The sequence below is a fragment of the Clostridium sp. LS3 genome, from assembly GCF_055330225.1.
In genome coordinates this window covers 2,828,399-2,943,741 of record NZ_CM143921.1, presented here as the reverse complement: position 1 = coordinate 2,943,741, position 115,343 = coordinate 2,828,399, and the positions used below count along the sequence as shown (strand labels likewise).

The following is a 115,343-nucleotide window of genomic DNA, read 5'->3' as shown; positions in this document are numbered from 1 at the left end:
ATTCCTAATTTTTATCAACAGTATAGGTTTGAATATGCAGTACCTGCTTATTTTTATAATTACGTAACTATTAACCCTGAAGCATTAAAAAATAGTATAAATCAATATGATGTAGAAATGGTTAGTGGATTTAGTAATGATTTATTGAAGAAAATGTTAGAAATATTTGAACAAGAAACAGCTTTCAATTTTGGTTCAGAAGTAAGGAGTGTAGAATACTTACGATATATGATAGAAGAAAAATGTCTAGATAAAAATTCCTACTGGTATATTGTGCTAGAAGAAGATGAATTAATGGGCTATGCATGGATTAAAGAGGAAGAGAAGCAGCTAATTATTAAAGAAGCTGCTATGAAAAATGAGTTGGCTTCAGAAAGCATATGTTTTAAGCTTTATCAAATTTTAATAAGTAAAAATTGTAATCATCTAGGAGTAAGAGCACCATTAAATAATAGTTTTGCTAAGTATATCTATAAACATGGTGGAGCAATTAGATGTAATAATGAAATATTTGATGGCACATGGGGAGAGATGTATAAGATTCTAAATTTAGATGAAGCCTTGATGAGTATTTCAAGTTTATTGGAAGAGAGATTGAAGGAATCAAAATTTTATAAATTGACTGCCAAATATACAATAGTGACGGAACTAGAAAGTGCCACGTTAGAAATAGATGATGGAGTAATTAAAATAACTAATGGAATAGGATTAGAAGTTAAAATTCCTATAAATGTGCTTACTTCAGTTTATACAGGTTATAAATCTATTGAGTGTTTTAAAGATAGGATACAATATTTTAACGATGATACGGAGGCAGTATTTAAGGTTTTATTTCCTGAAGGCTATCCATATATATGGACATTAGATATAAATGATAGTTTGAATGAAATTACATATTAGTACTTTCCCTCTTTGTAGTGAATTTTAAAGGTCATGCTTCGCCTTCACTAATAAATCCACGACATTTCTGTCGTGGATTTTTTATTTTATGATAATATATATTTTTGTTTTTTACACTATGATCCTTAATTAATTTTTGTCAGTTTTAACATATACTATGTTTTTATCATTAATTTTTTCTATAGAAAGAGATTTTAAAGTATCTTCATTAACTATTATTTGAGTTTCATCTAACATGGTTACAGGAATATTAGATACTTGCTCACCATTTAAAACTTTAACAGCAAGTTCTCCAGTTTTATAGCCTAATTTTTCGTAGTCTATACCTTGACATGCAAGTGCACCAGATTTGACAGAACCATCTTCTGAGGCGATTACTGGAATTTTATTATCAGTAGCGATTCTAGAAACTATCGGCATAGAAGAAACAATTAAGTTATCTGTTGGAACATATAAAACATCTATATTAGATATTAAACTAGACATGGCTTGATTAATTTCATTTGCAGAGGAAACACCCTTTTCTATAATTTTATAATTATTTTTAGACGCATACTCCTTTAGCATATCAACCTGTACTTTTGAATTTACTTCACTAGTATTATATAAAACACCTATAGTCTTAGCATTTGGGATAAGTGTTTTAATCAATTCTAGATTTTTATCTATAGATATATAATCTGATGTACCAGATATATTTCCTCCAGGCATATCTAGAGATTTTACTAAACCAGCAGCGACTGGATCAGTAACAGCGGTCATTAGAATAGGTATATCTTTAGTTGCGTTATAAGCTGCTTGAGCTGATGGCGTTGATATAGAATATATTAAATCTTTTTTATCAGATACAAACTTATTTGCAATTGTTTGATTTGTAGGCATATCATTTTGAGCATTTTGGTAATCAATTTTTATATTTTCTCCATCTTTATATCCGTTATCTTCTAGTGCTTTTATGAACCCATATCTTGCTTTATCTAAAGATGGATGCTCTACTAGCTGAGTAATTCCTATGGTTTTGATATCCTTATTTGAATTAGATGATTTGTCATTATTATTCTTTGAACAACCTGTAAGTAAAGAGACTCCAACTGAGACTATTAAAATTAAATTTATTAACTTATTTTTTATTATCATATATATAATCCTCCTAAATTTTATTTTTATATGTGTTCACATATTCATATATATTGTTAAATCTATACACAAATTTATTTAACATTAATTAAGATATAAATTAAGTTTTATATTTTAAACTGCATATTCAAATTTATCTAGTATTTCTTCTATAGTGATATTTAATTTTTCATCACCGCTTATATCTAAAATTATTTTACCTTTATGAAGCATTATAAGCCTATCACCATAGTTGATAGCATGTTTTAGATTATGAGTTACCATCAGTGTAGTTATATTTTTTTCTCTAACAATTTTATTAGTCAAATCTATAATTTCATTTGAAGTCTTAGGATCTAAAGCAGCAGTATGTTCATCTAGTAATAAAACTTTTGGGTTTGTAATACTAGACATAATTAGAGAAAGTGCTTGCCTTTGACCGCCAGATAAATATTTTACTTGAACATCTAAATATTTTTTTAGATCAAGTGATATATCTTCTAATAAATCTTCGATAACTTCAGTTTTGTGACGAAGACATTTTTTTAGATTTAGTAAACTCCCTTTGTTTAAAGCTAAGGATAAATTTTCTCTAACTGTCATAGAAGGACAAGTGCCTAAACTTGGATCTTGGAATACTCTACTTATTAGCTGAGTTTTTTTATGCTCAGCTAGCTTTGTTAAGTTATTACCATCTAATAAAATATCTCCTTGGCTTTCTTTTATAAATCCTGAGATTATATTAAGTAAGGTAGATTTACCTGTGCCATTACTTCCAATGATACTAACAAATTCCCCTTTATTTATAGTTAGTGAGAGATCATTGAAGATTATATTAGGATCTCCATATGGATTAGGGAATGTTTTTGAAATATTTTTAATTTGTAGCATCTAAAACACCTCTTTTCTTTAAATTTTTATGGCCAGTATTTTTATTGTCAAAAATATTTAGATTACCAATACTTAAGAATGAAATTATTACTATAGAAGTCATTAATTTTAAGTTATTAGGAGATACTACACCTAAATTTATCGCAAAATAGATTGTAAATTGGTAGATTAAAGTTCCTAATAATACAGATGTAGTGGCCTTAATAAATGTAAGTCTCTTAAATATAGATGTACCAATTATAATTGATGCTATTCCAAGTACCAAAGTACCAATGCCCATATTAACATCAGAGAATCCTTGGAATTGAGCATATAAGCTACCAGATAAAGAAACCATAGCATTAGATAACATTAATCCTAATATTTTTATAATATCAATATCAATTCCTAATGATTTAACCATTTGAGGATTATCACCGACAGCTTTTAAGGTATATCCAAGTCCAGTAGTTAAGAACAAATCTAAAATAAATTTACAAGATAATGCAGCAGTTATAACTAATATTAATGGAGAAATACGAGTATTAAATAAGTGATTGAAATTAAATAATGGAAGGTTTGATTTTCCCATTATTCCTAGATTAATAGAGTAAAGCATACCCATAACTAAAATTCCTGAAAGTAAGTTAGAAACTTTAAGTTTAATGTGTAAAATACCAGTAACCAGACCAGAAACTAAACCACATATAAGAGCTAATAAAGTTCCCATTGTTGGAGAGATTCCATTAGTTAAAGAGAAAGCAATAACAGCACCACCTAGTGAGAAGCCTCCATCAACAGATAAGTCTGGAAAATCTAAGATTTTATAGCTGATATAAATACCTAATGCCATAATCGATAAAATTAAACTTTGTGTTACTACAGATACAATTCCTGTCATAAAAAATACTCCTTTAAAAATTATTTTGTATAAAAAAACCACACAGTATAATCTGTGTGGTTAATTTTGGGTATAAAAAGTCCACACAGCATATTCCGTGTGGTTAATTTTTGAATATAAAAAAGCCACACAGTACAATCCGTGTGACTTTATAAATGGTAATAATGAATAACATTATAAACAATATAGCCAACACAGATACAATCCCAAATTATTTCTAAGTCATAAGGGGCTTGTATCCATGTTGAAATTAATCAAATTTATAACTTGGTACAAACCCTATATAAATTGGCTATAAAAACTAAATCGTGCTTGTTTGTTTATTAAAGTATTCATAATTACCCTCCAGTTCTATTTTTTAATTAATAATATTTGACGTTCATTTTTAATTTAATATAGAGTATATACTATGAAAATTTATAAGTCAATAAAAAATATAAAATTGGGTAAATTTTTAAAAAAATTAAATGAAGCGGATAAGAATAAACTAAAAATAAAATTATGATTCAGGTCTTCTAAATTAATTCGTGGGTTTTATTACTGCGATTCGCCTCAACCATTAAAACCCAGCAAGGACAACAAATCAACCATTTTTTAATATACCTTGTAGTTCAGCATCTACTTTGTTGGGTATATATTGCATTCTTTTAAAGGAAAAATTAAGACCTATTAATAGTTGTCTTATTCCTGTAGTAGAATTAAATATCAATACACACAAAATATACACAAGTTCTAAATATAAACTAAAAAAGAAAAGAATATAATTCTCAGTGAAAGAATGATATGTTATCTTGTATTGTTAAAAATATTTTTCAAAGTAAAGTACTGCTCGATTATTCGAGACTATAAAAAAGCGAAGGTGGTTATTAAAATGAATAATCTTTGGATATTTGATTTAAAGAAGAAACAGAATAAATTGGTGGAGGCTATACCGAAGCCGATATATTTTATTTTATGCGGTATTTTTACTTAATTAAGGTAGCTACACCAATAAAGGGCTTAATTATTTAAGAAGGCTTTTTTGTCTTTATTCTCTACTTAACTTAGGATATTTATATTTTACTAATAATGTAAAATGAGTTATGGTAAAATATTCATATAGAAATTACAAAATAAAAAATGACTTTATATAGATTTAGAAGGGGAAAAGTTATGGATAAAAGAGCTAGGATTTTAGTGGTTGAAGATGACAATGATATTAATAAATTACTTTGTAGTATTTTTGAGAATAAGGGATATAAATCTAGAGCGGCTTTTTCAGGCACAGAAGCTTTAATGTGTGTAGAAAATGAAAAGTGGGATATGATTTTACTAGATTTGATGATTCCAGGCCTTAGTGGAGAGGAAGCCATATTAAAAATAAGAAAAATCACAAAAGCTCCAATCATTATTGTGAGTGCAAAAACATCTAAAAAGACTAAGCTAGAATTATTAGAAAAGGGAGCTGATGATTTTATTTGTAAGCCTTTTGATCCAGATGAAGTGGTTGCACGAGTTAATTCTAATTTGAGAAGATATTTAGAATTTTCTACAGATGAGGAAAATAGAAGTAAAATTTTGAGTTATAAAGATATTACTTTAAATACAGAAAGTAAGGAAGTAAAAGTTGGACAAGTCATAGTTACATTAACAGCAAGAGAATTTTCAGTATTAGAGTTATTGTTAACTAATCCTAATAAGGTGTACAGTAAAGCTAATATTTTTGAAAGCATATGGGGAGAAGAATTTTTAGGTGATGATAATACCGTAAATGTACATGTAAGTAGATTAAGAAATAAGCTATTTAAAGCTAATAGTAGAGGTGAAGATTACATAGAAACAGTTTGGGCAATGGGGTATAGATTAAGGAAATAGTTAATTGAAATTTAGTATAAAAATACCTATTAAAAAGATTTAATACTTTTGAAAGGTTTTAGCAAAGTTTTCTTATAAAATATTCTTTATTATAAAAGCATGATTTATAAGAGGAGGTAAAGTCTGAAATGAATGAATATGTAATCAGAACTAGTAACATCACAAAAATATATAAAAAGCGAAAGGTGTTAGATAATTTATCTATTAATATTAAAAAAGGTGACATATATGGGTTTGTAGGGAAAAATGGTGCTGGTAAAACAACTATGATTAGGGTAGTTACAGGACTTGTTATACCTAATGAGGGGCAAGTTGAGCTATTTGGAGGTATTGAAGAGAGAGAGGTCATAAAAGAAAGAAGAAGAATTGGGACATTAATAGAATCACCAGAGATATATCTTAATATGAATGCAAAAGAAAATCTTGAACTTATCAGAATTCAAAGGGGGATTCCAGGAACTAAGTGTATTGATGAGGCATTAAATTTAGTAGGACTTAAGGATGTAGGGAAGAAGAAAACTAAAAATTTCTCATTAGGAATGAAACAAAGATTAGGAATTGCTATGGCTTTATTAAGTGATCCAGAACTTTTGATTTTAGATGAACCTATAAATGGATTAGATCCAATTGGAATAAAAGAAATAAGAGAACTTTTACTTAAATTAAATAAAGAAAGAGGAACTACCATTTTAATATCAAGCCATATATTATCTGAACTTACTCAAATTTCAAATAGGTATGGTTTTATAAATGATGGAAAATTAATTGAAGAAATAACTGCAAGTGAACTTTCTAATAAATGTAGAATGTATCTTCACCTCAAAATAAACGATTCTTCAGATGTTTCAATTATTCTAGAAAATGAACTTGGAATAAAAGATTATGAAGTTTTCCCAGATAATATTATAAGAATATATGATGAATTTGATGGAGAAAAGATTACTTTGGCTTTAGCTAAGCATAACATAGGAGTTAAAGAAATAATGAAAATGGGTGAATCCCTAGAAGATTATTTTACTAAGTTAGTTGGAGGAGAAGATAATGAGTAATTTAATTAGAGGGGAATTTTATAAATTAAGAAAAAGTAAGTCTTTTATTGGAATGATATTTTTGGCATTAGGAGCTTCATTTTTTTTGATAAGAGGTTTTGATTTAGATGCGGAAAGATTAAGAGGTACACATATTGAACTTGTAAATGGAATGTATTCAATAGACTATGCATTTCAATACATTTTATTTACAAGTTTTATATTTGCTTTATTTGCAGGAGAATTTATTGCTAAAGACTTAAAAAATAATATGAGTAAAAGTTTTATTTATGGATATAAGAGAAGTGAAGTTATATTAAGTAAGCTAATAGTATTTATAATATCTTCTTTATTCCTACAATTAATTTACACAACAATTTTAGTTATATATACTTCAGTTAATTATGGATTTTGTGAAGCTTTAAATTATAATACTATATTATTTTTAATTAGAATAATTGTTATTGGAATAATATATAATGTAGCAACAATATCTATAGTTGCCATGATTGCCATAGTAACAAGGAATAGTTTGTGCACAGTTGTTTCACCAATTTTATTTATATTATTGATTTTTGTATCAGATTTAAAATTGCCTATTTCAACTATAGTTGCATACGTATGCCCTTTTATTGTTGGTGGAAGAGCAATAGCCCAATTTGCACCAAAATCAGATATCATAATTGGAATAATTTCATCAATTGTAACATTTATAATAACAATTGCAGTAAGTCTATTATATGTAAAACATGAAGATATTAAGTAATTAAGGCATAATCAAATAAATAATAGACCAAATATGCTTCGAATCTTTGGTCTATTATTTATTTTCATATGACTAAGATAAAAAAATTATTATATAAATTAGGAGAATTAAGATGTATTTATTAGCTATTATTTTATTTATGATTTTTATAATTATATTTTCAATAGTAATGTGTATTAAATTATTTGCATATAAAAGGCAAATAAGAGATATTACTAATCAGATTAGGGACTTTAAAGAGAGAAAAACAAGTAAAAGGATTAATACTCAAATAGCAGATAAAGATATAGAAGAACTTGCTTGCGAGGTTAATGAATACTTGGAACTCTATAAAAGAAATGAACAAGAAAAGGTAGTATTTGAAAACACATTAAAACAAGGAATAGCTAATATGTCTCATGATTTAAGAACACCATTAACTTCAATAGTAGGATATTTAAAGTTACTTCAAAATGATGAAATAGATAAAAAAGAAGCACTAGATATACTTAAAAATAAAACTAATAAGTTAAATGTGCTTATAAATGATTTTTTTGAGTTAGCTTCAATAGAAAGTGAAGATTATGAATTAGATATGAGAAAAGTAAATTTAACTAATGTAGTACGTGATGAAATTTTATCACTTTATGAAGCTTTTCAAAGCAAAGGACTTGAACCAAAGATAAATATTTTGGATAAACCAATTTTTATAATGAGTGAGAAGGACAGCTTAGAGAGAATAATAGATAACTTACTTTCTAATACATTGAAATATGCAGAAAAAGACATTGAAATAAATTTAGAAGAATCTAAAGATAAGGTTATTTTAAAAATCTCCAATATATGTACAAGCATTGATGAAAAAGATGTATTACGTATGTTTGATAGATTTTATATGGCAGACAAGGTAAGAAAAGGACAAGGAGTAGGACTTGGTCTTTCTATTGTAAAAAGTTTAATGGAAAAGATGAATGGAGTTATAACCTCAAGATTTGAACAAAATAGGGTTTCTATAATATGTGAATGGAAATATATAAAATAATATTGTTTTATATATTTATACTATGTTGATAAAGTTTGAAAGTGGGTTTTTATAATCCGCTTTTATTTTATCTTTTGGAGTAAATTGGAATGAAAGATATTTAATTTATTTTATTTGTTGAGTATAATAAATTAAAGTGAAAAATCCAAGAGGTAGTAGAAAATATTTTATTCTTAGAATTACAAAAGGGATTAGTAGTAGCATCTTAAAGGATAGGAGGAAAAATTATGAAAATAGATTTACATAACCATTGTATGCAAAGATCAAGTTGCAGTGGTTCAGATGAGGAAGAATTAATACAAAGTGCAATAAAGAATGGATTAGATGCAATAGTTTTTAGTGATCATGATAAATTAATGCCAAAGGATAGACTGAAAGAGCTTAGAGAAAAATACAAACCATTTAAAATATTTAATGGAGTAGAAGTTAGAACTATACCAAATGGAACGGATGTTCTAGTTGTAGGAGTAGATGATGATATTATAGAAAATAAAAAGTGGACATATGAAGAGTTGTATAAATTTGTAAAAGAAAGAGAAGGGTTTATAGCTTTATGCCATCCGTATAGATATTCTAATGTAATTGATATAGATATTGCTACTTTTACTCCAGATGCTGTTGAGCTACACTCTTCTAATATAGGAGCTTGTGATGAAGAGTCTATAAGAAAATTAGCTGGAAAATTAAATATGAAACTTTTAGGGAATTCAGACTCTCATAGTATTGATAAAGTTGGTATATATTATAACATTATTGATACTGATGCAAAGAATGAGAAAGAAATTGCAAAGGCTCTTATAACAAAGCCAATAGAAATTGGATGTGATAAGGAAAGAGTAGAAAAAATTAATTATGTTATAAGAAAAAACGAAATATTAATTAAAAAGTATATAGAAGAAGGAAAGACTGGGGAACAATACGCTAAAGATACTGGCGATTGGATTGGTGGATTTGATAGAGTTAAGCTTGGAAAATCATATGAGATATAGGGCTTAATCAAGCCACCAGCTCAGCTGGTGGTACTTGACTTATATAATAATTATATTTGGTTATTTGATCCCGGTTTTGAGATGTTTTTAAGAGCCACCCCAGCATTATCATCAAGATTGGGTTCTTGTGAAATATCTCCCAAAGAAACTATTCCAACAAGATTATTATTTTCAACAATAGGGAGTCTTTTTACTTGATGCCCACTCATTAGTCTTATTGCATCATGAATATCCATATTAGGATTTCCTGTAACAGGATTTAAAGTCATGAAATCGCATACCTTTTGCTCTTTTGCATTGGCACCTGATGCTACAGAATTTAATGTAATATCTCTATCTGTAATTATTCCAGCCAATCTATGAGAATCATCACACACAGGGATTACTCCTATATCATATTGTTTCATCATTTGGGCAGCCTTTTCAACAGAATCATTTGAATTTAAACTTACTAGATCTTTTGACATAACATCTTTTATTAACATAATATTCACCTCCACAAATATATTTCCCATTGAATGCATTTTTTATAATTAAAAAATTTTATATTTTTTATCAATTTTAAAAAGATTAAATTTAACAAGGTGGTTATTTATATTAAGAATGGAAATAAGAAATATTTAATAGTGGATTTCAAAGGTCGCGCTTCGACTCCACCATGAAACCATCGACAATACAGAAATGTTTTGTCGATGGTTATTTATTTTAGAATTAAGAATAAGGAACAATATTATAAGTGAATGCGGAATCTACTAAAATTTTAGGCAATAATTATAGAAAAATAGAATATATTATTATGAATTAATTAAAAAAGAGGATAAGTATGTATTTATCAATACCAAAAATATTTTTTATTACAGTTAAGCATATAGATAAGGAGCTTCTTGACATTGATGAAATGGAAATATTACCTAATAATACTTGTAATCATGGTTTTAAGAAGCAATTAGATATAGTAAAAGATGAATTTATAAAAGTTATTAAAAGCAGTATTTATAATGATTGTTGCATATATAAAGAAATATATAATTTAAAAATTATTGGTAAATAAAGTATAATAATTAGCATATGTATATGATATAAATAATTATAAGTGAGGCTTATTGTGGAAAATGAAAAAAATATGCTAGAAAATAGCATAGATAAAAATGAAATGAAAGAAATGATGCAAATGATGTGTATCATGTCTATGGTGCAAGCAATACAATGTATGAAAGAAATGCATTGTATGTACGGAATGCAAGGAATGCAGGGAATGCAAGGAATGCAAGGAATGCAAGGAATGCAAGGAATGCAAGGAATGCAAGGAATGCAAGGAATGCAAGGAATGCAAGGAATGCAAGGAATGCAGGGAATGCAAGGAATGCAAGGAATGCAGGGAATGCAAGGAATGCAGGGAATGCAGGGAATGCAAGGAATGCAGGGAATGCAGGGAATGCAAGGAATGCAAGGAATGCAAGGAATGCAAGGAATGCAAGGAATGCAAGGAATGCAAGGTATGCAAGGTATGTACGGAATGGATGGAATGCATGGCATGAAAGGTATGTGTGGAATGCATGGCATGAAAGGTATGTACGGAATGCATGGAATGCATGGCATGAAAGGTATGTGCGGAATGGAAGGAATGCAAGGCATGAAAGATATGCAGGGAATGCAAGGTATGAAGGGAATGTCAGAAATGGAGGAGATTAATAAAAAGAAAAAAGATACAGAAAGATTATATTAAGACAATCTACATTACAAGGTATTATATAAGTACCTTGTAATGAATAAGCTTGATTAATTTATAGAAATAGCTAATATTTTGAAAATTAAATATCGAGGTAAAATGATGATTAGATACAAAGATGTAAATTTAAAAGATAGTGATCCTGATGCTACTATAGCTAATATAAAAAATATATTAAATGAAATTGAAATAAATACATCTGAAAATAATTGGTATAATTCACTTCAAAATTATTACTCAGTTAATATAAGGATTAACAATACTAATCTAAGTACTAATGGTAAAGGGATAACTCCGTCATATGCTCTAGCAAGTGCTTATGGAGAGTTAATGGAGCGACTTCAAAATCAAGCGTTTTTTAAATTATCTGTCGATGTAAGTCCGAGAGCTCTTAAATATAAGGAGTTCTATTATTGTCCAGATGAAAAAAAGATGTCATTAGACCAGATAGTAAAGTTTGATAATGAATGGTTTAAAATTCAAGATAAATTAATAAAAAAAGAGATTGATATAAAAAGTTTAATAAAAAAATGGATGCAAATAGCTTATGAAGATTTTGATGAGGATTTTATATGTATTCCATATAATAATCTACATAGTAAAAGAAAATCATATATACCAATAAAGATGGTATCTAAAATGTATATGTCTAATGGAATGTGTGCGGGGAATACAAGGGAAGAGGCTTTAGTTCAAGGGTTATCAGAAATTTTTGAAAGGTATGTAAATAAAAAAATATTAATGGAAAATATTATACCACCTGATATTCCTAAAAATTATATAGCTAAATATCCATTACTTAATAAAATGATAAATGAACTAGAAGAGTCTGGAAATTATAAAGTTATAGTTAAAGACTGCTCATTAGGAAAAGGTTATCCAGTAATAGGAGTAATAGTTATTAATAGATTTAATCAAACGTATTTTGTGAAATTTGGGGCTCATCCTAAGTTTGAAATAGCTTTGCAAAGAACTCTTACGGAATTATTACAAGGGCAACATGCCAAAATGCTTAAAGGAGTTACAGAGTTTTCTTCTATTCCTAAAGTTGAGAATCTTCATAATAATATGATTGGGATATTGGTAAATGGCTCAGGAGTTTACCATAAGGAGTTATTTTCAAGTAATCATAGTTATGAATTTAATGGATTTTTAAGTGGAGATAGTAATGAAAATTCAGATATGTTAAAATATCTTTTAGATATTTTAGAAAAAGAGAAATATAGTGTTTTCGTAAGAGATGTTTCATTCTTAGGATTTCCTAGTTATCATGTAATTGTTCCAGGTTTTAGTGAAATTGAATCAATAGACGATATTGAAGCATTAGATAGTTATATTAAATTTGTTAGCATAAAAAAATACTTAAGAAATATTAATAGTTTAAGTTCTAGTGAATGTAACTATTTAGTAGACACCCTAAATAGTTTAAACATAAAAAATAAATTATCAATTCCAAGAATATTAAATTTAAATATGATAGATAACTTTGATTGGTATTACTCTGATATAGAGTTATTGAAGTGCGTTTTATGTTATAGAAATGGTGAATTTGAAAATAGCTTTAACTATATAGATAAATTTATAAAAGGATTAAATAACCCCACTCTAGATATTTATAATAACACATATTATAGATGTGTTAGAGACTTTATTGGTAATAGGGCATCTAAGTTTAATTTAAATGAAAATATAGAATTATTAGAGAATTTTTATTCAACAGAAATAATAAAGGATGTTGTTGATAATTTTTATGATAATAGTAAGGCTATAGATAGTTTTGAACCTATTTCCTGTTGGAATTGTAATAAATGTCCTTATTCGAATAAGTGTTTCAGCAAGGAGCATGATAGAATATTTATGGTTTTAAAAGATAGATATGATTTAAATCAAATGGAGTAGATATTAGATACAGAATTTAAAAACATAATACATTTTTTATAAATAACTTAATCATTCAGATTAAATCGTACACTAAAAATTTAGTTGATTTTAAAGGTAGTGCTTCGTCTCCAACATGGAACCCACGAAAATCTAAAATTTAGATTTTCGTGGGTTATTTTAGTTTGTAAGTATTTGATAGAAAGAAGTTATATTTATAAATACTATAAAAATGTATTAAAAACAGCAATAGAAAACCATTTTAGAATTGCATAAGGTAAACTGGATACAAAGTTTTCATTAGTTTATATTTTTTTATAGAATTGAATGTACAAATATAGGAAGAATAATCACCGACTAAGTGTTACAATAATGATAGATATCAGAAAACTTAAGGATGGTGATTTTTTTGTATTTTGAATATGGAGATAATGAGATAAACTACTTAAAAAGTAAGGATAGAGCATTTGGAGTGGCTATTGATAAAATAGGTCATATTAATAGAGAAGTAGATATTGATTTATTTTCATCAGTGGTACATCACATCATAGGACAACAGATTTCGACTACAGCCCAAGCAACTATATGGAAAAGAATGAATGAGGCTCTGGATGAGATTACAGTAGAAACTATTTGTGGCACTGATATTAATAAACTTCAAAGGTTTGGAATGACTTTTAAGAAAGCAGAATATATCAAGGACTTTGCGGACAGGGTACAGTCTGGTGAATTCAATATAGAAGAACTGAACAACAAAAGTGATGAAGAAGTTATTGCAGAATTATCAGCACTGAAAGGAATTGGAAGGTGGACTGCAGAAATGATTATGATATTCTGTATGCAAAGACCAGATGTGATGAGTTATGGAGATCTTGCAATACATAGGGGGCTTCGAATGCTATATCATCATAGAAATGTAGATAAGATTAAATTTGAGAAATATAGACGCAGATATAGCCCATATGGAACTGTGGCAAGTCTTTATCTATGGGATATTGCTGGTGGCGCAATCGATGAAATGAAGGACTATGCTCCTAGACGTAAACCTACTCAAAAGAAAAAATGAATTATTTAAAAAGCGAGGTGAGTTATGACAGTGGAAGAAAAATGGAAAGCAGTATCAAATAATGATGAAAATTATGATGGAATCTTTTTTTATGCGGTCAAGTCAACAGGTATCTTTTGCCGTCCATCTTGTAAGTCTAAATTGCCATTAAGAGATAACGTATCATTCTATGAAAATGGTAAGGATGCAAAGAAAGCTGGATATCGACCTTGCAAGCGCTGTAGGCCGGACTTGTTGGAATATCACCCGATAAAGGATATTGCGAAACAGTCAAGAAAGATTATTAAGCAGTATTTTCATACAAGAGACAAGTTAGAACAGGAAATAAAGAAACTTGGAGTGTCAGATCACCGTATAGCCGAAATATTTAAGGAAGAGTATGGAATTACACTCTTAGAATATACGAATTCATTACGACTAGATCAGGTAAAGAAAAAATTTCGGAATATGGATGATGATATTGTTACGATAGCATATGAAGTTGGTTTTGAGAGTTTATCAGCTTTTTATCGCTTCTTTCGAAAGTATACTGGAACGTCACCAGCTAAGTACCGAAAAGAATTACTGGGCAAGGAGGAGAATTGATATGGATTATGCGATTTATGATACGCATTTTGGAACAGTGAAAATTGGCTATACAGATAAATTTATTATCCATATGGATTTAGAAACGCATGAAAATACAAATAATAGAGGAACTACTTCAAAATTGAGTGATTTAGCTTATTCGCAGCTTACAGAATATTTTGAGGGACAACGAAAAGCATTTGACTTTCCGTATAAGATGCAGGGCACTGATTTTCAAAGGAAAGTATGGAAAGCACTCTGTGATATTCCTTATGGGGAAACAAGAAGTTATAAAGACATTGCAATTGTAGTAGGAAATCCAAAGGCAAGTAGAGCAGTCGGTATGGCGAATAATAGGAATCGCCTACTTTTTGTGGTACCATGCCACAGAGTGATTGGGGCCAATGGATCATTAGTAGGCTATGTAGGTGGATTAGAAATGAAAACAACATTATTAGAACTAGAAAGGAAGTATAAAGATAAATTATAAACAAAGTAATTTAGTAAATTAAGAAATATTTAGAAAATTTAAACTTATTTATAAGTAAACAAAATAGCTTCTACAATGATTGACAAGCATTATATTGAATGGTAGTATAAGAAAAAATCCCTTTAAATTGATTCGAGAAATCAGCAAGGAAGTTATAGTATACTTATAAATTTTATCTTTTTAATTGTGTGTAAAATACAATAAAAAGCAAATGAGAGAGTTATCATAGCCTTCCTTATTAGGAAGGCTTTTTTACTTAGATAAATAAAAGTAAAAATAGAATAATAAGAAAGTTATAAGTTAAGTATATTAAACCTTATGTAGTTGTTTAGGTCTCACAAATAGGGAAATAACTAATTAGGAGAAGGTAACATGAAAGTAAACAATAATAACAGAGTAGCTGTAAAAATGGCAATTGCTTTAGTCTTAGGGTTAGTAGTAGGTATAGGATGCTTATTACTAAGAGAAAATCTAATTGCAAATGGAAATGCAGATATTTGGAGAAAGATAAATAGTATTTTATTCCAAGATATATCAGCAGAAGGGGCAACAAGTGCTTTAGGTATATTTTATATTATAGGTCAGCTATTTGTTAATTCACTTCAACTTATAATTGTACCAATGGTATTTACTTCTATAGCATTAGCTATGTGTAAGATAAGTGATACTAAGAAGCTTGGACGTATTTCCTTTAAAACTATAGTAGGTTTTTTAATAACATCATTCTTTGCATTAGCATTAGCAGGAGTAATAGGATTTACAATTAAAAACTTAGGCTTATTTGCAGCTAATGTAGAAAATGTTGCAGCAAAAGCAGGTGTAGCAAGTTCTACAAATCCATTACTTGTAATAGTAAATGTAATACCTAATAATATTTTATCTGTTTTCTCAAAGAATAGTGAAGTACTGGCAGTAGTATTTATAGCAGTAGTAACAGGTTTATGTATTAATAACTTAGGAGATAAGATAAAAGTTTTAAAGACTGTATTAGAAGAAGTTAATTCTATTATTACTGTATTTTTAACTTTTGTAATAACTAAATTTGGACCAATAGCAATATTTGTTCTTATAACAAGAACTTTTGCAATATATGGTGTAGATAATTTAAAACCGGCTTTAGTGTATGTAGTAGTTACAATAGTTACTTTATTATTATTCTTAATATTTGGATATGCAATATTTGTAGCTATAGGGGCTAGACTTAACCCAATTAAATTTGTAAAGAAAATAGGTAAGGTTGCTTTATTCGGATTCTCAACATCATCTTCAGCAGCAACATTGCCTTTAAATACAAAAACTACAACCGAAGAACTAGGTGTTGATAAGGATATAGCTTCATTTATATTACCACTTGGAATGACTGTTAATATGAATGGTACTGCTATAATGCAAGTTATTGCAACTATATTTATAGCATCATCAGCAGGTTATAATGTAACAATAGGAAACATAATTATTATTGCATTAATAGCCTTAATAGCATCAGTTGGTACTCCAGCTGCGCCAGGAGCAGGAGCTATAATACTTTTCACAGTATTATCAGGAATGGGATATAACAATGAGGGAGCAATACTTGCTTATTCATTAATACTTGCTATAAATAGACCAATAGAAATGCTTGTTACATCTTTAAATGTAGTAGGAGATGCAGCAACAAGTGTTGTAGTTGCGAAATCTGAAGGTATGTTAGATGAAGAAATTTATAACGCTAATTAAATTATCAAATTTTATATATGAATGAAATAAATGCATGCCATTACTTCAAAGAGTAATGGTGTGCATTTTAATGTTATAAGCATATATAGTAGTTTATAGGCTCGTCTAAAAAAGGGTATTTATTTACTTACTATATTTAGTAACATAATGATTAATGTGAAATATAATATATTATACTATATTATAAATTAAAAAGAGTAAGGAGGTAACTTAATATGTCAGATTATTGTTATGATAGAGAATCACAAGAGTTTAAATCATTAATATTCAATGCAGGAACAATTAATGACGCTGAAGAGAGTATTCCTGATACTGTACCACTTGGAAGCGCTAATTCTAGTATTAGAATATTGGGATGGCTTTTACCTCAAGGTGATACAGATGAGTATTCATTAACTTTTAGTGTACCAAAAGATGCTCGTAATAGACATCAAAAAGCTAAAGTATTTGTTCATTTGTTAACTGATAATTCCAATACACCAAATGGAAATAGGTTTGCAATTAGGCTTTCATCATTGTTCGCTAGAGCTAATGGTGTAGTAAATGCAGCTAATATAATGGTTAATAATAGTGGTAATATTCCAATTCAAAACTCACCAGGCAATTTTCAATATAATCATTATGTTTTAGAGTTCGACTTAGACAATATTATTAGAGCAGAAGATTTTGCATTGTTGAGCGTCGCTCGTATTGCAGTTAATAATGACTTTGCTGGTGCATTACTTTTAACTAGTATAGAGTTTAGATATTTAAGTGACTAAGTATAAAAATTAATTGAAAATAAAATCAGCTAATCAATGTTAAGTAAAATATTAAAAAATATTTTATTAAAAATTTTGCATGACAAATAAATCCCTCAAACTTCAAAAGATAAATTAAAAAGAATTTATGGATGGTTATTGCAAATTAGTAGTGACCATCCTTTTTTCATAAAATAGTGATAAAGGATAATATTAAATTTAGTTACTGTAGAATTTATAGATTTAGAAAATTAGTCATTAAATATTATCTTTACTAAATAGTAAATTTTAATCTAATTTTAATCTTTCTTATATTTTAGATTAATCTTCTAAAAGTATTATATAACCATGATGAATGATTAACAAATACATGGAGGGAAATCAAATGGAAAGAAACGAAATGATTGAAATTATAATTGCAAAGGCTAATGTAACTCGTGAAGAGGCAATAGAAGTATTAGAAAAATGTAACTGGGATATTGTAGATTCTATTATATATCTAGAAAGAAGTGGAAAAGTAGAAAATAATGAAGCTACTACAATAATTGAAGTTAAAGAGGAAGAACAAAAGCAAAATAAAAAGGAAAATAGTAAAAAACGTGAAGAAAGATATGGTGGAATTGGAGAAATTATTGGTAGAGTATTTAAATTTATAGGTAAGTTTATAAAAAAAGCAAATAATAACTATTTTGAGATTAAAAAAGAAAATGAAAAGCCAATAAGAGTATCATTAACAATATCAATACTTTTATTAATATTCTTATCTGTACCAACTATAGTATTATTAGTAATTGGATTATTCTGTGGATATAAATACTCATTAGGTGGATCTAACATTAATTATGATGGAGTAAATAATGTTTTTGAAAAGGCATCAGAGTCAGCAGATACTATTAAAAATGATTTTAAGGAAGGCTATGAAAAATAATATATAGTAATAAATTTCAAATACAAAGGCTACGATAAATAGATATGGTTCCATAAGCTAAATAGCTGTGCAAAGAAGTACTAGGCTTGTAAAAACTACTATGCCAAGAGTTTTGGTTAAACTCACTGCGTTCAGACAAACCAACAACACTAAGGCTTAGTAGTTTTTCCTTCACCAAGTACTTCTAATTGCTCGCTATATGCTTACTACACATATTCTATTTATCTCCGCTACGTTCTATTTATTTTTTTAATTATTAATGAAAAAGTAAAATAGTGAAAAAGTAAAAGAATGAAAAAATTAAGGATAAAAATCTTTAAGGGATTATTAAATCAGGTTCTGTATTAAAATAATGTTAATATATGAGTATAACAAAAGTGGATATTTAATAATTTTCTACTTCAATACTTACTTTGTATAATATTTGAATTGCAAACTAAAAAATGCCGCATATTCATTTGAATAATACGGTATTTTAATGCATTATCTATTTTTTTGCCTAATAATGACTGATTAATAAACTGGAGTTTTTCTATACCTAATTTTCACGTTCGAAAGATAATACTTTTCCCTCAATACAATCGTAAAGCATATTGTATTCATCACGATATTTTGCTTTTTTATAAAAAGAAAAATTTCCTATAATATCAATAAAAAAGTCATTTAAACCACCATAGTCATAAAGTCCTGCGCCATCATTTAGTAGATCAGGATATATACAACAAAGCACTTTGACTTCATTTTTAATTTCTTCTAAAAGCAACTCTTCTGAATATTTATCGTAGTCCTTATAAATTCTATCTAAAAAATCATCTAAAGCCATAGAAAGTATATTCACCATCTCTTCAGGTAATTCATAGTCCGCTGACCAATTATATTTCCACCACACTTCATTCACTGGCGACAATTTCATATTACTTTTCATTTTGATTAAATCATCTCGCATCTTTTACCCCCCCCATAAAATATACTTCTCTTATTTAAATTATAATTTATCTAATCCAAATAAACTATATCATGATTTACTAATACCGTACTATTCAATTTTCAAAGATCTATTTCTATTAATTAGTTCGCAATAGTATCAAATTGTTCATAATATTTCTCAATTGCGAAATAAAAAATACCGTATATTCATTTTTTAAATAATACAGTACTTTCATTTATTTATATTTAATTTTTAACTTCGTAATATTTTGAAACTACTATTCATTTTTTAAAATGTCTATAAAAGTATCTCTAAAGCATATATCTCTAAACGAAATTATAATTCCTACAATAAAGCCAATTATAATGTCATTAACATTAATAACCAACAAGAAGAACATTACAATAAATGTAAATATGAGAATGATTAATTTAAATTTATCTTTCTTCTTCTTATTAAAAGTATCCGTTTTACTTTGAATTTGTTTAAATAATCCAAGTTTACTGCAGTTTAGCCAATAGAACAAATAACTAAATATTAGCAGAGATAAAGAACATGATATTATAGCTATTACCACTTTCATTGCTCCTTTTTTATATTTATATAATTCCGAGTTAAGTATAACATATTTTTACAATACAGTACTATTTAATTTTTGAAGAACAATTTTCTTATCTAATTCGTAATAAATTCATAATTATGAATAAATATATTATTACGACTGTTCTTTCCATGGAAGTAAAAGTGCAAGTCCAGTGTATACTAACATGACAGCAATTATAGCTATTGTAATTCTTATAATATTATTTATTAATGTAGTTGGATAATATCTAGTTAAATAATTCATAGTAATACAACATAAGGCTATAAGAATTATCACAATAAGCAGATAACCTTTTATTTTAAATTTACTATGACACTTATCACATTCTATTAATCCTTCTTTTTTATAACTTGATTTTAATAAGGCCTTAAAACTAATTTTAGCATTACATTTGCTACAAATTTTCATACTATACCCCTTTTTTATTAATAATATAATTCCGAGCTAATTATAACATATTTTTACAATACTGTACTATTCAATTTTCAAACAACATATTTTATATAGAGTGGATTACTTATGTAGTCCACTCATTTATTTGAATTGCGCATTAAAAAATACCGCATATTCTTTTTTGTAAAATGTACCCTATAAGATAGACAACTAAAAAATGTCTATTTTATAGGTTTTTTTATGTATAATAAAACATAACGACAGGAGTGGATTAGATGAGTAGCAAGTTATTTACGAAGGAAGAAATAGAATTATTAGCTAATAATAAATATGTAAAGAGTGTCAGTGAAAGATCAATTACTTACACGAATGAATTTAGACGTATTTTTATATCAGAATACGAAAAAGGAAAATTCCCACGAAAGATATTTGAAGAATATGGTTTTGTAATAAGCATATTAGGAATTGGACGAGTTGAGTCAATAAGTAAGAGATGGCGTGCTGCATATAAGAAAAATGGTATACATGGATTAGATGATTCAAGAAAAGGTAAGTCAGGAAAAATTATTGATAAAGAATTTTCTATAGAAGAAAAATATGAACGTCTTAAAGCGCAAAACAATCTACTTAAGGCTGAGAATGAATTACTAAAAAAGCTCGATATGATGGAAAGGAGGATGAGAAAAAAGAAATAGTTTTATTAGCAAAAGAAAAATTTATTCTTATTAAATCAGTAATTAAAAGATATAAACTAAAAAATATGACTAGTTATTTATGTGCATTAGTTGGTGTGTCACGTTCGGGGTATTATAATTATTTTTCATCAAAATCCGAATGCTTGCGTAGCAAGCGCAACGATAAGGACCTAGAGATTAAAAATGTAGTTTTAGCTGCATTTAATTTTAAAAATCGTAAAAAAGGTGCCAGAAAAATAAAAATGACATTGGAAGGCCAATATGGAATTATATATAATCTAAAACGTATTCGTAGAATTATGAAAAAATATAATATTGTTTGTCCTCATAGAAAAGCAAATCCATATAGGAGAATGGTAAAAGCAACCAGAGAACATAAAGTCTTACCCAATCTACTTAATAGAAATTTCAAACAAAATATTCCGGGTAAAGTACTACTTACTGATATCACTTATTTATTCTATAAAGATAGGAGTAAAAAGGCTTATTTGTCGACCATTAAAGATGCATCTACTAATGAAATATTAGCCTACAACGTATCTGAAAGCCTTACTTTAGATATAGTTATAGATACTCTTACTAATCTAAAAAAATCAGAACGTGTAAAAATTCATAATGAAGCTTTTATTCACTCAGATCAAGGTGCACATTACACAAGTCCCAAATTTCAAAAGCTAGTAAAAGATTGCGGCTTGGGTCAATCTATGTCTAGGCGCGGTAACTGTTGGGACAACGCGCCGCAGGAATCGTTCTTCGGACATTTTAAAGATGAGGTCAACATAAAGCCGTGTCAAACTTTAGAAGATCTTAGAAATGAGATAGACCAATATATGACTTATTATAATGAATATAGATATCAATGGAACTTAAAGAAGATGACTCCTGTTCAATACAGAAATCATCTTCTTAACTTAGTACGGTCTTTTTCATAATGTCCTTTACAAGGGATACATTTTATTGAATAATGCGGTATTTTTTATTTAATGATTTCTTTTTTTAATTCATTTATTATCATCTATTGATTCAATAATTAATAAAGTACAAGTAAACATAGTAAATATTATACCAATTCCAAAAATAAATAAAGTTACAAACACTTCATTTCCATTACAAAAAGATAAAAGAATACAAAGTATAGTAGTAACAGCAAAAGTATATAATAAGGATTTTCCTAATAATTTAAAACTCATAACTTCCTCCAAATACTATATATAGTTACATTGATATTAAATAGTTAATTAAATTAACGAATAATGCAATACAATTATATACTATTTGTCTATATATTTACATTCTAATTATAATACCACATTATTCAATTTTAAAAGAACATATTTTATATAGAGTAGATTCCTTATGTAGTCCACTCTATATAAAGAAATATCGCAAATTCACTTCTGAATAATACGATATTATAATATGTTATTTATTTTTTAACTTAATAATAAACTCATCAATAAAATGAAATATTTATATTACTTTGAGAACTGTAACTGTTTGTAGCTGAATTGATTGTTTTGATATTAAATCTTCTCTGATTTTCTAATTGCTTCAAATAATCTACTCAAATTATTTCTTAATAAATCAGAACCTATAACAGGTCCTGAATAGAAATGTTCATTATTAAAAGTAACAATAAAATTATAGTAACATTCTATTACTTCAGGGTTACATGCACTTTTAACTGCATTGTAAAATCCACTATTCATAAATTCCTCTATATTTGAGTTAGCTTTATTCCAGTATTCCATGTATTTTTTATGTTGTTCTATTTTATGTTCCAATAATCCATTTTCTTTCCCACAATCAGTTAATCGACTTTCTAAAATAGATAGTCTTCCTTCTACAGATGCAAATCCTCCTAACAGACTATCTTCATTTTCTAAATAGTCAGATTGTGTCATAATACTATCATAACTTGGAAGTGATTTTTTTAGTGCGTCATGATATGGTCTGATTGCTTCTATCTTTTGTTGTTTTATTTGCTTGTTATTAGTCCGTATCGCTACTAATATTGATATTGCTGTAACAACAGATCCAATAATAGTTCCCATAAATGATATCCATCCATCTGGTGTAAATTTAGAAATATCCATCTCTTTATCTCTCCCTTTTATATTATCTATATTTGTACAAACTGAAATTTGGATCTCTAAATAATTTGAAATTTTGCAGACTTACAGATTAGAACATCCTGCAAATCACACATAAGCATTTTTTTTAATTCCTTTCCGTTAATATAATGTTTACCTTCCTGCTTTTGTAATACACAACAAACATTTCCTACTTCACCAATCGATAGGCAAACAAGTTCAAGGGTAGAGAAATCACCAGCATTTTCAGCTATCACATATAATAAACCTTCTTTTGGTATATAATGATGCTTAGCTAAGCCTACTTTTGTTGGTAACAACTGAATAGCTACACCTGTATAAAAAATATCATCATCTTTTGTCTTTTCAATATTTATCCAATCTGTCATAGCCACCTCACAAATTTATATTTCTACATTAAGTAAATTATAACATATCTTTCATATCACATTATTCAATTTTCAAAGATCAAATTTTCTTAATTAGTTCGCAATATATTCAAATTATTTATTAGATTTTTATTTGTAGAATTACTTTGCAATTTATCAAGAAATTAATATACTTATTACAAGTAAAATAGTAAAATTTATATAATATATGTTATTTTTTTATGCCATAGATATGGAGGTCTATTTATGGAGAAGCTTAGGTTAGTAGATAAATTGAGGGAAAAAACAAATATAAGCTATGAAGAAGCTAAAACAGTTTTAGAAAATAATAATTGGGATATATTAGATGCCTTATTATATTTAGAAGAGCGTGGAAGGGTGAAAAAACCTTCTGTTAGTATCTTTTATACTAACGAAACAAAGTATAGTGAGGAAAGCAAAGAGATTAGGAAGAATGAAGAAAACAAGTACAAAAATAACAATAGTTTTCAAGGAATTTTTGAGAGGATATGTAAGTTTATAGATACATGTAATAATATTTTTCTGGAAATAAAAAAGAAGGATAAAGTATTTTTAAGGATTCCACTTACAGTAGTTGCTATACTTTCATTTTTTATGTTTTGGATTATTATACCTTTAATTGTTGTTGGATTATTTTTTGATATAGAATTTCATGTATATTCAAATAGAGTTAATACAAATAAGGTTAATAAGGTATTAAGTGAGATTTCAGAGAATATAAAAGTCATAAAAGAAAAATTTAAAAAGGTGAGTAAGAATGATTAAGATTTTAATAGTTGAAGATGAAGAAAAGTTATCAAGATTTATTGAGCTTGAGTTAAAACATGAAGGTTATGAAATAGTAAAAGCAAATAATGGTAGAACAGGTCTTGAAATTGCAGAAAAAGGTGAGGTGGATTTAGTTCTTCTTGATATAATGCTTCCAGAAATTAATGGTCTAGAAGTATTAAGAAGGCTTAGAAGGACTTCTGACATTCCAGTTATAATGCTTACTGCAAGAGATGCAGTTATGGATAAGGTATCAGGTCTTGATGCAGGAGCAGATGATTATATAACTAAGCCATTTGCAATAGAGGAGTTACTTGCAAGGATAAGAACAGCACTTAAAAAGAGAATAGTTACAGCAAAAAAGGATGAAGACATAATAAGGTGTGGACTATTGTCCTTAGATAAAATGAGACATAAAGTAATGTATGATAGTACAGAGATAGAACTTACTAATAGAGAGTTTAATTTGTTAAAAATATTAATGGAAAACAAGAATATAGTCTTAACTAGAGATACACTTATGGAAAAGGTATGTGGGTATGATTATATTGGAGAAACAAATGTTATAGATGTTTATGTGAGATATTTAAGAACAAAAATAGATGATGTTTTTAATGTCAAAATAATAACTACAGTTCGTGGTGTGGGGTATGTAATTAAAGATGAGTAGAAAAAATAAAACAAAAAATGTTACATCTATTGCAATAAAACTAAATTCTGTTTTTGTAAGAGAGTTATTTCTAAAGTTTCTTATTATTGATATATGTATAATTGCTGGGCTTATTGGAGTTTGGTGTATTGAAAGTGAACTAAGCTTTTATGGGGAATTCGTGAAAAATGCTCAAAGATCCTTTGAGTTTTATCCTATAGAAACAGCAACTTATAAAGTTATTTGGGATAATGGAAAAGTAATGATAAAAGAAGCTAGCACTTTTCTTAATCTTATTATAAAAGTAATTTCTGCTATTGGAATTATAGAATTAATAATGCTATTAAATCAAATGATATTTGGTACTGCAAAAAATAGAAGGATTTTAAAACCACTTAATGAAATAGCAGAAGCTGCAAGTAGGCTTAGTGATATAGCTTTTAATGAACAAAAATTTCAAAGTCTTGAGGATGCTATATCTAAGATTAGTCCTGTTACATCTGATGAAAGAATTCATATTGGAGATAGCGATCTTCAGGGGTTAGAGGAAGCAATTAATAACTTATTAGATAGAATGAGAGATTCTTATATACAGCAAGCAAGATTTGTTTCAGATGCGTCACATGAGCTTAGAACTCCTATATCTGTGATTCAAGGTTATGCTAATATGTTAGATCGTTGGGGAAAAGATGATGAGGAAGTATTAGAAGAATCTATTGCAGCTATAAAAAGTGAATCAGAAAATATGAAAAACTTAATAGAGCAGTTATTATTTTTAGCTAGAGGTATTAATGGTAAAACTCAACTTAAGGTTATAGAATTCTCGCTTAATGATATGATGAAAGAAGTTTTGGAAGAATCTAAGATGATAGATAAAGATCACATATATAGATATATAGATTCAGAAAATATAAATGTTTATGGGGATATAGCTTTACTTAAACAAACAGCTAGGATATTAATAGAAAATGCAGCAAAGTATACAGAAAAAGGTGAAGATATAATACTAAGAACAGGAAAAAATGATAAAAATGAGCCATATTTCTCTATTCAAGATAATGGAATAGGAATGGATGAAAAGGATGTATCACACATATTTGAACGCTTTTTTAGAGCTGATACTGCAAGAGTTAGAAAAAATGGTGGTACAGGACTAGGACTTTCTATTGCTAAGTGGATTATTGATAGTCATAAAGGCTATTTTAGTGTTTTAAGTAGGAAAGAAATAGGTACAAGAATAACTGTTTTTCTGCCTGAAAGACAGTAGAGTTGAAAGAACTTTAAATTTATCAAACATTAATTAATATTAAGTAGATAAGAAAAAATAAGGTTGATATAATGTATATGGGCTCTATATAGAAATAGATAAGGGTGAATTTATAATATAGCATGATTTAAAATGGGAAATATGTGAAATGAGGACACTGATATATGATATATAAATTAATATGCTGTGGGGTAGAAAATGAAATTATATTTGATAATCTAAGAGACGGAGTACAATTTATAAATAATTCTGATTTAAAAAGTGAAATTCTAAATAGAAAGTGTTATAAAATTGGTAATGATAGAATAGAGATTATTAAATTAAATTCAGAAATTAATAATATTGCTAGCTTTGAATTTATAAATTACAATGAAGGTAGGGTATTATTGGTATTAAGTGAAATTAATGATGATAATATATTAAAATTAAATGAGTTATTTAAAAATAAGAATGTAATTATATTAGCTATAAGAAAAAAAATATCATTAGATATATATAAATTAAATTTAGAAATTATAAGTAAATTAATAATACTAAAACAATCTTATTTTAATAATAAAATAGATGTAGAGTTTATTTTATTGCCTTTACTTAATAACTACGATAAAAATAAATTTATAGGTAATGCTAAAGAACGATACTTAATTTTAGGGTGCGAAGATGGAGAAAATGCCTTAGGTAAAATAGTTTTAAATATATTAAAATCTTGTAATGATATACATAGATATGAAAGTTTAGCTTTGAATTTATACCCTAATAAAGAATTTGATTTGCAAGAATTAACATATATAGAGGATCCGTTAAGAGAATATATGGAAGAAGATGCAAAATTGATTATTAAACAAATAACAAACAATAATATGGATGGCAAAGTATATTTTTCAATGCTAATAAATTATAAGAATTGATAAATCCGCTGAAATCCCTGTGTATAATACCTTTAAAAAGGTATTATACACAGGGATTTTTATATTGAAAAAATAAAGTTAAATAAAAATATTACTTAAATAAGTTAAATAATTATTAATTAATTTAAAAAAATTGAAAAGAAATATCGAAAATTGTACTATAAATTTGAGAGTGTTAAAAAAAAAACAATGATGGAGGAAGAAGAATGTTAGAAATTATTAAAAATACTTTAACTAATAATGAAATTTTAGGCGCAATATTTTCATCAGTATCAATAATACTTTTAGGTTTTTATTTAAGAAAAAAAGAAATATTAAATGGACAAGCATCAAAAACTATATCTAAGCTTGTTTTGACAGTTTCATTACCTGCTTTAGCATTTACTTCATTTATGAAGGATATAAATGGTGAGGAGTTACATCAAGGTATAAGTATTTTAATATGGGGATTTGTAATTTACATATTATTAATACCAATTACTAAATTTATGTATTCAAGAGTTAAAGGAGATAAACAGGATGTATATAGAGTACTTACTATATTTGGATCTACTACATTCTTTGGAACTCCAATAGTTACTGCGGTTTATGGTGCAGTTGGAGCTATGTACTCAAATATATTTAACATAGCTTACAGAGTGTTCTTATATTCATATGCATTTATAAAAATGTCTGGAGCTAAAATGGATAAAGAAAACTTTAAGAAAAATATGAAGGAAGTATTCTTAAATCCAATTATATTAGCTACATTCTTAGGATTATTTATATGGTTATTCCAAGATAAATTACCTCAAGTTACAATAGCAGTTAAAGATGGAACTGCAAGTTATGGGTTCTTAAGATTAGACAAAACATTACCTTGGTTCTATAAAGCACTTGATTATTTAAGTAAGTTAGCATCACCACTTTCATGGATATGTATAGGTGCTACTTTAGCAGAAATACCAATGAAAAAAGCTATAGTACAAAAAGATGCTTGGGCATACAGTTTAATAAAAGTAATGCTAATACCAGTTATAAACTTTGTGTTATTGTTAGCTGTAAATAAATTAGGAATATTACCAGTTTCATTTGAAGGAATGGCTACAACAGTAATAATGATGGCAGCCCCAACTGCAACAGTTGCAGCATCATATGCTATAAGTTTTGATAAAGAATCAGTGTTTGCATCAAACTGTTCGTTAATATCAACAGCAGTAGCTGTATTCGCTATGCCGGTGTGGATAATTATATTAGAAGTTATAAAAAATCTAGGATTATTTATGTAGATATAATATAAGGAGGATTAGATTATGATGAAAATAGTTTGTTATGGAGTTAGAGAGACAGAGGTTCCTTTCTTCAATGAGATAAATAAAAATTACGGATACGATTTAAAATTAGTTACTTTAGGTCTTAATCATGAAAATGTAGCTGAAGCAATTGGAGCTGAAGCTATAATGGTTAGAGGAAATTGCAAGGCTGATAGAAAAAACTTAGAGTTATTAAAAGCTAATGGATTACAAATAGTTTTAACAAGAACTGTTGGATTTGACCATGTTGACTTAGAAGCTGTTAAGGATTTAGGATTAAAAGCAGCTAGAGTTCCTGGATATTCGCCAAATGCTATAGGTGAATTAGCACTATCCCATGCAATGATGTTATTAAGACATACTGCATATACAGTAAATAGAACAAGAGAAAAGAATTTCTTAGTTGATGGATTTATGTTCAGTAAGGAAATTAGGAATTGTACAGTAGCAGTACTTGGAGCTGGTAAAATAGGTTTAACTACAGCTAAATTATTCAAAGGGTTAGGCGCTAGAGTAATAGCTTACGATGTATTCCAAAGTGATGCAGCTAAAGAAGTAGTAGAATTTATGGAACTAGATGAAGTTTTAGCACAAGCAGATGTTATATCAGTTCATATGCCATATATAAAAGGTGTAAATTATCATATTATAAATGATGAATTTATATCAAAAATGAAGGATGGAGCTATACTAGTTAATACTGCAAGAGGAGAACTTCAAGATATAGACGCAGTAATCAGAGGAGTTGAATCTGGAAAACTAGGAGGATTTGCTACTGATGTATTAGAAGGAGAATCAGAAGTGTTCTTTAAGAATTTAAATGGACAAGAATTAGAAAATTCATCATATGAGAAGTTAGTTGATTTATACCCAAGAGTATTGATAACTCCACATATAGGTTCATATACAGACGAAGCTTTAACTAATATGATAGAAATATCATATGAAAATGCAAAAGACTTCTCAACAAAAGGAACTTGTAAAAATAATATAGCATAAATAATATAAAAAGCGTATTATTGAGGTAGATATCTTAATAATATGCTTTTTATATTAAGAAAACAATAGTTAGTTGGTGATCTTTATGAGAAAAAAATTGAAATTTGAGCATAAAATAATTTTATCCTCAATAGTTATTGCATTTATACCTCTTATATTATCATATATTATATTTATTAATGAGAAGATATCGTATATAGATGATGTTATAAAGTCAAATTTAAAACATGTAGGATTTACCATAGGTCAAAGTGAATTAATTCAGAATAAACTTTATAATAAAGAAAATGATGGGCAAGTACAAGAATATACAAAAAAATTCATTTCTAACTTTAATGATGCAGATATAATTGTAGTTTCTGATATGAATGGAGAAAAGTATTCTCATTTAGATGAAACTCAAATAGGACAAATATATGTTGGGGATGATAAGGAAGAAGTTTTAAAAGAAGGAACAAGTTATTTCTCTTTAAAGGAAGGTTCGATGGGAGTCACATTAAGGTGGTTTGAGCCAATCATGTATAATGGAGAACAAGTGGGATTTGTTATGGTAGGTAAATACTATAAAGATATCACTGGAATAAATCAAATAATAAAAGTAAGATATTTACTTTTATTTATATTTACATTATCTATTTCGATAATGGCATCAAAGTTATTTGGGAGAAGCGTAAAGAAAGAAATTTTAAATATGGAGCCATATGAAATAGCAACATTATATAATCAAAAAAAGATTATAATAAATAGCGTAAAAGATGGTATTATAGCTTTAAATAAAAATAACGAAATTACAGAAATAAATAAAAATTGTTATAGGTTATTTGATGACTTTGATTCTCATAAGGTTATAGAAAAACTTAAAACTTACATAGACCATAGAGAAGCTTTTGAGATGAAAGAATTTATTATACAAGGTAAAAAAGTTTTTGTAACAATTAATCCAATTATACAATCATCAGATTATTTAGGAATGGTTATTACCTTAACTGATAAAGATGATATAAGAAAAGTTGCAAAAGAAATAACTGGAGTAGATGAAATTATAAAAAACTTAAGAGCTAATATTCATGAATTTAGAAATAACCTACATGTTATATTAGGATTAATGAAAATAGATGAATATGAAGAAGCAAGAAAATATATACTAAATATACAACGTATACAGGAAGCTAATTCAAATAAATTTTCCAGTATAAAAGATTCATATATAAGAGGTTTATTGTTAAGTAGAGAATTGGTAGCTAGAGAAAGAAAAGTAGATATGGTTCTTACTGAAGATTCATTTTTATATGCAAAGCATGACTTTATAAATTCATATGATTTAGTTACTATTTTAGGGAACTTAATAGAAAATTCCTTAGATGCTTGTTCAATAAGTCAAACTAAAATAAAAAGAGTTGAAATTGATTTATTTGAAGATGATAGAAAAATTAGAATTATGGTGAAAGATAATGGGAAAGCCATAGACAAAGATATAAAGAATGATATTTTTAAAGAAGGAGTATCTTCAAAAGGAAAAGATAGAGGAATAGGTCTTAATTTAGTAAAAAATAGAGTAGAACTTTATAATGGAATTATAAATATTAAAGAGCTTGAAGAAGAAAAGATATTTACAATAACTATTTATAAGGGGGATTAGGAAGATGGTAAAGGCGCTAATAGTAGAAGATGATCCAATGGTAGCATTAATAAATAGAAAATATCTAGAAAAAATAGGAAATATAAAGGTATATGGACCAGTAATTAGTGAAGAAGAAATAATAGAATTATTGAAAAAAGAAACAATAGATTTAATTTTTCTAGATGTATTTTTGCCACAAAAAAGTGGAATAGAAATATTAAAGTCTTTGAGAACCAAAGAATATTTAGTTGATATTATCATGGTTACTGCAGCAAATAGTATAGAAGATCTAGAGAGAGCTTTTTCATATGGTATTATAGATTATCTTGTTAAACCATTTGAATTTGAAAGATTTGAAGAAGCATTTAATAAATTCAAATTGAAGTATGAAGTATTCAATAGATCAGGCAATTTAACTCAAAAAGAGATTGACTCTATGCATGGTAAAAGCACTTGTCGACAAAGTACAGAACTTCCAAAAGGATTAAATACAAGAACTCTTGAAAGAATAGAAGAATTTTTAAAAGATAATTCAAATAGAATATGGACACTAAGGGAAATTGCGAGAGAGCTAAATGTTAGTAATGTGACTATAAAAAAATATATGGATTATTTAGAGAGCATAGATAAAATATGTGTGAAGATAACATGCGGTAATGTTGGAAGACCAGAGTTAAAATATAGCATTGTAGAATAAATTAGAATTTATTAAATATAAAATTATAAGTACTTATAGTATAATAATTATAAAAGTATAAAATACATTAAGAATTATTATATTAGGAGGATTGCATTATGGAATATGGTAAATATAAGTACTTGGGATTTCTAGGATTATTATCGTTGATAGGACTTAAGGGATTTATAACTTCTAATTATTTATGGTTTATTACGTTTTTAAATTATGGATGGTTTACTTTTTTCTATGAAGATAGTTTAGTTTATAAATTAAAATTAGGAAATAGATAAAAATAAAGATTTATTATTAAAATTTGATAAACGTAATATTTAATACAGACAATAAATTTACGAATGAAAAATCGTAAAGGTCATATATCTCCTCCACCATGAAAACCCTCAACAATACAGAAATGTATTGTCGAGGGTTTATTTATTTTTTCTATTTTACAAGGACCTCACGAAACGTTAGCCCCTTGTAAACCCTTTATTTTACTAGGTTTATCAAGAAAATTATTAAATGAAAAATATCTATCTACTGTTTAAATATGCAGAAAACTATAATTTTTAAAAATTTCTAATAAAAACTTATTATTAATAATAAATGCAATAAAATTTATAACAATTTGTAATACTATAGAAATGAGTGTATCAAGAGGTAGAAATGAGAAAATATTTTTAGGATTAACAAAGGAGAACCGTATCACAAGTAAGTGATAGCTATTAACAATAAGTATTTTATTAAAATTGGTTATATTATATAATATTACTAATATATAATATTTTTCATTAATAATAGATAGGAAGTGTTTTTTATGATTAACATATTAGGTCAAGTTATGGTTTATGTAAATAATCAAGATGAAGCAGTAAAATTCTGGACAGAGAAAGTAGGTTTTACTGTAATTTCTGAAGAAGATAATGGTGAAGGAATGAGGTGGATCGAGATTGCGCCTCAAAAGAGTTCGCAAACAACTATTGTGCTTCACAATAAAGAAGTAATTGCTAAAATGGGAACAGGGGTAAATTTAGAAACACCATCTTTATTATTTTATACAGAAGATATAGAAACATTACATGTTAAGTTATCTAATAACAATGTTCTTGTAGGAGAAATAATATCTATGCCTTTTGGCAAAACTTTTAATTTTGCAGATAATGAACAAAATTATTTTGCAGTAGCTGAAAGAAATAAATAAATTTTTTAGCCTTAGGCATTGAAATAAAATGCCTAAGGCTATTTTTATGAGTAAAAGTACATAAATTCTAATTAAGTATGATAATATTAAAGAATAAATGATATTCATCGGCTATTTGTTTGAATTTTATTACCATATACTCGGAATAATAATTTAAATATTTTCGCAAATAACTAGATGAGAAAATATCTAAAGAAAAAGTAGATTGAGACAATTAAAGGTTTTGATAAAACTTGGCTTTTCAGAAATAGAAGAATAAAAAAGTCACTCCTATAAAATTTACGTTTACACATACTGATAAGAATAAGAATACAATTGCTAAAAAGGCTGGTAATTAAATTTATAGATAACACGTAGTAATACCATTAAAGAAATTTATAGAAAGGATGATTATATGATTTATTTAGATTATAATGCCACAACACCTATAGATAAGGATGTTGCTGAAGCCATGCTACCATATATTTATGGAAACTATGGGAATCCATCTAGCAATCATGAGCTAGGCACTACTGCCAAAAAGGCTGTTGAAATGGCAAGGATACAAGTTGCAGAATTAATAAATTGTTCACCAGAAGAAATAATCTTCACAAGTGGAGGAAGTGAATCAAATAATATGGTTATCAAAGGAGTATCTCATATATTAAAGAATAAAGGAAATCATATTATAACATCACAAGTAGAGCATCCAGCAGTACTTAACCCATGTCATTATCTTGAGAAATTAGGATATGAAATAAGTTACTTAACAGTTGATAAATATGGAATAGTTAATCTTTCAGAACTTGAAAGTTTGATTACGGATAAGACTATACTTGTTACAGTTATGCATTCTAATAATGAAACAGGTGCTCTTCAGCCAATAGAGGAGATTTCTAAAATATGCCGAAAGCACAAGGTTTTATTACACACAGATGCTTCACAATCATTAGGAAAAGTACCTGTTGATGTTACTACCCTAGGAGTAGATTTTCTAACTATTGCAGGACACAAGCTATACGCACCGAAGGGGATTGGTGCATTGTACATCAAGAAAGGTATTAATATAGAGCCACTAATTCATGGCGCAGACCATGAGAGTGGAAGACGTGCAGGAACTGAAAATATTATTTTTGATGTTGCACTTGGAAAAGCATGCGAAATTGCAAAGAATGAATTAAAAAATAGTCAAGTGAAACTATTAACCGATTATTTATATCAGCGGCTTAAAGAAAAATTTGGTGAAAGGATACAATTAAATGGGCATCCAGAAAAGAAGCTTCCTAATACACTAAATATTAGTTTTTTAGGCCTTAATGGACATGAGGTTTTAGGTAAGCTAAATAATATTCTAGCTTCTACAGGATCAGCTTGCCATTCTGGTAACACTTCAATATCACCTGTGTTAAAGGCAATGGGAGTTTCAGAAGAGGTAGGACGTGGAGCCGTACGTTTTAGTCTTGGTAGATATACAACTAAAGATGAAATTCATTCTGTTATTGATCAAATCAATAAAACTTTAAATTATTAAGGAGGAATAAAAATGAAACTTGGAGTTATTATTGAAACTAAGGAATTTGAAAAAGCGTGGAATGCATTTAGATTTGCAGTAACTGCAAAGAAGAGTGGCCACGAAGTAAAAGTGTTTTTAATGGGAGAAGCTGTAGAGTGTGAAACACTTACCCATGAAAAATTTAATGTAGCGGAACAAGTTAGAGAATTTAGTGAAGTTGGAGGAGAGATTTTAGCATGTGGAACTTGTTTAAAATCTAGAAATATGAATGAAACTAAAGTTTGTCCTATCTCAACAATGATTGACTGTGTAGAAATGGTTGAATGGGCTGATAAGACTGTGACATTTTAAATTCAGCACTATAACTTTTTAAAATTTCTAATAAAAACTTGTTATTAATAATAAATACAATAAAATTCATAAGCATTTATTATAAGAGATGGCATTGGAAACCCACCACAATACTGATACAAGTGTTGTGGTGGGTTATTTTAGTTTATAGATATTTTAAGAAGGCTTAATATTTATAATACTATAGTAATTGATATATAGTTTGAGTATATGAAATAAATCAATAAATATACAATTAAAATCAATAAAAATTGATTGATAAACGATAAAAACTATGTTATCTTATACATAGAAATTGAAAGTGAGGTGCTTTTTATGAAACGATGTTCAACAATTTTCTTAAAGATAGCTATTATTCTTATTGGGATTCCAGTTCTTGCCCTGTGTATATTTTGGGCTCCAGGATTTGCAGGTTATTTGCCATATCCTATTTTAATTGGTGTGTATGCAACTGCAATATCGTTTTTCTTTGCTTTGTATCAGGCTTTAAAACTTTTAATCTATATTGACAAGAACAAAGCTTTCTCGGAATTATCTGTAAATGCTTTAAAGTATATAAAATACTGTGGAATCACAATAAGTATTATATATGCAGGACTTACACCATTCTTATATCCCATAGCAGATGCAGACGATGCCCCAGGTCTCGTAGCGTTCCCAATCATAATTATTTTTGCATCTTCTGTGGTTGCAGTTTTTTCTGCTGTTCTTCAAAGGCTTTTACAAGATGCTATTGATATAAAATCAGAAAATGATTTAACAGTGTGAGGTGAATAACGTGGCGATTATAATCAATATTGATGTGATGCTGGCTAAAAGGAAAATGAGTGTAACAGAACTTACAGAGAAGGTTGGAATAACCATGGCGAATCTTTCTATATTGAAAAACGGAAAGGCTAAAGCTATTAGATTTTCAACTTTAGAGGCAATATGCAAAGCTTTGGACTGCCAACCAGGTGATATTTTAGAATACAGAAATGATACATAGTAGATTAGTTAAATGTTACGCAAAGTTTATTTGAGGTGGTAATATATGAAGATTAAATTAATTCAACCTGCAATGCTACCAAGACCTATGGATACAAAGTTAAAAACAAGAATGTCTCCTTCATTAGCTTTATTAACAATAGCAAATCTTACGCCGAAAGAGCATGAAGTTATTATTGAGAATGAAAATGTTGAAAATATAGATTTTGATGAACCTGTAGATTTGGTAGCAATAACTGTCACTGTAGATGTTATGAATAGAGCAGTGGAAATATCAAAGAAGTTCCGAAAGCGTGGAGTAACAGTAATTGCAGGAGGTATACACATTACTGCAGATCCAGAGGGAACTGTTAATAGCTTTGATGCAATAAGTGTAGGAATGGCTGAGAGAGTTTGGGCAAAAATCCTTAAGGATAAAGAAAATAATTCACTTAAAAAGATATATTATGATATGGAAAATATTAATGGTAGTGAAATAGTATCACCCAAATATGATATTATTGATAATAAAAAATATTTATATACAAATATAATTAGTACAAGTAGGGGATGTCCTTTTCAATGTGACTTCTGCTATAATAGTTGCACCAATTCTCTTAAAACTTATATTAATAGACCTATAGACGATGTAATTAGAGATATCAAGGCATTAAAAACAAGACACATAATGTTTATTGATGATAATTTTATTGGAAATCCAAAATGGACAAAAGAATTATTAAAGAAAATAAAACCTCTTAAGTTAAAGTGGAATGCAGCGGTTACTTCTAATATAGTGGACATGCCTGAATTATTAGATGAAATGAAAGAATCAGGTTGTCAAAGTCTTTTTATAGGTTTTGAAAGTATAAATAGTAAGTCTATAGAAAGTGTCCATAAAGTGCAAAATAGTGTAAACAGATATGAGAAACTTGTAGATGAAATTCATAAAAGGGGAATAATGATAAATGCAAGTTTTGTTTTCGGATTAGATGAAGATGATGTCTCTGTATTTAAGAATACATTAGGATGGATAGTTAAAAATAAAATAGAAACGGTAACTTCACATATCCTTACTCCATATCCTGGCACAAAGTTATACTCATCATTAATAGAGGAAAATAGAATTATAGATTATAATTTATCAAATTATAATACTGCACATGTCGTATATAAACCAAAGAATATGACAGCAGAGGAGTTATATAATGGCTATCTATGGATATATAAAGAAGTCTACACCTTTAAAAATATAATTAAAAGATTACCAAAATCTAAAAAACAATGGATTCCATTTTTAGCTTTTAATTTATTTTATAGGAAGTTTGGAAAACTAACTGAGTTATTGTGCAATATAGTTTCTTTTGAAAATATAGGAAGGTTTTCTAGAAGGCTTGCTTATAGAATAAAGTAGATGGTGCAAGAATAAAATAACCTTCTATGATTTTATCTTATAATAGAAGGTTATCCTATTTTTAGACTTAAAGATTATTATTTACATTCTTTTTTATCTTCCCAAAGTTGTACACGTTCTTCAAAACTAACTTCTTTATATACTTGATGTAGCATCCATTGATAACCAAATTTATCACTAAATATAGCATTTGCTACACCATAATTAGTCAATTCTGTTACTGGTTGTATTTCGGTACAACCTGAATTCATTGCTTTTAAATATGTTTCTTTAATATCAGGTACCAAAATGTTAAACCAAATTGTATTAGGATTATCTTTAGTTGGTGCTTTCAGTGCAAATTGTGGATTTTCATCTAACATATGAAAGCGTACACCATACAAATTGAAAATAACTTCATTTTCGCCTTTAGGGAATTTAGTAGCCTCCACAGTCTCAATTTCAAATATATTTTTATATAGTTCTAAAGCTTTTAAGCTATCTGTTACAAGCATATCAATTTCTACTCCGACCATATTTCTACACTCCTTTTTATAGATTAATTTATTATACCTCTTATTCATTAAATAAACTTTTAATTTATATTCAAGAGCAAGTGCTATTTAGTGTAAGTTACGTACTATAGAACTATATATAGACGATAATTAGAAAAAATATTTATTGGTATAATAAGTATTTTAGACTAGTATAGCATAATTACTTATGAAATCAATAGTATCGATAAACTAGAAGGATATTATTACAGCTAGGTAAAAAAGATACGCCTTTGAAATAATGTTTGAATAGTAAAAGAAACAAATAAGGAAGTTTACTAATTGCAAGAGTTAGAAAAGTGGTGGTATAGGACTAGGGCTTTCCATTGCTAAGTGGATTTTATATATTCAAAGGGAGTCGCGTTTCGTGACCCCCTTTCTAAACCCTTGATTTTACTAGGTTTATTAGGGCTTTGTTAAATAAAAAAATATCTAGCTACTATTTAAATATGCAGAAAACTATAACTTTTTAAAATTTCTAATAAAAGCTTCTTATTAATAATAAATACAATAAAATTCATAAGAATTTATAATACTATAGAAATGAGTGTATCAAGAAGTGGAAACGAGAAAGTATCTTTAGGATTAACAAAAGTGAACCGTATCATAAATAAATGAGGTCTTTTGTAATACAGTGGTTCAATAAGATTCGACTCCACCATTTAAATGTACAAAAAAAGAGGATAAGGTTAACTTCTAGGCGAATCCATTATTTTTAGGATTCGCCTTCTTTTCTTCTACAACTAACGCCTTACGTTAGTTAAATAATATAAAAAAGGTAGAAAGCAGATATTTGTATCTGTTTTTCTACCATTTTACAAACTTGTTATTAATTATTGTTGTTTTGTTTCATGATGAAGTGGTGGTGGAACTAGCCAACCTTTATCTTTCATGATTTGTAATAATGCTGCACCATCTTTTGCTTTTTTTGCACCCATTTGGCCAAATAATAACCCAACATCTTCACGAATTGCTTGACTCATTCCTTGACTACTTGCTACAACAGCTGCTGCTATATCAGCAGCTACTATATAAGCTATTTGTGCATCTTGCAATCTCGCGCCAACTGGAATTTGTTCAAGGTCTGCTTCAGGTCGTTCTGCTGGTGTGGGTGGAAGCGCGATATCGTTATGCAGTAATACTTCTTCTATGTCTTTTATTGATGGTTTGATTGATGATTCAATTACTTGTTTTAAAAATGCTTTTAACTCTTGGTCACCAGTATGATTAATAAAAACTTGATAACTGTCTAATGCACCTTTTGCAACTGATAAAGAGCTCCATAATCCAAATACCTCGCCATAATGTAAAGGCTCATCTTTAGGATTTCCACTTAAAATTCCCATAATAATATTACTTCCTTTCGTTATTAGATTCATAAAATTCTCCTTCTAATTGAATGGTCACAAAACTATTATTTGTCTAATAGTATATTTTATACATATAGATAGAGTATTTCTTATGGAGCTTCCACATATTAGAAAACCGGAAGATTTATACCCCTTCATCAATGCAATGAAGGCTCATAATATATTAAAAGTAAAAAGTTAATATTTTATTATAATTACTAGTTTTGTTAAAAGGAGTAAAAAAATAAAATTATATTTTGAATAGGTACAGAGTAATAATATTAAAAACCTCACTTACTACCGATACGGAGAACCATATCATAAGTAAATGAGGTTTTTAGTCTTAGCCATTGATATTACTTGGTTAGGACTATTTTTATAAGTGAAAATATTGTATCATAAGTAATATATTTAAAGTAAGCATAACTGTAATTCATATAGTTATATAGTAAAATTTGAGTTGTAAAACAAAAATATAAATTGTAAAACATTGGAGTGGTTCTAAATGAATACAAGAATGTATAGGTCAGAAGATTGCAAGGAAATTATTGAATTATTTTACAATAAGGACAAATGTTAATGAATTTTATTATGGAAAAAAGCTTAATAATTAATAGTACAAATATAAGTAGATAAGTATTAGGATGCAAAAAAAATTTGTTGAATTCCTACTAAATTACAATTAAGAAAAGTCATGAGCGTAGCAAGTTTTCTTTATTTTAACTCAATAAAATATAATAAAGTATAACAAAACGCAATAAAGTGCTTGACTAGGGTGAAATGAATTATTATAATTTAACTATAAATTAATTTTGAAAGGGTAGATTTTTTATGGAAAATCAATTTTATACAATAGATAAAATTGCAGAAATATTAGGTATGCATCACAAAACTATAAGAAAGTTTATAACAGATGGAAAGCTTGCTGCAAGTAAAGTAGGAAAGCAATGGAGAATTTCAGGTCATGATTTAAGTCTTTTTATTGAAAAGAATAATGTTAATATAAATGATAAAAATATTGCTGAAGAGTCAAATATTGATTTTTTTACTAATGGAGAAGTTAAAGAAACTATAAATCAAAAAGTAAATGTATCTACTGTTGTTGATATAAATGATGTAGATAAAGAAGAATATTTTAGAATATCAAATACCCTTATAGCAGTAATGAATTGTAAAGATTCTAAAATGGGAAAATCAACAATCAATATGAAATATAATGAAAAAGAAAACAGGCTAAAAATTCTATTATGGGGGAGTGTAAGCTTTATTGAAGGGATGCTAAATTCTATTTCTATGCTTGTGGAATAAACTAATTTATAAGAGGAGTGAATATTTTGAATTATAGAATAGTAAATACAAATAATAATAAATATATTGAGTTTGCTTCTGAAGTATGGAAACTTTCTTCAGAGCAAGATGTGTTGGATTGTATATCTATTTGTATGGAAAATGACGTTTATACAATTATGCTTCATTCAAATGTATTATCTAAAGACTTTTTTAATCTTAAGACAAGATTAGCAGGTATGGCATTACAAAAATTTATAAACTATCATGTAAAAGTTGCTGTTATTATAGAAGATGAAGGCAGGTACAATGATAGGTTTAAAGAAATGATTATGGAGGCTAACAAAGGAAATAATTTTAGAACCTTTAATAATATTGCAGAGGCTGAAATTTGGATTTCAAAATTTACAAGAAGAGAGAATTAGAACTAAATCTGACCAAGAGTTAGTTTTAAGATTTTTAATATTGAAAAATGATAATAGTAATGCTTGAATTTAAGCTTTTCATGCAATATTAAAAAGGAAGAAGTTTATAGAACAAAGTACTATGATTGTAAAAGTGTAAAACTAAATAGTGCTACAATATTTTACTATAAATATTCTAAAAGGAGGGTTCCTACAACAAGCAAATAAATGCTTATTGTAGGAATTTTATTGATTAAGATAATTCACTAAAATCATGATTTATTATTTCTATCAATTTAAACTCATCATTTTTAAATTCAAATTTTAGAATACAACAATTACCTAGTCTTTCTTTTTGCTCAACATCACTATTATGAGCCCAGTATCTCATAAATTGACGGCAAGCCGCTCCATGTGAAACGGCTAAAACCGTATTATGACCATCATTCTTCATAATTGAATGAAGGGTTTTAGCAACTCTGTTTCTCAATTCAATTTCATCTTCACCACCATATTTAACAAAAAAGTCTCCATAAGGTAATGGTGGGTTTAAATCTTCACTTTCCCCTTCAAAAATACCAAAGTTCCATTCTTTAAGTCCTTTAAGTCTTTTATAAGGTATATTGGTAATATACTCCAATGTATCACAAGCTCTTTCAGATGTAGATGAGTAAGCATGATCAAAAGCTATGCTATTGTTTTTGAAGTACTCTCTAGCAATAACAGATTGTCTAATTCCTAGATCAGTTAATGGGGCATCACACCACCCTTGAACTTTTCTTTTAAGATTAAATAATGTTTGTCCATGTCTCATTAAGTACAATATCTTTTTCATATATACCTCTCTTAATTTTTAGTATATGCTAATTTATTCTCTATTTAATAAAATTTGTGAAGATATGATTTTCTGTTTCAGGTAAAGCAAATTGTTCTTTACCAATTTAATACTTTTTATTAAGAATGCCATATTTTTACCTAATGCACGCATTGCTTGTATTCATCCTAAATCTTGTTTTACTTCTTCAGAAGAGTTACCATGCACCATATTCAAATATTGTTTGATGCAACTGGCATACCTAAGATAACGAAGTATTTATTAACAGTACCTTCATTTATATTTCATCTTATCTATTAAGACTAGCTAACATCTCTACAGATGATGCCTCTTGATGGTTAAAGAAAGAGCTTTCTTTTTTGTCTAAAGCAGAGATTGTATTCATATCATCTTTACTTAATTCAAAATTGAAAATATCTATATTTTGTTTCATTCTTTCTTTATTCACTGTCTTTGCTAGTGGAACAATTCCTCTTTGAAGTAACCACCTTAAAATAACTTGGGCAACTGATTTATCATACTTATCCCCAATTGACTTTAAAGTAAGATTATCAAACATTCCATTTCTTCCTTCAGCAAAAGGAGCCCATGCTTGTAGTTGTACCCCGTACTTGCTGTTAACTTCCTGTGCTATTAATTGTTGGTGGAATGGATTAATCTCAATTTGGTTTACAGCAGGTGTAACTTCATTGAATAAAGCCAGGTCAACTAAACGGTCTGGATAGAAGTTTGATACTCCTATTGCCATAATTTTACCTTCTTTATTTAAATCCTCCATAGCTCTGTAAGTATCATAGTAATCACTTACTGGCTGATGGATTAAAACTAAATCCAAATAATCTAATTTCATTTTCTTTAGAGATTCTTCAATAGACTCCTTTGCTTTTTCATATCCAGCATTACTAATCCATACTTTAGTAGTAATAAATAATTCTTCTCTAGGTACTGGTGATTTAAGAATAGCTTCTCCAACCGCTTCCTCATTTCCATAGGCTTGTGCTGTGTCAATTAAGCGATATCCAACATCAATAGCATCTAGCACAACCTTAGTACATTCTTCTTTATCTGTGATTTGAAAAACTCCAAATCCAGGCTTAGGCATCTTTATACCATTATTTAAAGTTACATATTCCATTTTTATTTCTCCTTTATTTTTAATATTTTGTGGTCTATAATAATGGTACCAGTAGGTAGTAGCTACCGAGCAAGAGCTTTTATTAAATTAGGAGGGAATTTTATGTATACAACAAAAGAAGTATGTGAACAAGTTGGAATATCTTATGAAACATTAAAATTTTATTGTAAAGAAGGTTTAGTACCAAATGTAAAAAGAGATAAAAATAACTATAGAATTTTTGATGAAAAGAATATTGCGTGGTTAAAAGGGTTGCAATGTCTAAGAAAGTGCGGTATGAGTATCAAAGATATGAAATTGTATATGAATTATTGCATAGAAGGTTCTTCTACAATTGCTCAGAGAAAGGAGATGCTTGATAAATTAAAAGAATCTTTATTAAAGAAAATGAATGAACTTAATGAATGTATTGATTTCATTGACAATAAGCAATCTTTCTACGATGATGTGTTGGATGGTAAAATAGAATATATGAGTAATTTGATTGATGTAGAAAATTAGGAGAATAATAATTGTTGGAAATAATCTGCATTTACCAATACTTTGTCCTCTTAAAGTAACTAAAAAACAAAAAATAGATAAAAGATTAATAAGAATAGATAATCAAATTGATGATATAGTTACAAAAATTGATAATAGAATTAAAGATATAAGAGGAAATGATTTATTAGGAAGGTTATTTGGAGTATTACAAAGAAGTATTGGGAAAGTACATGAAGAACTAAATTTCATATGATGGACCAGAAGGTTTAGGAATTAGAACTGTGTTTAATAAAAATAAATAAAGTGAAAAATTGAAATAATGTTGTTCTTATTGTGGTAAAAACAGTATTATGATATTATTTTATTATATTTTTTAACAATATGATAAATATAGGGGGCAAAATGAAAAAAATAGTAGAAAAATGGAATAACATAAGCTTAGTTAAAAGAATTATAGTAGGTCTAATATTAGGTATAATAATTGCATTAGCAATTCCAGATTTGGGGGCACCAATATCAATATTGGGATCATTATTTGTAGGTGCATTAAAAGCAATAGCTCCATTATTAGTATTCTTCTTAGTAATGGCTGCACTTTGTCAGTATAAAGAAGGTAAAAAGACTAATATGAAGTCAGTTATATTATTATATCTTTTAGGAACACTTTCAGCAGGAGTAGTTGGAGTTATTGGTAGTTTTTTATTTCCGGTTAAGTTAGTTCTTACTACAAGTGTAGAAAACTTAACACCACCAAGTGGAGTAGGGGAAGTATTAAATAATTTACTAATGAGTATAGTATCTAATCCAGTTAGTGCACTTTCTAATGCTAATTATATAGGGATATTATTTTGGGCAGTAATTTTAGGGCTTGCTCTAAAAAATGCTAGTGAAGGATCTAAGGAAGTTATAGTAAATATTTCAGATGCTATATCACAGGTAGTAAGATGGATAATCAATTTAGCACCATTTGGAATAATGGGACTTGTGTATGATAGTATATCTAAGCAAGGCATAGAATCATTACTTAAATACGGACAATTGATATTAGTATTAGTTGGATGTATGGCATTTTTTGCTTTAGTTATAAACCCAATAATAACTTTTATAGCAATACGTAAAAATCCATATCCACTTGTTATTAAATGTTTAAAAGATAGTGGTATTACAGCATTTTTCACTCGTAGTTCAGCAGCTAATATACCTGTGAATATGAGATTATGTAAGGAGCTTGGACTAAACGAAGATACATATTCAATTTCTATACCACTTGGAGCAACTATAAATATGGGGGGAGCTGCTATAACTATATCAGTATTAGCACTTGCTGCAACTAATACTCTTGGTATAACAGTAGATATTGGAACAACTATAATACTTACTTTATTATCAGCTGTAAGTGCATGTGGAACCTCAGGAGTAGCAGGAGGATCATTATTACTGGTACCACTTGCTTGTAGTTTGTTTGGTATACCAAATGATATTGCTATGCAAGTAGTTGGTGTTGGATTTATAATTGGAGTTATACAAGATTCTTGTGAAACAGCACTTAATTCTTCAACAGATGTACTTTACACTGCAGTAGCTGAGTTTGCAAAAGAACGTAAAGGAAATCAGGATAATAGACTAGTTAGCTAAAAAATTGGAGTTTTTAGAAGCTTAGGTTAGTAGAGCTCTTACTTGTATTAGAGGTGCAGGTAAGGGTTTTTTATGTTTAGAAAAGGGAAAATTAAATCAAGAAAGTTTATTTTTATATAATATCATAAATATATGGTATTATATAATAGACAATAAAATAGATTTTTAACGGAGGAATTTTTAATGATAAAACTTATAGCATCAGATATGGATGGAACTTTATTAAATAATGATCATGACATAGATAAGGAAACTGTTGATGCAATTAGAAAAGCAGAAGAAGCAGGTATAATATTTGCAATATCTACAGGCAGAGAATATGAGAGTGTTAAGGGGATATTAGAGAAGCATAATATAAAGGCTCAGTGTATTCTTTCAAATGGAGCAGAATATAGAGATGAGGATGGAAATATATTAGACGTTATAAATATAAAGAAAGAAAATGCGAAAAAGATAACAGAGATATTAGATGAAAATAAACTGTCAGCTCGTATATTTACAGATAAGGGAGTGTTTACTACATCTACAAGAGAAGAAGCATTTCAAGAAGTTGTATTTAGAACTATGATATTCAATGAACATTTAACAGAGACTGAGGCAAGGGAAATAGCTAAAAATCAAGAATTCTTCACATGCTTACAGTATATTGATGATATAGATAAATTCTTTGAAAGTGGAATAGAAGTAAGAAAGTTTGTAGCATTCCATAAAGATATAAAATTTATAGATAAGATGAAAAAAGTTATTGGAGAAATTGAGGGATTAGCAATATCATCATCATTTAGAGATAATATAGAAATAACTGATGTAAATGCACAAAAAGGAATTATTTTAGAAAAAGTAGCTAAGAATATGTCAATAGCAATGGAGGATGTTATGATCCTTGGAGACAGTTTTAATGACTACTCAATGTTTGAAATATTTGAAGAAACTGTTGCGATGAAGAATGCTATACCAGAGGTTAAGGCTATAGCTAAGTACATAACAGATAGCAATGACGATTTAGGCGTTGCTAAGGCCATCTATAATGTGATTAATGATGAAATGAATAAAATGATTAAGTCAAAAGAAAATAATTAGAGTTTTAGACTATAATAAGTGGAATGCTTTTATAGTCTTCTTTTATCTATAATAGGTTATTAATAATATACTAGCTATTATAATATTAATATTTTTAAAAAAGGAATTTTTTAGTTAAATGTAGAATATATTAACGTGCTAAATAGAAAAATAGATTATTTTGTATAAATTAGAGAGATTATGTATCAATTCCATTTGTATTTTCGGGGGGATATTATGAAATACGAACTAACAGATCTTGTAGATATTAATCAGCTTCAAAAATTATTAGATAGCTTTTATCACTCAACTGGTATTGCTTCTGGAATTGTTTCAAGAGATGGAACCATTCTCACCATAACAGGTTGGAAAGATATGTGTACAAAGTTTCATAGAGTAAATCCTAAATCTAAACTCAGGTGTATTGAAAGTGATATATTCATGCTCGAAGAGCTAAAAAATAAAGACGTTATTATAAATCATAAATGCCAAAATGGTTTGATAGATATCGGTACACCTATTGTATTAGAGGGAATCTTTCTTGCCACTATCTTTAGTGGCCAAATTTTTTTCGAAAAACCAGATAAAGAATTCTTTCGGATGCAAGCAAAAAAATTCGGTTTTGATGAAGATGCTTACCTAAAAGCTTTAGATGAAATTCCAATTGTTAATAAAGAAGAGCATGAAAAAGTGCTTGTGTTTCTAAAACATCTCTCAGAAATTGTTAGCGAGTTAGGTTTACGTCAACTGAAAATTTTAGAATCCCAAAAAAAGCTTATGCTTTCTGATGAGCGATATGAACTTGCGCTATATGGTTCTAATGATGGAATGTGGGATTACAGAATTATAGAAAATACTTTCTATGCTTCAGATAGGTTACTTCAGATTTTAGGTTATACAAAATCTGAATTTAACCTTTACCGCTACAATTATAAGGAATTTATTCACCCTGAAGATAGAGAGTATTTCATAAAAGAATTGGGATTCCACTTACAAGGACATAATAGCCATTTTAGACAGGAGGTTCGAATTAAAGCTAAGAATGATAAATATAAGTGGGTTTTAATACGTGGGGCTGCTATATTGAATCGTGAAAACGTTCCTGTAAGAATGTCAGGTTCTTTAACAGATCTATCTTATCAAAAAAACACTGAAGAACAATTAAAGAATGAACAAACTTTTTCTAAAACCATAATAGATCATGCAAATGCTATAATTTGTGTTTGGAACCAAGATGGTTTTCTAGTTCAATTCAATAAATATGGAGAAAAGCTTTCAGGGTATCCTGCTGAAGAAGTTTTAGGTTATGGATGGATGAATACTATCTTTAAAGAAGAAGATGGAAATGAAATATTGAACTACATTCGTTCACTAAGCCCAGAAATATTCTCAACTCAAATTGAAAAATCCTTTTATAGTAAGCAAGGTTCATTAGTCACTATACTTTGGAATACTCAATTAATAAAAAATGAAGATGGCACATTTAAAAATATTATTGGTATTGGATTAGATATAACAAAAAGAAAAAATGAAGAGAAAAGATTAACAGAATTTTTTGCAAATATATCTCATGAATTGAAAACTCCATTAAACATAATATTTTGTTCAATACAATTAGGTGACTTATATTATAATAATTCACCTAATGAAAATAAAGTTCAATTAGTAAATTGTAAAAAAAGTATAAAACAAAATTGCTATAGATTAATAAGATTAGTAAATAATTTGATTGATATTACTAAATTAGATGCAGGATTTTTAGAGCCGAGTATGGAAAAGTGTAATATTGTCAATTTAATAGAGGATATAACACTCTCTGTAATACCATATATACAAAGCAAAGGATTAGAGTTGGTTTTTGATACAGATATTGAAGAAAAAATAATGTGTTTTGATCCTGATAAAATTGAGAGAATTGTATTAAACTTACTTTCAAATGCAATTAAATTTAGCAATCCAGCTGGAATTATTAATATATCTTTAAAAGATATGGGGAATGGTATTTCCTTTTCCGTAAAGGATACCGGTATAGGAATTAAAGAAGATCAGCTAAATATCATATTCGAACGTTTTAAACAGGTAAATAAATCTTTTACAAGGGAACAGGAAGGTAGCGGTATTGGATTATCCCTTGTAAAAGCACTGGTAGAACTGCATAATGGATCAATCGAGGTTAAAAGCAGCTATAGCGAAGGCAGTGAATTCATAGTCAAACTTCCCTCTAACATGGAATTTTGCACCAATAAAGCTAAAATTTTGAATAATAAGCAAAAAAGCAAATACTCTAATGTAGAAAAGGTAAACATTGAGTTTTCTGATATTTATTTTAATTAACATGTAGCTTTTGTAATTTAGTAACTTAGGACAATCTATAAAATTGGATTTAGACATCAACTAGAGTTATTTATATGCTTCTTGCTAAATAATTACGAAATAGAGCATACTTTAAGCATTGAGGGTTGTCCGAACCGTTATAAGCATTTTTGGATTGGGCATTTTGATAATGGAAGTATGGTAGTAGATGATTTAAAGTATATGGCTAGTTGCCTTAGTAAATATACAAATAAATTAGAGATTTAAATGGGCGTATGAACTTGGAGTGAGAAAATGTCAATTGACTTTCTTTGGACTTGAGGAAAAAGCAGATTATTTTGTTGGAAGAAAAATCATATGATATAAGAATCACTGACGAGGATATAATCCGTATTCCAAAAGAGTTTCAACATTGTTTATGCGAAACAGAAAAGAAATTTAATTCAATGGAAAATCTTGTTTCCATAAGAAGCACAGAAAAAGAAATGGAAAAAGCTTTAAGTGTTTTATTAAAAGTTCCTGATAAAATGAATTATACAACAAAGCATAGTAGTTTTATTGAATCTGTACAAAGGCGTCCAGGTTTTGTGCCTATCCCAACAGGATTTAAGATTACAGGATTACTTGCATATAATCCATTAGGAAAAGAACCTTGTCAAATAATGTTTGATTATTTAGATAATTCACCGCCTATGCAGCCACCTATAGATATTGGATTCCTCTTATTGGGAGGAAAGATTGCAGAAAATGAAGGTTTACCTAGCGCTTTTCCTCATAGACGCGCTAAAGTATTAGTACAAATTGATGCCCAATGGACTCTTAAGTATAGTATGTATGCTAATGATACAATTAGATGGATAAATAGTTTAAGAAAATCATTACTTCCATATGCAGGCTTTGGATATCTTAACTATTGTGATATTAATATACCTGATTATTTATATAATTATTTTGAGAATAATGTATCTTGGTTAAAAACTGTAAAAGAAAAATATGATCCATATAACTTATTTTACTATCCTTAAGGGATAAATCAAAAATGACATGATATATTATGGGAATAGAAACTTTTTAGGATATATATTATAGAGGATTTTGTTATAAGTAATATAGATATAAAAGGGATAAGTTTATTGTGATTTATCCAACAATTTAACCCTAATAGAGTAGTAGCTGAATAAAATAATTATTCAGCTACTACTGGATTGGTGATTTACTAAGGTATCTTCTTGATTAGATTTTATACTTGCAATATAAATATACATGAATGTTAGTATTGGTTAATAGACATTAAAAAGTAAGACAAATATGATAAATATGAAAGGTATGATAAATATGATTTGTATAAATTTGAAAAGATTAAGGAAGATCAATTAATATACACAGGAAGAAGTTGCTGAGAAGATTAATGTTTCTAGGCAAGCTGTAGCTAAATGGGAAAATGGAGAATCAACTCCAGATATAAATAGTTGTATTGAACTTGCAAAATTGTATAGCGTTATTATATATGATTTAGTTATGTCAGTTGGAAAAGGTACTGTAATTGAAGAATTAGGATATATATCAGATAATTTTCAGGTAAAAAATAGTGTTGAACAAATTATAGTGCTTCAAAATACAGATGCATTATCATTAAGTACTAATTCGGCATGTTATAATGGTGATATTTTCACTGCTCATTATTATAATAAATTCACCAAAGCTTTTCCAGAAGTAAAAACAATAATGTTAGGAAGAGGAATACTAGCTAATCCAGGATTAATAGATGAAATTAAAGACAATACCTTTATGGATAAGGAAGTATTAAAGGATTTCCATGATGAAGTTTTTAATGGATATAGAAGATTATTTAATAATCAATATTAAATGGAATATCTTTTATTAAATGGGCATTATTAAGAAGAAAATAGAAGACAGTAAAATAATTTTATATTATTGGTGGACTTTAAAGGTCATGTATCGCCACCATGAAACCCTCAATAATGCAGAAATGTATTGTTGAGGGTTAGCTATTTTAGAGTTAATTATAGTGAACTGGACCATAAGTAAATGTGAAATTTACCTAAAATTGGATAGAGCGAGTTCTATATAAAGATAGATAAATAAAGTATTTGGGGAAAGCATAGTGGCTATAGAAAAAATAATAATATAATAAATTTTATCAATAAAAATTATTATACATACATGAATGTATATTGACATTTATTTCTTTTGTGCTAGAATAAAAGTGTAATTACAAAAAGCAAGGAAATGGAATCTATAATATGGCAAAAAAAGATATAAAAAATGATTTGGAAACGAAGGAATTGTTAATAAGCTCAGCAATACAAATTATTTCAGAGAAGGGTTACTCCAAAACTACATTGGAAGATATAGCTAGAAATGTAAACCTTACGAGGGGCGCGTTTTATTGGTACTTTAAAAATAAGAAAGAGATTTTATCAGAAATAGAAAGAAGATATGAAGAAAACTATCTTAGAGATTACGGAGAGTTTACGATATACGAGTCAGCATATCAAACACTTTATGGATTGGTAAAGCATCAAATAAGCAAAATTTTTAATCATAATTACATTAAAACTGCGATTTTGATAAGATACAATGTGGAAGCAACAACGGAGTTCTCAGATTTAATGGAAAAACAGAAGCAAGTTGATCAAATAGGATTGAATAAAATTCTTGAACAAGTACAAAGAGGGATAGACCAAAAGGAACTAAAACAAGATTTAAATCCTAGAGAAACAGCAATCTACATTTTTAGTTATATTTTAGGTATTGAAAACATGAGAATGTTGCACGATGAAAATGATAAACTACTAGAAGGGTTTATTATTGAAAATTATGTAGATAAAATTATGAACCCGCTGAAATTATGATACTCGGTAAGGTTTAGCATAGAAAACTTTACCGAAAAATTTTTCAAAATACCATACATTCGTGTATGTATATATATTTACTTTTAATTTAGAAAGGAAGATTAAAATGGCAATTAATTTAAGAGGAAAAAACTTTATAGCATTGGAAGAACTTACACCTGCACAAGTGAGATATTTGTTAGATTTAGCACATCAATTGAAGGCAGAAAAAATGGCAGGTATCGATCAGAAAAGGTTTATAGGAAAAAATTTATTAATGCTTTTTGAAATGGGTTCCACAAGAACAAGATGTGCTTTTGAGACATCTGCTGCAGATTTAGGAATGGGTTCAACCTATTTAGCTAATTCACACTTTGGAGTGAAAGAAACAGTTAAAGATTCAATGAGAGTATTTACAGCAATGTATGATGCTATTGTATATAGAGGAGAAAAACATGAGGCAATAGTTGAAATGGCTAAAGATTGTGGAATTCCGTTAATAAATGGATTTACAGTATATCAACATCCAACACAAATGCTTGCAGATTTTATGACATTAGAAGAAATTTGGGGTAGAAATGGATTTAGAGATAAAACATTTTGCTTTGTTGGAAATGGAACTTGTGGAGTAGCAATGTCTTATGCTGTAACATGTGCAATTCTTGGAATGAATTTTAGATTTGTAGGTCCAGAAGATAGTTGTATGTCAAAAGAGGAAGAAAAAGTAGTTAGAGATTTATTTGCAAGATACAGCCCAAATCATACTTTTGAAATTACTACAGATATAGATAAGGTAAAGGGAGCTGATGTTTTATCAACAGAAAACTGGGGAGACTTTACAGCACCTGTAGAAACATGGATTCCTGGAATAGAAAAATTCAGACCATATCAGGTAAACAAGGAACTTCTTGAAAAAACAGAAAACAAAGATGTAATTGTAATGCATATGCTTCCATCAAGTCATAACTGTGATCATAAAGCTGGACAAGAATTAAAGGCTTTACTTGATAAAGAAACAGCAGATTTCATAGCAAAAGGACTTGAAGTAACAGATGAAGTATTTGAAATGAATGCAGATATCATTTTTAGAGAGGCTGAGAATAGACAACATTCAATTAAAGCAGTATTGGCAGCAGTAGTAGGAGCTTAATTTATAAATATTGTATATGTTAATATTTAAATAAAAAGGATTATATGTGATAAGTATAAGGAGGAAAAAAGATGAATAATAATTTTAGATTTCCAGGAGAATTTGAACCACAACAAGCAGTTATGTTATGTTGGGTAGGTAGTCAATATGCAGCAGAAGGATATGATGCACATCAGGTGTTCTCAGATGCTATTAAAAATTTAGTAGATGAAGTGCAGGTGTATGTAAATTGTGGAGTAGAAGGATCTATTGCTAAATGTAAAGAAACACTTGTTGCAAATGGTGTTGATATAGAAAAAATTATTTTTACTCAATTTGAGGATACTTTAAATTGGGCAAGAGATTATGGTCCTGATATTATCGTTGATGACAAAGGTAATATGAAAGTTGTAAATATGAATTTTAATACTTATGGAATGGAAGCTCCTGATGGTTATGAATCTACAAATGCTAGAAAAACAGGTGCACAACAAGCTATCGCTTTAGGATGTTTTGATATGGTAAATTCAAAAATTATCTCTGAGGGAGGAGATAAAGAGTTTAATGGAAATGGCGTACTTATGACCATTGAAGACACAGAAGTAAGAAAGAGAAATCCTGAATATACAAAGGAACAAGTAGAAGAGGAATTTAAAAAATTATTTAACTTAAAGAAAGTTATTTGGTTACCTTATCCATCTTTTGAAGATGAGGAAGTTTATGATGGTGTCTTAGATATGGTAGATGGACAACCTGTATATCGTTCATTATCAGCAAATGGTCATATTGATGAAATGTGTAGGTTTGTTGGAGAAAATACTGTATTACTTGCAGAAATTACAGAAGAAGAAGCTGAAGAACTTGAATCTGCAAGAATTACAAAAGAAAGATTTGATAAAGCTTATGAAATTTTGAAAAATGAAACTGATGCAGAAGGTAATCCTTTAAAAATAATAAGAATGCCAAATCCTGAACCAATGTACCTAACAGCAGTTCCTGGTGATGCAATATATGAAATTTGGGATATTTACAAAGACGTAGAGAAGATTGGAGATACCTTTAGAGATGGTACACCTTATCCTACGAATGGCGAAATAAGAATGCAGGCAGCTGCAAGTTATTGTAACTTCCTAATTTGTAATGGTGTTGTTTTAGGACAAAAATATTGGAAGGAAGGTTTATCAGAAAAAATTAAAGAAAAGGATGAAGCTGCTAAAAAAGTTTTAGAAAGTGTATTCCCTGACAGAAAAGTTATAATGATAGATGCTGTTGCATTAAATATTTTAGGTGGTGGTATTCACTGCATAACAAAGAATATTGCTTGCGCTAAACAATAAAAAGGTGGGGAAAATTATATGACACATGCATTACTCAGCTTGATACCACCATTAATTGTGGTGATAGTAGCAATAAAAACAAAAAAAGCTTTTGAAGCTATGATTTTAGGTACATTGGTAGGCTTTGCTATGGTAGGAGGAACAAGCTTTCTAACAATGTTTACAGACTCTATTATGAAAAATATGGCAGATCCTGCCCTTGTATGGATAATATTATTTACATGCTTAATTGGAGGGTTGATTGGAATAATAGACGCAGCCCGTGCATCCAACGCCTTTACAAAACTAGCATTAAAATATGCAACAAATGAAAAAAAGACGTTTTTAATGACTTTGGTTATTGCTTTTGTAATATTTCCTGATGAGTATTTAAGAACACTTACTTTAAGCTCGGCTATGAAAGATGTATCAGATCGAAATAAAATACCGAGAGAAATGTTTGCATATGCAATAAGTGCAGTAGGTGTTCCTGTGTGTGCATTTTTACCAATGACATCATGGTCTATATATTTTGCGAGTCTACTTGAAAGTAGTGGATTAGCAGAACATGGTAGAGGTATGGATTCGTTTATAAATGTTATTCCATTTAGTTTCTACCCAATATTTGCAGTAATAATTTTTATGTTGGTTATATTTGGAGTAATACCTAAACTTGGAGGTATAAAGGCAGCTTATAATAGTGTAAAGGAAGGTACATACGATTTATCTAAATATGAGGTAGAAATTGAGCAAGAAAATTCTGAAGAGGAAGAAGTAAGTGCGAAATTAATAGATTTCTTATTACCACTTATAGGATTATTGGTAGCTACGGTGATTTCCGGAAATAACTTAATGGTTGGTATTACAGTGGCTATATTTATAGCAGGAGGTTGGTATCTGCTAAAGAAATATGTTGACTTTGAAAATTTGATGGAAGCATTTTGGGAAGGCTATAAAAGCATGATTTTTCCAATGGCTGTTATTGTTATATCTTTCTCATTGGCAGAAGCAATGAACTTACTTGGTTTTGCGGATGTAATTTACATGTTAGAGCCGTTGCTTGTTCCAGAAATTTTACCATTAATAACATTTGTAATTTCAGCAGTACTTTGCTATTTTACAGGCGAGTTTTGGGGAATTGCAGCAATATTAATGCCAGCAATGTTACCTCTTGCACAAACATTTGATGTAAACGTTTGGTTGTATTGTGCAGCTGTATTTTCAGGAAGTGTTTTTGGAAGTCATACCTGTGTATATGGAGACTTAAATGCTGTTATTAGTGAGGCAACAGGAGTAAAACAGGTTGATTTAGCAATGAATGTTGCTCCCTATGCAATAATAACCGCGATACTAAGTGGAATAGCTTTCTTAGTTGCTGGATTTATAGCTTAAAATAATATAAAAGACTGTTTCAATTTTTGAATACGTTAAATTATTAAATTTATTGAAACAGTCTTTTCTCTATAATAAAAAGCAGAAATTTTATAATATATTTTGAAATTAAAGTGGAGGATATTATGTCAAGAATAGTAATAGCCCTTGGGGGTAACGCATTGGGAGAAACACCATATGAGCAAAAAGAATTAATTAAAAAGACGGTGAAACCCATAGTAGATTTAATAGAAAAAGGAAATGACGTTATTATAGCTCACGGAAATGGACCTCAAGTTGGAATGATAAATTTAGGTATGAGTACTGCAGCAGAAGTGAAAAGTATAAAAAGCGACGTACCTTTTCCTGAATGTGGAGCTATGAGTCAAGGATATATTGGATATCATTTACAAAATGCACTATTTAATGAACTAAAAGAAAGAAATATAGATAAAAAGGCAGTATCTCTCGTGACCCAAGTTGTGGTGGATTCAGAGGATAGTGCTTTTAAAAATCCTACAAAGCCAATTGGTACTTTCTATACTAAAGAACAAGCTGAAAAATTGCAAATTAGAAATGGATGGAAAATGTTGCAGGACTCAGGAAGAGGTTATAGGCAAGTTGTTCCATCACCAAAGCCAGTTGATATAGTTGAAAAAGACTGTATAGTAGATTTAATTGAAAAAGGCCATATTGTTATTGCTGTAGGGGGCGGAGGTATTCCGGTGGTAAGCAAAAATGGAAGTTTAGAAGGAGTTTCTGCAGTTATAGATAAAGATTTTGCAACTGAAAAATTGGCGGAATTAGTTGATGCGAACTATTTGTTTATTTTAACTGCAGTAGAAAGAGTTGCTATTAATTTTGGAGAACCAAATCAAAAAATGCTTGAAAAAATCACAATTGAAGAAGCTAAAAATTATGCTAAAGAAGGACATTTTGCCCCAGGTAGTATGTTACCGAAAATTGAGGCAGCTATATTATTTGCTAAGTCTCAAAAAGGAAGAAAAACCATTATTGCAGCATTAGAAAATGCAGCTCTAGCATTAGAAGGAAAAAGTGGTACAACTATTTATATGTAATTAATTTATTTTTTCTAAGGTAAAGTGATGGGGTCAAGAATAATAAAATATTGATGTATTTTTCCGGCGGATAGCCTTGTGGCTGTCCACAGGTTTTTGTGTGCTCAGCATGGGTGAAATCTAACGGGTGAAAGTCCCTAGTGTGGCTTGATGGTGCCAATCACATATCCTCAAGGCTCCCTTAAATATAGATTTTATGAATCAAACTTCTCTTTATATGATAAAATACTACCTAAAAATACAGTTAAACAAATTACACTTGTTATGGAAATTACTATAGCTACTACTTTAGCTGATGTAGTTACTGGTACTATATCGCCATATCCAATAGTAGTAAAAGTGATCATTGTGTAATAAAATAAATCAAAACTTCCTGTAGCATTTAAATATGCTGTACCATCTGCAATGGCATTTACGAAACAAACAGCTAAATACATATTCATTACAAGCATTATTAACACTAAAATAGCGGCTATTAGAACTCTTGCAAAGTTAGTTTTTTCTTCCTTTTCCGATTTGATGTTATGTGGTTTTCTCATAAGAGTTAGTAACACTTTTATATTTAAATAGTAGCAAATTATAACTCCTATAATTCCTATAGCTGCATTTTTCTTAAACTGATCTGGAAAAACTATAAGTACAGCTAAAAATGTACTTGTAATAAAATAGCTTAATATAAAATCTAGTTTTAAGTTTTTATCTTCAACTTTATAAATAAATTTATGAATTTTAGAGCTAACAAATAATATATAGCCTATTGAATAATGAACAATTACAAAAGATATTATTATAGCTATTATTTTTATTAACCATTCTACACCAAAGGCTAAATGTGTATTAAAATACCTCATAACTGTTGTAAATATAGTTATAAATGCAAATACTTCACCACATATAACCATCCCACCTTGTGTTACTTTATAAAGCAAAGTTCTCCCTTTAAAAAGTTCTTTATAAGTTTTATTAATTTCTACTACAAGTGTTCCTAAAACAGATTTTATTTTTCTATTATTCCTTACGCTTCTTACAATTAAGATAGCAAGAGCAATAATTGTTGTTAAAATAATTACGAAACTTCCCATTAGCACCTCATATAATATCAATAAATTTATAAATAATTATATCAAAAATCTAAAATAAAAAATAGTCACCTCAATATACTTTAGAATAAATGGTTCTGTTGCAACAATAAAAAAATAACTATGCTGATATGAGGTTAACTTATTATTTTACTACGTTACTCTAAGGAGTGCATTGATAAATTGAATCTCAAAAAGGATAAGGTTATCACTACAATTAACTTGTCCTTTTTTATCATATGCATAGCTTCAATAACAGAAATAGTATTTCTAGCTTAGAAAAGGCATTAGCTAAAGGAAAAGAAATCCACGATATTAGTTTATCGTGGATTTTTTCTTTTTAAAGAATTAGATTGTAAAAAGGGAGTGGATGTATATAAGCAATTAAGGTATAAACTAAGAATTTATAAAGTTATTATTATCAATATTCAATCATCAATCATTTAAAAGTCACAAAAAAGTCATAAAATTACAATTTCTAAATCATAACTTAATGAAATAATTAGTGTATCAAAGTAGTGTAAGGAGAATTAAGGTATGTTGGTTTTAAAAAATATCTCTAGACAATTTAATAATGTTAAAGTCCTTAAAGATTTAAATATTGAATTTAAAGGTGGTTTAAACTTTATTCTTGGGCCATCAGGAAGTGGTAAATCTACATTGTTAAAAATAATAAGTGGTATGGATAAGGGGTATGAAGGGCAAGTATTTTATAAAGGAAGTGCTGTAAAAGACTTTAGTGAAAAAGAATTAAATACTTATTATTACAATACAGTAGGATTTATATGGCAGGACTTTCAATTGATAAATCATTTATCTGTCGAGGATAATGTAAAAGTAGTATTGCAATTATCAAATTTAAGTAATAAAGAAAAAGATACAAAGGTAAGTAGTATTTTAAAAAAATTGGCTATAGATGGTTTAGCAAAGAAAAATGTAGCCCAGCTATCAGGTGGACAAAAACAAAGAGTTGCTATAGCAAGAGCTTTAGTAAAAGATCCAGAGATAATTATTGCAGATGAACCTACAGGAGCATTAGACAAAAAGTCTTCGGCCATAATAATGAATGCTTTAAAGAAGATATCCAAGGAGAGAATTGTAATAGTTGTAACTCACGATAAATCATTAATAGACAATGAAAGTAATTGCTTCTTACTAAATGAAGGGAAAATTTCTCAAACATCTAGTGGTTCTAATGAGAAGGTGACAGTAGCAAAAACTAAATTAGTTAATCCAAAATTATCTTTTGGTAATGCTTTTTCTTTAAGTAGAAAGAACTTTAAAGGGTTATTTATGAAATTTGTTATGAGTGCATTAATTTTAATGTTATCATCCTACTTCTTATTGTTAAATGTAAGTGGAACTATAGGTAATGAGCAAGAAAATATATTAAATCAGTTAATTGAAGAAAAGGGAACTGCTTTAAGAGATTTAAGTATATACAGTAGTGTAGTAGGAGCTGGTGGAACATCTGGTAATGACACAAATAAGCCTAACTTAAATATAGAGCAAGATATATCTAATGTTTTAGAGAAATATGAAAATGATCCGAGAGTAGAACATATATTATTAATTGAAACAGTTAATGATATGGTGGTTAATATAGATGGTGTATTAAAAGATTATAAAGTACAAGGTTCCGGCTATGGTCCTTATGTAAATAAAGTTATAGAAGGAAGAATGCCAAAGGCTGGTGAAAGAGAAGTAGCTGTACCTAAATTATTCTTAGAGAAAGCAAATTTAAAACCAAGTGATGTAATTGGAAAAACATTATCTTTAACAGGAACAATAACTGATTATAATAGCAAACAACCACAAAGTAAAAAAAGCAATTTTGATGGATTAACAATAGTAGGTGTAGTAGATACAGCATCAACGTTTATTGATCCTGTGGGAGGGAAAACAAAACTTGAATTTGAAGATTCATTTATATACAGTTTAGATGTAGTTAAAGAAATGAAAAAACAATTAAATTCAAGTATAGAAAATACTCAATTTACAATTAGAGTTAAAGATATTAAAGATGTTATGCCTATAGTTAATGAGTTAAGGAAAGATGGAATAACTGCATTAGGAGAGTTTGAAACTGTAAGTGATATTTTATCAATCAACAATACAACAAAGGAACAATCAGGAGCCATAACTGTAATAATTGCAGCAATTGCAGTAGTAGTTACTCTTGCAGTAGTATTAATCAATGCAATATTAAGAAAAAGAGAATTTGCGATTTTAAAGATAAATGGATATTCAAAGGCAAGTATATTCAACTTAAATATTACTGAAAACTTATTGATTGCTATATCAGCAATGGTTATATTTGCAATAGCATTTCCAGTGATTAATAATATGTCTAACAAAATATTCAGTATGTCAGTATCTGGAAGTAAATCGATGATAACTGGAATTATGATTATTTTAATTCAAGGTATTATTATGGGAATAATATCAGCTCTTATAACATCAAATATAAAAGCTGAAAATAATATAATGACAGGTGATAGATAATGGTTATTTTAAAGAAGTTATTTAAAAGATTTGGAGACGTAGAAATATGTGATGACGTTAACTATACATTCAGAGAAAAAGGTTTAACTTGTTTCTTTGGTCCAAGTGGTAGTGGGAAGACTACAATATTTAACTTAATAGCTGGCTTTGATAGAAGTTATGAAGGTGAAATAGAAGTAAATGATACTAAACTTAATGGGTTAAGCATAGAAGAATTATGCAAATATAGATTTAATAATATTGGATTTATATTTCAAAACTATAATCTTTTCAAAGGATATACTGCTTTAGAAAATGTATTAATGGGAGTTCACTTAGAAAATGATATAACTGAAGGTGAAAAAACAAAAAGAGCATTAGACTTATTAGCTTCTTTAGGATTAGAGGATCAAGCAAATCAAAATATTGAAACTTTAAGTGGTGGGCAAAAGCAAAGAGTAGCTATAGCAAGAGCGCTTATAAATGAACCTAAGTTAATATTAGCAGATGAGCCAACAGGTGCATTAGACAGTGAGTCAACAAAAGCTATAATGGAAATTTTAAAAGGTATATCTAAAACCAAGCAAGTAATTATGATTTCACATGATGAAGAAGTATTAGAATATGCCGATGAAGTAATAGAGTTAGAGGATAGCAAAATTAGAGTTAAAGCTAAAAATGAAGAGGATAACGAAGAAATAGCTATTGCTTATGAATATGATAAAAAGGCTTTAAAAGAGTCTGAATTAAATAATAAAATAGCAAAGAGTATCAGTTTGAAAAACTTTAAGATACACATGTTTAAATTTATATTAGCAGCAGTAATAATTGCTTTTGGATCATCAGCATTTGTTGCTTCTCTTTCTACTAAAAAGATTACTAATAATATTATCAATGATTTTAAGACAAAAAACTTTTTCTATAATATAGGTAGTGTTCCTATGTTTATCAATGGAGAGAAGGTTACAGAAAATTTAAGTAGCATTTATAACCAGTTAAAATCTATGGATGAATTAGAAAATGTATATTATCAATATGATTTAGAAAATATAAAAATAAAGAATGGTGATAGAAGCATTGATATACCAGTTAAAGTTCCTACGGTTATAGCTAAAGAAACTATGGCTTACGGAAATATGCCAAGAACAAATAAGAATGAAATAGCTATTTCATCAAATGTGGCTAATAGACTAGTTGATGACATAAAAAGTTTGATTGGTAAAAAAGTCGTATTTGAATATATCAATATTGAGGGTAAAAGCGAAGAGGTTACTGTAACGGTTTCAGGATTAACAAACTCTCAATATCAAGATTTTATTTTAAGTGATGATTTAGAAAATAAGATTTATGAAAATTCTAAAATTGATAAAGAGAATCCAACAGCAATTTCATTTACAGTAAAGGACTTTGAAAAAATACCAGAAGTTGATAAGACTTTAAAGGGGGAGGATATAGGAGTATATACAAAAGCTAATGAAGTTGAATCTTTCCAAAAGTCATTTAATAATTTACTAAAGTTATATACTGTTTTATCATATTTAATCTTAATTGTTGGATTAGCTATTAGTGGTATAATTTTATATAGGGTTACAATTGAAAGGTATACTGAAATTGGAGTGCTCGGAGCATTAGGATATACTAAAGCTAATATAAATAAGATTATATTTAGAGAAAGTATTTATTTTGCAACACTTTCAACAATAATTGCATTTACATTTACATTTATTTTTGATTTAATTTATAAAATTCAATTTGGATATGGGATAGAAGTTAATCTTGTAAATATTGCAATTCTAATAGTTATTAACTTAGGATTAACGATAGGTTTAACTTCATTTATTAACAATAGATTAGTAAAAATAGAAATAGCAGAGGCTTTAAGAAAATAAAATGGATCACTAAAGTCTAAAACTTTTTTCTATAACTAACTTTTTGTTTATATAAAAAATATTATTACAAAATAAAAAGTTTTTAATGTAATATATAATATATAGCAATTGTAGAGGTGAAATATGAAAAATAAAATAGTGTTGGTAGTAGAAGATGAAGAAAAAATAAATAAGATGATATGTGATTATTTTAAGTTTAGTGGATTTAATGTAATTAGTGCTATAGATGGATTAGAAGCAGTAGAAAAATTTAATGATGATATAGATTTAATAATATTAGATGTTATGTTACCAAAGCTTGATGGATTCACTGTTCTTAGAAGGATAAGAAAGAGGTCTGATGTACCAGTAATTATGGTTACTGCTAGAGCTGATGAAGAGGATGTATTAATGGGATATGAATTAAAGGTTGATGATTATGTGATAAAGCCATTTAGTTTAGAAATTTTATTAGCTAAATCTAATGTTCTTTTAAGTAGAATTGATTCTATGATAAATGCAAAAGGAAATGTACATGAGGATATATTAGAATACAACGGTGTAAAGTTAGATAGATTAAAGGTAGAAGTATATATAGAGAATGAGCAAATTGAAATTGAGCCTAAGCAGTTTGAGATATTAGAGTATCTAATGGAAAATAAAAATATAGTTATATCTAGAGAGAAGCTTTTAGAGGCTAAGTGGGGATATGATTATTACGGAAACACAAGAGTTGTAGATGCTCAAATAAAAAAACTTAGGAAAAGTTTAAAGCATAAATCATATTGTATAAAAACTATTTTTGGGACAGGATATAAATTTGATGCTGAATAGATTTATAAAAAAAAGTGTTGCTTCAAAATTATTTTTAATGAATTTGCTTATTTTAATTTGCATAGTTGTATCTCAATTGATCTTCCAGGCTCTATACTTTGAAAAGTATTATTTAGATAAAAAAGAAAGTAAGCTTGAAAATACATTAAAAGATTTTAAAGAATTTTTACTTAAAGATGTAACTAAAGAAGGAGTTATGGACTTCATGCAGGAGATAAAAAGAAATGATAATGTAGCTCTGTCTTTTAGAAATTCAAGTTTAACTGATGGAATAGCTCTAGCACCATATATGGGGCAAAATAAAATTATTATAAAGGATAAAGCAACTGATAAGAGATATAAGGTTGTTTTAGGTGAGCAATTCCCAGAGATTATGATAAATAAAGGTGATATAATACAAGCATATGGAAGTACAGATGAGTATGGATACCTTTTTGTACAAGAGATTAGAGTAAATGGGGAAAAAGTTGATCCATATTACAATATAACACCAAGAGAAATTATAGAAACCTCAGATGCAAGTGTTATTTCACCTGCATCAGTAATGCCTTTAGGTGGAGAAAAGTATATCGAGGGTAAAGTAGAAGAAGTAATACCTAAAGATAATACATACCTTATCCTTAGTAATGCTGATTCATATTTAAATATGGATGAAAAACAAAATATTATATCAAATGATAAGTATGTAACTAAAACAAATACAATAAATAGTGCAGATGATATTTTAGTTTATAGTGAAAGGTTTTCAAGTGGATATATAATTGCCATAACTCAATTAACAGAGGTAAATGATGTTATTGGAACTATGAATAGCTATTACTTTATCATATTTATAGTGGCATTTCTAATAGTAGTTGTTATATCATTAATTTATTCTAGCTTTATGACTAAACCTTTAGTAGAGATGAGTAATATTGCAAGGAAAATATCAGAATGTGATTTCCAATATAAATATGATGTAAAGAGAGAAGATGAAATAGGTGTTCTTGGAAATTCACTAAATTTAATATCTAGCAATTTAGAGAAGAGCTTAAGTGAGATTCAAACTGCAAATGAAAAGCTTAAAAATGAAATGGATATTAAAGAGGTTCAAGAGGAAAAACGAAAGGAGTTAATAGCAAATATATCACATGAACTTAAAACTCCTATTACTATAATTCAAGGAAATATAAATGGTATAAAAAGTGGAATGTATACTGTTGATATGTATGAGGATATCTTAGAAGAAACTAACAAGATGAATGAGCTTGTTAGAGAAATGCTTGAAATATCGAAGCTGGAGTCACCAAGCTTCAATCTAAAAAGAGAACCCTTTGATTTAGGAAGTGTATTTTTAAAGGAAAAGGATAATCTTAAAGGACTAATAAAAGAAAAGTTTTTAGAAATAAATCATAATGATTTTGATGATGTTATAGTATTTGGAGATGAAAAAAGAATAAATCAAGTAGTAACTAATTTATTAACTAATGCTATAAAATATACTCCAGATGGTAGTAAAGTGAATGTTTCGATAGAATTAATAGAAGATAAGGATCAATATGTATTTTCTATTGAAAACTTTGGAGTTACATTAAGTAAAGATGAGTTAGATAAAATTTGGGATGCTTTCTATAGAAAAGAAAAATCAAGAAATAAAAAATTTGGTGGAACAGGTCTTGGACTATCAATTGTAAAAAGAATTTTAGAGGTTCACCATAGTGACTTTGGAGTAGAAAGTACACAAAATAGTGTGAGGTTTTATTTTAGTATTCCAAAATGTATGACTTATTAGGAATTATATATTAAAGCTAAGAGTATAAATGGAGTTTATTTACAATGTATAGATCTAAAGTGATTTTTAGTATTACAAGTATATCATATTGATGATACAATTATTATTTTGATAATTATAAAATAGTTGATTTTAAAGGTCATCCTTCGCCTCCACCATTAAAACCCACGACAGTGATTGTCGTGGGTTTTTTATGTGCGCCCAGCAAGGGCAACAAATAAAGCATTTTTTTAATATAGCTTGTAACTCAGCATCTACTTTGTTTGGTATATATTGCATTCTTTTAAAGGAAAAATTAAGACCTATTAGTAGTTGTCTTATTCCTGTAGTAAAATTAAATATCAATGTACACAAAATATACACAAGTTCTAAATATAAACTAAAAAAGAAAATGATACAATTCTCATTGAAAGGATGATATGTTATCTTGTATTGTTAAAAATATTTTTCAAAGTAAAGTACTGCTCGATTATTCGAGAGTATAAAAAAAGAAAAGGTGGTTATTAAAATGAATAATCTTTGGATATTTGATTTAAAGAAGAAACAGAATAAATTGGTGGATGCTATACCGAAGCCCATATATTTTATTTTGTGCGGTATAGTGGCAATATTTTTATTTTATACTCTTCAAGGAATTACTAGTATGTTGCTTGAATCTACTATTCCTTTGGATCCAGTAAAAAATCCAGCTTACAGAGAGATTAGTAGGATATTTTCATTTTGTGGTGTTTGGATTTTATTATTATTTTATATATATGGGTTCAAAAATTCCTATGCTAGTATTGGTTTTACCAAAACTTCTACGAGAGAATTTGTAAAAAATATAATCAGTGCAGTTATTATCGGAATGATAATTAATTATGTCAGTATTTTCTTATACTCGCTAATTTTTAAAGTGCCTATGGGTATGACAGGTTTATTAACTCAAATTAGTTCGTATCCTTTTATTTTATTGTGTGTAGTATCTTACCTGATTCAAGGTGGAGCGGAAGAATTAATTTACCGCGGTATTTTATACAAGTGGTTGGCTAAAAAGTATAATCTATTGATGGTCGGCATAACTAGTTCACTTGTTTTTGGTACAATGCATATTCCAGCAGGAATTATGACCGTAGTATATGCGACATTCTTTGGGTTTTTGTTTTTCTTAATTGCGGTAGATAGTAATAACATCTACAAAGGCATGATTGTACATGGTATTTATAATGTATCTGAAGAATTTTTTAAATTTAATGGTGAGGCAATTTCTAAAGTCAAATTATTTTATATAAATACAGATATAGTTTCATACCAAGAAAAGGCATATATCATTACTATAGTTATTGTCATTCTCCTTTCCGTTTATTATGTCATTAAGTTAAACAAAAAAGATTCAAAATGGTATTTAACTAGAAAATAAGAAGATTATTTTCGATAAAAGCCAAGACGTTCTTGAGAGTCTTGGTTTTTTATAGTTTATAAAATTATAGAATTTTCAAAGGTGAAAGCTGGAAAATATAGATTTAACACTTTAATTATGGTAGAGTGTAAACAAAAAAGTATAAATTGACTGTACAAATTAAAGAGGTGTAAATTTATGGTGTTAAGTTTATAATAGGAAACAGAGTATATAAATTAGTAGAATAAGAGGTTGATTAAATGTATAAAGTTCTAATAATAGAAGATGATGCAATGATAGGAAAGTTAATTAAAGATTATTTTTCTAAAGCAGGATTTGAAGTTATATTAGAAGATGATGGAATTGAAGGTTATGTTGCCTTCAATTCTAATCATGTTGATTTGATTATCTTAGATGTGATGATACCTAGTTTAGATGGATTTTCTATTGCTAAGCGAATTAGAAAAAAATCAAATGTTCCTATAATAATGGTTACAGCTAGAAGTGATGATAAAGATCAGTTAATGGGATATGAGTTTAAAGTAGATGATTATGTAACCAAACCCTTTAATCCTGAAATTTTAATTGCTAAGGCTAAAAATCTTCTTGAAAGACTTGAAGCTTATAAGGAAAAGAAAGTTGAAGAAATATTTGAAATATGTGATTTTAAATTGGATTTTTTAAAAAGGAAAGTATTTATTGAAGATGAAGAAACAATTCTTGAGCCTAAACAATTTGAGATCTTAAAGTATTTAATAATTAATAAAAGTAAAGTAATTTCAAGAGAAGAATTATTAGATAAAATATGGGGATATGATTATTTTGGTAATGATAGAGTTGTAGATACACAAATAAGAAAACTGAGAAAAAATTTAGGACATAAAGCATATCTTGTAAAAACAGTTTTTTCAGTAGGATATTCTTTTGAGGAGGAGTAATGAAAAAACTAAAAATAAGAGATAAATTAATAATTATTAATATTAGTATATTTCTATTTATATTTTTAAGTCAGTTTATATTTCAAAATGTATTTTTCGATAATTACTATAATTATTACCAAGAAACTAAATTAAAAAATAGTATCAAAGGATTTGAAAAGGTACTTCATAATGATAATCTTTCTAATGAATATATATACAGTACTTTACATGAAAATGAAATAGTACTTTCTTATTTAGATAAGGATTTAAATGTAATAAAAGGTGACTTAACAAATACAAGTAAACTTAGTATAAAAACTAAGGATAACAAAGTTATAAATTTAGATATTGGACTTATACCATTAGGAGGAAATAGTTTAAGTGTAGGAGGAAATAGTTTAAGTGTAGGAGATTTTGTAGAAATAGACGCATTAAAATTAAAAGATGATGCTAATATTTACATAAAAAATTTAATAGTAAAAAAGGGTAAAGAGAAAGATAATTCAATAATATATACATCTAAATATGATTTTGATTTTAATGAAAAAGAAAAAATCGATGCAAGATTTGAAGGAGAAGTAATTTCTTTTGATAATGTTAGCGAAAAAGTCTTTGAAAATGAACAAGCAATCATAGAGTATTTGAGTTGGGTTGATAAAAATAAGATTGAAGAAGGTAATCAGATTTTTAGTGATTTAAGCAAAAAATATTTAATAAACATAAAAAAAGTAGATAACAATTATATTTTAGCATCTACATCTATGGAAGGGTCTAGTGAAATAATTGAGATTTTAAATAATTTTAATATATATATAATACTTCTTACTATAGGTTTAGCAGTTTCAATAATATATATATATTCTATGAAAATAACCAAGCCTCTACTTGAAATGAAGGAAGTAGCAAAATCAATAGCAAATCAAGATTTTGATAAAGAATTAATTATAAACTCAAAAGATGAGTTACAGGATTTGGCACAATCTTTAAATAGTATTTCTTCAAATTTAAAAGGAAATATAAGTGAGCTGAAGGAAACAAATGAAAAACTTAAACAAGAGTATGAAGAGAGATTGGAGATAGAAAAAAATCAGAATTTTTTATTAATAAACATATCACACGATTTAAAGACGCCTCTTACAATAATTAAGGGATATTTAAAAGCTATAAAAGATGGCCTATATAGTAAAGATGAATATATAGATTATACCATAGCGGGTGTAGATGAAATAAGTAAAACATTAAATGAAATGTTAGAGATAACTAAGCTTAAGTCAAAATCCTATTTCCTAGATATAGAAATATCCGATTTCACAAGATTAGTATATAAAACATATGATAAATTAAAATACCTTGCTAAGGAGAAACAGCAAATAGTAATGCTCAATTTAGTAGATGATGCTTTTGTAAATGTTGATGAAAAGGAAATAAAAAAGGTATTAGAGAATCTTATAACGAATGCTATAAAATATTCTCCCAATAAAATGAATATAAATATAGATTTAGTTGAAAATCATGATAAATATGTTTTTAGTATAGAAAATGAAGGGGTTCAGATACCTGAGGAGGATATAAAAAATATCTTTAAAGAGTTTTATAGGGTTGACAAAGCAAGAAACAAAAAAACAGGTGGACATGGTTTGGGATTGGTAATAGTAAAAGTAATATTAGAGTCTCATAACATTCAGTATAATATAGATAATAATAAAAAAGGTGTAAAATTTACAATGTATCTACCTAAAAATTAACATTGTTGAACTTTGTGATAAAGTAAAATGATAAAACTCATATAATATAGCGGTAAATTATTATTAAAAAATTTAAATGTTTATCTTTGTAGAAATTTGATCAAATAATAAAATAGTGGATTTTAAAGATAATGCTTCGCCTCCACCATTGAAATCAACAAACACTCGTATTCATTAGATACGAGTGTTTTCAATATGTCTAGAAATAAGTTAGTAAATATATTGTTAAGTCAAGTTTAAATATTATTTTAGCTATTGTAATAAATAAGAATAAAAACTGACATACTAAATTAAAGGAATACAGGGAATCTTTACAATATAAAATTATTTTAGTTGAATCTTATTGAAATAATATCCAGGGAGATTTTAAGTATATTTCTAAATATGAAATAAAGGAGAATAGGTATGTCACTTAAGAGTCAGGTTCCACATGATAAAGGTTTAGACAACACTCTTGATTTATTGCAGGAGGGTTATCTATTTATTAAAAATAGGGTTAAGCAGTATCAATCAGATATATTTGAGACTCACTTGCTTGGAGAAAAAGTAATTTGTATTAGTGGAAAAGAGGCTACAAAAATTTTTTATAATCCAGAATTATTCTGTCGAAAGGATGCAACTCCTAAAGGAGTACAAAAAACATTATTTGGTGTTGGTGCTATTCAGTCTATGGATGGTAAAGGGCATATTCACAGAAAGCAGCTATTTATGTCATTAATGACTCCATCATATCAAAATCAACTTGCAAAACTTGTAATGGAGAAGTTGCAAAATTCTGTTAGAAAATGGAAAGGTGAAGAAAAAATTATTCTTTTTGATGAAATGAATGAAATCTTATGTGAAGCAGTGTGCCAGTGGGCTGGAGTTCCATTGAAAGAATATGAAGTAAAAGAACGAGCTGAAGACTTTAGTTTGATGGTTGATGCATTTGGTTCAGTGGGACCTAGACACTTGAAGGGAAGAAGAGCTAGAACTAGGGCAGAAGAATGGATAAAAGGGATTATAGAAGATGTTCGTTCTGGTAATATTAAAGCTGAAGAAAGAACTGCACTTCATGCTATGGCTTTTTATAAAGATTTAGATGGTAATCAATTAGACAGTAATATGGCTGGGATAGAGCTTATTAATGTGCTACGTCCTGTTGTTGCTATTTCAACATTTATTACCTTCGAGGCCTTAGCACTGCTTGAACATCCGGAATGTAAAGAAAAGCTTTTAACAGGTGATGAGAATGAGCTAAAGATCTTTGTGCAGGAAGTTCGACGCTACTACCCATTTACTCCTTTCTTAGGTGCAAGAGTTCGAAAAGATTTTATCTGGAATAAAAATGAATTCAAAGAGGGAGTGCTTGTACTGCTTGATGTCTATGGTATTAATTATGATTCGAAAATATGGAAGGATCCTGATAAATTCTGGCCAGAGCGTTTCAAGGAACGAAAGGATAACCTATTTGATTTTATACCTCAAGGAGGATATGATCCCTCTAAAGGACACCGATGCCCAGGAGAAGGTATAACTATAGAAATAATGAAAGCTAGCCTAGATTTTCTTGTTAATAAGATTGAGTATGATGTACCAAATCAAGACTTAGGATATAGTATGACGAAGATGCCTACATTGCCTAAAAGTAGATTTATAATTAGCAATATAAGACAAAAATAATGTTAGCTTAATTGTTAATATATTTTTTACAAATATTTCTTGACAATGACAAAGTTAAATTATATATTAAAATAAAATTATAATTATATAAAAAGGAGATTTAAGGAGATGTACACAATAGTTCTTAACTAAACTATTAAAATTAAATAGTTTAAAATGCTTTGAAAGTTCTATAATAGAGCTTTGTTTAATAATGCATTTTAAGAACAATATCTTCTATTAAACTCTTTTATATAAAAATGAAATAACTACAAATGAATGTATAAAAATATATATGATTATTTATATTACGATAAAATATGAATAAATAAATATTTTGTATTAAATTTAATTTGAATGTAATAAAAAATTTTTATGTAAATACAATCCCCATGGATGATATTGTTCGTCTATGGGGATTTTTAAGTTTTATATTAAAAAGGTGGGATGTTTTATGGCATTAACAAAAGTTACGGAAAGGATTTATTTTCTTGAAAATGATAAAGAAGCGGATAGACCATTAGTTGGATACATTAAAGGAGATAAGTATTCTTTAATGGTGGACGCAGGAAACTCGAGAAATCATGTTGAAAAATTCAATAATTCCATAGAAAAATTAAATTTAAGATTACCTGATTATGTGGCTATTACTCATTGGCATTGGGATCATACCTATGGTATGAATGCAGTTACAGGAAAAATAATAGCATGTGAAATGACTAATGAAAGATTAAAGATTATGTCTAAATGGCAATGGACAGAAGAAGCAATGAGTCAACGTCTTTTAACTGGTGAGGATATTGAATTTGCAGATACTAATATTCGTAAAGAATATAAATCTCTTCAAGATATAAAAGTTATACCTGCTGATCTAGTATTTAAAAATGATTTAGAAATAGACTTAGGCGGATTAGCTGTTATTTTAAAAAATGTTATTGCACCTCATTCAGAAGATTCTGTTATAGTTTATGTGCCAGAAGAAAAAGTATTATTTATTGGAGATGCCTACAGTATAGATTTTTATAATAACTACAAGTATGATTTAGTTAAATTGCAAAGCTTTATAAATATGTTAGAGAGTTTAGAGTTTGACACTTGTTTCTTAGGGCATTCATCGCCTCTAAAAAAGGCAGAGATTATTGAATTTTTAAAATCACAATATAAGAAAATCTCTATAAGTAATGATTAATTATCATATAAATTTAGTTTTTTAGAAAAAGAGTAGCATATTAAAGATTCTCTTTTCAATATGACACATAGTGTCAACTACTATAAGTTATAATATATTTTGTAGCAAGTAGAAACTTCAAATATAAAAAATTCTATTAAAAAATAATTAATATAGTTAAAAATATAAAAAAGGAGTGAAAAGATATGAGTAGAAAAATAATATTAAACTTAGCAATAAGCATTGATGGATATATTGCCTCAGAAGATGGAGGATATGATTGGATAGTTGGAGATGGAGATAATAAATTAGATACTGAAAAGAAATGGAATTATGATGAGTTTCTAAAGAACATAGATATTGTGGTTATGGGAAAAAACTGTTATGATCAAAACTTTCATAATGATTTTAAGGATAAAAAAGTATATGTAGCAACATCAAAAATATTACAGGATCATGATAATATACATTTTATAAATGGAGATATATGTAAAGTAATAGAAGAAGAAAGAGAAAAAGAAGGGAAAGATATCTTCTTATTTGGTGGTGGTGGTCTTGTAGATAATTTCATTAAATCAGATATTATTGATGAGTATATAATTGGAATAATTCCTATAATATTAGGAAAAGGTAGACCTTTATTTCTTGGAAATAATCCTAAAATAGACTTATATCTAGATCAGTATATTATGGATAATGGTATTGCAATATTAAGATATTCAAAAAGATAATAATATTCTACAAAGCATATCCTCGACAATACTTAATATCAGTGTTGTCGAGGAGTTTTTGCGTTATAAGGTAAATAGATATAACTTAATAACTGTAACCACATTTTTATTATATATGAAGAAATTTTTTTATTCATATATGCACAAAAAAGGGGGAATTGTATATTATGTAGTATAAGGTTTAACTAACTAGATTTTAATTAGATAAAAATGGAGGAAATGTTATTATGAATCATAACAGAATAGATACAAATGATAATGCATGTGTAGCACAGTCTTGTGCAATTGTTACACCTCAACCACAATCACTAACCGAACAAATTGCTGTAACTCCTGCTGTTATTGCAAATGGACCTGTAGTTGTTAAGGTTCCAGTTGTATTAGCAGAGGTAAATATAACCATTCCTGTTGAAGCTACTATAACATTAGATAAAGTAGCTACAGAAATTAAACGAATTAGAAAAAATGTATTTTTAACTCAATCCCGTCTTATTCCATTTTCTGCAGTCAATGGAGGTCTTGAAAACGGAATATTATTTATAGCAGGTTTTATAAGAAAGAATATTGAGTATTCAACTCAAACTTGTATGACAGCTGGAACTTCAAATGTTTGTGGAGATATAAGAAATTGCACAGTTGAAGTACCTTTTAATTTTACAACAAGAGTTACTTTCCTTAGACGACCAGTTTTTGTTGAAAATAGTACTGTAAGTGAATTAGAATTCTTTACAGATAAGCTTCAAGGTTGTGATGTTTGTTCAGATCCAGTAATCGGACGTAATCCTTGCGATTTGAGTTCTTCCTTTACAGAATTCTTTAATGAGAAACCTTTTACTGAATTAGTAACTGCAAATATTACTGAAGTTGATATTAACACAGATCCAACTATAAGCTGCGTAAGTCCTACAGAACAAATGTTTACTAAACTTACAGAGAAACTAGTAGTAAACTTAACACTAAAAGTATTACAAAATCAACAAGTAAGAGTTCAATCATTAGGACAAGGAACATGCTAAGAATTGAATTAAAAAATTAATCTTATTAAATAATATATTGCAGACCTAAAGCTTACTAAGAGAAGTTTTGGGTCTGGTTTTAAGAGAAAAGTAATTTCTACCAAGGGTATCCTCGACAATGCTTAATATAAGTGTCGTCGAGGATTTTTTGCGTTATAAGATAAATAGACATAGTGTGATAATTTTAACCACACTTATTAATAGAAGAAATATTTTTGTTTATTCATGTACAAAAAAGGGGGAATTTGTATATTATGGAGTATAAGATTTTACTAACTATACCTTAATTAGATAAAAATGGAGGAAATGTTATTATGAATTATAACAGAATAAATACAAATGATAATGCATGTGTAACACAGCCTTGTGCAATTGTTACTACTCAACCACAGTCATTAGCTGAACAAGTTGCTGTAACTCCTGTTGTTATTTCACAAGGACCTGCAGTTGTTAAGGTTCCAGTTGTATTAGCAGAGGTAAATGTAACTATTCCTGTTGAAGCTACTATAACATTAGACCAAGTAGCTATGGAAATTAAACGAATTAGAAAGAATGTATTTTTAACTCAATCCCGTATTATTCCATTTTCTCAAGATGGTAGACGTGCTACTGGAATATTATTTATAGCAGGTTTTATAAGAAAGAATATTGAGTATTCAACTCAAACTTGTAGGACATTTGGAACTGCAAATGTTTGTGGAGATATAAGACATTGCACAGTTGAAGTACCTTTTAATTTTACAACAAGAATTACTTTCATTAGACCACCGGTTTTTGCTGAAAATACCACTCCAAGAGAAGTAGAATTCTTTACAGATAAGCTTCAAGGTTGCGATGCTTGTGCAGATCCAGTAATTGGACGTAACCCTTGCGATCAGAGTTCTTTCTTTACAGAAATCTTTAATGAAAAACCTTTTACTGAATTAGTAAGAGCAGATATTACTGAAGTTGATATTAACACAAATCCAATTATAAACTGCGCAAATCCTACAGGACAAATGTTTACTAGACTTACAGAAAAAGTAGTAGTAAATTTAACACTAAAAGTATTACAAGAACAACAGGTAAGAATTGAAGCAATGTAACTATAAAAAAATTATAAATCTAAGAATTAAATTTAAAAAATAATCTTATTAAATGATATATTGCAAATATAAAGCTTACTAAGAGAGGGTTTGAGTCTGTTTTTAGGAGAGAAGTTTTCTCTACCAAGAATATCCTCGACAATATTTAATATAAGTGTTGTCGAGGATTTTTTGCGTTATAAGGTAAATAGACATAGCGTGATAATTTTAACCACACTTTGATAATTTTAACCACACTTATTAATAGAATAAATATTTTTGTTTATCTATGTACAAAAAAGAGAGATTTTGTATATTATACATTAGATCGATTTAAATAACTATATTTTAATTATATAAGGATGGAGGAAATTTTATAATGAATATTGACAGAAAAAATATGAGTGATTTTGAATGTGTAACAGAGCCTTGTGCAACTGTTACTACTCAAGTACAATCATTAACTAAACAAACTCCTGTAACACCTGATGTTATTAGATGTGGACCTGTATTTGTTAAGGTTCCGGTTGTATTGGCAGAACTAAATATAACTATTCCTGTTGAAGCTACTATCAAATTAGACAGAGAAGCTACTGAAATTAAAAGAATTAGAAAAAATGTATTTTTAACTCAATCCCGTGTTATTCCATTTTCTGAAGATTGTCGACCTGATACTGGAATACTATTTATAGCAGGTTTTATAAGAAAGAATATTGAGTATGCAACTCAAACTTGTATGACAGCTGGAACTCCAAATGTTTGTGGAGATATAAGACATTGCACAGTTGAAGTACCTTTTAATTTTACAACAAGAATTGATTTCATTAGAGAACCGATTTTTGTTGAAAATACCACTCCAAGTGAATTAGAATTTTTTACAGATAAACTTCAAGGTTGCGATGCTTGTGCAGATCCAGTTATTGGACGTAATCCTTGTGATCAGAGCTTTTTCTTTACAGAATTCTTTAATGAAAAACCTTTTACTGAATTAGTAAGAGCAGATATTGCTGAAATTGATATTCACACAAATCCAACTTCAGAGTGCGAAACTCCTACAGAACAAAAGTTTACTAAACTTACAGAAAAAGTAGTAGTAAATTTAACATTAAAAGTATTACAAAAACAACAGGTAGAAATCACAGCACTATAATTATTAAATAATATAAAAATTTAATATTATTTAATAAATATAAGTTTAAAAGTTTAATATTATTAAATAAATATAAATCTAAAAATTTACTATTATTTGATAATATAATACAGACCTAAAGCTTACTAAGAGTGGTTTTGGGTCTGTTTTAAAGAAAAGATAAATATTAAAACTAGCGACAGCTACATAGGTACACTAAAAACTAATTTATATGCTTAAATTTATTAAATTCTTAAGTGGAGGAGATATTATGGAAAGAATATATTATTCAAGACAAAATTATAATCAACTTAAGAGAAAACAGTATGAAGAATATCTTAAAAGGCAGAACAACTATTATATATATATGAAAAAATATTATGAAGAATATCTTAAAAGGCAGAATAAGTATTATCTAGAGAAAAAAAAACATTATGAAGAATATGTTAAAAGGCAGACTGAGTATTATTTATATAAAAAAAAATGTTATGAAGACTATCTTAAAAGGCAGAATAAGTATTATTTATACAATCAAAAATATGATGAAGAACAACATAAAAGAAATAATGATAAAACTGATACTTCACAAAGTGAATTTTTTGATTCTTCTAAAACTTATAGTATAGAAGATAAGAACATAAATGACGAGAACATAAAAAACAATAACCATGGTTCTTTAGAAATTAATATTGAAGAAAGTAACTTAAAATATAAAAAAGATGATTTAGCCCAATATGATAAATTAGAAAATAAGAATTGTACTAGTGTTGAAGGTTCGTGTAATGAAGAATTCTTAGAAGAAAATTATGAAGAATTCTTCGAAAAAATTAGTAAAGAATTCTTAGAAGAAAATAATGAGGAGTTCTTAGAAGAGAATGATGAAGAGTTCTCAGAAGAAAATGATAAAGAATTCTCAGAAGAAGATAATGAAGAATCCTTAGAAGAAAATAATGAGGAGTTCTTAGAAGAGAATGATGAAGAGTTCTCAGAAGAAAATGATAAAGAATTCTCAGAAGAAGATAATGAAGAATCCTTAGAAGAAAATAATGAGGAATTCTTAGAGGAGAATGATGAAGAGTTCTCAGAAGAAAATAATGAGGAATTCTTAGAAGAGAATGATGAAGAGTTCTCAGAAGAAAATAATGAAGAATTCTTAGAAGAAAATGATAAAGAATTCTCAGAAGAAAATGATGAAGAGTTCTTCGAAAAAATTAGTAAAGAATTCTTAGAAGAAGATGACAAAGAATCTTTAGAAGAAAATAATGAGGAATTTTTAGAAGGAAATTATGAAGAATTCTTCGAAAAAATTAGTAAAGAATTCTTAGAAGAAAATAATGAGGAGTTCTTAGAAGAGAATGATGAAGAGTTCTCAGAAGAAAATGATAAAGAATTCTCAGAAGAAGATAATGAAGAATCCTTAGAAGAAAATAATGAGGAATTCTTAGAAGAGAATGATGGAGAATTCCAAGAAGAAAATAATGAAGAATTCTCAGAAGAAAATGATAAAGAATCCTTAGAAGAAAATTATGAAGAATCTTTAGAAGAAAGTTATGAAGAATCTTTAGAAGAAAGTTATGAAGAATCTTTAGAAGAAAGTTATGAAGAATCTTTAGAAGAAAGTTATGAAGAATCTTTAGAAGAAAGTTATGAAGAATCTCTAGAAGAGAGTTATGAAGAATCTTTAGAAGAAAGTTATGAAGAGTCTCTAGAAGAAAGTTATGAAGAATCTCTAGAAGAGAGTTATGAAGAATCTCTAGAAGAGAGTTATGAAGAATCTCTAGAAGAGAGTTATGAAGAATCTCTAGAAGAGAGTTATGAAGAATCTCTAGAAGAGAGTTATGAAGAATCTCTAGAAGAGAGTTATGAAGAATCTCTAGAAGAGAGTTATGAAGAATCTCTAGAAGAGAGTTATGAAGAATCTCTAGAAGAGAGTTATGAAGAATCTCTAGAAGAAAGTTATGAAGAATCTTTAGAAGAAAGTTATGAAGAATCTTTAGAAGAGAGTTATGAAGAATCTTTAGAAGAGAGTTATGAAGAATCTTTAGAAGAGAGTTATGAAGAATCTTTAGAAGAGAGTTATGAGGAATCTTTAGAAGAGAATTATGAAGAATCTTTAGAAGAGAGTTATGAGGAATCTTTAGAAGAGAATTATGAAGAATCTCTAGAAGAAAGTTATGAAGAATTCTTAGAAGAGAATGATGAAAAATTCTCAGAAGAAAATGATAAAGAATTATTAGAAGAAGCTTATAATACTGTTGAAAAAGAAGAGCTATCTAAAGAAAGTAATATTTCGACCAAATGTGTATATGTTAAATTTCCAGTTATATTGGCAGAGACAAATATAACAATTCCTATTGAGGCTAATATTACATTTGACCAAAGAGTTATGGAGATTAAAGAAATTAAAAAGAATTTATTTTTAACCCAATCCCGTCTTGTTCCATTTTCTTCAAGTTGTGTAGATCCTAATTCAGGAGTACTATTTATAGCGGGTTTTATAAAAAAGAATATTGAGTATAAAACTCAAACTTATACCACAGCGAGAGCAACGAATGCTTGTGGAGATATAAGACATTGTACAGTTGAAATGCCTTTTAATTTCACTACTAGAATTACTTTTCTTAGATCACCAATTTTTACTGAAAAAACTACTACAAGAGAAGTGGAATTTTTTACAGAGACACCTAAAGTGTATGACGTTTATGAAAATTCAGTGATTGGACGTGATCCTTGTGAACAGAGTTCCGTATTTACCGAAGTCTTTAACGAAAAGCCTTTTGTTGAACCAGTAAAAGCAACTTTTATTGAAGTTGATATTCATAATAATCCAATTTTAAGCTGCGAAATTCCTGAAGAACAAATGTTCACTGAAATTACAGAAAAATCAACCGTGAATTTAACACTAAAAGTATTACAAAAACAACAGTTAAGAATATCAATAGAATAGGATTCTAAAAAAGTTTAAATCTAAAAATTTAATTGTTCTTCAAATAGTATGAAACAGTAGATAGTTTTGTTTTTAAATAAAACTATCTACTGTCTAATTAAATATCTTTTATTATTTATTATATAGTCAGTTTGCTTAGTTAATCTTTATATAGATATTGTAGCTTTTTCAAGAATTATTGGTAATAATACTGAAGTTGTTGTAGAATTTTTTAGAGATGATTTTGATAATCTCATTATTATATACTACAATATAATATATTTTACAATAAGATTATGGAGAAGATAAATGGATTTTATAGCAATTGATTTTGAAACTGCCAATGAGAAAAGGAGTAATCCATGCTCTATTGGTATTGCTGTTGTGAAGAATGGACAGGTTATAGAGAAGGTACATCACTTAATAAGACCTAAGGAAATGAGGTTTATGCCAATTAATATTGGAATTCATGGAATAAGGCCAGCTATGGTTGAGAATGAATTAGAGTTTGATCAAGTGTGGGCAAAGATTAAACATTATTTTAACGGAAATTTAGTAATAGCACATAATACTTCCTTTGATATATCAGTTTTAAGAAAAAGTGCAGAACTTTATAATATAGAACTGCCTAGTTTTGAGTATATTTGCACAATGAAGCTTGCTAAAAATTTTTATAGAGGAATTGAAAATGCAAAATTAAATACAGTTAATGATTATTTAGGATATAAGTTTAAGCACCATGATGCACTATATGATGCCCTTGCGTGTAGTAACATATTACTTAATATATGTGAAGAATTAAAATGTGATGATATTAATGAAATATCTAAGTTAATAGGTGTAACTATTGGAACAGTGGATAGTATTGTATATAAACCATCATCAGCAAAAGGAAGAATATTAAAAACATCTAATAGAATAAGTAATCCTAAGAAAGAAAATTTACTAAAAAGATTTGAAGAAGATGCCTTTAAAAATGAAGTGGTGGTATTTACTGGAGGTCTAAAGTCTATGTCTAGAGATGAGGCTATAAGACTAGTTAGAAGGCTTGGAGGAACTACAGGAAGTTCTGTTACTAAAAAGACAACAATTTTAGTTACAAACATGAAAGATATAAAAAATTTACGTAGAGAAGAAATGAGTACTAAACTAAGAAAAGCAACAGATCTAAAGGGAAAAGGACAGAATATAAAATTTATGAATGAAGAGGAATTTTTTAATGTTTAAGTTGTGGGTGGGAAGAAAATATAATTAATATTATGTAGATAACCAAAAAGAAGGCTGATATAATGTTTTTTAGAATGTTTAAAAGGAGTTGTTCTATGAAATATTATTTAGCACCAATGGAAGGAATTACAGGACATATATATAGAAATTCTTATAAAAAGTTTTTTAATAATATTGATAAATACTTTACACCTTTTATTGTCCCAACTAGCAGTAAAAGTTTCAAAACCAAAGAATTGAAAGATGTTTTACCTGAGAATAATGAAGGACTTAATATAGTTCCTCAAATACTTACTAATGATTCAGAAGGTTTTATTTCTACTTCTAGAAAATTACAACAATTAGGCTATAATGAAATTAATTTAAATTTAGGATGTCCTTCTGGGACAGTTGTTTCAAAAAATAGGGGCTCAGGGTTTTTAGCTAAAAGAGAAGAGCTTGATATGTTTTTAGATGAAATATTTAAAATTGAGGATATGAAGATTTCTATAAAAACTAGAATAGGAAAAGATAGTCCAGAAGAATTTTATGAAATAATAAAAATTTACAATAAATATCCCTTAGAAGAGTTAATTATTCATCCTAGAACAAGAGAAGATTTCTATGGGAACAAACCTAATTTAGAGGTATTTAAAGATGCCTTATCATTAAGTAATAATCCAGTATGTTATAATGGTGATATTTTCACTGTTGATGATTATAATAAGTTAACAAAAGCTTTTCCAGAAGTAAAAACAATAATGCTAGGAAGAGGAATATTAGCTAATCCAGGATTAATAGATGAAATTAAAAACAATGCCTTTATGGATAAAGAAGTATTAAAGAATTTTCATGATGAAGTTTTTAATGGATATAGAGAATTGTTTAATGAAGATAAAAATGCAATATTTAGAATGAAAGAGCTTTGGGGATATATGATTTACATATTTTCAGATAATAAAAAATATGCTAAAAGAATAAAGAAGGCCCAAAGGGTAGATGACTATAATGAAGCCGTTTTAAGTTTATTTACGGAACAGGAAATCATAAAAGGGGCAGGCTTATTTAGCAATGAGTATTAAACATATTTACATTTTTATAAGATTAAGAAAATGAAAAGTTGACCTAACATATCTTTTTATTTATAATCTGTTTATCATTAAAGTTTATAAGGAGAAATAAATAATGGCAAACTTAGATTTTATTTATAATCGTAAAAGTATAAGACAGTTTAAGGATACACAAGTAAAAAAAGAAGATATATTAGAAATAATAAAAGCTGGTACTTATGCACCATCTCCGAAGCATCAACAAAACTGGCATTTTGTTGTATTACAAAATAAAGATGTAATAAATGAAATGGCTAATATAGTTACTGAAAGCCATAAGAGAATTGGACAACTTGCAAAAAATGAAAAAGATTATAAAAGACATATGAGCGTAATAAGTTATTACACATGTTTTAAAGATGCACCAGTATTAATATTAGTGTATGGTAGTGAATATAAAATGATGGAATATAAAATATTAAAAGAAAATAATGCACCAAAAGAGATTCTTGATGTATTATTATCACCACAATCAGCAGCTCAAGGAATAGGAGCAGCAGTTGAAAATATATTACTAGCAGCAACAGAAATGGGATATGGAACCTGCTATATGACAGGCCCTACACATGCAAAAACTGAGATAGAAAGTTTAATTAATTTTGAAAAAGAAGGATATGAGCTTATGTCTATGATTGCATTAGGAGTAGCAGAGGATAATACACCAAAACAACCTCCTCGTAAGCCATTAGAGGAAGTTGTAACATTTATAGATTAGTAATAAAAATGATTGTCAAACAGATTTTGTCCTCCCATAAGGGAAGTGTTTTTATTGGGCATAGCTCTTATGGTGGATTTTCTGTCACTTTAACTTTGCCTATTTAATGATAAGAGTAGCAATATAATTGCTACTCTTAAGCATTTTTATTAGATGAAAACTTGCTTATAATCTTATCTTTGTAACGTATTCCAAAAATAAATGATACCAGGGATATGAGTGCTATTATTATTGTTGATATATAATTACCATAGTGAATATTGGAGCCAATACTTACAGAGGCTAAAAGCCACGGAAATCTACTAACGAGTAAAATTCCAAAAAATCTTAATGGATTTATAGGTGTTAATCCTGCAACGTATATTAAAAAATCTTTAGGTAACCCAGGAACTAGAAAAACAATGAATAAGATAGCAGAAAATTTTTTGCTGTCCATGATATCCACCATCCATTGAGAATTGTTCTTACTTAGTAGCTTTTCTATAAAATGTCTGCCTATAAACCTGGTAAAGTAGAAAGCTATAATAGCTCCTAACAGCAGCCCTATTGTTGTATAAATTACACCAAAGGTCACGCCATAAACATATCCACCAGCAACTTGAATTACCTCTCCTGGAATTGGAGCAATAATTGTTTGTAGCATTTGAAAAAAAATTAAAACAACAGATCCAAAACTGCCTAGAGAAATTATATAGTCCCTAAATTTATCAACTGATACAGTCAATTCAATGATATGTGGTAAATATTTTAACACTAATATAATTGTCAAAAAAATTAATAAAGCTGCTAATATCTTGAAAATTAAAAATTTTTTAGATTTATTCATAATTGTTTAGTAATTCCTCCTGTGTTATTTTTAATTAATAGTTTATTAGAAACATCTTAAGATTTGGCTATAATAAATCTTAAGAGTTCTTAAGAAATATTAAATCACTTAAATAATATAGATTTAAACTATATTGACGTATATACTAATAATAAAATGGAGGAAGATTCAATGAATACTATGAAAAATATTTTGATAGCAGATGATAATGACGAGATAAGAGAAATAGTCCGCGTTTTATTAGAGAGTGAGGGCTATAATGTAATAGAAGCTGTAGATGGTGAAGATGCTGTAATTAAAGTTGATGGAAGTATAGATTTAATCATACTTGATATAATGATGCCTAGAAAGTCTGGATTTAAGGCATGTGCAGAAATTCGTGAAAAAACAAGTGCTCCTATTTTGTTTTTAACTGCTAAAACTCAAGATTCAGATAAATGTATGGGATTTTCTGTGGGAAGTGATGATTATCTATCAAAGCCTTTTTCATATACCGAGCTAGTTTCAAGAGTTAAAGCACTGCTTAGAAGGTATTATGTATATAAAGGAAAAGATAAAATTGATTCAATTGGTAGTATTAATATAAATGGATTAACAATAAATACAACTTCAAATGAAGTATCAATAGATGAAGAAGAAGTTACACTGACAGAAATTGAGTATAATATCTTGCTGTTAATGGCGCAGAATCGGAAAAAAATATTTTCAGCACAAAATTTATATGAAAGTGTTTGGAAAGAGCCTTATTTCTATTCTTGTAACAATACAGTTATGGTACATATAAGAAACCTAAGAAGAAAATTGGAAAAGGACCCAGAGAACCCTAAATATGTAAAAACAGTATGGGGAAAGGGATACAGAATTGAATAAGAAATTTTTATGTACAAAACTAGAAATTAAATTAATTCTATGTTTAATATTTTCATTCATTATATCTGTTGGTATATTCTTTTTATTACAAACAATAGGGGAAAGTATATTAGATAATCATTTTAATAAAATATCCTTTATGGACAAAGAAAAAAATCAAGCTATATCTGATTTTAGAACATATATATCAGATAACAATTTGACAATAAATGATCATGATGAAATAACAAAATGGGTTCGTAAAGAGAAATATGTAAATCTTTATATTTATAAGGACAATAAATTAGTCTATGATTCTAATATGAACAATTCAATTATTGATTATGAAGAATATCAGGAAAGTTTAATATTTTTGCCAAGTAAAACCCTCTATGATATTACATTTAATGATACCGATGCAAAAATGTATATGGAATGCTTTTTTGAGTACAAGTATTATTATATTGTAAGCTGTTTTGGTATTGCAGTTTCCTTTTTCTGCTTTATAACAATTATGTTATTTTTTATAAAAAGAAAAACAACCTATATTGCAATGCTTGAGAGTGAAATAAGAATACTAGAAGGTGGCAATTTAAATCACGAAATTACTATTAATGGGAATGATGAGCTTTCTTCTTTGGCTAAAGGAATTAATGAGATGAGAAAATCATTTATAGGGAGATTGGAAAGTGAAGATAAAGCAAGGGTAGCAAATAGCGAACTTATTACAGCAATGTCACATGATTTAAGAACACCTCTTACAGTACTAGTAGGATACTTAGATATTATAGAATACAAAAAGTATAAGACAGATGAAAATTTGAGACAGTATATTCACAATAGTAGAGAAAAAGCATATCAAATTAAATATCTCTCTGATAAATTATTTGAATACTTTATGGTGTTTAATACTAATGATGATGATTTAGAATTAGAGACTTTTGATGGAAATGAACTTTTAGATCAACTACTTGAAGAGAAAATTTTTATATTGGAAGATAACGGTTTTGATTTTCAAATTAATTCTTGTAACATGTCTTTTCTTATAGAAGTAAATTTAATTTCGATACAGAGGGTTTTTGATAATATTTTCTCTAATATCATTAAATATGCAGATAAATCCAAGCTAGTTAAAGTTAAATACTATATAGAAAATCAATTATTATTTATTTATGTTGAAAACCAAATAAATAATAATTTGAAAATAGTAAGCAGCACAGGAATTGGCATGAAAACATGTAAAAAAATTATCGAAAAGCATAAGGGAGAAATTGTTGTTAGAAAAACAGAAAATACTTTTTCTGTACAGATTAGCTTAGCTATAAAATTAAGTAATAACTAAGTAAATTAAGCTAAAAAATTTGTACTTAAAAAATAAAATCTTAAGCTATAAAAGATATTTAGAAAACATTTGCATTAAACCTTTATATATGATAACATACATGTAGATAAATGCATATTGAACGTTAGGATAGTGATTGTTTGAGCAAGCTAAACCTGCACAAAATTAATTATAGTATACCTATATACTATAATTAATTTTGTGCAGGATTTTTTTATGTAGGAGGTGGAAGTATGATTATTTACAAAATACTAAATAACAATGTTGTTTTAATATTAGATAAAAACGATGAAGAACAAATTGTTATGGGTAGAGGTATTGCATATAAGAAACGTGTTGGAGACGAAATAGAGGAAAATATGATTGATAAGTTCTTTACTTTATCTGATAAAAATATGACTAATAAGTTTACAGAATTATTAAAGGACATGCCTTTGGACTATGTTGAAGTAGCTGATGAAATTATTAAATATGCTAAACTTCAATTAGGAAAAAGGTTAAATGATAATTTAATTATTTCATTAAGTGATCATATAAAGACTGCAGTAGAAAGACATCTGGATGGGATAAATATGAAGAATTTCTTGTTATGGGATATAAAGAGGTTCTATAAAGATGAATTTGCAATAGGTTTAGAAGCATTAAAAATAATTGAGAAGAGAATAGATGTAGATTTGCCAGAGGATGAAGCAGGATTTATAGCTATACACATTGCCAATAGTTTAATGGATGAAAGCCTAACAAATATGTACGACATAACAAAGGTAATGCAAGAGATATTAAATATTGTTAAATATAATTTAAGTATTACTTTTGATGAAGAGTCAGTATATTTTTATAGATTTGTAACTCATATAAAGTTTTTTTCACAGAGGCTTATAACTGGTAAAACCTTTGATGATGAGAGTGATGATAATTTACTAGATATAATTAAGATAAAATATCAGGATTCATATAAATGTGTTAATAAAATAAGTGAGTTTATTTATAAAAAATATAATTATGTTATTTCAAATGAAGAAAAATTATATTTAACGATTCATATCGCTAAAATTTTAAGTAAACAAACTATTTAATATATTATTAAAAAAAAATTAAATTAGGAGGTATATCAAATTAACTATTAATTTTTGTTTTGGGTGGTGACATTAAGTTGGCCAAACCTTCATATTTCATATTTACTAAAAATGAATCAATGGAGGTATTAAAAATGGGAAAGTATGAACAATTAGCAAAAGATATTATTAAAAATGTTGGAGGAAAGGAAAATATTAAAAGTCTAACTCATTGTATAACTAGATTGCGTTTTCAATTAGAAGATGAATCAAAGGCTAATGATACTGTTTTAAAGAATATGGATGGTATTGTTACAATACTGAAATCAGCAGGTCAATATCAAGTTGTTATTGGTAATCACGTATCTAAGGTTTATGAAGATGTTTGTGAAGTGGCAGGAATATCTTCTGAAAGTGAAAGTAAGAGTGAAGATAATAAAAATAAGAAGCCATTTGATAAACTTATTGATGTTATTTCAGGTATTTTCCAACCTATTTTAGGTGTATTAACTGCATCAGGTATGATTAAGGGGTTCCTTGCTTTATTTAGTGCACTAGGTTGGGTTACTCCAGATAGTGGAACTTATATGATTTTAAATACAATTGGTGATGCAATGTTTATGTATTTACCTGTTATGTTAGGTTATACAGCAGCTAAGAAATTTGGTTTAAAGCCATTTGTTGGGTTAATAATCGGTATAGCATTATGTTATCCTGCAATTCAACAAGGTACATTATCAGCAACTCTTGAGCCATTGTATACATTATTTGATGGAACAATGTTTGCTTCACCAGTATATATAGAGTTTTTAGGGTTACCTATTATCGCTATGAATTATACTTCAACAGTAATACCTGTAATCTTAATATGTTATGTTGCAGCTAAGTTCCAAAAGCTATTTGATAAAATAGTTCCAGAGTTACTTAAATTTTTCTTTGTGCCAATGTTAACACTATTATTTGCATTAGTATTAGGTTTCATAGTTGTTGGACCAATAGCTACTTATGCATCTACAATAGTGACTAATGTAATATTAACTATACGTGGTTTCTCACCACTAGTAGCAGGTGCTGTTATAGGTTTGTTCTGGCAAGTTTTAGTTATATTTGGTATACACTGGGGATTACTTCCGATTTATATAAATAATATATCAACTTTAGGTTATGACAATGTTATGATGCCTTTCTTTGCTACAACTTTTGCAACAACTGCTGTTGTTATAGCTATAATGATTAAAACAAAGGATAAAAAATTAAAGAGTTTATGTCTTCCAGCTGCTATTTCAGGTATTTTTGGTGTTACAGAACCAGCAATCTACGGAATACTATTACCACTTAAAAAGCCATTTATTTTAAGCTGTATAGCATCAGGGGTAGCAGGTGCATATTATGGTTATGCTGATTTAAAAGAGTTTATTATGGGGGGATTAGGAATATTTGAATTCCCTGCAATGATAGACCCAGCAACTAATAGTATGGATAATATTAAAGTGGCTGTAATTGGTGTTGCTATAGCTATGGCTATTGCATTTGCTTTAACAATGATATTCTTTAAAGATAAAGAAGAAGACAAGGTAGAAGGTGAAGATACTAAGAAAGAAGTAATAAAATCAAACTTAGAAAAAGAAGTAGTAAATATGCCTATGGAGGGAACTATTCTTCCATTAAGTGAAGTATCAGATGATGCTTTTGCAGAAGGTGTGCTTGGAAAAGGCTTAGCTATAAAACCATCTAAAGGTATAGTTAAATCACCTGTAAAAGGAACAGTTACAACTTTATTTCCAACATATCATGCTATTGGATTAACTAGTGAAACAGGAGTAGAGCTTTTAATTCATGTTGGTATGGATACTGTTAATTTACAAGGTAAGCATTTTAGCCCTAAAGTAAAGCAAGGAGATACTGTTGAAATAGGTGATGAATTACTTGAGTTTGATATAAAGGGAATAGAGGAAGAGGGTTATTCAACTATAACACCTATAGTTGTTACTAACCATGATCAATACTTTGATGTTATAGAAAGTGGATTATCTGAAAATAGTAGTGACTTTCTTACAGTTATTTTTTAAAAGGTAGGTTAGTTAAATGAATAATGAAAGATTTCCAAAAGACTTTTTATGGGGCGGAGCTACTGCTGCTAACCAATGTGAAGGTGGATATAATGAAGGTGGCAGAGGATTAGCAAATGTTGATGTAATTCCTTATGGAGAAGATCGCTTCCCTGTAATGAATGGAACTATGAAGATGTTAGAATTTGATGATAAATATTATTATCCTGCTAAAGATGGAATTGATATGTACCATAGATTTAAAGAAGATATTGCCTTATTTTCAGAAATGGGATTTAAAGTTTATCGTATGAGTATTGGATGGAGTCGTATCTTTCCAAATGGGGATGAGGAAGAACCAAATGAGGAAGGATTAAAATTCTATGAAGATATATTTAAAGAATGTAAAAAATATGGAATAAGTCCTTTAGTAACAATTACCCATTTCGATTGTCCAATTCACTTAATAAAGAAATATGGTGGATGGAAAAATAGAAAGCTTATAGGTTTTTATGAAAACTTATGTAACGTATTATTTAGACGTTATAAGGGATTAGTAAACCATTGGATAACTTTTAATGAAATTAATATGATTTTACATTTACCATTTATGGGAGCAGGATTATTAAAAGAAGAGGGAGAAAACTTTGAAAAGGTTCAATACCAAGCTATTCATCATGAGCTTGTTGCTAGTGCTATTGCAACTAAGATTGCACATGAAGTTGATCCAAATAATAAGGTTGGATGTATGATTGCAGCTGGAAGTACTTATCCAAACACAAGCAATCCTAAGGATTTTTGGAAGGCTTATAGAGGTGATAGAGAAGGATATTTCTTTATAGATGTGCAAGCAAGAGGTTATTATCCTAATTATGCTTTAAAAGAAATGGAATCCAAAGGAATTATGCCTAAGATGGAAGAGGAGGATAAAGAACTACTAAAAAAACATACTGTAGATTTTATATCTTTATCTTATTACAATAGTCAATTAACAAGTGCAGATCCAGAAATAAATAAATTAACACAAGGGAATGTATTTCCTACATTAAGAAATCCTTATTTAGATGCAAGTGAATGGGGATGGCAAATAGATCCATTAGGTTTCCGTATTACATTAAATAGTTTATTTGATCGTTATCAAAAACCATTATTTATTGCAGAAAATGGACTTGGAGCAATAGATGTTATAGACGAAAATGGAAATATAAATGATGATTACCGTATAGACTACTTAAGAGAGCATATAAAAGCTATGAGAGATGCTATTGAAATAGATGGTGTTGACGTCTTTGGTTATACTACTTGGGGATGTATTGACTTAGTCAGTGCATCTACAGGAGAAATGAAGAAACGTTATGGTTTTATATATGTAGATAAAGATAATGAAGGAAATGGCACCTTCAAAAGATACAAGAAAAAATCTTTCTACTGGTATAAGAAGGTTATAGAAACTAATGGGGAAGATTTATATTAATAAAAATTAATATTATATCTTAAGGTAGTAAGCATAGGTTGTGTTTACTACCTTCTTCTATATATAATATTTATATTGCTTGGGAAATAGAAATAAAGATTAAATTGATATATAGTTAATCTCTCATATTTGTGCAGAGAATGAGAGGTTATTAAATTTGTATATTGCTATACTTTTATTGTAAGGAGATGGAGTTTATGGAATGGTTAGATCAATTAAATGAGGCATTAAATTATATTGAAAGTAATTTAGATGGAGAAATTGATTATACAAAAGCAGCAAAGCTAGCATGTTGTAGTGTATATCATTTTCAAAGAATGTTTTCTTATATAGCAGGTAGACCATTAGCTGAATATATAAGGAACAGGAGATTAACAAAGGCTGCTATTGATTTGCAAAGTGGTGATAAGGTAATTGATGTAGCAATGCGTTATGGATATGAATCTCCAACTGCTTTTAATAGAGCTTTTCAAAAGTTACACAATGTAACTCCTTCAAGTGCACAAAAGGAAGGAACATTCCTAAAATCATATTCTCCTATAAGTTTTAAAATAACAATAAAAGGAGTAGAGGAAATGAATTATAGTATAGTTAAGAAAGATGAATTTAGAGTTGTTGGCGTTAAGGTATTAATTAAAAAGAATATTAAAGAGAATTTTGAGTATGTACCAAAGTTTTGGGCAGAGATAGAGAAGAGTGGAAGACTTAATGATGTAATAGCTTTAATGGATGAAAAATCTAATGGAGTTTTAGGGTTAAGTTTAGCAATGGATGAATTAGAAAACTGGGAATACTATATTGCTACTAAAACTAATAAAGAAGTACCAGAAGGTATGCATGAATATATGATACCAGCATGCACTTGGGCTATTTTCCCTGGAGGAGGGGTTATGCCAGCTGCAATTCAAGAAGTTCAAATGAGAGCATTTACTGAGTGGCTACCAACTTCAGGATATGAGTATGCAGATGCACCAGATATCGAAGTTTATTTAAATGCAGATCCTTCAAATTCAAAGTTTGAGGTATGGATACCAATAAGAAAGAAATAATATAGAAACTATATCTAGTTAATCTAACAAAAAGGATGTCACGAAACGCGACATCCTTTTTATATGCTTTTAAAACTAGTAAAATAAACACTTTCAGAAATTTTTTAGATTTAATAGGCTACTTTTTATAATTAGCAAGTATTAAGTTTAAGTCAAAAGTTATATTAGTTTTTAGGTCATAACTTCCTTGATGAAGACACCAATCAAAAATAACACCCCTTGATGTTCTTAAAAGAGTTTTAGTTAAATCATCAGAAGAGATATTAGATTTTAGCTCACCAGATTCTATAGCTGATTCTATAGCAGATTTAATTTCAACTGTAAGAAAACGATCTGATTTTAAAGTATATTTACTATCTATAGAAAGAATATTCTTGTAAACATCAGATACAAATAGCCATCCTAGATCTTGGAGTAAAGAAAGTCCCTCACTAAACAAGTACATCATTTTTTCTATATTTGAATTAAAGGTTTGTGACTCAAATCGTTCTTTTAATAACAAATCTATTTGCTCATAGCCTGTATTAACTATTTCATTTTTAGATTTAAAATGATGGTAGAAGGCACCGGTTGAAATTTCAGATGCATCACAAATTTCTTGAATCTTTACATTTTCAAAGCCTTTTTCTTTAAAAAGATTCGTTGCTATCTGTGTAATTCTAAGTTTTGTGGCAATAGCCTGTTTTTGTCTATCTGTTAATTTTTTCATAATAATTCCTCGTGCAATTAATTTTAAAACATAATGATTTTGAATTTTGTTAAAGTATATCACAAAAGGAATATCAAAACAATTTATGAATATGTTTACAATAAGAAGAAAGTATGTTATATTATTAACATAATCAGATTCGGTGAATTTAATTATGTTAATTATGTTAAGGAAAATTGGTCAATAATATTATGTTTTTATAATGTACTTTTATTGTATGAAATACTTTTTTTATCATTTAAGTTAAAAAGGGGAAAGTTAAATGTAAAAAAAGAAAAAATAAAATTTATTATTAAATAAGGGGTGGATAATATGGAAACTTATAAAATTCTTGAGATTAAGCAAAGTGTTTTTGAAGATAATGATAGACAAGCAGATTTGCTTAGGGAAGAGTTAAAAAAAGATAAGACATTTTTATTAAATTTGATGTCATCACCAGGTTCAGGTAAAACAACAACAGTTGTAAGAACAATTAATGCCTTAAAAGATGAAATGAGAATTGGAGTTATGGAAGCTGATATTGACTCAGATGTTGATGCTAATACTGTTTCAAAAACTGGCGCAAAAGTAATTCAATTACATACAGGTGGAATGTGTCATCTAGATGCAGATATGACAAAACAAGGTTTACTAGGACTTGGAACAGAAGAAATTGATTTTGCAATATTAGAGAATGTAGGGAATTTAGTGTGTCCAGCAGAATTTGACACTGGAGCATCAAAAAATGCAATGATTTTAAGTGTGCCAGAGGGACATGATAAACCACTAAAATATCCGTTAATGTTTTCTATTGTTGATGTTGTATTAATTAATAAGATTGATGCAATGGATTATTTTGATTTTGATTTAGAGAAAGTTAAAGAGTATATTACTAAATTAAATCCAAATATAAAAATAATACAAATATCTGCGAAGACTGGAGAAGGTATTGACGAGTGGGCAGATTGGGTGCGTACTGAAGTTAAGAATTGGAATGAAAATTAGAGATATAATAAATTAAAAAATGGGGGAATATATTAATGGTAAATCAGAAGGTATTGGATCTTGCTAATCACATAAGTATGAAAAAATCTGGGTCGAAATCTGAAATTAAGCCAGATCAGCCTGAGTATAAAATTCTTGAGCCTGTTGTTACAACAGAAATGGCAGAAGTAGGACTTCATCTTGAATTTCGTAAAAAGAAGACGGCAGAAGAAGTTGCAGCTTTATGTGGAAAATCTGTAGAGGAAACAGCAAAATTACTATGGGATTTAGCAGTTGCTGGTGTTTGTTTCATTGGTGAAGTAGATGGAGTTGATAAATATTGGTATGATCTTTGGGTTCCAGGACAAATGGAAATGATAGTTAATCATCCTAATAGAGAAAGTGTTGAAAATTATAAGCAAATTGCAGAAGCTTTTGAGGCATATGGAAGAAAAAAAGCTCCTCTTACAGCAGGTGTTTTTTCAGTAGGAACAGGAACTATGCGTGTTATACCAATAGAAACAGCTATTGAAGGAGAAACTAGAAGAGCTTCATATGAAGAAATTTCTAAATATCTTAATGAAAATACTGTATTCTCTGTATCAGATTGTTCTTGTCGTACATCAAGAGAAGCTATGGGTGAAGGTTGTGGACACTTAAAAGAAGACATGTGTATTCAACTTGGACATGCGGCAGAATACTATATACGTACAGGTAGAGGTAGAGCTATTACTCGTGAAGAAGCTTTTGATATTATTAAGAGAGCTGAAGAAAATGGTTTAATGCATCAAATACCAAATGCAGATGGTCCAGGACATACTCATGCTATCTGTAATTGTTGTGGATGTTCATGTTATGCTACAAGACTTGCTGGTATGTTCAGAAACAATGATTTTGTGCGTTCAAATTATGTTTCAAAAGTAGATAAAGACAAATGTGTGGCTTGTGGAGAATGTGTTCAAGTTTGTCCAGTTAATGCATTAAAATTAGGTCAAAAATTATGTACTAAAACACCAATTCCTGAAAAGAAGAGAGTAGACTTTGCTCATAATACAGAGTGGGGTGAAGATAAATGGAATGTTGATCATCGTATAAATAGAGAAAACGTTGTTGAGACTGGTACAAGTCCTTGTAAAACATATTGTCCAGCACATATTTCTGTTCAAGGATATATAAAGCTTGCTTCTCAAGGAAGATATAAAGAAGCACTGGAGCTTATAAAAAATGAAAATCCATTCCCAGCAGTATGTGGACGTATATGCCCAAGAAAATGCGAATCTGCATGTACTAGAGGAGAAATTGATGAAGCAGTTGCTGTAGATGAAATTAAAAAGTTCATTGCTGAGCAAGATTTAAATACAGAACATCGTTATGTGCCAAAGAAAAGACATGAATATGGTAAGAAAATTGCAATCGTAGGTGGTGGACCTTCAGGTTTATCTTGTGCATATTACTTAGCTATTGATGGATACAAGGTAACTGTATTTGAAAAGCAAAAGGTACTCGGTGGTATGTTAACACTTGGAATTCCATCTTATAGATTAGAAAAAGATGTAATAAATGCAGAAATAGAAATTTTAAGAGAATTAGGTGTAGAATTCAAAACTGGTGTTGAAGTAGGAAAAGATGTAACTCTTAAAGAATTAAGAGGTCAAGACTACGAAGCGTTCTATGTTGCAATAGGTGCACAAGCAGGAAGAAACCTTGGTATAGAAGGTGAAGAGGCAGAAGGCGTTATGACTGGAGTTGATTTCTTACGTGAAGTTAACTTAGGAAATGACATTAAGCTAGATGGAGAAGTTGTTGTAATCGGTGGTGGTAATGTTGCAATTGACGTTGCAAGAACTGGTACAAGAGTTGGCGCAGCTAAAACTTCTATGTTCTGTCTTGAATCAAGAAAAGAAATGCCTGCTTTAGATGAAGAAATTGATGAAGCTTTAGCAGAAGATATTGAAATTAATAATTCTTGGGGACCAAAGAGAATTCTAACTGAAAATGGTAAGGTAGTTGGAATTGAGTTTAAGAAGTGTATTTCTGTTTTTGATGATAATAAAAGATTCAATCCAAAATTTGATGAAAATGAAGTTAAGGTTGTTAAAGCAAGTCATATTTTAATTTCAGTAGGTCAAGGAATGGACTGGGGTAACTTATTAGAAAATAGTAAAGCAGAATTAAATCCAAATAAGACAATTAAAGCAGATTCATTTACATTACAAACTGGAGAACCAGACGTATTTGCAGGTGGAGATGCCTTAACTGGACCTAGATTTGCTATAGATGCTATTGCTTTAGGTAAAGAAGCAGCAATATCAATTCATCGTTTTGTTCATCCAGGTCAAAGCTTAGTTTTAGGTCGTGATAGAAGGGAATATCATGCCTTTGATAAAGAAAACTTAAGGTTAGAGGGTTATGATAATATTAAGAGAAATAGAATAGATCATGTGGATGGAGCTAAATCAAAAGAAACATTTAGAGATTTACGTCCTACATTTACTGAAGAGCAAATGAAGAAGGAAACAGAACGTTGCCTTGGATGTGGTGCTACAACAGTGGATGAATATACATGTATAGGATGTGGAGCATGTACAACTAGATGTAAGTTTGATGCTATTAAACTTCATAGAAAATATGATGCACAAAGTGTAACTCTTAAACAACTTAAGCCAAAGGTTATTAAGAATACAATTAAGCGTAAAATTGTAATTAATGCTAGAAAAGTTAAGAAGATACTTAAAGGAAATTCTTAATTATTTATTTGATAATGTCTAAAGGAAAGATAGATTGAAAAAAGATATAGGGGGAACTTAAGGTTCCCCTTAGGTTTTTAATATAGAGAAGTAGAGGTGAGTTTAGTTGCATGAATTAGGAGTTGTCTTTGAAGTAGTTAGAACAGTTGAAAACTTTGCACAAAGAAATGCATTAACAAAAATAGATAAAATAGTTCTTCAAATTGGGGAACTTTCATCAATGATTCCAAGATATATTGAATCCTGTTACCCAGCTGCAGTGGATGGTACCATATTAGAGAATACAAAATTAGAAATTGAAATATTACCAGGCAATGTTATGTGCAAAAGGTGTAATAAAGTTTACAATCTTATTCAAAATAAGGATGCTTGTCCATATTGCAAAGAAAATCATTGGGAATTATTAAGTGGGAAAGAGTTTATGATCAAGGAAATTGTAGCTTGTTAAATAATACTTATTAATTTAATAAAATCATTTATGGAATAGAAAGCGGAGGATAACAATTTATGAATAAGAGGTCAAAAAAGCTTATAATTATGGTAACTATAGCTACGCTAGCTTTTGGTACAGTAGGGTGTTCTAATAATGAAAAAGCTAAGGTGCAAAAAACAAATACTGAGGCTCAAGCAAGTAATTTTGAAACAGTAAAATATGTATATTCAGATGGGGCTAAAGATTATGATGTAACAGTAAACTCTCCAAGACAAAAGGCAGTTACATTATCTCAATTTATGACAGAAATGTTACTGGCATTAGGACTGGAAGATAGAATGGTTGGAACGGCTCTTTTAGATAATCCTATATTGCCAGAATTTGAAGAAGCCTACAATAAAATACCAGAACTTAAAATTTCAGAAGGACATGCTGTTTCTAAGGAAGGATTTCTAGCTACAGGTGCAGACTTTGTAAGTGGATGGGATTCATCTATAAGTGAACAAAGCACAGGATCACCTAGTGACCTTATATCAAAAGATATAACTCCATTTATGGCTAAGTCTTATAGAGTAGATGCAACAGTAGAAACTGTTTATGAAGATTTTGAATTGCTTGGAAAAATATTTGGAGTACAAGATAAAGCTCAAGAAGTAATAGATAAAATGAAAAAGGATATAAAAGTTGTAACTGATAAGGTAGGAGACATAAAAGAAGAAGATAGAGTGAAAATGATGGTATGTGATTCAGGTGAAAATGATGCAATGGTAGTTGGAGCTGGTCTTGCTAACAACTTAATAGAGCTTGCAGGTGGAAACAATATATTTGGAAAGACAGCAAATAAGCCTTATATAAATGTAAGTTGGGAAAGTATAGTAGCTGAGAAGCCAGAAGTTATATTAGTAACTGATTTTATGGCAGGTAAGCCAGTACAAGAGAAAATAGATTTCCTAAAAGCTCATCCTGCTCTTAAGGATGTACCAGCTATAAAAAACAACAAAATATATGTTGTAGGATTAGCTGATCTTTCTCCAGGTGTTAGAAATCCTAAGTTAATACAGCAAGTGCACGGATATTTATTTGGAGAAGGTAATTAATGCAAGAAGCTTTAAAAGATAAAAGAAGAGTCACTAAAAAGAAAGGCCTTTTATTTTGGGTTGTGGCTTTAAGTTTAATACTGTTAGGTACAATAGTTATAGCAATAGCTATAGGTAGCACATATATAGAACCAGGAGAAGTATATAAGGTACTACTTTGTAAATTAACAGATGGAGCAATTTATAGTGATGTAGGAAATGTAATGACACAAAATATTATATGGGAAATAAGATTACCTAGAGTGATATTGGGAGCTATATGTGGAGCAGGCCTTGCACTTTGTGGAGTGCTTATGCAATGTGTTACTAAAAATCCAATAGCAGAACCATACATATTAGGTATATCATCAGGGGCATCTTGTGGTGCTGTTGCAGTTATAGTTTTAGGTGGCATATCATCACTTGGGATAAATAGTATTGGGGTAGGGGCTTTTATAGGTTCCTTAATTTCAGGAATATTAGTTTTTGCAATAGGAACTCAAATGGGAAGAACAACATCTACAACAAGGCTAGTATTATCAGGTATGGCAATATCAACAATATTTTCATCACTTACTAACTTACTTATATATTCAGCAGAAAATTCAAATCAAGCAAAGAGTGCTCTTTTTTGGACTATTGGTAGTTTAGGAGGAGCTAAGTGGGACGTTTTATTATTTCCATTTATTATATTAGTTGTAGTTATTATAGCATCATTAATAATGTCTAAATCACTAGATATATTACTTCTAGGTGATGATAGTGCAATAATACTTGGAATAAATATAAAGATTATAAAATCTATAATTTTAATACTATCTACATTACTTACATCAGCATTAGTTGCTATAACAGGAGCAATAGGATTTATAGGACTTGTAGTTCCTCATATATGTAGAACTATAGTAGGAAGTGACCACAAAAAACTTATAGCACTTTCAACACTTATAGGTGCAATATTTTTAATAGCATCAGATGTTGTAGCTAGAGGACTTTTTCCACCAATAGAAATACCTATAGGAATAATAACCTCATTAGTTGGAGGACCATTCTTTTTATATTTAATTTCTAAGAAGAACTATTCATTTGGAGGAAAAGAGTAATGTTTAAAGTTCAAGTTAAAGATTTAAGATTCACCATAGATAAAAAAGAAATATTAAAAGACATATCTTTCGAAGTTCAAAAGGGTTCATTTGTAGGAATTATAGGACCTAATGGTTCAGGAAAATCTACATTACTTAAAAACATATATAGACTTTATAAACCATCAAGTGGAAGCATATTACTAGATAATAAAGAATTATCTAAAATGAAAGATAAAGATTGTGCAAAAGAGATTGCAGTTTTAGCTCAAGAAAGTAATACTCATTTTGATTTTACTGTAAAGCAAATAGTAAAAATGGGAAGATATCCATATAAGTCAGTTTTTGAGGATTACTCTAAAGATGATTTAAAAATGGTTAAGGAAATGCTCAAAAAGGTAGGCTTAGAGAGCTATAGTGACAGGAATTTTTCTGAACTTTCAGGGGGAGAAAAGCAGAGAACTTTAATAGCTAGAGCTTTAGTTCAAAATACGGATTTTTTAGTGTTAGATGAACCAACAAATCATTTAGATATAGGATACCAAATACAACTTATGGATTTAGTTAAGAGGCTTAATATAACTACATTAGCAGCAATACATGATATGAATCTAGCAGCTATGTATTGTGATTATTTAATTGTAATGAAAGATGGAAAAATAAAAGAAGTTGGAACAGTAGAAGAAATAATAAATTCAGAAATGTTAAAAGATGTATTTGGTGTAAATGCATATGTTGGAGTTAATCCTATAAATAAAAAATTACAAGTATCATTTATGCATACACATGAGCATATTAAAGGAATAGGAACAGATCATGTCCATGAAGATGGATTTACAGGAGTGCATACTCATTAAAAAGTACAAATGAGTTATAGCATTGAAATAAGTATACAGCTATTATAGCATTCGTAGTATTACCAATTATATTACATATAATAGTTTGGAGAGTTTCAGATTATAAATAAAAGGAAGAATTAAGACAAAGGTCTATAAGATTAGTATTAAATTATTAATCTTATAGACTTTTTATTTTACGTCTAGGAGTGCTTTAGGGAATACTTTTAGATTTATTTTTTATATTTAATAAATTATAGAATATTTTTTGAAATCAGCATATAAGATATGATTCTTATTAAAATCAGAGAAATTACCTGAATGATTATTAAAAAAATATCTTTTTAGGGAAAAAAATTATTGACAAACGATAAATATTTATCTTAATATAATTATATAAACTTAAAGGAGAGGTTAGTGAAATGAAAAAAAACTTAAACTACAAAATTTTAAATTTTCTTGTACTTCTAGGAATATGTATTACATTATTAATGCTTTTAGGAACTCCACTTATTACAACTGCACTTTTAAAAAGTGAATATTCTTTATTGGATAAAAACTTAGTGATAAAAATATCCACATGTATTTATCTATGTGCTGTTCCATATGTTATAGCATTATTTAATTTAAAGAAAATCTGTAAGTTAGTTGCAAAAAATAATGCCTTTTCACTTAACATTGTTAACTCTTTAAAAATAATTTCCTTTTGTTCATTTAGTGAAATAATTATTTTTATCATGAGTACAACATACTTAAAGTACTCAACTGATTTTTTTAGAAATGCTCTTTTACTAGGTCCTATTTTTATAGTTATTTTCATCGGAACAACTATAGGATTTTTATTCTTAGTACTATCACAATTATTTAAGATTTTTATAGAGATTAAGGATGAAAATGATAAAACAATATAGAAAGGGGTGTTTCCATGCCTATTATAGCAAATCTAGATGTGATGATGGCAAAAAGAAAAATTAGCTCTACAGAGCTTTCAGAAAAGCTTGGTATAACCATGGCTAATGTTTCGATTTTAAAAAATAATAAAGCAAAAGCTATTCGTTTTTCTACATTAAAATCATTATGTAAAACTTTAGATTGTCAACCAGGAGATATCTTAGAATATTTAGATGAAGGTGATGATGGATTAAAATAAAAAATATAATTAAGAATAAGGAGAGAAAAAACATGATAAATATTAAAAATATAAGTAAGACTTATAATATTGGTAGTGAGAAACTTACTGTGTTAGATGATGTAAGTTTAAAAATAGAAAAAGGTGAGTTTGTTGCTATAGTTGGACCATCGGGTTCTGGTAAATCTACATTAATGAATATGATAGGAGGATTAGATAGACCTTCAAGGGGAGAGGTAATTATCGAAGGTGAGGATATTAGTAAATTTAAAGATAAGAAAATGTCTAAATTTAGAAATGAAAAAATTGGATTCGTATTTCAATCCTTTAATTTAGAGCCTACCCTTACAGCAGTAGAAAATGTTATGATGCCGCTAATGATAGCAGGAGTATCTGATAAAGAAATGAATGATAAAGCTAAATCAGTGCTTGAAGCTTTGGGGATGGGAGATAGAATGAAGCATAAACCTACAGAACTTTCAGGTGGGCAAAGACAGAGAGTGAGCATAGCTAGAGCTTTGGTAAATGATCCCAAAATAATTTTAGCGGACGAGCCAACTGGAAATTTAGACTCTAAATCAGGATCAGCGGCTATGGAAATGCTTACTAATTTTAAAAAGAAAGGATATACCATTGTTATGGTAACACATAACATGGAAGAAGCAAGGTATGCGGATAGAGTTATAAAAATTAAGGATGGTAAGGTGGAGGTTTAATATGAAACTGAAAAATAGTATAAAAACAGCATTTAGAAATCTAAGTAGAAGAAAAATGAGAACTTTTCTTACATCTTTTGCAGTTTCCATAGGAGCTATGTTAATAATACTCATGGTAAGTCTCGGAGTAGGAGTACAAAAGATTATAGAAGATAATTTGAAAGCTAATGCATCTGCTAATGTTATTAATGTAATCCCTTATAAGACAGAAGTAGATGGTATAAATTTGGAAATTAATAAAGAAGGGGAAAATTCTTCTGAAGAATCAAAATCAAAGACTAAGAAGATTCTAGACAAGAATGCTTTGGACAAAATTAAAGAAATTAAAGAGGTTAAAGATATAAGTGTTTATACATATATACCATCTATTGAGAAAAAGCTTATGGATAAGGAGATAAAGGATACAGCTATTTTGGCATATGATTTAAATTACCCGATATTTACTGAGAATAACATAGAAACTGTAAAAATTAAAGAAAAGAAAGAAGATTTAGAACCAATTATTTACGGTAGAATGCTTAAAAAGGAAGATAAAAATTCAATATTAGTAGGAAAAAAACTTTTAGATAAATTAGATATTAATGATGCTCAATCTGTTGTTGGAAAGGAAATCACTTTAACAGCCAAGTTAGCAGATATGCCTGGGATACCAAAGATGGATCCTTTAGTTAAGAACTTTAAGGTTGTAGGCATAATAGGAGAAAATTTTCCGAATAGTGATAAATTAATAGTTTCTATCGATGATGCAAAAGATTTACTTGGTTACCAAAGTTTAAATCAAAACTATTATGAAGAAAATGGAGCAGACAAAGTAGAAGTTACAGTAAAAAATATATCTGATGTTTCATCAGTTTCAGATGAGATTACTAAAATGGGTTATGGAACTACAAGTATACAATCAATGATTAAAGATGTTAAATCTACTTTCACTGTAGTTAACGCTGTGTTAGCAGTGATAGGTATAATAATAGTATTCGTTGCTTCTATAGGTGTAATTAATACTATGACTATGGCTATATATGAAAGAACAAGATCTATTGGAATAATGAAAGCCTTAGGATGTTCTAGGGGGGATATAAGGAGGTTGTTCATTGTAGAATCAGCTGCTATTGGATTTATAGGCGGATTAATAGGTGTAGTTTTTAGTTTAATAAATACTCAAATTATTAAAGTATTCTTAGATGGTTTCTTGAAATCAAAGGGAATTAATGACGTTCCTAATATTTTCTCTACTCCTATTTGGTTAGTTGTTGGGACTATAGGTTTTGCTATATTAATTTCAATTATTGCGGGCTTGTATCCAGCTAATAAAGCTTCAAAGCTTGATCCTGTGGAGTCATTACGATATGAATAAGGTTAATATCATTAAAATGAAGTAATAAAATAAAAAGAGTTTAACTAATCCAGTGAGATAACAATAAAATGTGCACAGCTCACTGGATTATTTACTTTTTAAAAGAAATACTATTATGTAAAATTTGTTAATACTAAGATATTGGTATATTTTGAATAAATTTTATTATATAACTTAGTGTATAAAAATCTCTATCTAATTCACTAGCAATAAAATTTAATCCTTTAATTAATATTTCTTCATCAAAGTTTTCTAAAAGAATCATAATATTTAAGTAATTAAGACCGCCGTCTTTTGTATCCAGAACCCTTGAAGCTTTTATATATTTATTACTGAATGTATTAAAAGCTGCATTCTTAAGTTCTTCACTTATTTCTATTTGAGGCATTTCATCAAAAATTCTTATTTCTGGATTTTTAGTGTCTAGATTTTTAGCTTTGCTCATGTCACTTGATACAAATATTGTGTTTATGAATTTTGCATCTTTAAAATCAACATCTTCTAGCTTTACAGAGTCAAATATAGCATTTTCAAAGATTGCATTTTTAAAATTACTCTTTTTGAAATTAGTTCCTATAAACTCAGACCATTTAAAGCTACATTTAAAAAAGCTAGATGACTTAAAATGTGCACCTCTAAAATTTACATAATCAAAATTTGAACCTGAAAAATTACAATTATAGCAATTACTTCTTTCGAGATTTTTGTACATAAAGTTCTTGTCTTTCTTCTCTATGTTATTATAATTGAAATTTCCTTTAACGCTTTGGTTTTTAGCCATTGTTACCTCCATCTTAATATCTTGAATTTTATTTTGTACCTGTTTAGTCTAGTTAATATTACCATACTGTTAGGATTATTACTAATTAAATGAATTTAATAACAATATTTATATGTTGTTAAAAACATAACAAAATATTCTTTATGACCATAATATGTTTTTAAAGTTTAAAATATTTTAATAATAAAAAAGTGATGTTATTATTTACTCATGGAAAACGAATACAAAAAATAATATGAAATTTGAAGGGTAGGTATAAAATATGAATTATTTTGAAGAAAGTTTAAAATTACATGAAAACAATATAGGAAAAATAGAAATAAAATCAAAGATTAAAGTTGAAACAAGAGATGATTTAAGTTTAGCTTATACTCCAGGAGTTGCAGAACCATGTAGAAAAATTCATGAGAATGAAGAAAACGTTTATAAGTATACTTCAAAAGGAAATCTAGTTGCAGTAGTGACAGATGGAACAGCAGTATTAGGATTAGGAGATATCGGACCTAAGGCTGGATTACCAGTTATGGAAGGTAAAGCAATATTATTTAAAGAATTCGCAGGGGTTGATGCATTCCCAATATGTCTAGATACAAAGGATGTTGATGAAATTGTAAAAGCTGTAAAGTTAATAGCACCAGGCTTCGGAGGAATCAATCTAGAAGACATTGGAGCTCCAAGATGCTTTGAAGTTGAAGAAAAATTAAAGAAAGAACTTGATATACCTGTATTCCACGATGATCAACATGGAACTGCAATAGTTGTTCTTGCAGGAATGATAAATGCATTAAAAGTTGTTAATAAAAAAATAGAAGACGTAAAGGTTGTTATAAATGGTGCAGGAGCAGCAGGAACTGCTATAGCTAAACTATTACTTTCTTCAGGAGTAAAGAATCTAATTGCATGTGATAGAATTGGCACTCTTTACAAAGGAATAGAAAATGTAGATGATGCTAAGAAGGAACTTGCAAAGATAACTAATCCAGAGAATATTCAAGGAACTTTAGCTGATGCATTAGTAGGTGCAGACGTATTTATAGGAGTTTCAGCACCAGGAGTAGTAACTCAAGACATGGTAAGATCAATGAATAAGGATTCTATATTATTTGCAATGGCAAACCCAACACCTGAAATAATGCCAGATGAAGCAAAAGCAGCAGGAGCTAGAGTAATTGGAACAGGAAGATCAGACTTCCCTAACCAAGTTAACAATGTACTTGCATTCCCAGGAATATTCAGAGGAGCATTAGATGTTAGGGCAAAAGAAATAAATGAAGAAATGAAAATTGCAGCAGCATATGCTATAGCTTCTATTATAAAAGATGAAGATTTAAATGAAGAAAATGTAATTCCATATGCATTAGACAAAACTGTTGCAGCTAATGTAGCTGAAGCAATAAAAGAAGCAGCAAGAAAAAGTGGAGTAGCAAGAGTATAAAAATTTAGAATAATGAACCGCTTGTAGAAATTCTACAAGCGGATAAAAGATAAATGGAGGGGTAAAAATGCAAATTCCAATTAAAAAAACACTTGATAAAATTCCAGGCGGTATGATGGTAGTCCCACTTTTTTTAGGGGTATTAGTTAATACATTTTTTCCACAATTTTTCGAGATTGGTGGTTTCACAACGGCATTATTCGGACCAAAGGCATCAACAACAATTTTGGCTTGTTTTATGTTCTTAATTGGTTCACAAATTAATTTCAAATTAGCACCAAAGGCAATAAAAAAAGGTGCAATATTAATATCAGGAAAATTTATAGTAGGTGCAGGTATTGGTATATTTGTAGGAAAAGTTTTTGGACCTGCAGGAGTATTAGGTTTATCACCATTAGCTATCCTTGCGGCATTAACAAATTGTAATGGTGGATTATATGCATCTCTTGCTTCACAGTATGGTGATGAAACAGATGTAGGAGCTTATGCTTTATTATCTTTAAAAGATGGCCCATTTTTCACATTAGTTGCATTAGGTGCATCAGGACTTGCTCAAGTTCCTTTTAAGGCACTTGTAGCAGTAATGATTCCAATAGTAGTAGGTATGATTTTAGGAAATATTGATCCTGATATGAGAAAATTCCTTGGAAGCAGTAAAATGTTATTAATTCCATTCTTCTCTTTCCCATTAGGTGCAGGAATGGATCTTAAAACTATTGTAGAAGCAGGAGGTCCTGGTATATTATTAGGAGTAATAGCTTCTTTAACAGGAATAGGAGCTTACGTATTATTGAAACTATTTAAAGAAGAACCTATAATTGGACTTGCAACAGGGTCAACAGCAGGAAATGCTGTAGCGACACCAGCTGCTGTTGCAGCTGCAGATCCAAGTATGGCTGTTGTGGCAACATTGGCAACTGCACAGGTTGCAGCAGCATGCGTGATTTCAGCAATCCTTTGTCCACTGATTGTAACTTATGCATTCAAACTACTCCAAAAAAATAAAATGAAAAAAATGAAGAATGAAGCAGTTGCATAAAAAATATTGATTAGATACTAAATTAAACACGGAAAAAGTAGGAGACAATTATGAATGAAGTACTATATAATGAGATTAGGATAGTCTCTTATATTAATTCTTCTAGGTTTACATAAGGTCTTCTACTATTCTGTGTTTTTTAGTTTCAAAATATAAATATAAAAACTTCAAAAGTTTATACATTTAAAATAGTTATGTTATAGCATTTTAATGTATTTTAATTAATAGAAAAGATATATTAAAATTGAGGTGATGAATATGAAAAAACCAATTAAATTGCAAACAAAGCTTACATTATTAGTTAGTGCAGTAGTGTTTGTTTCTATAATTATAATCATTTCTTTTGTCGCCTCGTGGATGACTGGAAATATTGAAAATAAGGCTAGAACTAATATTATGAATGTAGCTGAGATGGTGGCGCATTCTAGAGAGATAGTAGATGCATTGGAGGATAAGGATCCAAACCGAAAGATTGGACCTTATGTTAATATGCAGCTTAAACATTTAGAGCAAATTGAGTATATAATTGTAGTAGATATGGAGGGGATTAGATATTCTCATCCAAATCCTGAAATGATAGGGAAAAGCTTTGTTGGAGGAGATGAGTATAGAGTATCTCAAAAGGGAGAAACGTATATTTCTGAGGCTACGGGAACATTGGGAAAATCCTTAAGAGCTTTTGCTCCAATATATGATGAAGAAAACAAAAAAGAGATAGGTTTTGTTTGTGTAGGTACACTAACTCACAGTGTTGAAACAGCTAAGCATACAGCTATTTTATATATAATATTAATTGCAATTGGTGGATTGACGGTAGGTATAATAGGTGCATTTTTATTAGCAAATAATATAAAGAAAATTTTGATGGGACTTGAGCCGGATGAGATAACAAAGCTTTATAATGAAAGGATGGGAATTATTGATGCTATCCATGAGGGGTTAGTAGCTGTTGATCATATTGGTATAATTACTCTTATAAATGATTCAGCTTTAAAGATATTAAATCTTAAAAATGCTGTTAATAAAGAACAGATTATAGGGCATAATGTAGAAGAAGTTATTCCTAATACCCATATGATTAATGTATTAGAGACGGGAAAACCTGAGTTTGAAGAAGAGCAGAGAATAAATAACACAATAATAATGACTAATAGAATCCCTATAATTAATAGAGGGAAGGTTGTTGGAGCTATTGCTAGCTTTAGAGATAAAACTGAGGTGACTAGAATGGCTGAAGAGCTCACAGGTGCTAAAAAAATGGCATGGTCCTTAAGAGCTCAAAATCATGAATTTATGAATAAACTTCACACAATTGCAGGACTTATACAGCTAGAAGAATATACTGAAGCTCTACAATTTATAGCAGATGTGGCGAAGGTAAGAAATAATATAAGTAATATTCTAACAGAGAAAATAAAAGATCCTTCTTTATCAGCTTTGTTACTTGCAAAATATAATAAGGCTGAGGAATGTAGAGTTAAATTAAAAATAGATGAAAATTCAAAGCTTAAAAATTTACCAGAATGTATGTCTTCTGAAGAAATTGTATCAGTTGTGGGAAATTTAATAGAGAATTCTTTAGATGAAGTTAAAAATGATGGAACTGGATTAATATATATAAAAATAGTTGAAGATAAACATTTTTTAAATATAAAAGTGAAAGATAATGGTGGAGGAATTCCATTAGAATATAGAGAAAAAATATATCAGCAAGGGTTCTCTACGAAGGAAGGACAGCGTGGACATGGTATGTATATTGTTAAAAAAATAATAGATGAAATGAAAGGTACAATAGAATTTCATGTAGATGAAGGTGTTCTTTGGAATATAGATATACCAATGGCAAGGAGTGATAAGTTTGATTGAAGTTATGATTATTGAAGATGATCCTATGGTTAGAGCAATAAATGTTAAGTTCTTAAAAAGAATAGAAGGATTTGTTTTATATAAAGCTGTTTCTAACCTTACTGATGCAAAAAAAGTTATATCAACTAAAAAACCTGATTTAATATTATTAGATGTGTACCTGCCTAAGGAAAATGGAATTGATTTATTAAAGTGGATAAGAGCACAAGAGATAGACATAGATATTATTTTAATTACTGCTGATAAATCTATTGAGAGAATACAAGAAGCTTTTAGGTATGGAGTTGTAGATTATCTAATTAAACCTTTTGACTTTGATAGATTTAAAGAGGCACTTTATCAATTTAAAGGTAGATATGATAAATTCAAAAATAATGATGAAATTGAACAGAAGGAATTAGATAAGTTGATAGCTAACTCAATTGTTTCCAAAAATGAAGAGGATTTTGCTAAGGGACTTAATAGATTCACATATAGATCTATATGGGATGAAATAGAAAAAAGTAATTATGAGGATTTGACAGCAGAATATTTAGCAGAAAAACTAGGTATAGCAAGAGTAACAGTTAGAAGATATCTTGAATATATGGAAAAAGAAAATAAAGTGGAAAAATTGGTGGAATACGGTAAGGTAGGTAGACCACAATATAAATATCACAAAATTTAAAAAAATCCATGGAATAAAATTATCATTTGATAGCTATTCCATGGATTTTTTAAGTGTCTATTTTTTGAAAAAATATTAATGTGCTTTATTGGTCTTCATAATTATGTTAATGGTAAACATGATTCTAATTTTGCCTATGCTGTTACTAACAAAAGGATCGTTATGGCACAAAAGAAGATGGTAGGAGAAATAATTCAAACTGTATCATTAAAAAATCTTAATGATATTACTATGACGACAGGTGCAATAACAGGTATTATTACTATAGATACTGTAAAAGAAACTTTTAATGTTGAAGTAAATAAAAGTGCAGCTAGAAATATTAATGATAAAATACATGAATTACTTTTAGAGGTACAAGAGTCTAAAACAAATCCAGTAGTACAACAAACAGGTTCAGGGAAAAATTATAGCTCAGCAGATGAAATTTTAAAATTCAAAGAATTATTGGATATGGGCGCTATTACAGAAGAGGAGTTTAATATTAAGAAAAAACAAATCCTTGAGATTTAATATACTTATAAAACTCTCAAAAGATTCTGTATAAAACATAGTTTATAATTAAACATAGATGGAAGTATTATATATCCCTTTGATTTTCCAGAAATGCCTTATGAAGAAAATGGATATGGGGACATCATATATTTTCTATGAATATATAGTTATAAATGTTTAATAATAGATTTTTATAAGCTATAATTACATTTATAATTAGCAAGTAATAGTAATTGAGCCCGTTAAATAGGAATTTGTAGCTTAGATATATTACATGTGCTCTCATAAGGGGAGTATAGTTTATAATTTTTTCTATAAACTCGCACCATATAACATAAGGCAGAGAAAAAATTATAAAAAATGCCTAAATAGAGTTTTTTATACAAATATAAAGTATTTATGATATATAAATATAGATTGCTTTTAGTTTAACTAAATAATTGATAGAAGGTGTGCTACTATGGAAATTGATAGATTATTAGGAATATTAAATATACTAGTTAATACAGACAGAATTACAATAAAAGAGCTGGCAGAAAGATTTGAAGTTTCTAAGCGTACAGTTTTTCGTGACTTGGATACATTAAATGAATCAGGAATTCCTATAATTACATATTCGGGTATTGGTGGCGGAGTATAAGTTGTTGAAGGATACAAATATAAAAAAAGTATTTTTTCTAATAATGATATAAAAAATATTTTTACTGCACTTTCTGGGTTGATGAGCATTAATAGAAATAATGATCTAATAAATCTAATGGCAAAAATAATACCAAAAGAAACAAAAACTATATTTTCAGAAAGTGACTATTTAATTGATTTATCATCATGCTTTCAAGGATATCATTACACAGGAAAAAACTACTGGTTTGCATGAAGCGATAGAATATCATAAGTGTATTTGCCTTGAATATATTTCTAGAAGCTCTAGAAAAATGAGGATTATTCATCCATATAAACTTATTTTTAAGCAGTCATATTGGTATTTATATGGTTTTTGTGAAGATAATAATGAATTTCGTTTTTTTAAGGTTAATAGAATTGTTTCATATAGAATTCTGGATAAAAATTTTAATTGCAAGTCAATTGAAAAAAATGATTTTAGAAATGATTTCGGTACTGCTTTGTTTCCTAGCAAGATTCAAAAACTTTATATAATGTTACATTAGAATATGACATAATTAATGAAATTTTTCTAACAGATAAAATTTATGCAAAATTTTTTTAGAGAAACAGCAATGAAGAAAAGGGATACATAATATTTCAAGTTAGTGATTTGGACTGGATTGCGGATTTTGTTATAAGCATGCAGGACAAAGTTAAAGTTATATCTCCACTACAATTAAAAGAAAAAGTAAAATTATGAATAAAGAAGATGAGTGAAATTTATAAAGGTGACACATAGGTGTCATCTTTTTTAATATACAATATCTTATAAATGATAAATTTGGTACAACAGAATTTTAATATAGATATTAATTAGTAGCTAATGGAGCTAGTCTTAAGTAATTATTATATTTGCTTACGGCTAGTTTTATTAGTTATTATTTTTATAGATAACTAATAAAAGAGAACAAGCGTTATAATTCTATTATTAGAATATTAGTTTCTATTGCTGGTTGAACGATATGTTATATGGTATTAGTTCAACTAGTTTTTTAGAAAGTTTATATTGAGTATAAATAAAAAACATCTTACAAATAGTACCATTTTTGTTTAGGGTGAATATCATGCTAATAGAAAGGAAGTGATTTAATTGAATTTTGACAGAGGCGAGAATTATAGCCTACAAAATTTATTCGATGAATGCAAAAGATTAATAGACTTTCATATTATTTTAGTAATGAAAGATGGTAGTTCAGTGGACGGAATCCTAGAAAATGTCGATTCTAATGGAATTATTATGTTAGTTGGTGAGGACGTAATAGATCTAGACGATATGCCTATGCCTGAGGGACAAAGGCAATTTGGTGGCGGTAGGGGAATGAGAAGACGCAGGAGATTTAGACGTAGGGGCTTTCCGTTTAATAATGTCCGTGGGGTATTCCCATTTTTCTTCCCATTTCCATTCTTTCCATTCTTTTAGATCTAAAGATAAAATTGTACATGTGATATAAATAGTTAGTTTATACTAAGTAGAATATATATTATATTGATTCCACTTTGGAGAATAAAAGTGAGCAGGCAAGATAATATATACTCTACTTTTTTATCTATATTGACTTGAAGTTAACTTTAAATATTAAAGTTTGGTATGAGGGAATATTTAAAAAATAGGCTCTGTTTTAAACCAGTGTTGATAATAGAACGTATAAAAGTGGACAAATTAATTTGTCCACTTTACTTCTTAATCCTAATAATTTAAGATTGTTCATAAATTCTAATTGATAAATTGGAATTTATCTATATGTTAAACTATATTATATTGATTAAAGTATCTAAACAAAGTTTTAGTGCATATTCAAATGAATCTCCACCCCAATTTCTTTCAGCATATTTCTCAATATCAGCTAAACTGTCAGCTGTAAACAAAATTTCTCCCCATATTACCCCTCGCATCTGTGCACAAGCAGCTAATGCAGAACATTCCATTTCAACAACTGAGCAACCTTCTTCTTTTCGATATAATACCTTTTCTTTTGTTTCTCGAAAAAATCCATCCGTAGACCAGGATATAACCTCAGTATATTTTAGACCATGTTCTTTCAATGTTTTTTCGATTGATCTTAATGCAGATTTGTTAACATCAACATAGCGTGATGGCATCATATAGTGATAAGATGTACCTTCATCTCTTAAAGCTTTTTTAGGAATAAGGAAAGTATTTTCAGGAAAATTCTCTAATGCTCCACACGAACCAGCAGAAATAATTTCCTTAACACCATAACCTATTAACCAATCTAATAACTGTGCTGCTGGTGCTGAACCCGCTGGCGCTTGACACAAACAAATATTTTCTCCTCTATAGTTAGTTACATATATAGGGTATATTTTTGTTGCTGAAATAAAATTAGATACTTGTACACATTTATGATTTTTTGCATATTTATCTATATGTTCACCGAGAAATGCAAAAACAGCCTTTCGTGGTAGATGTAAGTCAAGTTTTTCGTGATTTGGCATAATAACCGATTTATGTTCTGTATCAAACTCTAAAATTGGAATTTCGTTTTTTATAATACTCATATTTTAAATATTTCCTCCTTTAAATTCCAATTTAGGATGGGGTTGAATGTTAAAAAAGCAATCTGAATTTATATATATTAATAATAAACAGGTCATTTATAATTGGGAGATGAATATTATGAGATTATTTAATAAACTAGCAAAAGAAAGAATGAAGAACTCAGCATCCACTAAAAAGGTTGTATGCCAATGCACGGTAGTTAAGAATATGATTAATGGCGAGAGCCATGGTGATTATATTGCGAATATTAATAGGCTCAATGATTTGGAAAAACAGGAGATAATTGAGCTTTATGCAGGAGATAGTTATATTAAGGATGTAGCGTTACATTGTGAAAAATAGGAATTTATTTATAGCATTTAGGAGGAATAGAGAATGGAATCATTGAGTAAAAGTTTAAGTGAGTATGGGAAACTATTACAAGAAATCAAATTGCAAAAAGCTTATAAAGGTTTGATTAAATAGATTGCAGGATTACGAAAACACTTTAAGGAAAAGTTCCATTAATATGAAGTATCAGATTAAAATGTCGCATCATTCAGAAATGAATTTGTGATATTTTTTATTCTCAAAGCTAAATAACAAATGAGTATAGATTACACTCTATTGAGAGGTAGAAATTAAGTTTTTGTAATCCAGCAAGAATGAGCGAAGATATATTAAAGAGATACGTGTAAGAAAAAGAAAAGTTTGAAAAAGTGTATGGCAAAAATTCATATGATTATTGTTATGATATATTTGGAGTACTAAAAAATGTTAAACAATATAAAAAAGTAGTATGAATTAAAAAAACAGGAACGTAGTTATTATGAAAACTTTAAAAGTAACTACAATAATTATAATTTATATGGTGACTATCATAGTAATAAACATAATAACCGCAATGAAGAATATAAAAGTAAATATAAGAAACTATATGAAACTTTAGAAAGGCATATCACCCAAATATAGTAAAAGATGATGGGGAGATGATGAAAATAGTTAATAAGTTAAAAGAAGAATGGGGTATATAGTAGTTACCTAATTAATTTATGTAGTAACTACACCTAAATCATTGATATAACTAGCCTTTAAAGATGTTTTATGCTAAAACAAGCATAAACATAATAATTAAATAGAATTAGTACCCCACCATTTTAGTAGAAGGCTTTATATAAGAGACTGCGGGAAGTATATCAGTCTAAATTGAATATTATATTGTGGTCTTTTTATTTTTAATAAATATAAGAAATTTTATTAATCTAAACAATAAAATATGTTCTTTGAAAATTAAATAATACCATGAATTTATGCTATAATTTACTTATGATATATATTTCGAAGAGAATAGGAGATTGATAAATAGGAATTTGTCAAGGAAATTTAAGTATTATAAGATTGCAAATTAAGAGTATTTGATGTAAAATGTAATAAATTTAAATAATAACATCCAAAGATAAGGAGTAGTAGCTATATTAAGCTTCAATAAAGAGAGTTAGGGGTGGTGGAATCCTAACAAGAAGAGATTTAGTGAATGGACCTTTGAGGAACGATGAGAAATGATTATCAGAGTATCTAAGTGGTGGGCTGCATCTTATAGCAGATAGAGTATGGTAGTACTTGAAAAGGAGTGGTATAGTATATTTTACTATACAATTTAGGTGGCAACGCGGTTTATCTCCGTCCTATTTATTTAGGACGGAGTTTTTATTTTGCAAAGAATTAAGGAGTGAAGATTATGAGTAAAGAAATCATATTAACAGGTGATAGACCAACAGGGAAGTTGCATCTTGGACATTATGTAGGTTCATTAAAAAAGAGAGTAGATCTACAAAATAATGGGGATTACACAAGCTTCATAATGATAGCAGATCAACAAGCTTTAACTGATAATGCTAGGAATCCAGAGAAAATAAGAAAAAATTTAATAGAGGTAGCATTGGATTATTTAGCAGTAGGAATAGATCCTTTAAAATCTACAATATTTGTTCAATCACAAATACCAGAGTTAAACGAATTAACAATGCATTATCTAAATCTAGTTACAGTTTCAAGACTTGAAAGAAATCCAACAGTGAAAAATGAAATAAAAGAAAAGAACTTTGAATTGAGTATTCCAGCAGGTTTCTTAACATATCCAGTAAGTCAAGCAGCAGATATAACAGCCTTTAAGGCTACTATAGTTCCAGTAGGAGAAGACCAACTACCTATGATAGAACAAACTAGAGAAATAGTAAGAAGCTTTAATAGTATTTACGGTAAAGAAATATTAGTAGAACCTAAGGCTATAATTCCCATAAATGGTATGGGAAGATTGCCAGGTGTCGATGGAAATTCAAAAATGAGTAAATCTCTAAATAACGCAATCTATTTATCTGATGAACCAGATATTATAGCTAAGAAGGTTATGGCAATGTATACAGATCCAAATCATATAAGAGTAGAAGATCCAGGTAAAGTTGAAGATAATCCTGTATTTACGTATTTAAATGCTTTCTGCAAGGATAAAGAAATTTTAAAAAATATGAAGGAGCATTATAGTAGAGGTGGACTCGGTGATGTAAAAGTAAAGAAATTCTTAAATGAAGTTTTACAAGCAGAGCTAGAACCAATTAGGGCTAGACGTAGGGAATTAGAAAAAAATATAGATTACATTTATAGTGTTTTACTTCAAGGGAGTAAAATATCAAGAGAAGTAGCTTCAAATACTTTAGATGAGGTTAGAGATACTATTGGAATAAATTATTTTAAGTGATGTTGACTTTGTAAAGTGCTGGTTTGAGGATACAAAAGTGATGAGTACCGACTGCAGTAAAAAGTATGTTGTTTTTAATGAATAACATACTTTTTTTGTTATTAAAATTATTGTAAAAGCCTATGCAAAAATGTGTGTAAATTTTCTTTTTGTACCTCTCAAGTAAACTATTTTTATAATATTAGCTACACTTTTTCTGATGAGTGAATTATAAAAAGTTCTTCTTATTAAGATTAAAATGAATATATAGTTTTAGATATAAATAATATTATCTAGTAGGCACTAATATTAATTATAAAACTGGAATTGTTTACAGAAAAATTTGACAATGGATATTTAGAGTTTTATAATAATTATTATTAAGAAAGAGAAAAACTGGAATAATAGATATTAATTGGTATAGAGTATATAACACATAAGGACATAACAACATAAGTTTTAGCTTGATTATTAGAATAGTGTATTTTGATATTAGACTTACATATTTTATAAATTTTAAAAAATTTATAAAAATTAAATAAAACACTAAATAAGAGGAGGCAAGTTTATGTTTTTTAAGACTACAGAACAGCACGAAGCTTTTCGTGTGAAAATTAGAGAATTTGCAGAGACTGAAATAAAGCCTATAGCATTTATGTTGGACAAGGAAAGTAAATTTCCAGATGAGGCTATAGAAAAGTTAGGAGAAATGGGTGTATTAGGAACTCCTTATTCTAAGAAGTATGGTGGATTAGGTTTAGATGCACTTAGTTATGCCATTGCAGTTGAAGAGCTTTCTAGGGTTGATGGAGGTACAGGTGTAATTCTATCAGCCCATGTTTCATTAGGAACATATCCAATTTTTGCCTATGGAAATGAAGAGCAAAAGCAAAAATATTTAATTCCTTTAGCTAAAGGTGAAAAAATTGGTGCCTTTGGTTTAACTGAACCTAATGCTGGAAGTGATGCTGGTGGAACAGAAACTACTGCTGAACTAGAAGGCGATTATTATATTTTAAATGGTGGAAAGATTTTTATAACTAATGCAGATAAAGCTGATATTTATGTTGTATTTGCAGTAACAACTCCGGACATAGGAGTTAGAGGCATAAGTGCCTTTATAGTCGAAAAGGGATGGGAAGGATTTACCTTTGGTGATCATTATGATAAGTTGGGAATTCGATCTTCTTCAACTGCTGAATTAATATTTAACAATGTTAAAGTGCCTAAGGAAAACTTATTAGGTGAAGAAGGACAAGGCTTTAAAATAGCTATGAAAACATTAGATGGTGGCCGTATAGGTATTGCAGCTCAAGCTCTAGGTATAGCTCAAGGAGCTTATGAAAATGCTTTAGAATATTCAAAGGAAAGAATACAATTTGGTAAACAAATCTGTCAACAACAAGTAATTTCATTTAAATTAGCTGATATGGCAACAAAGCTAAGAGCAGCTAGATTTTTAGTATATAGTGCTGCTGAACTTAAGGAAAATCATGAACCTTATTCTATGGAAGCTGCTATGGCTAAGCAATATGCCTCTGATATATGTTTAGAGGTTGTAAATGATGCATTACAAATATTTGGAGGATCTGGTTACCTTAAAGGAATGGATGTAGAAAGAGCATATCGTGATGCTAAAATTTGTACTATTTATGAAGGAACAAATGAGATTCAAAGAATGGTAATTGCATCTCACATAATTGGTAAAATGCCTAAAAATGAAACTATAACTAAAAAATCTCCATTTGGTGGAGTGACTGGTGCTCGTAAGAAGATGATTATTAAAGATGGAACAGCTGAAGAAAAAGTTGCTAAGCTTGTAGAATCATTAAAAGCAGATGGTTATGACTTTACTGTTGGTATTGATATAAATACTCCAATATCCAAGGCAGGCCGTGTTGTTAGTGTAGGTAAGGGAATTGGAGAAGAAAAAAATATGGAACTTGCTAAAGCTTTAGCTATTCAGGCTGGTGCAGCAATTGGTTCATCACGTCCTGTGGCTGAAACTTTAAAATATTTACCTTTAAATCGTTATGTTGGGATGTCAGGTCAAAAATTTAATGGAAATCTTTATATAGCATGTGGTATATCAGGTGCTGGACAACATTTAAAGGGGATAAAGGATGCTACTACGATAGTTGCTATTAATAATAATCCTAATGCTCCAATATTTAAGAACGCAGATTATGGTATTGTTGGAGACTTACTAGAAATAATGCCATTACTAACAGCTGCTTTAGATAATGGAGAACCAAAAAAGGAAGCACCTCCTATGAAGAAAATGAAAAAGTATGTTCCTAAAAAGACTATTCCTACTTGGAAGAGATATGTTTGTAATGGATGTGGCTATGAATATGACCCAGCAGTAGGGGATATAGAAAATGACATATCACCAGAAACTTTATTTGAATCTCTTCCAGAAGAGTGGATCTGTCCAGATTGTGGTGAAGAAAAATCTAATTTTATAGAGGGCTAATTTTATAGCAAAAATTTTAAGGTTTTTATAGCAAAAAGGAGGAGTAATTTATGTTTTGTGTTAGAAAAGTAACGGAAGACCTTTATTGGGTAGGCGGTAATGATAGGCGTCTAGCTCTTTTTGAAAATATTCATCCAATTTCA

At 28.6% G+C, this 115,343-nt stretch carries 108 protein-coding genes, 3 pseudogenes and 1 other annotated feature (2 of these 112 running past the window's edge); of the genes and pseudogenes, 93 read left to right on the top strand and 18 right to left on the bottom strand.

The window, feature by feature from the left end:
* Positions 1-900, top strand: partial view of a GNAT family N-acetyltransferase gene (locus tag ACZJV1_RS13790; RefSeq protein ID WP_463650499.1) — the 3' portion only. Its footprint begins 351 nt before the window's first position; only the last 900 of its 1,251 coding nucleotides appear in the window; the start codon falls outside the window, past its left edge; the stop codon is at positions 898-900.
* A 129-nt stretch (positions 901-1,029) separates the two neighbouring features.
* On the opposite strand, the gene ACZJV1_RS13785 is transcribed toward ACZJV1_RS13790, so the two are convergent.
* The 3 genes from ACZJV1_RS13785 to ACZJV1_RS13775 all read right to left on the bottom strand — a co-directional run bounded on the left by ACZJV1_RS13785 (position 1,030) and on the right by ACZJV1_RS13775 (position 3,787).
* Entirely contained in the window at positions 1,030-2,037 is a 1,008-nt protein-coding gene (locus ACZJV1_RS13785) for an ABC transporter substrate-binding protein (RefSeq protein WP_460287036.1), read from the bottom strand.
* Positions 2,038-2,151: 114 nt separating this feature from the next.
* On the bottom strand, positions 2,152-2,907 hold the full coding sequence (locus ACZJV1_RS13780; protein WP_460287037.1) for an ABC transporter ATP-binding protein: 756 nt from the start codon (positions 2,905-2,907) through the stop codon (positions 2,152-2,154).
* On the bottom strand, positions 2,894-3,787 hold the full coding sequence (locus tag ACZJV1_RS13775; protein ID WP_460287038.1) for an ABC transporter permease: 894 nt from the start codon (positions 3,785-3,787) through the stop codon (positions 2,894-2,896). The genes ACZJV1_RS13780 and ACZJV1_RS13775 overlap by 14 nt, the downstream gene beginning before the upstream one ends.
* Positions 3,788-4,939: 1,152 nt before the next feature.
* On the opposite strand from ACZJV1_RS13775, the gene ACZJV1_RS13770 reads away from it, so the two are divergent.
* The 5 genes from ACZJV1_RS13770 to ACZJV1_RS13750 all read left to right on the top strand — a co-directional run bounded on the left by ACZJV1_RS13770 (position 4,940) and on the right by ACZJV1_RS13750 (position 9,445).
* Positions 4,940-5,641, top strand: coding sequence for a response regulator transcription factor (locus tag ACZJV1_RS13770; protein ID WP_460287039.1), 702 nt, complete (start codon positions 4,940-4,942; stop codon positions 5,639-5,641).
* A 128-nt stretch (positions 5,642-5,769) separates the two neighbouring features.
* Positions 5,770-6,690 (top strand): ATP-binding cassette domain-containing protein, encoded by a 921-nt coding sequence (locus ACZJV1_RS13765; RefSeq protein ID WP_460287041.1) that lies wholly within the window; start codon positions 5,770-5,772, stop codon positions 6,688-6,690.
* Positions 6,683-7,435, top strand: coding sequence for an ABC transporter permease (locus ACZJV1_RS13760; RefSeq protein WP_460287043.1), 753 nt, complete (start codon positions 6,683-6,685; stop codon positions 7,433-7,435). The genes ACZJV1_RS13765 and ACZJV1_RS13760 overlap by 8 nt, the downstream gene beginning before the upstream one ends.
* Before the next feature lie 112 nt (positions 7,436-7,547).
* Positions 7,548-8,456, top strand: a complete 909-nt coding sequence (locus ACZJV1_RS13755) for a sensor histidine kinase (protein ID WP_460287045.1) — start codon at positions 7,548-7,550, stop codon at positions 8,454-8,456.
* A 227-nt stretch (positions 8,457-8,683) separates the two neighbouring features.
* The gene (locus ACZJV1_RS13750; protein WP_463650498.1) at positions 8,684-9,445 is read left to right on the top strand and encodes a PHP domain-containing protein; all 762 of its coding nucleotides are present in this window, start codon (positions 8,684-8,686) and stop codon (positions 9,443-9,445) included.
* 50 nt (positions 9,446-9,495) lie between these two features.
* Here the strand turns inward: ACZJV1_RS13750 and ACZJV1_RS13745 are convergent, their stop codons facing one another.
* Positions 9,496-9,930 (bottom strand): CBS domain-containing protein, encoded by a 435-nt coding sequence (locus tag ACZJV1_RS13745; protein WP_463650497.1) that lies wholly within the window; start codon positions 9,928-9,930, stop codon positions 9,496-9,498.
* 338 nt (positions 9,931-10,268) lie between these two features.
* On the opposite strand from ACZJV1_RS13745, the gene ACZJV1_RS13740 reads away from it, so the two are divergent.
* The 9 genes from ACZJV1_RS13740 (at position 10,269) to ACZJV1_RS13700 (ending at position 18,559) form a co-directional block, all read left to right on the top strand.
* Positions 10,269-10,496: a hypothetical protein gene (locus ACZJV1_RS13740; protein WP_460287047.1), complete on the top strand. Its 228-nt coding sequence runs from the start codon at positions 10,269-10,271 to the stop codon at positions 10,494-10,496.
* Positions 10,497-10,550: 54 nt separating this feature from the next.
* Complete coding sequence (locus ACZJV1_RS13735) at positions 10,551-11,171, top strand: hypothetical protein (protein WP_463650496.1); 621 nt, start codon at positions 10,551-10,553, stop codon at positions 11,169-11,171.
* 105 nt (positions 11,172-11,276) lie between these two features.
* Positions 11,277-13,073 (top strand): YcaO-like family protein, encoded by a 1,797-nt coding sequence (locus ACZJV1_RS13730; protein WP_463650495.1) that lies wholly within the window; start codon positions 11,277-11,279, stop codon positions 13,071-13,073.
* Between the two features lie 388 nt (positions 13,074-13,461).
* Positions 13,462-14,118 (top strand): DNA-3-methyladenine glycosylase family protein, encoded by a 657-nt coding sequence (locus ACZJV1_RS13725; protein WP_463650494.1) that lies wholly within the window; start codon positions 13,462-13,464, stop codon positions 14,116-14,118.
* Between the two features lie 24 nt (positions 14,119-14,142).
* Positions 14,143-14,703 carry a bifunctional transcriptional activator/DNA repair enzyme AdaA gene (locus ACZJV1_RS13720; RefSeq protein WP_463650493.1) on the top strand — a complete coding sequence of 187 codons (561 nt, stop codon included), beginning with the start codon at positions 14,143-14,145 and terminating at the stop codon, positions 14,701-14,703.
* 1 nt (position 14,704) lies between these two features.
* Positions 14,705-15,175 carry a methylated-DNA--[protein]-cysteine S-methyltransferase gene (locus ACZJV1_RS13715; protein ID WP_463650492.1) on the top strand — a complete coding sequence of 157 codons (471 nt, stop codon included), beginning with the start codon at positions 14,705-14,707 and terminating at the stop codon, positions 15,173-15,175.
* Between the two features lie 372 nt (positions 15,176-15,547).
* Positions 15,548-16,891 carry a dicarboxylate/amino acid:cation symporter gene (locus tag ACZJV1_RS13710; protein ID WP_463650491.1) on the top strand — a complete coding sequence of 448 codons (1,344 nt, stop codon included), beginning with the start codon at positions 15,548-15,550 and terminating at the stop codon, positions 16,889-16,891.
* Between the two features lie 215 nt (positions 16,892-17,106).
* A complete protein-coding gene (locus ACZJV1_RS13705; protein WP_460288424.1) occupies positions 17,107-17,652 on the top strand; it encodes a hypothetical protein in 546 nt (181 codons plus the stop codon).
* A gap of 364 nt (positions 17,653-18,016) precedes the next feature.
* Positions 18,017-18,559 (top strand): UBA domain-containing protein, encoded by a 543-nt coding sequence (locus ACZJV1_RS13700; RefSeq protein WP_460288423.1) that lies wholly within the window; start codon positions 18,017-18,019, stop codon positions 18,557-18,559.
* Positions 18,560-19,097: 538 nt separating this feature from the next.
* Here ACZJV1_RS13700 and ACZJV1_RS13695 read toward each other — a convergent pair.
* Both ACZJV1_RS13695 and ACZJV1_RS13690 read right to left on the bottom strand, forming a co-directional pair.
* Positions 19,098-19,505: a hypothetical protein gene (locus ACZJV1_RS13695; protein ID WP_463650490.1), complete on the bottom strand. Its 408-nt coding sequence runs from the start codon at positions 19,503-19,505 to the stop codon at positions 19,098-19,100.
* Between the two features lie 697 nt (positions 19,506-20,202).
* Positions 20,203-20,499 (bottom strand): hypothetical protein, encoded by a 297-nt coding sequence (locus ACZJV1_RS13690; protein ID WP_463650489.1) that lies wholly within the window; start codon positions 20,497-20,499, stop codon positions 20,203-20,205.
* Positions 20,500-20,759: 260 nt separating this feature from the next.
* Here ACZJV1_RS13690 and ACZJV1_RS13685 point away from each other — a divergent pair.
* Positions 20,760-22,111, top strand: a protein-coding gene (locus ACZJV1_RS13685; RefSeq protein WP_463650488.1) for an IS3 family transposase whose coding sequence is annotated in 2 segments (ribosomal slippage) — positions 20,760-21,153 and positions 21,153-22,111 — 1,353 coding nt in all. Because the reading frame shifts where the segments join, the coding sequence is not laid out codon by codon here.
* A 69-nt stretch (positions 22,112-22,180) separates the two neighbouring features.
* On the opposite strand, the gene ACZJV1_RS13680 is transcribed toward ACZJV1_RS13685, so the two are convergent.
* From ACZJV1_RS13680 to ACZJV1_RS13670, 3 genes are all read right to left on the bottom strand, one after another.
* Positions 22,181-22,369, bottom strand: coding sequence for a hypothetical protein (locus ACZJV1_RS13680; protein ID WP_463650487.1), 189 nt, complete (start codon positions 22,367-22,369; stop codon positions 22,181-22,183).
* Positions 22,370-22,702: 333 nt separating this feature from the next.
* Positions 22,703-23,275, bottom strand: coding sequence for a hypothetical protein (locus ACZJV1_RS13675; protein WP_463650486.1), 573 nt, complete (start codon positions 23,273-23,275; stop codon positions 22,703-22,705).
* 56 nt (positions 23,276-23,331) lie between these two features.
* Positions 23,332-23,661, bottom strand: a complete 330-nt coding sequence (locus ACZJV1_RS13670; RefSeq protein ID WP_463650485.1) for a hypothetical protein — start codon at positions 23,659-23,661, stop codon at positions 23,332-23,334.
* A gap of 246 nt (positions 23,662-23,907) precedes the next feature.
* Between ACZJV1_RS13670 and ACZJV1_RS13665 the strand changes: the two genes are divergently transcribed.
* The 15 genes from ACZJV1_RS13665 to ACZJV1_RS13595 all read left to right on the top strand — a co-directional run bounded on the left by ACZJV1_RS13665 (position 23,908) and on the right by ACZJV1_RS13595 (position 37,286).
* Positions 23,908-24,447 carry a DUF4342 domain-containing protein gene (locus ACZJV1_RS13665; RefSeq protein ID WP_463650484.1) on the top strand — a complete coding sequence of 180 codons (540 nt, stop codon included), beginning with the start codon at positions 23,908-23,910 and terminating at the stop codon, positions 24,445-24,447.
* Positions 24,440-25,120 carry a response regulator transcription factor gene (locus tag ACZJV1_RS13660; RefSeq protein WP_411168434.1) on the top strand — a complete coding sequence of 227 codons (681 nt, stop codon included), beginning with the start codon at positions 24,440-24,442 and terminating at the stop codon, positions 25,118-25,120. The genes ACZJV1_RS13665 and ACZJV1_RS13660 overlap by 8 nt, the downstream gene beginning before the upstream one ends.
* Complete coding sequence (locus ACZJV1_RS13655) at positions 25,113-26,366, top strand: sensor histidine kinase (protein ID WP_463650483.1); 1,254 nt, start codon at positions 25,113-25,115, stop codon at positions 26,364-26,366. The genes ACZJV1_RS13660 and ACZJV1_RS13655 overlap by 8 nt, the downstream gene beginning before the upstream one ends.
* A 164-nt stretch (positions 26,367-26,530) precedes the next feature.
* Positions 26,531-27,274: a hypothetical protein gene (locus tag ACZJV1_RS13650; RefSeq protein ID WP_463650482.1), complete on the top strand. Its 744-nt coding sequence runs from the start codon at positions 26,531-26,533 to the stop codon at positions 27,272-27,274.
* A 206-nt stretch (positions 27,275-27,480) separates the two neighbouring features.
* Positions 27,481-28,542, top strand: coding sequence for an AEC family transporter (locus ACZJV1_RS13645; RefSeq protein WP_411168431.1), 1,062 nt, complete (start codon positions 27,481-27,483; stop codon positions 28,540-28,542).
* 24 nt (positions 28,543-28,566) lie between these two features.
* The gene (locus ACZJV1_RS13640; protein ID WP_411168430.1) at positions 28,567-29,565 is read left to right on the top strand and encodes a 2-hydroxyacid dehydrogenase; all 999 of its coding nucleotides are present in this window, start codon (positions 28,567-28,569) and stop codon (positions 29,563-29,565) included.
* A gap of 85 nt (positions 29,566-29,650) precedes the next feature.
* On the top strand, positions 29,651-31,204 hold the full coding sequence (locus ACZJV1_RS13635; RefSeq protein ID WP_411168429.1) for an ATP-binding protein: 1,554 nt from the start codon (positions 29,651-29,653) through the stop codon (positions 31,202-31,204).
* 4 nt (positions 31,205-31,208) lie between these two features.
* On the top strand, positions 31,209-31,883 hold the full coding sequence (locus tag ACZJV1_RS13630; RefSeq protein WP_411168428.1) for a response regulator transcription factor: 675 nt from the start codon (positions 31,209-31,211) through the stop codon (positions 31,881-31,883).
* Positions 31,884-31,981: 98 nt separating this feature from the next.
* Positions 31,982-32,155: a hypothetical protein gene (locus ACZJV1_RS13625; RefSeq protein WP_411168427.1), complete on the top strand. Its 174-nt coding sequence runs from the start codon at positions 31,982-31,984 to the stop codon at positions 32,153-32,155.
* Positions 32,156-32,679: 524 nt separating this feature from the next.
* Positions 32,680-33,063 (top strand): VOC family protein, encoded by a 384-nt coding sequence (locus ACZJV1_RS13620; RefSeq protein WP_463650481.1) that lies wholly within the window; start codon positions 32,680-32,682, stop codon positions 33,061-33,063.
* 394 nt (positions 33,064-33,457) lie between these two features.
* Positions 33,458-34,573 (top strand): cysteine desulfurase family protein, encoded by a 1,116-nt coding sequence (locus tag ACZJV1_RS13615; RefSeq protein ID WP_463650480.1) that lies wholly within the window; start codon positions 33,458-33,460, stop codon positions 34,571-34,573.
* Between the two features lie 12 nt (positions 34,574-34,585).
* Entirely contained in the window at positions 34,586-34,906 is a 321-nt protein-coding gene (locus ACZJV1_RS13610; protein ID WP_411168424.1) for a DsrE family protein, read from the top strand.
* Between the two features lie 315 nt (positions 34,907-35,221).
* The gene (locus ACZJV1_RS13605) at positions 35,222-35,674 is read left to right on the top strand and encodes a DUF2975 domain-containing protein (RefSeq protein WP_463650479.1); all 453 of its coding nucleotides are present in this window, start codon (positions 35,222-35,224) and stop codon (positions 35,672-35,674) included.
* A 10-nt stretch (positions 35,675-35,684) separates the two neighbouring features.
* Positions 35,685-35,894 carry a helix-turn-helix domain-containing protein gene (locus ACZJV1_RS13600; RefSeq protein ID WP_017413346.1) on the top strand — a complete coding sequence of 70 codons (210 nt, stop codon included), beginning with the start codon at positions 35,685-35,687 and terminating at the stop codon, positions 35,892-35,894.
* A gap of 45 nt (positions 35,895-35,939) precedes the next feature.
* Positions 35,940-37,286 (top strand): B12-binding domain-containing radical SAM protein, encoded by a 1,347-nt coding sequence (locus ACZJV1_RS13595; protein WP_463650478.1) that lies wholly within the window; start codon positions 35,940-35,942, stop codon positions 37,284-37,286.
* 77 nt (positions 37,287-37,363) lie between these two features.
* Here ACZJV1_RS13595 and ACZJV1_RS13590 read toward each other — a convergent pair whose 3' ends face one another.
* Positions 37,364-37,801, bottom strand: a complete 438-nt coding sequence (locus tag ACZJV1_RS13590) for a VOC family protein (RefSeq protein ID WP_463650477.1) — start codon at positions 37,799-37,801, stop codon at positions 37,364-37,366.
* Positions 37,802-38,652: 851 nt separating this feature from the next.
* Positions 38,653-39,198 carry a DUF3231 family protein gene (locus ACZJV1_RS13585; RefSeq protein ID WP_463650476.1) on the bottom strand — a complete coding sequence of 182 codons (546 nt, stop codon included), beginning with the start codon at positions 39,196-39,198 and terminating at the stop codon, positions 38,653-38,655.
* Between the two features lie 801 nt (positions 39,199-39,999).
* On the opposite strand from ACZJV1_RS13585, the gene ACZJV1_RS13580 reads away from it, so the two are divergent.
* Both ACZJV1_RS13580 and ACZJV1_RS13575 read left to right on the top strand, forming a co-directional pair.
* Positions 40,000-40,476 carry a helix-turn-helix domain-containing protein gene (locus ACZJV1_RS13580; protein ID WP_322545362.1) on the top strand — a complete coding sequence of 159 codons (477 nt, stop codon included), beginning with the start codon at positions 40,000-40,002 and terminating at the stop codon, positions 40,474-40,476.
* Between the two features lie 26 nt (positions 40,477-40,502).
* On the top strand, positions 40,503-40,880 hold the full coding sequence (locus ACZJV1_RS13575; RefSeq protein WP_463650475.1) for a DUF4180 domain-containing protein: 378 nt from the start codon (positions 40,503-40,505) through the stop codon (positions 40,878-40,880).
* Positions 40,881-41,112: 232 nt separating this feature from the next.
* On the opposite strand, the gene ACZJV1_RS13570 is transcribed toward ACZJV1_RS13575, so the two are convergent.
* Positions 41,113-41,694, bottom strand: a complete 582-nt coding sequence (locus ACZJV1_RS13570) for a histidine phosphatase family protein (protein ID WP_463650474.1) — start codon at positions 41,692-41,694, stop codon at positions 41,113-41,115.
* A 289-nt stretch (positions 41,695-41,983) separates the two neighbouring features.
* A complete protein-coding gene (locus tag ACZJV1_RS13565; protein WP_463650473.1) occupies positions 41,984-42,829 on the bottom strand; it encodes an aldo/keto reductase in 846 nt (281 codons plus the stop codon).
* A 102-nt stretch (positions 42,830-42,931) separates the two neighbouring features.
* On the opposite strand from ACZJV1_RS13565, the gene ACZJV1_RS13560 reads away from it, so the two are divergent.
* The 12 genes and pseudogenes from ACZJV1_RS13560 (at position 42,932) to arcC (ending at position 56,069) form a co-directional block, all read left to right on the top strand.
* Positions 42,932-43,330, top strand: a complete 399-nt coding sequence (locus ACZJV1_RS13560) for a MerR family transcriptional regulator (RefSeq protein ID WP_460288394.1) — start codon at positions 42,932-42,934, stop codon at positions 43,328-43,330.
* A 384-nt stretch (positions 43,331-43,714) separates the two neighbouring features.
* On the top strand, positions 43,715-44,947 hold the full coding sequence (gene sstT, locus ACZJV1_RS13555) for a serine/threonine transporter SstT (RefSeq protein ID WP_463650472.1): 1,233 nt from the start codon (positions 43,715-43,717) through the stop codon (positions 44,945-44,947).
* Between the two features lie 183 nt (positions 44,948-45,130).
* Complete coding sequence (locus ACZJV1_RS13550; RefSeq protein ID WP_463650471.1) at positions 45,131-46,027, top strand: Cof-type HAD-IIB family hydrolase; 897 nt, start codon at positions 45,131-45,133, stop codon at positions 46,025-46,027.
* A 216-nt stretch (positions 46,028-46,243) separates the two neighbouring features.
* Positions 46,244-48,340, top strand: coding sequence for a PocR ligand-binding domain-containing protein (locus ACZJV1_RS13545; protein ID WP_463650470.1), 2,097 nt, complete (start codon positions 46,244-46,246; stop codon positions 48,338-48,340).
* 320 nt (positions 48,341-48,660) lie between these two features.
* Positions 48,661-49,344 (top strand): BBE domain-containing protein, encoded by a 684-nt coding sequence (locus ACZJV1_RS13540; RefSeq protein ID WP_463650469.1) that lies wholly within the window; start codon positions 48,661-48,663, stop codon positions 49,342-49,344.
* 364 nt (positions 49,345-49,708) lie between these two features.
* Positions 49,709-49,801: pseudogene (locus ACZJV1_RS13535) on the top strand (helix-turn-helix transcriptional regulator); the annotation flags it as partial.
* A 138-nt stretch (positions 49,802-49,939) separates the two neighbouring features.
* A pseudogene (locus ACZJV1_RS13530) lies at positions 49,940-50,173 on the top strand (diguanylate cyclase); the annotation flags it as partial.
* Positions 50,174-50,583: 410 nt separating this feature from the next.
* Positions 50,584-51,195 carry a TetR family transcriptional regulator gene (locus ACZJV1_RS13525; protein ID WP_463650468.1) on the top strand — a complete coding sequence of 204 codons (612 nt, stop codon included), beginning with the start codon at positions 50,584-50,586 and terminating at the stop codon, positions 51,193-51,195.
* A 106-nt stretch (positions 51,196-51,301) separates the two neighbouring features.
* The gene (locus tag ACZJV1_RS13520) at positions 51,302-52,324 is read left to right on the top strand and encodes a Rossmann-fold NAD(P)-binding domain-containing protein (protein WP_463650467.1); all 1,023 of its coding nucleotides are present in this window, start codon (positions 51,302-51,304) and stop codon (positions 52,322-52,324) included.
* Positions 52,325-52,395: 71 nt separating this feature from the next.
* Positions 52,396-53,640 carry an agmatine deiminase family protein gene (locus ACZJV1_RS13515; RefSeq protein WP_463650466.1) on the top strand — a complete coding sequence of 415 codons (1,245 nt, stop codon included), beginning with the start codon at positions 52,396-52,398 and terminating at the stop codon, positions 53,638-53,640.
* An 18-nt stretch (positions 53,641-53,658) separates the two neighbouring features.
* Positions 53,659-55,011, top strand: coding sequence for a Na+/H+ antiporter NhaC family protein (locus tag ACZJV1_RS13510; protein WP_463650465.1), 1,353 nt, complete (start codon positions 53,659-53,661; stop codon positions 55,009-55,011).
* Positions 55,012-55,136: 125 nt separating this feature from the next.
* Positions 55,137-56,069: a carbamate kinase gene (gene arcC, locus ACZJV1_RS13505; RefSeq protein ID WP_463650464.1), complete on the top strand. Its 933-nt coding sequence runs from the start codon at positions 55,137-55,139 to the stop codon at positions 56,067-56,069.
* Between the two features lie 194 nt (positions 56,070-56,263).
* Here the strand turns inward: arcC and ACZJV1_RS13500 are convergent, their stop codons facing one another.
* Complete coding sequence (locus ACZJV1_RS13500) at positions 56,264-57,151, bottom strand: potassium channel family protein (protein WP_463650463.1); 888 nt, start codon at positions 57,149-57,151, stop codon at positions 56,264-56,266.
* Positions 57,152-57,685: 534 nt separating this feature from the next.
* Here ACZJV1_RS13500 and ACZJV1_RS13495 point away from each other — a divergent pair.
* The 18 genes and pseudogenes from ACZJV1_RS13495 to ACZJV1_RS13410 all read left to right on the top strand — a co-directional run bounded on the left by ACZJV1_RS13495 (position 57,686) and on the right by ACZJV1_RS13410 (position 80,853).
* Positions 57,686-59,653, top strand: coding sequence for an ABC transporter ATP-binding protein/permease (locus tag ACZJV1_RS13495; protein WP_463650462.1), 1,968 nt, complete (start codon positions 57,686-57,688; stop codon positions 59,651-59,653).
* Positions 59,653-60,166: pseudogene (locus ACZJV1_RS13490) on the top strand (ABC transporter ATP-binding protein); the annotation flags it as partial. The gene ACZJV1_RS13495 and the pseudogene ACZJV1_RS13490, both read left to right, overlap by 1 nt.
* Positions 60,167-60,183: 17 nt before the next feature.
* Positions 60,184-61,521 (top strand): ABC transporter permease, encoded by a 1,338-nt coding sequence (locus ACZJV1_RS13485; RefSeq protein WP_463652165.1) that lies wholly within the window; start codon positions 60,184-60,186, stop codon positions 61,519-61,521.
* A 123-nt stretch (positions 61,522-61,644) separates the two neighbouring features.
* Entirely contained in the window at positions 61,645-62,334 is a 690-nt protein-coding gene (locus ACZJV1_RS13480; RefSeq protein ID WP_463650461.1) for a response regulator transcription factor, read from the top strand.
* Positions 62,324-64,105, top strand: a complete 1,782-nt coding sequence (locus ACZJV1_RS13475; protein WP_463650460.1) for a sensor histidine kinase — start codon at positions 62,324-62,326, stop codon at positions 64,103-64,105. Before ACZJV1_RS13480 ends, ACZJV1_RS13475 begins: the two co-directional genes overlap by 11 nt.
* 508 nt (positions 64,106-64,613) lie before the next feature.
* Positions 64,614-65,504 (top strand): CPBP family intramembrane glutamic endopeptidase, encoded by an 891-nt coding sequence (locus ACZJV1_RS13470; RefSeq protein ID WP_463650459.1) that lies wholly within the window; start codon positions 64,614-64,616, stop codon positions 65,502-65,504.
* A 239-nt stretch (positions 65,505-65,743) separates the two neighbouring features.
* Positions 65,744-66,421 (top strand): response regulator transcription factor, encoded by a 678-nt coding sequence (locus ACZJV1_RS13465; protein ID WP_463650458.1) that lies wholly within the window; start codon positions 65,744-65,746, stop codon positions 66,419-66,421.
* Positions 66,421-68,148 carry a sensor histidine kinase gene (locus ACZJV1_RS13460; RefSeq protein ID WP_463650457.1) on the top strand — a complete coding sequence of 576 codons (1,728 nt, stop codon included), beginning with the start codon at positions 66,421-66,423 and terminating at the stop codon, positions 68,146-68,148. The genes ACZJV1_RS13465 and ACZJV1_RS13460 overlap by 1 nt, the downstream gene beginning before the upstream one ends.
* Before the next feature lie 405 nt (positions 68,149-68,553).
* Entirely contained in the window at positions 68,554-69,810 is a 1,257-nt protein-coding gene (locus ACZJV1_RS13455) for a cytochrome P450 (RefSeq protein WP_463650456.1), read from the top strand.
* A gap of 433 nt (positions 69,811-70,243) precedes the next feature.
* Complete coding sequence (locus ACZJV1_RS13450; RefSeq protein ID WP_463650455.1) at positions 70,244-70,978, top strand: MBL fold metallo-hydrolase; 735 nt, start codon at positions 70,244-70,246, stop codon at positions 70,976-70,978.
* Between the two features lie 185 nt (positions 70,979-71,163).
* Positions 71,164-71,688 (top strand): dihydrofolate reductase family protein, encoded by a 525-nt coding sequence (locus tag ACZJV1_RS13445; protein ID WP_463650454.1) that lies wholly within the window; start codon positions 71,164-71,166, stop codon positions 71,686-71,688.
* Between the two features lie 227 nt (positions 71,689-71,915).
* Positions 71,916-72,704, top strand: coding sequence for a CsxC family protein (locus ACZJV1_RS13440; RefSeq protein WP_463650453.1), 789 nt, complete (start codon positions 71,916-71,918; stop codon positions 72,702-72,704).
* Between the two features lie 314 nt (positions 72,705-73,018).
* Positions 73,019-73,789, top strand: a complete 771-nt coding sequence (locus tag ACZJV1_RS13435) for a CsxC family protein (RefSeq protein WP_463650452.1) — start codon at positions 73,019-73,021, stop codon at positions 73,787-73,789.
* 358 nt (positions 73,790-74,147) lie between these two features.
* On the top strand, positions 74,148-74,918 hold the full coding sequence (locus ACZJV1_RS13430) for a CsxC family protein (RefSeq protein ID WP_460288363.1): 771 nt from the start codon (positions 74,148-74,150) through the stop codon (positions 74,916-74,918).
* 250 nt (positions 74,919-75,168) lie between these two features.
* Complete coding sequence (locus ACZJV1_RS13425; protein WP_463650451.1) at positions 75,169-77,844, top strand: CsxC family protein; 2,676 nt, start codon at positions 75,169-75,171, stop codon at positions 77,842-77,844.
* Between the two features lie 288 nt (positions 77,845-78,132).
* A complete protein-coding gene (locus ACZJV1_RS13420; protein ID WP_463650450.1) occupies positions 78,133-79,050 on the top strand; it encodes an exonuclease domain-containing protein in 918 nt (305 codons plus the stop codon).
* 95 nt (positions 79,051-79,145) lie between these two features.
* A complete protein-coding gene (locus ACZJV1_RS13415) occupies positions 79,146-80,111 on the top strand; it encodes a tRNA dihydrouridine synthase (protein WP_463650449.1) in 966 nt (321 codons plus the stop codon).
* 103 nt (positions 80,112-80,214) lie between these two features.
* Positions 80,215-80,853, top strand: coding sequence for a nitroreductase family protein (locus ACZJV1_RS13410; protein WP_411168397.1), 639 nt, complete (start codon positions 80,215-80,217; stop codon positions 80,851-80,853).
* A gap of 136 nt (positions 80,854-80,989) precedes the next feature.
* On the opposite strand, the gene ACZJV1_RS13405 is transcribed toward ACZJV1_RS13410, so the two are convergent.
* Complete coding sequence (locus tag ACZJV1_RS13405; RefSeq protein ID WP_411168396.1) at positions 80,990-81,679, bottom strand: TVP38/TMEM64 family protein; 690 nt, start codon at positions 81,677-81,679, stop codon at positions 80,990-80,992.
* A 180-nt stretch (positions 81,680-81,859) separates the two neighbouring features.
* On the opposite strand from ACZJV1_RS13405, the gene ACZJV1_RS13400 reads away from it, so the two are divergent.
* From ACZJV1_RS13400 to ACZJV1_RS13375, 6 genes are all read left to right on the top strand, one after another.
* Positions 81,860-82,549, top strand: coding sequence for a response regulator transcription factor (locus ACZJV1_RS13400; RefSeq protein ID WP_411170713.1), 690 nt, complete (start codon positions 81,860-81,862; stop codon positions 82,547-82,549).
* Positions 82,542-83,870: a HAMP domain-containing sensor histidine kinase gene (locus tag ACZJV1_RS13395; RefSeq protein ID WP_463650448.1), complete on the top strand. Its 1,329-nt coding sequence runs from the start codon at positions 82,542-82,544 to the stop codon at positions 83,868-83,870. The genes ACZJV1_RS13400 and ACZJV1_RS13395 overlap by 8 nt, the downstream gene beginning before the upstream one ends.
* A gap of 233 nt (positions 83,871-84,103) precedes the next feature.
* The gene (gene licT / locus ACZJV1_RS13390) at positions 84,104-84,946 is read left to right on the top strand and encodes a BglG family transcription antiterminator LicT (protein ID WP_463650447.1); all 843 of its coding nucleotides are present in this window, start codon (positions 84,104-84,106) and stop codon (positions 84,944-84,946) included.
* Positions 84,947-85,080: 134 nt separating this feature from the next.
* Entirely contained in the window at positions 85,081-86,994 is a 1,914-nt protein-coding gene (locus ACZJV1_RS13385; protein ID WP_463650446.1) for a beta-glucoside-specific PTS transporter subunit IIABC, read from the top strand.
* 16 nt (positions 86,995-87,010) lie between these two features.
* A complete protein-coding gene (locus ACZJV1_RS13380) occupies positions 87,011-88,447 on the top strand; it encodes a 6-phospho-beta-glucosidase (RefSeq protein ID WP_463650445.1) in 1,437 nt (478 codons plus the stop codon).
* 197 nt (positions 88,448-88,644) lie between these two features.
* Complete coding sequence (locus ACZJV1_RS13375) at positions 88,645-89,496, top strand: AraC family transcriptional regulator (RefSeq protein WP_463650444.1); 852 nt, start codon at positions 88,645-88,647, stop codon at positions 89,494-89,496.
* 118 nt (positions 89,497-89,614) lie between these two features.
* On the opposite strand, the gene ACZJV1_RS13370 is transcribed toward ACZJV1_RS13375, so the two are convergent.
* The gene (locus ACZJV1_RS13370; RefSeq protein ID WP_463650443.1) at positions 89,615-90,268 is read right to left on the bottom strand and encodes a TetR/AcrR family transcriptional regulator; all 654 of its coding nucleotides are present in this window, start codon (positions 90,266-90,268) and stop codon (positions 89,615-89,617) included.
* Between the two features lie 249 nt (positions 90,269-90,517).
* Between ACZJV1_RS13370 and hypB the strand changes: the two genes are divergently transcribed.
* From hypB to ACZJV1_RS13320, 10 genes are all read left to right on the top strand, one after another.
* Complete coding sequence (gene hypB / locus ACZJV1_RS13365) at positions 90,518-91,189, top strand: hydrogenase nickel incorporation protein HypB (RefSeq protein ID WP_463650442.1); 672 nt, start codon at positions 90,518-90,520, stop codon at positions 91,187-91,189.
* A gap of 35 nt (positions 91,190-91,224) precedes the next feature.
* Positions 91,225-93,915 carry an FAD-dependent oxidoreductase gene (locus ACZJV1_RS13360; RefSeq protein WP_463650441.1) on the top strand — a complete coding sequence of 897 codons (2,691 nt, stop codon included), beginning with the start codon at positions 91,225-91,227 and terminating at the stop codon, positions 93,913-93,915.
* Positions 93,916-94,021: 106 nt separating this feature from the next.
* Positions 94,022-94,363 carry a hydrogenase maturation nickel metallochaperone HypA/HybF gene (locus ACZJV1_RS13355; RefSeq protein WP_460288350.1) on the top strand — a complete coding sequence of 114 codons (342 nt, stop codon included), beginning with the start codon at positions 94,022-94,024 and terminating at the stop codon, positions 94,361-94,363.
* A 59-nt stretch (positions 94,364-94,422) separates the two neighbouring features.
* Entirely contained in the window at positions 94,423-95,445 is a 1,023-nt protein-coding gene (locus ACZJV1_RS13350) for an ABC transporter substrate-binding protein (protein WP_463650440.1), read from the top strand.
* Positions 95,445-96,527 carry a FecCD family ABC transporter permease gene (locus tag ACZJV1_RS13345; RefSeq protein WP_463650439.1) on the top strand — a complete coding sequence of 361 codons (1,083 nt, stop codon included), beginning with the start codon at positions 95,445-95,447 and terminating at the stop codon, positions 96,525-96,527. The genes ACZJV1_RS13350 and ACZJV1_RS13345 overlap by 1 nt, the downstream gene beginning before the upstream one ends.
* Positions 96,527-97,363: an ABC transporter ATP-binding protein gene (locus ACZJV1_RS13340; protein WP_463650438.1), complete on the top strand. Its 837-nt coding sequence runs from the start codon at positions 96,527-96,529 to the stop codon at positions 97,361-97,363. Before ACZJV1_RS13345 ends, ACZJV1_RS13340 begins: the two co-directional genes overlap by 1 nt.
* Before the next feature lie 401 nt (positions 97,364-97,764).
* The gene (locus ACZJV1_RS13335; protein WP_460288343.1) at positions 97,765-98,253 is read left to right on the top strand and encodes a DUF2975 domain-containing protein; all 489 of its coding nucleotides are present in this window, start codon (positions 97,765-97,767) and stop codon (positions 98,251-98,253) included.
* Between the two features lie 14 nt (positions 98,254-98,267).
* Positions 98,268-98,492 (top strand): helix-turn-helix domain-containing protein, encoded by a 225-nt coding sequence (locus ACZJV1_RS13330; RefSeq protein ID WP_463650437.1) that lies wholly within the window; start codon positions 98,268-98,270, stop codon positions 98,490-98,492.
* A gap of 32 nt (positions 98,493-98,524) precedes the next feature.
* The gene (locus tag ACZJV1_RS13325; RefSeq protein ID WP_411168381.1) at positions 98,525-99,187 is read left to right on the top strand and encodes an ABC transporter ATP-binding protein; all 663 of its coding nucleotides are present in this window, start codon (positions 98,525-98,527) and stop codon (positions 99,185-99,187) included.
* A 1-nt stretch (position 99,188) separates the two neighbouring features.
* A complete protein-coding gene (locus ACZJV1_RS13320; protein ID WP_463650436.1) occupies positions 99,189-100,541 on the top strand; it encodes an ABC transporter permease in 1,353 nt (450 codons plus the stop codon).
* 133 nt (positions 100,542-100,674) lie between these two features.
* Here the strand turns inward: ACZJV1_RS13320 and ACZJV1_RS13315 are convergent, their stop codons facing one another.
* Positions 100,675-101,322, bottom strand: coding sequence for a pentapeptide repeat-containing protein (locus tag ACZJV1_RS13315; protein ID WP_463650435.1), 648 nt, complete (start codon positions 101,320-101,322; stop codon positions 100,675-100,677).
* 262 nt (positions 101,323-101,584) lie between these two features.
* On the opposite strand from ACZJV1_RS13315, the gene ACZJV1_RS13310 reads away from it, so the two are divergent.
* The 10 genes from ACZJV1_RS13310 (at position 101,585) to ACZJV1_RS13265 (ending at position 108,910) form a co-directional block, all read left to right on the top strand.
* Positions 101,585-102,757 carry an NAD(P)-dependent malic enzyme gene (locus ACZJV1_RS13310; RefSeq protein WP_463650434.1) on the top strand — a complete coding sequence of 391 codons (1,173 nt, stop codon included), beginning with the start codon at positions 101,585-101,587 and terminating at the stop codon, positions 102,755-102,757.
* A gap of 67 nt (positions 102,758-102,824) precedes the next feature.
* On the top strand, positions 102,825-103,796 hold the full coding sequence (locus ACZJV1_RS13305; protein WP_460288337.1) for a 2-keto-3-deoxygluconate permease: 972 nt from the start codon (positions 102,825-102,827) through the stop codon (positions 103,794-103,796).
* A gap of 258 nt (positions 103,797-104,054) precedes the next feature.
* Positions 104,055-105,662 (top strand): ATP-binding protein, encoded by a 1,608-nt coding sequence (locus ACZJV1_RS13300; protein WP_460288336.1) that lies wholly within the window; start codon positions 104,055-104,057, stop codon positions 105,660-105,662.
* A complete protein-coding gene (locus tag ACZJV1_RS13295; protein ID WP_411168375.1) occupies positions 105,655-106,329 on the top strand; it encodes a response regulator in 675 nt (224 codons plus the stop codon). The genes ACZJV1_RS13300 and ACZJV1_RS13295 overlap by 8 nt, the downstream gene beginning before the upstream one ends.
* A gap of 78 nt (positions 106,330-106,407) precedes the next feature.
* On the top strand, positions 106,408-106,842 hold the full coding sequence (locus ACZJV1_RS13290; RefSeq protein ID WP_463650433.1) for a PH domain-containing protein: 435 nt from the start codon (positions 106,408-106,410) through the stop codon (positions 106,840-106,842).
* 442 nt (positions 106,843-107,284) lie between these two features.
* Entirely contained in the window at positions 107,285-107,464 is a 180-nt protein-coding gene (locus tag ACZJV1_RS13285) for a helix-turn-helix transcriptional regulator (protein WP_463650432.1), read from the top strand.
* Between the two features lie 81 nt (positions 107,465-107,545).
* Positions 107,546-107,701 carry a hypothetical protein gene (locus ACZJV1_RS13280; RefSeq protein ID WP_463652180.1) on the top strand — a complete coding sequence of 52 codons (156 nt, stop codon included), beginning with the start codon at positions 107,546-107,548 and terminating at the stop codon, positions 107,699-107,701.
* Complete coding sequence (locus ACZJV1_RS13275) at positions 107,640-107,993, top strand: WYL domain-containing protein (protein WP_463650431.1); 354 nt, start codon at positions 107,640-107,642, stop codon at positions 107,991-107,993. The genes ACZJV1_RS13280 and ACZJV1_RS13275 overlap by 62 nt, the downstream gene beginning before the upstream one ends.
* An 86-nt stretch (positions 107,994-108,079) precedes the next feature.
* Positions 108,080-108,190 carry a WCX domain-containing protein gene (locus tag ACZJV1_RS13270; protein ID WP_463652164.1) on the top strand — a complete coding sequence of 37 codons (111 nt, stop codon included), beginning with the start codon at positions 108,080-108,082 and terminating at the stop codon, positions 108,188-108,190.
* A gap of 390 nt (positions 108,191-108,580) precedes the next feature.
* Positions 108,581-108,910, top strand: coding sequence for a hypothetical protein (locus ACZJV1_RS13265; protein WP_463650430.1), 330 nt, complete (start codon positions 108,581-108,583; stop codon positions 108,908-108,910).
* Between the two features lie 329 nt (positions 108,911-109,239).
* Here the strand turns inward: ACZJV1_RS13265 and ACZJV1_RS13260 are convergent, their stop codons facing one another.
* Positions 109,240-109,947 carry a nucleoside phosphorylase gene (locus ACZJV1_RS13260; RefSeq protein ID WP_463650429.1) on the bottom strand — a complete coding sequence of 236 codons (708 nt, stop codon included), beginning with the start codon at positions 109,945-109,947 and terminating at the stop codon, positions 109,240-109,242.
* 181 nt (positions 109,948-110,128) lie between these two features.
* Between ACZJV1_RS13260 and ACZJV1_RS13255 the strand changes: the two genes are divergently transcribed.
* The 4 genes from ACZJV1_RS13255 to ACZJV1_RS13240 form a co-directional block, all read left to right on the top strand.
* Entirely contained in the window at positions 110,129-110,353 is a 225-nt protein-coding gene (locus tag ACZJV1_RS13255) for a hypothetical protein (RefSeq protein WP_463650428.1), read from the top strand.
* A 1,081-nt stretch (positions 110,354-111,434) separates the two neighbouring features.
* Positions 111,435-111,681: a binding site (T-box leader), on the top strand.
* Positions 111,682-111,728: 47 nt separating this feature from the next.
* Positions 111,729-112,745: a tryptophan--tRNA ligase gene (gene trpS, locus ACZJV1_RS13250; protein ID WP_463650427.1), complete on the top strand. Its 1,017-nt coding sequence runs from the start codon at positions 111,729-111,731 to the stop codon at positions 112,743-112,745.
* Positions 112,746-113,292: 547 nt separating this feature from the next.
* Positions 113,293-115,200, top strand: coding sequence for an acyl-CoA dehydrogenase family protein (locus ACZJV1_RS13245; RefSeq protein ID WP_463650426.1), 1,908 nt, complete (start codon positions 113,293-113,295; stop codon positions 115,198-115,200).
* A 50-nt stretch (positions 115,201-115,250) separates the two neighbouring features.
* Positions 115,251-115,343, top strand: the start of a protein-coding gene (locus ACZJV1_RS13240) for an FprA family A-type flavoprotein (protein ID WP_463650425.1). The gene runs 1,107 nt beyond the window's last position; the window shows 93 of its 1,200 coding nt (coding positions 1-93); its start codon is at positions 115,251-115,253; its stop codon lies beyond the right edge, outside the window.

Coding starts and splice junctions, on each gene's coding strand:
- ACZJV1_RS13785 (WP_460287036.1), bottom strand. CDS start 2,037: ATGATAATAAAAAATAAGTTAATAAATTTAATTTTAATAGTCTCAGTT.
- ACZJV1_RS13780 (WP_460287037.1), bottom strand. CDS start 2,907: ATGCTACAAATTAAAAATATTTCAAAAACATTCCCTAATCCATATGGA.
- ACZJV1_RS13775 (WP_460287038.1), bottom strand. CDS start 3,787: ATGACAGGAATTGTATCTGTAGTAACACAAAGTTTAATTTTATCGATT.
- ACZJV1_RS13770 (WP_460287039.1), top strand. CDS start 4,940: ATGGATAAAAGAGCTAGGATTTTAGTGGTTGAAGATGACAATGATATT.
- ACZJV1_RS13765 (WP_460287041.1), top strand. CDS start 5,770: ATGAATGAATATGTAATCAGAACTAGTAACATCACAAAAATATATAAA.
- ACZJV1_RS13760 (WP_460287043.1), top strand. CDS start 6,683: ATGAGTAATTTAATTAGAGGGGAATTTTATAAATTAAGAAAAAGTAAG.
- ACZJV1_RS13755 (WP_460287045.1), top strand. CDS start 7,548: ATGTATTTATTAGCTATTATTTTATTTATGATTTTTATAATTATATTT.
- ACZJV1_RS13750 (WP_463650498.1), top strand. CDS start 8,684: ATGAAAATAGATTTACATAACCATTGTATGCAAAGATCAAGTTGCAGT.
- ACZJV1_RS13745 (WP_463650497.1), bottom strand. CDS start 9,930: ATGTTAATAAAAGATGTTATGTCAAAAGATCTAGTAAGTTTAAATTCA.
- ACZJV1_RS13740 (WP_460287047.1), top strand. CDS start 10,269: ATGTATTTATCAATACCAAAAATATTTTTTATTACAGTTAAGCATATA.
- ACZJV1_RS13730 (WP_463650495.1), top strand. CDS start 11,277: ATGATTAGATACAAAGATGTAAATTTAAAAGATAGTGATCCTGATGCT.
- ACZJV1_RS13720 (WP_463650493.1), top strand. CDS start 14,143: ATGACAGTGGAAGAAAAATGGAAAGCAGTATCAAATAATGATGAAAAT.
- ACZJV1_RS13715 (WP_463650492.1), top strand. CDS start 14,705: ATGGATTATGCGATTTATGATACGCATTTTGGAACAGTGAAAATTGGC.
- ACZJV1_RS13710 (WP_463650491.1), top strand. CDS start 15,548: ATGAAAGTAAACAATAATAACAGAGTAGCTGTAAAAATGGCAATTGCT.
- ACZJV1_RS13705 (WP_460288424.1), top strand. CDS start 17,107: ATGTCAGATTATTGTTATGATAGAGAATCACAAGAGTTTAAATCATTA.
- ACZJV1_RS13700 (WP_460288423.1), top strand. CDS start 18,017: ATGGAAAGAAACGAAATGATTGAAATTATAATTGCAAAGGCTAATGTA.
- ACZJV1_RS13695 (WP_463650490.1), bottom strand. CDS start 19,505: ATGCGAGATGATTTAATCAAAATGAAAAGTAATATGAAATTGTCGCCA.
- ACZJV1_RS13690 (WP_463650489.1), bottom strand. CDS start 20,499: ATGAAAATTTGTAGCAAATGTAATGCTAAAATTAGTTTTAAGGCCTTA.
- ACZJV1_RS13680 (WP_463650487.1), bottom strand. CDS start 22,369: ATGAGTTTTAAATTATTAGGAAAATCCTTATTATATACTTTTGCTGTT.
- ACZJV1_RS13675 (WP_463650486.1), bottom strand. CDS start 23,275: ATGGATATTTCTAAATTTACACCAGATGGATGGATATCATTTATGGGA.
- ACZJV1_RS13670 (WP_463650485.1), bottom strand. CDS start 23,661: ATGACAGATTGGATAAATATTGAAAAGACAAAAGATGATGATATTTTT.
- ACZJV1_RS13665 (WP_463650484.1), top strand. CDS start 23,908: ATGGAGAAGCTTAGGTTAGTAGATAAATTGAGGGAAAAAACAAATATA.
- ACZJV1_RS13660 (WP_411168434.1), top strand. CDS start 24,440: ATGATTAAGATTTTAATAGTTGAAGATGAAGAAAAGTTATCAAGATTT.
- ACZJV1_RS13655 (WP_463650483.1), top strand. CDS start 25,113: ATGAGTAGAAAAAATAAAACAAAAAATGTTACATCTATTGCAATAAAA.
- ACZJV1_RS13650 (WP_463650482.1), top strand. CDS start 26,531: ATGATATATAAATTAATATGCTGTGGGGTAGAAAATGAAATTATATTT.
- ACZJV1_RS13645 (WP_411168431.1), top strand. CDS start 27,481: ATGTTAGAAATTATTAAAAATACTTTAACTAATAATGAAATTTTAGGC.
- ACZJV1_RS13640 (WP_411168430.1), top strand. CDS start 28,567: ATGATGAAAATAGTTTGTTATGGAGTTAGAGAGACAGAGGTTCCTTTC.
- ACZJV1_RS13635 (WP_411168429.1), top strand. CDS start 29,651: ATGAGAAAAAAATTGAAATTTGAGCATAAAATAATTTTATCCTCAATA.
- ACZJV1_RS13630 (WP_411168428.1), top strand. CDS start 31,209: ATGGTAAAGGCGCTAATAGTAGAAGATGATCCAATGGTAGCATTAATA.
- ACZJV1_RS13625 (WP_411168427.1), top strand. CDS start 31,982: ATGGAATATGGTAAATATAAGTACTTGGGATTTCTAGGATTATTATCG.
- ACZJV1_RS13620 (WP_463650481.1), top strand. CDS start 32,680: ATGATTAACATATTAGGTCAAGTTATGGTTTATGTAAATAATCAAGAT.
- ACZJV1_RS13615 (WP_463650480.1), top strand. CDS start 33,458: ATGATTTATTTAGATTATAATGCCACAACACCTATAGATAAGGATGTT.
- ACZJV1_RS13610 (WP_411168424.1), top strand. CDS start 34,586: ATGAAACTTGGAGTTATTATTGAAACTAAGGAATTTGAAAAAGCGTGG.
- ACZJV1_RS13605 (WP_463650479.1), top strand. CDS start 35,222: ATGAAACGATGTTCAACAATTTTCTTAAAGATAGCTATTATTCTTATT.
- ACZJV1_RS13595 (WP_463650478.1), top strand. CDS start 35,940: ATGAAGATTAAATTAATTCAACCTGCAATGCTACCAAGACCTATGGAT.
- ACZJV1_RS13590 (WP_463650477.1), bottom strand. CDS start 37,801: ATGGTCGGAGTAGAAATTGATATGCTTGTAACAGATAGCTTAAAAGCT.
- ACZJV1_RS13585 (WP_463650476.1), bottom strand. CDS start 39,198: ATGAATCTAATAACGAAAGGAAGTAATATTATTATGGGAATTTTAAGT.
- ACZJV1_RS13580 (WP_322545362.1), top strand. CDS start 40,000: ATGGAAAATCAATTTTATACAATAGATAAAATTGCAGAAATATTAGGT.
- ACZJV1_RS13570 (WP_463650474.1), bottom strand. CDS start 41,694: ATGAAAAAGATATTGTACTTAATGAGACATGGACAAACATTATTTAAT.
- ACZJV1_RS13565 (WP_463650473.1), bottom strand. CDS start 42,829: ATGGAATATGTAACTTTAAATAATGGTATAAAGATGCCTAAGCCTGGA.
- ACZJV1_RS13560 (WP_460288394.1), top strand. CDS start 42,932: ATGTATACAACAAAAGAAGTATGTGAACAAGTTGGAATATCTTATGAA.
- sstT (WP_463650472.1), top strand. CDS start 43,715: ATGAAAAAAATAGTAGAAAAATGGAATAACATAAGCTTAGTTAAAAGA.
- ACZJV1_RS13550 (WP_463650471.1), top strand. CDS start 45,131: ATGATAAAACTTATAGCATCAGATATGGATGGAACTTTATTAAATAAT.
- ACZJV1_RS13545 (WP_463650470.1), top strand. CDS start 46,244: ATGAAATACGAACTAACAGATCTTGTAGATATTAATCAGCTTCAAAAA.
- ACZJV1_RS13525 (WP_463650468.1), top strand. CDS start 50,584: ATGGCAAAAAAAGATATAAAAAATGATTTGGAAACGAAGGAATTGTTA.
- ACZJV1_RS13520 (WP_463650467.1), top strand. CDS start 51,302: ATGGCAATTAATTTAAGAGGAAAAAACTTTATAGCATTGGAAGAACTT.
- ACZJV1_RS13515 (WP_463650466.1), top strand. CDS start 52,396: ATGAATAATAATTTTAGATTTCCAGGAGAATTTGAACCACAACAAGCA.
- ACZJV1_RS13510 (WP_463650465.1), top strand. CDS start 53,659: ATGACACATGCATTACTCAGCTTGATACCACCATTAATTGTGGTGATA.
- arcC (WP_463650464.1), top strand. CDS start 55,137: ATGTCAAGAATAGTAATAGCCCTTGGGGGTAACGCATTGGGAGAAACA.
- ACZJV1_RS13500 (WP_463650463.1), bottom strand. CDS start 57,151: ATGGGAAGTTTCGTAATTATTTTAACAACAATTATTGCTCTTGCTATC.
- ACZJV1_RS13495 (WP_463650462.1), top strand. CDS start 57,686: ATGTTGGTTTTAAAAAATATCTCTAGACAATTTAATAATGTTAAAGTC.
- ACZJV1_RS13485 (WP_463652165.1), top strand. CDS start 60,184: ATGGAAATTTTAAAAGGTATATCTAAAACCAAGCAAGTAATTATGATT.
- ACZJV1_RS13480 (WP_463650461.1), top strand. CDS start 61,645: ATGAAAAATAAAATAGTGTTGGTAGTAGAAGATGAAGAAAAAATAAAT.
- ACZJV1_RS13475 (WP_463650460.1), top strand. CDS start 62,324: ATGCTGAATAGATTTATAAAAAAAAGTGTTGCTTCAAAATTATTTTTA.
- ACZJV1_RS13470 (WP_463650459.1), top strand. CDS start 64,614: ATGAATAATCTTTGGATATTTGATTTAAAGAAGAAACAGAATAAATTG.
- ACZJV1_RS13465 (WP_463650458.1), top strand. CDS start 65,744: ATGTATAAAGTTCTAATAATAGAAGATGATGCAATGATAGGAAAGTTA.
- ACZJV1_RS13460 (WP_463650457.1), top strand. CDS start 66,421: ATGAAAAAACTAAAAATAAGAGATAAATTAATAATTATTAATATTAGT.
- ACZJV1_RS13455 (WP_463650456.1), top strand. CDS start 68,554: ATGTCACTTAAGAGTCAGGTTCCACATGATAAAGGTTTAGACAACACT.
- ACZJV1_RS13450 (WP_463650455.1), top strand. CDS start 70,244: ATGGCATTAACAAAAGTTACGGAAAGGATTTATTTTCTTGAAAATGAT.
- ACZJV1_RS13445 (WP_463650454.1), top strand. CDS start 71,164: ATGAGTAGAAAAATAATATTAAACTTAGCAATAAGCATTGATGGATAT.
- ACZJV1_RS13440 (WP_463650453.1), top strand. CDS start 71,916: ATGAATCATAACAGAATAGATACAAATGATAATGCATGTGTAGCACAG.
- ACZJV1_RS13435 (WP_463650452.1), top strand. CDS start 73,019: ATGAATTATAACAGAATAAATACAAATGATAATGCATGTGTAACACAG.
- ACZJV1_RS13430 (WP_460288363.1), top strand. CDS start 74,148: ATGAATATTGACAGAAAAAATATGAGTGATTTTGAATGTGTAACAGAG.
- ACZJV1_RS13425 (WP_463650451.1), top strand. CDS start 75,169: ATGGAAAGAATATATTATTCAAGACAAAATTATAATCAACTTAAGAGA.
- ACZJV1_RS13420 (WP_463650450.1), top strand. CDS start 78,133: ATGGATTTTATAGCAATTGATTTTGAAACTGCCAATGAGAAAAGGAGT.
- ACZJV1_RS13415 (WP_463650449.1), top strand. CDS start 79,146: ATGAAATATTATTTAGCACCAATGGAAGGAATTACAGGACATATATAT.
- ACZJV1_RS13410 (WP_411168397.1), top strand. CDS start 80,215: ATGGCAAACTTAGATTTTATTTATAATCGTAAAAGTATAAGACAGTTT.
- ACZJV1_RS13405 (WP_411168396.1), bottom strand. CDS start 81,679: ATGAATAAATCTAAAAAATTTTTAATTTTCAAGATATTAGCAGCTTTA.
- ACZJV1_RS13400 (WP_411170713.1), top strand. CDS start 81,860: ATGAAAAATATTTTGATAGCAGATGATAATGACGAGATAAGAGAAATA.
- licT (WP_463650447.1), top strand. CDS start 84,104: ATGATTATTTACAAAATACTAAATAACAATGTTGTTTTAATATTAGAT.
- ACZJV1_RS13385 (WP_463650446.1), top strand. CDS start 85,081: ATGGGAAAGTATGAACAATTAGCAAAAGATATTATTAAAAATGTTGGA.
- ACZJV1_RS13380 (WP_463650445.1), top strand. CDS start 87,011: ATGAATAATGAAAGATTTCCAAAAGACTTTTTATGGGGCGGAGCTACT.
- ACZJV1_RS13375 (WP_463650444.1), top strand. CDS start 88,645: ATGGAATGGTTAGATCAATTAAATGAGGCATTAAATTATATTGAAAGT.
- hypB (WP_463650442.1), top strand. CDS start 90,518: ATGGAAACTTATAAAATTCTTGAGATTAAGCAAAGTGTTTTTGAAGAT.
- ACZJV1_RS13360 (WP_463650441.1), top strand. CDS start 91,225: ATGGTAAATCAGAAGGTATTGGATCTTGCTAATCACATAAGTATGAAA.
- ACZJV1_RS13350 (WP_463650440.1), top strand. CDS start 94,423: ATGAATAAGAGGTCAAAAAAGCTTATAATTATGGTAACTATAGCTACG.
- ACZJV1_RS13345 (WP_463650439.1), top strand. CDS start 95,445: ATGCAAGAAGCTTTAAAAGATAAAAGAAGAGTCACTAAAAAGAAAGGC.
- ACZJV1_RS13340 (WP_463650438.1), top strand. CDS start 96,527: ATGTTTAAAGTTCAAGTTAAAGATTTAAGATTCACCATAGATAAAAAA.
- ACZJV1_RS13335 (WP_460288343.1), top strand. CDS start 97,765: ATGAAAAAAAACTTAAACTACAAAATTTTAAATTTTCTTGTACTTCTA.
- ACZJV1_RS13330 (WP_463650437.1), top strand. CDS start 98,268: ATGCCTATTATAGCAAATCTAGATGTGATGATGGCAAAAAGAAAAATT.
- ACZJV1_RS13325 (WP_411168381.1), top strand. CDS start 98,525: ATGATAAATATTAAAAATATAAGTAAGACTTATAATATTGGTAGTGAG.
- ACZJV1_RS13320 (WP_463650436.1), top strand. CDS start 99,189: ATGAAACTGAAAAATAGTATAAAAACAGCATTTAGAAATCTAAGTAGA.
- ACZJV1_RS13315 (WP_463650435.1), bottom strand. CDS start 101,322: ATGGCTAAAAACCAAAGCGTTAAAGGAAATTTCAATTATAATAACATA.
- ACZJV1_RS13310 (WP_463650434.1), top strand. CDS start 101,585: ATGAATTATTTTGAAGAAAGTTTAAAATTACATGAAAACAATATAGGA.
- ACZJV1_RS13305 (WP_460288337.1), top strand. CDS start 102,825: ATGCAAATTCCAATTAAAAAAACACTTGATAAAATTCCAGGCGGTATG.
- ACZJV1_RS13300 (WP_460288336.1), top strand. CDS start 104,055: ATGAAAAAACCAATTAAATTGCAAACAAAGCTTACATTATTAGTTAGT.
- ACZJV1_RS13290 (WP_463650433.1), top strand. CDS start 106,408: ATGTGCTTTATTGGTCTTCATAATTATGTTAATGGTAAACATGATTCT.
- ACZJV1_RS13285 (WP_463650432.1), top strand. CDS start 107,285: ATGGAAATTGATAGATTATTAGGAATATTAAATATACTAGTTAATACA.
- ACZJV1_RS13280 (WP_463652180.1), top strand. CDS start 107,546: ATGAGCATTAATAGAAATAATGATCTAATAAATCTAATGGCAAAAATA.
- ACZJV1_RS13260 (WP_463650429.1), bottom strand. CDS start 109,947: ATGCCAAATCACGAAAAACTTGACTTACATCTACCACGAAAGGCTGTT.
- ACZJV1_RS13255 (WP_463650428.1), top strand. CDS start 110,129: ATGAGATTATTTAATAAACTAGCAAAAGAAAGAATGAAGAACTCAGCA.
- trpS (WP_463650427.1), top strand. CDS start 111,729: ATGAGTAAAGAAATCATATTAACAGGTGATAGACCAACAGGGAAGTTG.
- ACZJV1_RS13245 (WP_463650426.1), top strand. CDS start 113,293: ATGTTTTTTAAGACTACAGAACAGCACGAAGCTTTTCGTGTGAAAATT.